Source organism: Bacteroidales bacterium, assembly GCA_035342335.1.
GTDB lineage: Bacteria > Bacteroidota > Bacteroidia > Bacteroidales > JAGONC01 > JAGONC01.
The window spans coordinates 1-115,343 of sequence record DAOQWY010000005.1 but is presented as its reverse complement, the minus strand read 5'-3'; the positions used below and the strand labels follow the sequence as shown (position 1 = coordinate 115,343).

Genomic DNA, 115,343 nt, shown 5'->3' with positions numbered 1-115,343 from the left:
ATAACCCAGGCTAATGTACTCATAACCATCCTGAAAATAAACTGCAGGATATCGTGTGGTAAGTAACGGGTCGTACCCTGCCGGAAGATAAACCTTCAGCTGAAACGACTTATTGACAAAGGTGCTGAAAATCTGATCGGTCACGACGGTTCCCATTTCTATCCCCGGGTAGGTCTCTATTTCCCAGGGTTGCACATATTCCGGCATGGCCAGCTCTGAATTCGGTCCATAGCCTCCCGATACCGTATGAGGATTTAAAGGATCCAGCACCCAGTTGGAGCCATTCAGAACATACTTGTAATCCAGCCGGGCATCCATTTCAAATTTTTTCGAAAAATGGAAAAAATCTGTCCCATTGATCTTCGTAAGGCTGTCTGTTGCGGGATTCCATCCGTTAAAATCCCCGGCGACCTGCACCGTTGCGGCATTTCCACGGTAGATGAAACGCACCGTATCGGTGGTGATGTACGGAAATCCTGAAGGTGCAGCTGCTACCATGAAGCTGTCAACAACCGGGGTGCGCTGGTTCTCAGGAAGAGCATCCAAATGTGCAATGAAAGCGTCAAAGCTCTGCGGCCGACATTGAAGTGTTACTAAAAAGAACGCAATACCAGCAAAAAACCATTTTTTCATAAAAGACAAGATTATAAAGGGTCATAAAAATACGAAAAATTCTATCCCGAACATCGAACATCGAACATTGAACATCGACAATCGACAATTTACAGGGCCGGATCCCTGCTTGCGCAGGGATGACGCTCGCCCACTCATTCCTCCCCATAAGGAACCGTCATTCCTGCGAAAGCAGGAACCGTCATTCCTGCGAAAGCAGGAACCTGATGAAAGCCAAATTCCAAATCCTTTAATTTCAATATGAGACATATCCCAATTTTCTCTACTTTTAATGCTCCATTTCTTTTATTAAACAACATTCCTTGAAACCAACAAATCCAATCAGAGCCATTGCATACCTTCTGTGCTTCACCTTTTCCGTGACCCTGTTTTCCCAGGATCTGATCCCTCCTGCCTTAAAGGACGGTTTCAATCAGGTGACTTCCTGCGATGAGCTCTCATCCTTCATTCATCTGCTCGATGATCATTCGGATTTACTGAACGTGGAGGTCATCGGGCAATCCGTGAAAGGAAGGAACCTTTATGCACTGATGTATTCCTCCTCCCGGTTCGGTAAGGACCAATCAAAGATCAGGGTGCTGATCTTTGCCCAGCAACACGGCAACGAGCAATCCGGCAAGGAGGGGGCGTTGCTGCTGGCAGCGGAACTGCTCAAACCGGAGAACAGATACCTCTTCGACAGGATGGATCTTGCACTGATCCCACAGGTCAATCCTGACGGATCCGAACTCAACCAGCGTCGCAACGGGAACAATATGGATCTGAACCGCAACCACCTGATCGTTACTGAGCCGGAAACAAGGGCCCTGCACGCTCTTTTCGACAGGTACCTGTTTGAGGTGACCCTGGATGTTCACGAATATTACCCATACGGAGGGGAATGGGAAAAATACGGATACAGAAAGAATTTCGACATCACGGTCGGCGCGGTCACTAACCCGAACATCTCTGAACGAATCAGGGGATTTTCGAACGATGATTACCTTCCCTATATCTTTCATTACCTGAATGAAAGGAATTTCTCCTCCTTCGTCTATTGCCCGGGTGGCCCACCGGAAATTGCCTATATCCGGCACAGTACATTCGATATCAACGACGGACGTCAATGGCCCGGCATCCAGAACACTTTTTCCTTCATCCAGGAGGGAATGAATGGCGAAGACAGCAACCTGGCAAACCTCCACCACAGGGCAGAAGGACAGATGGCTGGCATGCGCGGAATGCTTGAATTCGCTTATGTGCATTCTGATAAAATCAAAGATCTCGTTGCTTCTGAAAGGGGAAAACTGCTGAAGGGGACTGCCGGACAGCTCGTATCCATCCAATCGGAACATGTCAGCGACGGAAGGCAGCTTGTCATCTCACTTTATTCCTACCACTCGAAAACGGATACGACGGTTACCGTTGTGGACTATCGCCCCGTCGTCAGATCAATCCATGATGTTTCAAGGCCTTACGGATACCTGATCCCGAAAGGATCAGACGAACTTGTCGGCTGGGCCAGGCGCCAGTCGCTTAAAATAGTTTCGCTCAAAGCAAAGGGGAGTTTTCTGACCGAACAGTATTTTATTACAGCGATCGACTCGATCGATTTTGAAGGGGATATCATCATCAATCCCCAGGTTTCAGGGATGGAAACCAGCGGGGTAACAACACCCGGGAACTATTATTTCATTCCCGCCAACCAGCTGAAAGGCAACCTGATCGTCCTGGCGCTGGAACCCAGATCCATGCTGGGGCTGGCGACGTACGAGAAGTATGCACATCTTATGCAATCCGGAAAGAATTACCCTGTACTGCGGGTAATAAAGAAATAAGGACTGTAACCTGATTGTTTCACATGATAAAACCGCCATTATGCGTATTGAAAGAATAGAGCTGCGCCATGTCAAACTGGTTCTTGTAAGTCCGTTCGTGACCTCCATGGGAACCGAGTACGATGAAGAACATATCATTGTCAGGGTTGATGCCGAAGGGATAACCGGATGGGGAGAGAGTGTCGCCGAGGGCACGCCATTCTACTCTTACGAAACGGTGGATACTGCGTGGCACATCCTGAAAGATTTTCTGATCCCGTCAGTGCTGGGTAAAGACATTGTCCAGGTGGGTGACGCCATCAACGCATATGCGAAAGTCCGCGGGCACATGATGGCAAAAGCAGGGTTGGAAGCTGCCCTGTGGGATGCGCTGGCCAAAGCTGCCAACAAATCCCTGTCACAGATGCTGGGAGGAACCCGGAAAAAGATTGACGTGGGCGTGAGCATTGGGATCCAGCCTTCGGTTGCGGGCCTCATCGGGAAAGTGGAGGAATATCTTCGCGAGGGATACAAGCGGATCAAGATCAAGATTGCCCCGGGTTTCGACCTGCAATTTGTGGAAGCACTGAGGAAAGAGTTTCCGGATCTGATGCTGCAGGTGGATGCCAATTCGGCCTATACGCTTGAGGATACCACCCTGTTCAAAAAAATGGACGGCTACCATCTTCTGCTGATCGAGCAACCGCTGGGTTACGATGACATCTATGACCACTCAAAGCTCCAGCGCGAGTTGGAGACACCCATCTGTCTCGATGAAAGTATTCATTCACTGGATGATACCAGGGCAGCCATTGAACTCGACAGTTGCAGGGTGATCAATATCAAACCAGGTCGTGTGGGTGGTTTCACGGAGTCGATCCTCATTCATGACTACTGTGCTTCCAGGGGTATCCCCGTATGGCACGGCGGCATGCTGGAATCAGGCATTGGCAGGGCAGGAAATGTTGCACTGGCCTCTCTCCCAAATTTCACACTGCCCGGAGATATCTCCGCCAGCAGCCGGTATTACAAGGAGGATATCGTGGAGCCCGCCTTTTTCGTGAACAGCGACGGAACCATGGATGTGCCTGTTCATCCGGGCATCGGAGTTGAAGTAAAGATGAAAAGCCTCGACAGCGTTACGGTCAGAATGGGGGCCTGGAAAAAAAGCTGAGCATCGGGTCAGCCGACCAGCATTTTTCCGTTGGCCATCAGCTTAACGATCTCAAATTCCTGATTCAACAACAGCAGATCCGCATCATACCCTTGCCGGATGAATCCTTTTCGCGGCAGTTTCAGGATGTCGGCCGGGTTCGAGGTGACAGGCTGCAGAGCCTGTTCCAGCGGGATCTTTTCCATCTGCACTGCATCCCTTACCTCACGCAGGTTGGACGAAGGCAGTCCCATCTCCAGTTTGACCAGCTTTCCGGTCTCGGGATCGAATCCCGGCAGGGAGCCGCAGGCATCCGAGGTAAAGGTGATATGGCCCAATGGCACCCCGCTTTCCAAAAGAAGCTTCAATGCGGTTGACGGTTTGATTTCCTCATCCGGATAATACGGGTACGAACTGGTGGTTATGTCGACATAACCCTTTTTGCCGTAGACTTTCGCATCCTCGAAAATATAGTGATTACGGTTGCAGTGTGTAGGGACGAACTGTTTATATCCCAGCTGACTCTGTTTTATCACCTCGTGAACGGGCCGGAAAGGATCCCTTGCATCGCCCATGTGCAGGTTCACAATGCCGGCTTTCCCTCCAATCATTCCAGCCACCCGGGCCTGCGCAGCAATTCGGGCAAGTTCTCCTATTGAAGGGACCGATGACCGGTGATCGGAGATCGCCAGTTCCCCGACACCGATGATCTCCTCGAAAAGGATGATATCCCGCATGACATCCCCGGTGATGGTGGGCGGAGGCACCTGGTAGGCTCCGGTGTACATCCAGGCCGACACGCCTTGCTCCCTCAGCGTTTTCACCTTCATCAACACACTTTCCACGGTCCGTGTGACCCCGTCCGTTCCCAGGCACCCGATCACGGTGGTCACCCCGGCATCCAGCATCATTTCCACTTGCAGCTCCGGCATCCGGCTGGCAGGTCCACCTTCCCCTCCTCCTCCTGTTATATGGACATGGGAATCGATCAAACCTGGTACAAGCCAGCATCCGGTGCAATCAACCACTCGTACCTGATGGCCGGGAGGCATTTCAAGATGATCCGACAAGGCCAGAATTGATCTGCCGCCAGTAAGGAGGTCTTTTATACCAAGATATGCAGTACTGTAAACCTGTGCATTTTTGAACAATGTGAACATCGGGATTTATTTTGATCAACAAATTTGTTAAAAAAACAGCAGTGCACCATCATTTTTTCTTTCCAAATTCCTATTTTAGCCCAGTATTAAGATCAACATCATCTTTATTTAAGTTCAGGCAATGTCAAAAACAAAAATATTGTTCATCATGGCAGGAATATCACTTTTATTCCAGGCTGTGAGCCAGACACAACCATTGGGTAACCTGGTGATCGTTGGAGGAGGGCTCGAGGATGGCAATAAAAGCATTTATGATCAGTTCATTGGATTTGCCGGTGGTGCCGGGCAAGGAACCTTCGCCATCATTCCTTCCGCCAGCGGGGCACCTGTGCAATCCTATGTCAGTTTTCGGAATATATTGATCTCTTACGGGGTTCATCCGGAACACATCCATCTGATCAACATTGCCCTGATGGATGATGACAGCACCGCAACGGTGGATGAATCGGAATGGAAGGATAACGGGGATGATCCCGCCCTGGCCGGCCTTGTCGGGCAGTGCAGCGCCGTATGGTTTTCCGGCGGGGATCAGTCACGGACCGTAAAAACGCTGGTCAGACCGGACGGAAGCAACAGCAGGGTCCTGGAAGCCGTATGGGAGGTGTACCGTTCGGGGGGAGTTGTGGGCGGAACCAGTGCCGGGGCTGCGATCATGAGCGAAACGATGATTGGAGGAGGCAACAGCCTGGCAGCCTTGACCCGGGGTGTGATCACGGATTACCAGGGGAATGATTTTCCTGACGGAGGCGGTGTCCTCCTGCTGAAAGGGCTCGGTTTTTTTCCAAACGGAATCATCGATCAGCATTTTGGTGCGCGCGCCCGATTCGGGCGGCTTGTCGTGGCCCTGATGGATGAAACTTACGGACACATCCATGGTTTCGGCATTGACGAAAATACGGCGTTGATCTATAGCAGCAGCAAAAATCTGATCAACGTGGCAGGCACCGGAGGTGTTACGATCATCAACCGGGCAGATGCCACCATTTCCTACGTACAGGGCCTTCCGAACATTGAGAACCTGTCGGTCAGCTATCTGGAAGAAGGTGACGTCTATGACTGCACTACCGGGATGATCACCCCTGCCGATGGCAAGAAACCCACCCGTGGCAACGAATACCACAACATACCCAATCCCGGTCAGGCAGGGATCCTGTCAGGTTACTCCGAAACATTCCGTGACTTGCTCACCATCAACCTGATGGATAACAAAGGAAGCGATTCGGTTCGCAACATCACCTTTTACGATGACCGCTCAGGATTCCAGGTTACGCTGAGCAAAAATCCTGAAAGTGTAGGATTTTACGCCGAACAGCCGTACGGTACCGAAAGGTACACCGTAGCCAACGTGCGCTTGGATATCGCTCCGGTCAGGGTCAGTATCATGCCACTGAAAAATTGAAAACAAACCAATGATCATTTCTATGAAAAAACAGTACGTTTTATTCCTTTTGTTCACCTTGTTACTTAAAACACTGAGTGCACAAGACATACCGGTGAGCGGTAAGGTGACATCGGCGTCCGACGGCAAACCGATACCCGGTGTCAATGTCGTGGTGAAAGGCAGTTCCAAAGGGACCATTTCCGACATCAACGGAAATTATTCCATGCAGGCTCCTGCTGACGGGGTGCTGATCTTTTCCTTTATCGGGATGCAGACACTGGAAATTCCTGTTGATGGAAAAAGGCAGATCAATGTCACTTTGAGTGATGCAGAGATCTCCCTGGGCGAAGTGGTGGTAGTTGGGTACAGCACTTCCAGTAAGAAGCTGATCTCCAGCTCGATTGATCTGGTTAATGAACAGGAGATCGACAACATACCCCTGAAGACGATCGACGGGGTGTTGCAGGGCCAGGTGGCAGGCCTGACGGTCAACCTGAGTTCAGGAACTCCGGGGGCCCAGTCATCGATCAAGCTCCGCGGCGGCAGTTCGATCAATGCCAGCAACCAGCCCCTGATGGTCATCGACGGCATACCGGTCATTACGGGGGAGTACGCACAGATCAGTTACCTGGGCCAGGAAACCAACGCCATGACCGACATCAATCCCAACGACATCGAGTCAGTCACCGTTCTGAAAGATGCTTCTGCCGCTGCGATCTACGGTGCACGGGCATCCAACGGTGTCATCCTGATCACCACAAAAAAAGGGAACAGGGACCGAACCGATGTGAACCTGAATTTCTATTACGGATGGCAGACCATTCCCGAGGAGCGGCTCATACCGATGATGAATGCTGCGGAGTGGAATGAATACAAGGGAACGGATGTACAGGGAATTGATACCGACTGGATGAGCGAGATCCTCCAGGCAGGGCCGGCTTCCAATACAGAGTTGTCGGTCAGCAGCGGTAACGATAAACTAAGGATGTTCATATCCGGCAACCAGTATTCCCAGGTCGGAGCTGTAAAGGGTACCGACTACAAGCGCTACAACGGACGCTTGAATGTTGATTACAAGATCGTTCCCAACCTGATGATCGGAGGGGGCGCCTCGGTATCCTATTCGGATAATTCGCGGGTTGAAGGTGATCAGACACTTTACGGTCCTCTGCCGAATGCCATGTCCATTCCTGCCATTTTCCCGGTGTACGACGCGGAAGGAAACTACGACGAATCAGGCCCCTATGCAAACCCGGTCGCCATTGCCAACGAAACGGTAAACAAAGCTTATACAAACCGTACCAATGGAAATGTATATCTGGAATATAAATTTCTGAATGGATTTATGTTTACGTCCAAATTCGGCGCCGATTTATTGAACCTTCGCGAGCACGAATACGATCCGATCACCGTCAGACAGGGCGCCAAGTACAACGGGCTGGGTATCGAAGCCACGAGCTATGTCAGCAACCTTGTTTCCAATAACGTGCTCCAGTATATTAAAAGCAAAAATGACATCCACAACTTTGACGCGCTGGTTGGCTACAGTTTTGAAAAATACAACTACCGAGACACCTATATTGAAGCGATCGATTTCCCGAATGAACAGTTCCAGTACATAGAGTCGGCTGGAACTATCCGTGCAGCCTCTTCTTCTGCGCTGAACCGCTTTTTAAACTCCTATTTCGGACAATTCCGGTATAATTACAAGTACAAATACATTTTCTCACTTTCCGCACGTGCCGATGGTTCTTCTAAATTCGGAAAAAACAACCACTACGGATATTTCCCTGCCGCATCCTTTGCCTGGCGAATGTCAGAGGAACCTTTCATCAAGGGCGTATCCTTTATCAACGAACTGAAGCTCAGGGCCAGCTATGGGATCACCGGCAACGATGGGATTTCTGATTTCGCTTCCCTGGGTCTTTACGGTGGAGGTTACAATTATGGAGGAAACTCAGGTACCGCGCCAGTTCAGCTTCCCAATCCTGATCTGAAATGGGAAACCACCTCCCAGACAGGCATTGGTCTTGATATTTCAGTTGCGGAGAGCAGGGTCAACCTGACTGCCGATCTCTATTACAACCATACCAGCGATTTGTTGCTGGCAAGGCCCATCCCGGCTTCATCCGGATACTATTCCATTTCATCCAACATCGGCACCATGGAAAACAAAGGGGTCGAACTCCTGTTGAATACGGTTAACATTGACAGGGAATTTACCTGGAACTCTTCACTTAATTTCTCACTGAACCGCAATAAGGTCCTGAGTCTGTACGAAGACCAGCCCATTGATGATCTGGGTCGCGGAGGCAACCGGGTTGAGGTCGGTGAACCCATTGGCATTTTCTACGGTTACAACTGCCTTGGCGTCGATCCCACCACTGGGAACCTGGTGTATGAAGACATCAGCGGCGACGGGATGCTGACCGCCGATGACCGGACCAAGACAGGGGATCCGAACCCGGATTTCATTATGGGATTCACTAACGTTTTCCGTTATCGATCCCTGGAGCTTTCCGTTTTCCTGCACTGGGTCCAGGGGAGGGAGATCTTTAACGGTACGTTCATCTACCTCGAATCAGGTACGGGAGAAGATAACCAGACCAAACGAATGATCGACCGCTGGAAAAAACCAGGCGATATCACTGATTTTCCACGGGTTGGCGACACCTATCTTTCCTCACGCTTCATCGAAGACGGCAGTTACCTCAGGATCAAGAATGTGACACTCAGTTACACTTTCAACCCCGACCGGATCCGGAAAGTGGGCATGAAGTCAGCCAGAGTATACGCCACCGTTCAGAACCTGTTCACCTTCACCAACTATTTGGGAATGGACCCGGAGGTTGATTATTATGGTGGTTCGAGCAGCATCATACAGGGTACCGACTTCTTTACTTACCCGCAGTGTCGCCAGGTCCTATTCGGATTCAACATCGGTTTTTAATTCTTATATACTTAGATCCAATGAAAAAAATAACATATTTTCTGATCGCCGGGGCACTGGTTCTTGGCTCGTGCAATGATCTTCTGGATATCGAGCCAACGGATGCCATTTCGGATACCGAGGCCATAAAAGACAAAACCGGTGTCAATCGCGCCGTTACCGGTGCCTATAACGCCCTCCAGCAAACGGGAAGTTATGGCCGTTACCTGGTCATTGTGGAGGACCTTGCGGCTGATAACCTGAAATGGAGCGGTACCACACAGAGTTACGGGCAGATCGACAACAACCAGATCCCCGCTGACAACACCCTTGTCGACGGGATCTGGTCATCGGCTTATGACTGCATCAACCGCGTCAACAACGTGATCTACCGCATCCCCGATATCGGTGACCTCACTCCGGCGGAGCGCGATACGTATGAAGGCGAGGCCCTGTTTCTGAGGGCATTGTGCCATTTCAACCTGGTCAGCCTGTTCGGCGGTGTACCGCTGAAAACCCTGCCGACGCTGGACCTTGCAACGATCAACCAGGCCCGCAATCCGGTGGATGAAGTGTATGCACAGATCATCGATGATCTGCTGCAGGCTGAACTCAAACTGCCTTCCTCCAGCACACCGGGAAGAGCCAGTTCGTTCAGTGCGGCAGCCTTGCTGGCCAGAGTCTACCTCACCCAGCTTCACCTGAAGAATGATCCTGCACTCGCCCAGCTGGCTGTAGCAAAAGCAGAAAAAGTGATCAATGAAGGAGGGTACGCCCTTGCACCGGCCTTTGGCGATCTGTTCACCGGCAATGCGACTGAATCCATTTTCGAGGTGATCTTTGATGCACAGAACAGGAACGTTCTGGCACAATATTTTTACCCGCGCAGCCTCCTGGGCCGATATGAGGTATCTCCCCAGACTGAATTCCTCAATAGCTGGGAAGCCGACGACACCCTGAGATTCAATGCCACGATCGCTTACGATCCTGACCATCTGCCCTACGGGTATAAATACAGGGATGTTACGGCCGGCACCGACCGGGTGTATGTACTTCGCCTCGCTGAAATGTACCTGATCAGGGCAGAAGCCCTGGCCTTTAGCAACGGTAACATCCAGACCATACAGAACGATATCAATGTCATCCGGGCCCGGGCAGGACTCCCTCCCACTGTGGCAGAAGATCACAACGCACTTAAACTGGCCATCCAATATGAGCGCCGTCACGAATTAGCTTTCGAATGCCTGCGCTGGAGCGACCTGGTGCGGACAAAAACGGCGACGGTCATCCTTGGAATCGACGAAAAATTTACGCTGTTTCCCATTCCGCTGAGTGAAATGCAGACGAATACCGATATGAACCAAAATCCCGGCTATTGATCATCATTAAACAATAAATATTACTCCCATGAAAAGAAATCTGTCCTATATTACCCTTGTCCTGACGACATTCCTTTTTCTGACAGGATGCAATGAGTGGGACCTGGATACACCTGCAGCGAGTACCATCGCGAACTTTGAATTTCAGTTGTCCAATAATGGGTACGCCCCCTGTGAAGCTTTATTCACCAATCTTTCACTGAATGCGGAAGGATACTCCTGGGATTTCGGGAACGGGCAAACTTCCAACGAAACCAGTCCAACGATTCAATACGATGAACCAGGATTGTATTCCGTTACGCTTACCTGCACACCTGTAAACGATGTTTATTATAATATGTTAAAGAAAACGCTGGTAGTCAATGTAAAAGATCCGCTTGCGGGCTTCACCCAGGTATTTTATTATACGACCCGGGGCCAGGAAAGCATTGGCCATATGGTGATCATGACCGATGACAGTCCGGTTGTTCAGGATTTTGAGGTACTGGATATGGATCTGACACGACCCTATGGATTTGCCGCCGACACTGCCCACGGCAAAGTCTATGTTGCCGACTTCTCCTCCGGTGTGATCTTTCAGTTCAGCGCCGATGGCAAAAATCCTGTCAAGATCCTGGATAAGAATGTAGCGGGACAGGAGATCGTGGGGGATCCGGAAGGGATGTTCGTATTTGAAAATAAACTCTACTGGGGTCGTACCGGCGGGATCTACCGGTGCAACCTTGACGGGACCGATCCGGAAGAATATATCAATACCGGCGGTCAACCTCCTGAATTTCCAATCGACATGCAAATCGATCCCATCTCACGAAAAATTTACCTGGTGAATGACAAAGCGGATTTTACGGGAGGATTCTTTACGGTAAATTTGGATGGTTCGGGACTCACGGAGGTGATCGAAGACGTGGACGGTTGTGCAATCGAAGTTGATTTTACGACCAGCAAAGTCTATATGGCTTTGTATCCCTCCGACGAACCTCCCATTGAAGGCGGCATTTATATGTGCAACCTTGACGGAACAGCCCTGTCAAAAATAGGTGAAACCGGATCAAAGGCAACCTGGGGTGTGACAATAGACCATTCGCGTCAGAAACTTTTCTGGGGATACAAAGTTTCTAACTCAGCCCTGGATGGTAAAATTGTGCGCTCCAACCTTGACGGCTCGCAGCCGGAAGACTGGCTCACTGGGGTGAGCCCTCATTCGATGGAAGTTGCGTGGATCAAGCTCTAAAGAATAACCATGAAAAAAAAGTTTCCGCATACGTATGTCATTGTATTTTTTGTGATTGTGCTGGCCGGTGTCCTGACCTGGGTCGTTCCCGGCGGGGCTTTTGAGCGGGAAACCATCCAGGTCAACGGTGTGGACCGTGAAGTGGTCAGAAGCGAAAGTTTCCATTACATCGGCAACTCACCACAGACCTGGCAGATCTTTTCGGCACTTTTTGACGGTTTTGTGGATAAGGCGGATATCATTGTCTTCATTCTGCTCATCGGCGGAGCCTTCTGGATCATGAACCAGACCAAAGCGATCGATATCGGCATTCATACCTTTCTGCGCCATACGAAAAAACTGGAGAAGAACCGCCTGATCCGAAGACTTGGGATTGACAATATCATCATTGTACTTTTAATGCTGATCTTCAGCATATTTGGTGCAGTCTTCGGCATGAGTGAGGAGACCATCGCCTTTACGATTATTTTTATTCCCCTGGCCATCCGGATGGGGTATGATTCCATCACGGGAGCGTGTATGTGTTATGTGGCAGCTCATTTGGGATTCGCAGGTGCGCTGCTCAATCCGTTCACCATTGGCATCGCACAGGGTCTTTCCCAGTTGCCTTTGTTTTCCGGGATTGAATACAGGCTGTTCTGCTGGGTGGTCATCAATTTTGTCGGGATCTCCTTTGTTCTCTGGTACGCGAGAAAGATCAGGAAGAATCCGAAGCGGTCCATCGTTTACCAGGAGGACGCCTACTGGCGGGAGTTAACAGGCAACCAGGAAGTCCAGGTGGAGTATCACACCCCCCGGTCAGGATGGTTCGTGTTTGGCGCACTCCAGCTGGTGCTGATCATCTTTTCGGTTTTATATCCGGAAACCACCATGAAAGTCGGGCATGCCAGCGCCACCCTGCCTATCATTCCCATCCTGGCGGCACTTTTTCTGGTCTCCAGTGTACTCTTCCTTCGGAAATCGGTGCATTTTTTCATCATCAATCTGCTGATCTTCACCATCGCCTTCCTCATTGTAGGGGTGATGGGATACCAATGGTACGTGATGGAGATCGCCACCCTGTTCTTTGTGATGGGACTGGCATCAGGCCTGGCCATGGGGTACGGTGCCAATACACTTACAAAGCATTTCCTCGACGGATCGCGTGATATTCTTTCGGCCGCTTTGATCGTGGGACTGGCGGGCGGGATCATCATCATCCTGAAGAACGGTCACGTGATCGACACCCTGTTGCATTATGTTTCGGTATCCTTGAAGGAAATGGGAAAATATGGAACCATCAGTGTCATGTACGTCATCCAGACGGGCATTAACCTGATCATGCCCTCGGGCTCAGCCAAGGCCGCCCTGACCATGCCGATCATGTCGCAGTTTTCCGATCTGATAGGTGTTTCAAGACAGGCAACGGTGATGGCTTACCAGTTTGGTGATGGGTTCACCAACATGATCACGCCCACCAGCGGGGTGTTGATGGGGGTGCTTGGCATTGCCCGGATTCCCTATGATAAATGGTTCAGGTGGATCGCACCGTTCATGCTGGTCCTGATCATCCTGGGATTTTTGCTGCTGATCCCGACGGTGACGTGGCAATTGAACGGATTCTGAATACCAGATTATACCGCAAATCTCTTCTTCACAAACGTATTGAGGAATTCAACGGTCTGATCAGTTCCCAGTACCGATGAATTGATGCACAGATGATAGGATTCGGCGTCACCCCATACCTTGCCGGTAAAATAATTGTAGTAACCTGCCCGTTTTTTGTCCGTTTTTTCGATGATCTCCCGGGCCTTAGGCTCAGGAACCTTTTTTATTCCAGCGACTCTTTTTACACGATCATCCAGGTCAGCGGTGATGAACACGTTCAGGCAGCGAGGGTGTTGCTTCAGAACATAATCCGAACACCGTCCAACGAACACACAGGATTGATTTTCAGCCAGGCCGAGGATGACATTGCTCTGGAACTGAAATAACGTTTCATTACTCAAATAATAGTTCGAGTAGATCTCATCCGCTGTCGAGCCCCGCAGACCCAAAAACGCTGCAAAGACCGGGTAGCGCTTTTTTTCGTCAGCCTTCTCGAAAAACTCTTCCTTCAAGCCACTCTCCTTGGCTGCCAGACGAATGAGCTCCTTATCGTAAAATGAAATCCCGAGTCGTCCGGCCAGTTTCTCCCCGATCTCCCGGCCACCGCTGCCCAGCTGTCTTCCAATGGTTATGACGTAGTTTTCATCCATATACTGATGTCATTGATAATACAAATTTATGGCTTATTGGTCAGTTTCCGGTACTGGGCTGCCAGTAAAAATCCTGCGACGATGCTCGATAAGAGATCGGCCTCCGGTATGCTGTACCACACTCCCTTCATTCCGAAGAAATGAGGTAGGATCAGGAGCAACGGCAGCAGAAAGACCACCTGACGCGAAAGGGACATAAAGATTGCCTTACCAGCCATACCGATACTCTGAAAAAAGTTGGATGTGACCATTTGAAAACCAACAACGGGGAAGGTGGCCATTACGATCCGCAACCCCGGCGCGGCGAGGCTGATCAGATCCTTATCGTTCGTAAAAAGAGACGCAACGGTCCGGGGAAAGATCTCACTGATCAGAAAGCCAACCATCATCACGCCCGTTGCCAGGAAGATGGTCAGTCTTAAAACACAGTTCACCCTGTCAAATTGCTTCGCTCCGAAGTTGTAACCAGCGATCGGCTGCATTCCCTGGTTGAGCCCGATGACCACCATCACGAAAAGAGTCGCCACCCGGTTGACGATGCCGTAAGCGCCCACGGCCAGGTCGCCCCCGTGCCGGATCAGGCTCTGGTTGATGATAATGACAATGACGCTGGCAACGGCATTCATCATGAAGGGTGCCATGCCGATAGAAAAAGAATCCAGCACGATCTTGCGTTTAAGCCTGAAAATGCCCTTCTGCAAATGGATGAAGCGGTTCCTGTCGCTGAAAAGCCGGATCTGCCAGGTCAGCATTGAGGCCTGAGCAATGATGGTGGCCAGGGCAGCGCCGCGTATCCCCCAACCGAGCCCAAAAATAAAGAGCGGGGCGAGGATACAGTTGATGATAACGGAAAAGATAGTGGCATACATGGATTTCAGCGGATTCCCCGAGGCCCTCAACAAGGCGTTCAATCCGAAGTACATGTGGGTGATCACATTGCCCAGGGTGAGAACCACCATAAAATCGTGGGCGTAGGGCAGGGTGTCATTGCTGGCCCCGAAAAAGCGAAGGATCGGATCGAGAAAAAGGAGCACGACGATCATATAGATGATGCCTAACAACAGGTTCAGCACAAAAACGTTCCCCAGGATATGATTGGCCGAGCTGTAGTCTTTCTGTCCCAGCCTCAGCGACATGAGCGCGGAGGCGCCAACGCCCACCAGCGATCCAAATGCCGCGGAAAGGTTCATCAGGGGAAACGTGATGGCTAGTCCCGAAATGGCCAGTGCCCCCACTCCCTGCCCGATGAACATGCTGTCGATGACATTATACAGCGACGATGCTGTCATGGCGATTACAGAAGGAATGGCGTACTGCAGCAGCAGTCGCCACACATTCTCCGTCCCCAGGGCGACAGGTGATCCTTTTTGCTCCATCAGGGGCAAAGATAGGTTATTCGGAGCTCACAGGAATGAATCCCATGGCATCACTGTACCCGGATTGTGGCAATGTAAAAAGGCATCCCAGTTTCATACCTTTACGAACGTCCCCATAACAGGTCTCATTGACAAAAAATCGCCCAAAACATGATCCTGGTAACCGCTGCCGATGAAGCACCGTGCGCAGTAACGGGATATCTCAAGGGCGATCTCCGCTTTTTTTCGCATTCCTCCGCTGACATCTGCCCCGTCATTAATCGTTCTTTCCATGGAATCAATATTAGCAGGAGTCAGCAACGGTATGATTTTCTTATCCTTCTGATCATCACCGGTGCCTTTTTCTTGATATACTCCAGGAACATCTGTTAAAAAGATCACATTCTCCGGACGGAGAATCCTCGCAAGGACCAAAGCAATGAAATCACTTGAGACCACCTTAAAGCTGCCATCCGGCCGGCAGATCATATCACCATAAAAAACAGGCACCTGCTGGCGATCGATCAATTCTCCCAGCGTCCTGATGAATCCATTTTGTACACGTCGATCCGCCAGCTCATCATAATAGCTCATGATATCCATTCCAAGGGCCGGGATAGAAGCTGACTGCAGCGTCCGGACCAAGTGGCCGTTCAACAGCCTTAGCCTGTCTTTAATGGTCAGTGCGATCAGCCTTTCTTCTGGCGGTAGTGTTCCGCTCTGTACATAGCCATAGCGAATGGCAGGCGGTTTGCCGACATGTCCTGTTCCATGAACGATGATGCATCCCCGCCGGAACGGATACAGTTCCCCGGCCAGGCGCATCGTGTTTATCGCATTGAAATGATCTTCGCCGGACTCTTCCGTGATCACGGATCCACCGAACTTAATGATATTGACCTTCAATCCCCCAGGCATGCAAAAAACGATACTATGTTAAATTTTACGTTCAATGACGTAATAAGCAAAATCAATCAACAATTGAATGTAATCCCCGGACATTTTCGTCATCTGAATATGATCACAGGCTTTTTCGATATAGTGTTCCGCTTTTTGGCGAACTACCTCAAAGGCATCGTATTTCTCAAGAATGGAAACACCCTCCTGTAAAATCACCGGATCGGTGATCCTGTCATCCAGTATCTGTAAAAGTCGTTCCCTGTCCTCCCCTGAGGCCTCTTTTAATGTATGCAGTACCAGAGGTGATCGCTTTCCTTCGGTAATGTCCTCTGCAACAGTTTTACCCCAGGAAGGCAGGGCTGGTTTCAGGTTCAAGATGTCATCCATGAACTGAAAGGCCACCCCAAGCAATGAACTGTATCGGAAAATGGAAACCAGGTCATCATCGTCTGCGCCACCGGCAATGGCCCCGATACGTGCAGCATGACGGTATGTATAGGAACTTGATCTGAAAAGGATATGCTGGATGTATTGATCCTCCGGGATGGCATCCCGCCGGTCTTTTGCCCACCCCAGGTCCAGTGCGGAACCGACACTGGTAATATAGTGCTCCCAGAGCAGCGATTTGTACAGCTTCAATTTTATGTTATTATCCAGAGGAAATCCTGTATCGCGTATCAGAAGATACGCATAGAAGGTCATGGCCGAGCTGGCATTTGCCGCCCTGGGGATCCCATAGATCCTGTGCGAGCACGGCTGCCCCCTTCTCAGCAGGGATGCATCGGCAATGTCATCCAGGATCAGTGAACAGGAATGGATGATTTCGGAAACAGCCAGAACAGGCTTGTACTGATCAGGTTCTTTTCCATAGCCTTCAATGAACATACAGGTCAGAAGCGGGCGAAAAAGCTTTCCTCCGATATGAAGATATTGCCGCATTGGTTTAGCCATACCTTCACGGATCTCTTCCGGATCGAAAAAGGAACTTGAACCGTGATCCGGAAGATCGATCAACCTGTTTTCAAAGTCCTCCGGGATGATCTCTTGCAGTGACTGTCGCAGATAATCAATCCTGGCTGAATAGTAATCCCTGAGACGGGGTCGCATCCAATCCCTGAAATCTTCCTTATTCCTTTTGATCTCCTGATTTTCCATGTTTCAATCCATTAAATCCTTGCCCTGATCGATCAGGTAATCACAATAGGACATGATGAGCTTCCGGTAGTTCCTGCTCATGGGAACTTCTTTCAGGGCACGAAACGCCTTCTCCCTGTATTCAATGGCTCTGTGCGAAGACTCCAGGCAACCTGCCGGGTGGGATTTCCCTTTCCGATTACCTGAGTGAAGAATCCGGCCATACTGAATTCCCATCATCATATTCTCAATAAATGCATAAAGGGCAGTCCTGACTGAAAGGGATGGTTGGTTTTGCTGCAGTATGAGCCATAAAATGCACGGGATCTCCAGCATTCTTTTATTCTTCAGATAGATCATCTGGTCATAATTATCAGCAGGGATCTGTCCGGATGGATGCTCTTCCCGAAAGAGTTCCAGGCCGTTACCAAACATGCTCTCAAAACCCACGGAAACAAATTTTTCTAGAAGCTTCAGCTGCTTTTCGTCACTTATAGCTGCCTTGTCAGAAATTAAAACGTGAACAGGCATTGTCAGAAGGGCGACAGCGACATTTCCAATGATGGAAATGTCAAGGTGCGATCTGTCACCCGAATATGGGGAGGAGGTCCAATCCCTGATGTCCCGGAACATTTCCTGGCAGATGTCCAGAAGTTCACCTATGCCGATCAAAGATCCGTACCGATCAGCCTTGAGTCCGGCTGCTTCAATAAAAAGGATGCTTCCCAGGCATAAGATCTTTACCTCCCTGGCCTTGACATATTCATGCAATGGATCAAAAAAATATTTCTGCAACGTTACAAAATCCCAGGTCAAATCCACTTTTCCGACCAGAAAATCCATTGACTCAGGAGTGCATTTTATAGGAAGAAGCTCTGAAAGTGAACCTTCAATCAGTGCCCGGTTAAGGGTATAATAATCGAAAAGCGCACGGGGCAGCGGTGGCAACCTTTTCTTATGGCCCCTGCCATTCATCGGTATCGCAGGCCAAAGGGCAATGCCTCTTTCAGTCAATGCGTACCGGGTGTAAACGTCAGCTGGTCCGGTCCAGTAACCTTGACCGGCAAGCGACAATAGCTCAAGGTCAGCGAGATTATCTGAAAAAAAGCATGTGTCTTTTAGATCAATCCCTTTTGCCCTCAACCTGTTCATTACTTTCTCCTTCTTGCCTTCTTTATAGCAAATCGGAATGACCGGTTCCGAAGTAAACTGGTCATGGGAACTGTTCGGTTCAGTCGCGATGATATGATCTTTTGGGATATTTAGTTCTGTACCAATCAGGGATACCAGTTCAACTGGAGATCCTGAAGCAAGAAAAACAGGGATTCCCCGAACCTTATATTCTTTTATCTTTTTAACAATCAGGTGATTAAGCCTGTTTTTGACTTTTTCTTCGTAACATGCATTCCATTGCGCCTGAAAGTCGGCTTGTGTAAGTGCCGATACGAGATTCAACGCTTCCTCAATGATCGCACGGTAGTCATATTCCGGTCGGGAAAACAGCTGGTGCTTCTTATCAAATAATATGAAATCGGCCTGGTTGATCAGGCCTTTCTCAAACAGGTAATCAAGAAAGATCCGGGTGCAGTTACCGTCAACGATGGTTCCATCAACATCAAACAATGCGGCTTTAAAGGGCATCCTGATCGTTTTTAATGAATCATCATCAGGGCATACTCCATAAATTCCCGGACTTTCACTCCGGAAATATCGGAAGTCCTGTTCCCGTTTTCGCACACATCCCCCCTGATGCCAATGATATCAGGATGTAAGGGGATAAGGTCTTTAAGGTCCTCTTTTTTGACCGATCCAGCCAGGGCGACCTGTAATCCCGCCTGATGCGACAGGTCAACAAATTCACGGATCTGGGCAAAAGTCATGGCATCGAACAAATTCCTGCCATCTTTGATGGCCGTATCCACCATGACGATATCGGCTCTGGCATCCTTTGCAGCCCGCACCAGCTCCCTGTACCCGATGCCGCCAAACCGGGCTGAATCAGCGTATCCAGCGGCAACTACCAGCGCCGGCCTGTTCCCCATACGTACTGCATCCACTATGTTTTTGATCATAATGTATGCTTCATCATAATTTCTGGCACCATACAAACCTGCTTTGATATAGTCGACTGCACATTCGGCAGCACCCAGTGCGGCCAGTGCGGCTGTCCCGGGTTTGTAAGGGAGGTCGCCCAGGGCTGCGCTGCAGAGGATACCAGACCTCTTTGACAAATCCGCTATCTCCCTGATGATCCGGGGATACTGTGCGCCAAGGGATCCTTCCAGCGGATTCTTGATGTCAATGATATCAGCCCTCCCCTCCAGGGCAATACGTGCTTCAGAAGCCGAAACAACACTTATCAGGACTTTCATGATATAAAATTATACATTGAATTTATTTATATAGTTGCTGACTTGAATTCAAAACAATGCTCCTTTCGGATCAGCTCCATGGATTCCCTGACCGAAAGCATGAGCACATTCCCGAAATTTTGACGGCAAAAAGGGCACAGGTGCATGTTGCCGTCCGTATCGATATACAAATATCGGTTGCCACCACCAAAACACCCTGTGCGACGCTGATGAAAACCATGATAGGACACGGCGGGCATGTCTGCAAAAGCGGGATCATAATTCATTTTAAGAAAAAAATCCTCAAGGATGGTCACTTCTCCGGCATTCAATTTTACGTCTTTCATCTCAAAATGCCCGACAGCCCGGGGCTCGATGATCAGAATGAAGGCAGCTCCCAGCCTTTTGGCCAGTTGCGCATACTTCATCATATTTTCTGAACTGATGAATTCCTTTACAGGGCACAGGGATAAAATAACGACAAGCCCTGCCTGGTGCGCATTTCCGATCGCCCTGATCACCCACGGGAAGGCCTCATCAGAACCTCGGAACGCATTATGCTTATATGGATCAAAATGATCCAGGCTGATGGCTATTCCTCTTAGTCCTGCTTTTTTAAGTTCCTTTGCCTTTTTCAGTGTCAGGCCCACACCACAGGTAACCATCCAGAAATCGGTCCCCTTGCAGGCTGTCTTCAACAGGCTGATCATGTCATCGTACCTCGACAGGGGCTCTCCCCCGCTCAGCTGTATCTGTGCCACTCCCTTTCCGTGAAACTGAAATTTCTCAATAATGACCTTCAGATTGTCCAGAGAAAGCTTTTCCCTGTCATTTAAAATATCCCACTCATAACAGTGTGCGCAGCGAAGAGGGCATTTTTTGGTGATGGCCAGGATCATCGAATTAAGATAGTACGTCTTTTTACGGAAAGGGATGATGCGGTTCATCTCCCCCTCATTGTATTTTACAAAGGCTGCCGATGGCCATCCTGGCGCGTGCATGTCCCAGTAATAACGCCCGTTGACCTTTATCAGCTTACAAATTTTAAAATCACCCATATACTGCCTTCTGAGATATTCCAGTTTCTTCAGTACCAGGATCACCCTGGTGGGATGTACATAGTGAGCAAATGCGATGAGGATGATATGCAGCCGGATCAACGATCCAATGAGATATTTATGAATCCCTTTGACCAGGGGAGGTTTCCATTCAGGCAGGCCGGCTGTTTCTGAAGTTGCCACGTAACAGGTTATTTCACTCCTGCAATGTTATTCTCATCCAAATACTTTTTGAATTGTTTCAATGAGAATCCGGACAGAGAGTGCGGGTGGTTCAGGGCGGTTAACCGAAACCACTCAGGATGATGATCGTATGCCCGTATGGCCTCATAATAACCTTTACTGTGCAGGATAACGGTCTGGGTGATGCCCGGAGCCAGTTCCATCCCGTCCGCGGGTGCCTCATATTCGACAACGGTTGCCAAACCGGTTTCATATTGTTTTAAGTATTGATCGTCGTCGGCCTTTAATAGCCCGGTGGCATCGTTTCCTTTTTCATCCCATGCATAGCCTGAAATTATCCGTTTGACTTCAACCGGAATGTTTTCCGAAAAATCCATGGCGGCATAATCCACCTCCCAGAACATAAATCCGGTCTCCAGCTTTATCCTTACCTGGTCCGACTTTACCCCTGACAGGTCAATGGACATGACCATATCCCTGGCAGCCAGGGAACCGGTGACATGGTAATAATCGACGAATTCCCATCCTTTTTCTGTCTCAAGATAAACCGACAGGGGAATATCCTGTTTCAATGCTCTTGAAAGCTGACGATCCCCTGGCATCCGTTTTTGTTTTTCAGCCCATTTTTCATAGTAGGTTCCCATCAGTTCCGTGAACTCACCATAGGCATAATCTGCCCAGAGCGTATTTTTGGCGTTGACCACCAGCTTCCCCGTCCCGGCATTTTGCTGTTTCTCAAAATTCAGGATCAGGCTGTTGATGGAAGTTTTCTGGTCATCAACATTGAACATGAAAAAGCCATTATCCCTTGCCGATATATGTTGCACGAAGTCTCTGTTGTCCAATGCCTGCGCTGATAGCGGAACCCGGGCATCAAAGATGGTTTGCATTTTGCCGTACTTGTCTGTCATGACTGCATATTCTTCCGGATGATTGATCAGCATTAATTCGGCCAGGTTGGTGTTCTGTTTTTCGATGAGTTCGTTGGCCAGTTTCAGCCGATATTTACCGTCCTGGGCATTGAATCCCGGGAGGATCATGTAATCATCCCGTTCCAGGTTTGGATACGTAGCCCCGCCGTAGATTTCACCGATAAAAATCCATTGATTGCCATCCTGGATGTAGACCAGGGGACAGGAAGTTGCTGCAGCCACAATAGCTGCTATTCCGACAACAAGCAGCGGCACTCCAACAGCGGGAACATACCAGGTGGCCCTGGACGACGCCTGTGCATAATAATAGATCTCCATCTTTTTCAATGAGGAAAGGTCGATGGTTGAAAAATTATTTTTATCAATGTCCAATGGATCGTCCGTATATAGATGTACCTCATTCAGCACATTCCCCTGGTAGGGCTTCTTTTGACTGGGATTATTATTCCTGATGAATCGGTTCACTTTGCCGGTATTGGTCGTAACATACATCCGGTGGTCGTCAGGACATATTTCAACAGTCCCACGCAGATGAGTGGAATCGATCGTGGGATGGATAATGTGATAAACTGTAACAGGAGTGTGCAGGATAAAATATTTACCATTCAGATTCTCCCACCTGATGGCTTCGGGTGCGGGATGGTCGACCGTATTCACCTTGTAATAATAAACGCATCCCCCGGTGAAGTTAAGAAAAATTAGGATGAGCAGGAAACAGGCAAGTGGATTCAGCAAACCTGTTCGTGGAAAAAAGATCCTCTTCATGATTCAGGTGATAAGGGTTTTACATTGCCAATGATCGTTTTAACTGTTTCGTGAATCCAATTCCAAAGTTGATTTTCAGGAAATTTAACGCATCGTACCAACCCGGATTCCATTCAGCTGTATAATGAACTTTTTCCATGGAATACTCAATGGATGCATTAAATTGCAGTTTATCAGTGAGCGCAATTCTCAGTCCCAGTCCGGGTGAAAAGTATATTCCACCCCGATCAAGGGTGGGTCCTCCCTTATAGGTCAGACCTTCCCCCGATAGCAGAACAGTATACCCAATATCAATTTTAAAAAAAGGAGCTGTTTTCCTGGCAGAGAAATGGGACCGGATATCAATAAAAACAGGAAGCATGGAAATATTTTGCAATTCCGTGGAAATGTCATAATTATTGTACGAAATTCCTGCACCTAAGCCAAATCCCTTCGAAACACTGTATCCCAGAATGGTTGTAAAGGAATTAAAGGTTCCTGCTTTGGGATATGGATCCAGATCCCCCAGCGTGAAAAAGGCAAGATGCGTGTTCCAATAGAGACATTCTTTCAAATCACTTAAAATTAGCTTACCGGCAGCCCTGTTGGCTACTGTGTACCAGTCCTGGGCATTGGATCTGACCACCAGAGAATCGGGGCTAAGGATCATTTCTACGACATTTCTCTTATTAACGGTAAATTGTTGTGTGTTGGAACCGACTGACCAATCAAAACGGGCGTGATAATTCCCTGGAGCAGCATTGACCAGAAATATCGTGTCATTAGCCTTTAAATCAGTTAAGTAGGAAAAATTTAAATAGAACTTACCATCCATGGAAGGATATAAGACGATAATACCCTTTGTTCGATCGAACCGGAGGGTGGGATCGGGCTGCGTAATGACCTGTGCGGAACCGTAATTCATACATGACATGATTATCAGCACAGGAATAACCAGAAGAAATCTGTGAGGGCATTTCATTGAGAAGGGAACTTTTCAGTGGATTTTGCCTGTTTATGAAATTTCCCTCCTAAATTACAAATTAGAAATCCGGAAATCAAGTATTTCCGGATTTATTTTTACACAACATATCGATGACCATCGTATCATTGTCCGGATAATTTACATCATACCCATAATCCTGTCGCATCTGACTATCCGACCATAGGTGGTTGATTTCCGATTCATAGTTGAAATAGAGGTTAATCTCCCTGCTTTCGCTTTTATTGTTGATGATCCGTGCGATCCCCTCATCATCGGGATGGCTGAATTTATCACACTTCTTGTTGCGGTAGGAAGTCTGTTGCGGGGTGAGCTCATAGATGGCGTATATGATCAGTCTGGATTTCCAGAGCTTATCGTTGTACATCCGTCCATATTCCTGCCGTCTAACCTATTTCATGAACACATCCGACACCTCTCTCCTCTCTCCTCTCTCCTCTCTCCTCTCTCCTATCCGCAAATATTCCCCCTCCCTTCGTCAGCCACGATATCCCAAAGGCAACCAGCGCCACCGTCTCGGCCCAGAACACAAAACTGGTCTTCGGGTAATCCTCCTGAAAAATGCTGAAATAGATCATGATGGCCAACAAACTGACGATCATCACTATACCGCATGCGATATGGATCCTGTTTCGCTTCAATTTCCGCCGTGTCGGATCAGCTTCTTTCTGCGTAAACAAAAAGAGCGAAAAGCAGGCCAGTGCAAGAAAGAAGACGATTGCGGCAATGAAGTGAATTTTACCGGTCCAGGAGAGATGTCCAACCTTGGATGTTGGGAACCAGGCAATGCAGAAGGCACAGAAACCTGCAATGTTCCCCAGCCAGTCGTCCCAGCGGTTGTACCCGTGGTAAAAGAACAGGAACAGGCCGATGGCGCACAGTGCCCCGACAAAGACGTCCCGCATGCCCGTGAAGTAATACATGCTGATCGTATAGAGCGTGAGGTCTCCCCTGAAGATAAGCCGCACGCCCAGCATCAGAACAAAGGGGAGCAATATGGCGACCCATCCCACCGCTTTTCTCAGGGCCAGGTAGGAATGGATCTGGCCGACGGGATCCTTCTTTTGTTTCATCTTGACGTCATTTTATCAAAAAATAAAAATAGGAAATTTTTTGTACCTTTCCCTCTTTAAAAAATCAAAATCCATCGGGCCATGTACAGAAGACCATTTTTAACCTGCATTGCCCTGCTGTTGGCACTGCTCCTTGGCAGCAATACGGGTTCCTCACAGTCCCTGACCGGCAAATGGTGGGGATTGCTGACATTACCTCAAATTGAATTGCGGATCGTCATTCAGATCGATACCGATTCAACGGGCTATCAAGCCCAGTTGTTCAGCCCCGACTAGGGGCCGTGGGCGATCCCCCTGACTTCCTTTCATTTCGATTTTCCGGATCTGAAATTCACGCAAGTCAATCTCGATCTGTCCTATGAAGGATGGGTGGATGCCCGCTACACAAAGATCACCGGTACCTTCAATCAGTTTGAAAATACGGTCAGGTTGATCTTCGCGCGTGATTCGATCCCTCCTTCGGAATGCAGCACGGCGTCCATTCAATCCAAATACACCAAAAAAGAGGTTTACATCACGATGCGCGACGGTGTCAGGCTCTTCACCTCGTATTATGTCCCAAAGGACACCACGAAAACCTACCCCATCCTCTTCATACGCACCCCTTATAACAGCGAGCCGGCCGGGCCTGACCAGTTCAATTACATCATATCACTGTATTGCCGTTTTATCAAAGAGAATTATATAATGGTTTTCCAGGATGTCCGTGGCCGGTTCATGAGCGAAGGGATCTTTGCAGACATCCGACCTTTCCTTCCAGATAAAAGATCGGATCAGGATATTGACGAAGCCAGCGATACCTGGGATGCGGTGGACTGGCTGGTGAACCATGTGCCTTTCAACAATGGAAATGTGGGTGTATCAGGCATTTCCTATCCTGGTTTCTATGCCACTATGGCCATACTGAGCGCTCATCCGGCCATTAAGGCAGTGTCCCCGCAGGCACCCGTAACAAATTGGTTCCTTGGCGATGACTTTCATCACAACGGAGCCATGTTCCTGCTCGATTGCTTTACCTTCTTTCAATTTTTCGGAAAACAGAAGAAGGAGCCCTCGCGCGAAGAAAGCTCTCCGTTCACCTGGCCGGCGCAGGATAACTACCAGTTCCTGCTTGAACAGGGAAGCCTGAGTTCGATAAAGAAGAGATTTTTTGGCGATTCGGCGAAATTCTGGAACGACACCTTCGCCCATCCCAACTACGACGACTTCTGGAAATCACGGGATCCGAGGCAATACCTCAGGAACGTGAAACCTGCCGTCATGACGGTAGGTGGCTGGTTCGACGCCGAAGATCTGTACGGCACCCTTCATATCTACAGCGCCATTGAAAAGCAAAATCCTCCAGATCATCCCAATTTCCTGGTGATGGGTCCCTGGGCGCACGCCCAGTGGGGATTGAGTTCCTCCGGAGAGAACTTGGGAAATATTTATTTCGGTCAGGATGTGATCAAGCCCTTCCATGAACTGGAAATGAAATTCTTCGACCACTATTTGCTCGGAAAAGGCAGCGGCGATTTTGATGAGGCAAGGATCTTCATCAACGGCGGGAACCGGTGGAAAAGCTTCGGCAAATGGCCACCAGCAGATGTGGCTGAAAAATTCCTTTACCTGCAGCCTGACGGAAAACTGGCATTTGAGCCACCGAAAGCAGCCGTGGGTTATGATGAATACATGACCGATCCCAACCGGCCCGTTCCCTATGCTGAAAAGGTGCATCAAAACCGCACCTTCGAATATATGAACGATGATCAGCGCTTTGCATCCAAGCGGCCGGATGTGATGGTCTACAGGACCGACACGCTGACGGAGGATATAAGGGGCACCGCATCATGATCCAGGTTCAGCATTCGTGGTTTCCGCTGGTAGACCGCAATCCGCAGAAGTTCACCGATATCTATACCTGCAGCGAGGACGATTTCCAAAAAGCCATCCAGCGGCTGTATCGTGATAAGGAACACGCATCCGGGGTAAAAGTGAATATACTTATAGAGTGATAAAGCAATCATCCTGGTTCACTTTGATCGCTAAAAGTTTTTCTAAATTTACCTCATGAACTTTAAAATCCTTTACACATGAAGCAATCCTGGATCATCATTATTTTATTATCTGTAACACTATCATTTTCAGGCACCATTGCACTGGCTGCCCCATGGTGGCCGTCGGTTCCAAGTGACCTTTGTGAATATATGGATCCCTTTGCGGATCTCCCCGCATTGCCGGAAGAAGAAATTCTTTACGGGGATACCAATGGCGATGGGGTTGTCAATGTACTGGATATTATTGCCATTGATTTGGGTATTTGTTGATGGATTTCAAAAATCAACAAGAGGGTTTTCAAGCTTACCCAGATCACTCAAGTTCGGAAGAAACTCTCCCCACCAGCGGATGCAAAGATTGGCATTCAGCAGTATCCCGGCGACAGGGATCCGGTACTTCGCAAATTTTCGTATGAGCTCGATTGATAGTACAACCAGAAATTTACGAACCGGGAACAGAGAAATTTGTCATTCGGTTTAGAACCTATAGGGGAAGTTATGATTTACGAACAAAGAATGTTGAGTTTTGATCTTTGAATTCATTTCAGAATTCAAAGATCTTTGTTCCTTGTTCGTAAATCATAGGTCTCTCACGCAACGAAAATGCATCTGAATGTATCTTTATCGAAAGATGAACGATCATTTCATCATCGATTATACTGTCCGGTCCAGCTATTCCAATTTCAGGACCATCAAATTTTTCGTGGAGGAATGTGTTCCGGAGAATCACTCCCTTTACAGCAACTACCTCCAGCCGGAAATCGAATATCTTGAAAAAAATCACTCCCGTACCCAGGTCTTCTGCGGACATTTTTTCGACATTCCATTCTTATGTCAGGAAAATAAAGAAAAAGGAAAGGAATACCTTCGTCATCTCATCCTGGCCGACGAAGGAAACGGGGAATCGAAAAACCTGGTCGATGAGCTCATTTCACGATATAAGGCTGAAAAGCAGGAACAAATCAACCGGATCACCCTTGTGGAGGATCCGTTTGTCGTACCTTCCTCCACCGACCTGGGCTACAGCGATGAACAGATCAGCCAGAAAGGGGCCATCCTGCTCAACCTCAGCCAGAAACTTTTTCCGGTACCTGATTTCTGTGTTTTTACAGCCAATACTTTCTTTTCAACTTCACATCAGAAAGAAACCAGCCTTCGCCATGCCATTGAAAACCTTGAGAAGATGACAGGGCTGAAATTCGGGGATGCGACCAATCCGCTGGTGTTCGCCATGCGATCAGCAACCTCGTTCTACATCCCGGGATTTTTGCCCACCTACCTCAACGCCGGCATCAATGAAACGGTTTATCAAGCCCTGAAAATGAAATACGGAGCCGTTGTGGCAGGCAAGATCTACCTGAACAACCTGCAAAGCATCCATAAAATCCTGTTCCCAAACCATTCCCGGGGTGATTTATGCAAACCTGTCGGACCGGATTGTACGCTGAAAGAGATTGAAAACGGCATCGACCTGCTGGTTGAAGAAGTCGGAAAAGTAAATGCAGCCATTCTTTCCGATCCATTTTCCCAGGTACTTTTTTTTGTTGAAAGCATGCACGAATTTTTTAGGTGCAATCAGGACCTGGCTTATACTTTTAAAAGGGGGAATATCTCCTACCCTTCCATCATCCTCCAAAAAATGGTATGGACCGTCCGAAACGACAGTTCATACCCGGGTGTTCTCTACAGCCGCCATTCCCGCACAGGGATCGGTATACAGATTGAGAGTGCAGTGAACATCTTTGGTGATGACATCATGACCGGGAGCATGGAACGAACCGACACGGAATTTTTTGAAAGGGAGGAAATAATGAACACCTTTCCGGCGGTCTATCATTTCGTCCCCAGCCTGTCGAAGCTGGAAACCCTGTTTGAATCCCCTGTGACCATCGAATTTGCAGCCGAATTCAGGAAAAACGCCTACCTGTTTGCCGTGCTGCAGTTGAACACCTCTGAACTCACGGGGCGGAGCACACTGCTTTCGGCAATCGATATGTTCAAAAAACGTATGATTTCTGCAGAAAGGGTGATCCAGCTAATCCAGCCGTACCACCTGCGGCAGATCTTTTCGGAGCGCATTGACGATAAATCCTTTCAGGAGCTGGCTTATTTTTGTAAAGGCATTTCGGTCCTACCGCGTTCAGCGGTCACTGCCCGGATATTCTTTTCAACGGCCATGGCGCTGGAAGCCAAAAAAAATGGCGAAAAAGTATGCCTGTGCAAAGAAACATTTGTTCCGGCCGATACGATCATCCTGTGCGAGCTGGATGCCATCATCAGCCTGACCCCGGCTGCCGTTCATGTGGTCACATCCTGTCTCGGATACGGCATTCCGGCTTTTCTCAACCTGTATAAATACCAGGTAAAACTGCTGGACCAGGCGCTGGAAAATTCGGACGGTGTTGTGCTCAGGGAAGGTGATTGGATCACCATGTCCAGTAAAAAAAGAATGATCCTGACCGGAAAGGCAAACTTTGAACCTGCACGCTTTCAGAAATACCTGGAGGGTGAAATCCTCGACATGCAGCTCAAGGAAGAACGAGTATTCATCAACATGAAGGCCGCCTATGATGAATACCAGGACATCATCAGAAATCTGGATTATTACCATGTAAATACATTGAATGATCTGATCAGGGTCATCCGAAACGATCTTCAGACAAAGCCGGATAAAGCCAAAAAACTGGTGAACAGCTGGCTGCATTCCAACCTGACTCCCTACATCGAACAGATTCTGAAAAGCGAAATGGGAACGCACCGGGACCAGCAAATGATCTATGATTTGTTTACGTTGGACGACAAAATCATTTTCTTCAAAAAAGCCATTGCATTATGCAATCAGCGCCATATCAGAGGATTCGATGCCGGTTCGTTTATGCTGGGCCGTTTTATCTGTTTGATCCATCCGGTAGCTTTCTGGGAGAGGATGAATGCCGGCGAGATAGCCTTTCTGCTGAATGAGTACATCCTTTTTGAAAAATACATTCAGGTGCTGAACGACCTGGGTGAAAGGCACATCAACCGCGTGAGGCGAAAGATTCTGGATGACGGGATCAGCAGCGTCAACCTTTCCCACATTGACCCAACGGTCTTCATTACCCTGAAATTGATCTTCAAAGAGTGGGACCTGCTGAAAAAGGACCATTCCGAAGAACTTGATCCTGAAACGTTGTATCTGATCGATCTGTTGAAGCGCCCGTTCGGGTATTTTTTCGATTACAAGGCTCCCTGGTCACTCCACAGACTGACAAAGATCTGCGAACAGGAAAAAATGGCAGTGCCCGACGAAGCAGCCAGTTGACCGAAGGGGATCACAGCCGGCAGCCGCAACCGATCAGAGTACTAATCATCACCATCAGAACCCCGAATGCCACAGGAGGATGATTGCCTGTGTGAAGAATTCAGTCTTTCCTGCTCAGTGAATCGGATCATCAGAAATGAAAGATGACGGTTTGTTTAAGGTCAGGATGCAGGCTCAGGGAAACCGGACAGGTTCTGGAAGCATTCTGTAGGATGGTTTTGATCTTTTCCGAATATTTGTTAGGCGGAAAAGTCAGCTCCACCACTATTTCGCCCACCCTTCGGGGATTACCAGCCATGATCTTGGTGATCCCGGCGGTTGTGCCATCAATATTGAAATGGTGCGTTTGTGCTGCAATTCCCATGATGGTTAGCATGCAGGTGCCCAGAGAAGTTGCCAGAAGGTCAGTGGGGGAAAACGCTTCTCCTTTTCCCATGTTATCTACGGGTGCGTCGGTAAGGATCTGTTGCTGTGAGCGAACATGGATAGCACTGATCCTGAGGTTTCCTTCGTATACGATTGTAGAAGTGAGCATTGGTGTCTTGACTTTAGAAATAAGCACACAAAAATAACAAAAAGGATTTCCTTCCTATCTTTTTCCTGCCAGGAACGATTGATTTACGAACAGAGCTCCATTTTAATTGCCTGAATTACAGATGGAACTTCTTAACCAGCTCTTTCAATTCGGCCAACTGCTTCCCGGACAATCCTTCGGGATCAAATCCGGCAGATTTACATAAGAACCATATCCTGGCTGATTTACAGGCAATATCAATGATGTCAAAAGCATCGGACAGGGTCCTTCCTACGGCAAAGGCACCGTGTTTTTCCCAGAGAACAATATCGTGATGCTCCAATTCGGAAATGGTAGGGGTGGCAATGTCAGTTGTACCTGGCAACACATAAGGCACAAAGCCAACTCCTCCCGGAATGAATACCATCGTTTCAGGGTGCATGCCCCAGAGCAGCTTGTTCAGGGCATCCCTGGTCTTGATTGCGGGTGATTGCGAAAGAGCGATCAGCTCCGTGGGATGGGTATGGATCACGGCTCGTTCACCGGACTGCCGCCGTGCAATCATCTGATGGATGCCAAGGTGCGTCGTAAGCTCTGATGTCGGTTGCACATCTTTTTTCACGTGTTTGCTCATGGGGATCAGGCAAAGTGTGTTCCCCTCCTGATTGATCTGTGTCAGAACCGCATTTCGGAAGGGTTTGTCAGCCATATCACGCATGCGTTTGCCGGTACCCGTCATGAAAAAACACATGCCTGCCAGTTCGGGTAGAGTCCTGGGCAAAGGTAAGGCCTGATATGGACCGTGATCTACGGATTTACGGTCGATGATTCCCGTCACATTGACCGATATGTTGCCGGCATTGCGCTCAGCCCAGCCATTGATCCACAGGTATTCAGCCACTTTGGCAACCTCCTTCGCCACTTTTTTCAGTTTTCTGTCTTTCACAGTTGTCTTTTTCATCGTGATCAGTTAAAATGTCTTTCTGACGATTATCAGTCAGGGAAAAGCAAATATATTCCAAAAAGCAGAATGGCATCCAACATACGGCTTTAAAGAAAAGTTTATTTTTCGGATGACGCAGGTAAAATGTCCGCAGTAAATTAAATCAAAAATTTTCTTGCAATCCCCTGAACGATTCTGTATATTTACAGCATCAATCCTGTCCTTAATTATTTTGATTTCAATTCAATGAAAACTCCATTTTTTCTTTGTATGGTGATAGCAGCATGCTATTTCCAGGGGATCAATTCTACCTATGCCGCTGATCCGGGGTTGGCATATCCTTCGAACCTGACTGAATGTGTTGTCCCATCCATGCCCGCCCTGCCCGAAGATGATGATTTCCTCTGCGGGGACGTAAACCTTGACGGTTTTGTCAATGTGCTGGACATCATCACCATGGTCAATCATATCATGGGAGGCAATCCCAGTCCTTTCAGCAATGAGGCTGCTGACATCAATGCCGACGGGGGCGTTAACGTGCTGGACATCATCGCCCTTGTCAACATCATCATGCAGGTGCCAGGATTGCCTTGCGGATGCGTCGCTCCAGTGACCTTCGAGGGGCAAACCTACCCCACCGTTCAAATCGGGGAACAGTGCTGGCTCAGGAAAAACATGAACGCTGGTATCATGATCACCGTCAATACCGGGGGACACCTGCAGACAGACAACGACATCATCGAAAAATACTGCTATGACAACGACCCGGCCAATTGCGAAACATACGGGGGACTGTATGAATGGCCTGAAGCCATGCAGTACGCCACTGACGACGGAGCCCAGGGGGTCTGCCCTCCGGGCTGGCATATCCCGGGTGACGCAGAATGGAAGGTTATGGAAGGCACCGTCGACAGCCAGTTCCCTGCCGGGGATCCGGAATGGGATCGAACCGGCGTAAGGGGATTGGATGCGGGTAAAAACATAAAAACCACCACCGGCTGGCTGGATGCCGGAAACGGAACGAACCTTTCCGGATTCTCCGGAATGCCTGCGGGTCACCGCTACGATGACGGCTTTTACGAGATGGGGTCCTGGGGACAGTTCTGGACATCTACTCCGGTGCAATACTATATGTCATGGCACCGGTACCTGACGTATTACTTCGACGGTGTATACAGAGCCGAGTACGTGGGTGGGGATAACGGCTTCAGTGTCCGCTGCATCAAAGGCTGCTGGCCACAGCCCACCCAGGCCAACGCAGGTCCGGATCAGCTGAATGTTCCGGGAACATCAACGCAGCTAGAAGCCAATACGCCCGCATACGGTTCAGGAGTGTGGTCCATTGTCAGCGGAACCGGTGGGACATTTGTCGATCCCTGGAGCCCGACAGCTGATTTCCAAGGTTTTGCCGGGAATGAATATACTCTGTTATGGACGATCTCCACAGTGTGTGACACCGCATTAGATGAGGTGGTGATCAGCTTTGCCCAAACAGCCTGTGGCGGCATCACCGAAGTGGACTATGAAGGCAAAACATATCCTACAGTGGATATCGGTGGTCAGTGCTGGTTCAGGGAAAACCTGAACGTTGGCACAAAGATCAACAGCTCAACCACGGGGCACCAGCAAACGGATAACGGGATTATGGAGAAATATTGCTACAACAATGATATAACCTTCTGTGACACGTACGGGGGACTGTATGAATGGCCCGAGGCCATGCAGTATGACCTTTCCGAAGGCGCGCGCGGTATCTGCCCCATCGGCTGGCACATTCCCACCGACAACGAATTCAAGGTTTTGGAGGGTACGGTTGACAGCCAGTACCCGGTGGGAGATCCTGAATGGGAACTCATGGGCGACGAATGGCGCGGGTTGGATGCCGGCGCTAAGCTGAGATCGGCCAACGGCTGGTTTCAGGGAGGTAATGGCAATGATCTTTCCGGTTTTTCCGCCCTGCCGGCCGGCTACCGCGCTCACAGCCAGATCTTCCTGAACCTCGGAAAATACGCCTATTTCCATACTTCGACAGACTGGAACACGGGTGAACACGAGGTGGACCGCTATCTGGGCTATCTGGACCCCGGGATTGTCAGGAAAGTACACTTCCGGTGGTTCAGTTTCAGTGTGCGATGTCTTAAGGACTGCGATCCCCTGCCAACCCTGCCCGACGCCGGACCTGATCAGCTGAATGTTCCGGGCAACTCAACGACATTGGCAGGTAACCCATCCACTATCGGTAACGGGCACTGGCTCATCCTGAGCGGAGAGGGCGGATCGATCATGACCCCCTCCAGCCCAACCAGTGTATTCAACGGATTGATCGGACACGAATACCTGCTCTCCTGGAACATTGCAACGTCCTGTACCATGAAGTCAGATACGGTGATGATCCGGTTTTTCACCTGTGGCGACTTGCTGGTGGACAGCCGGGACGGTCAGGGCTATGCAACGGTCACGATCGGTACCCAGTGCTGGATGGCGGCAAACCTGAATGCAGGCGGGATGACTTCCGGTATGTTTGATCAATGGGATGAGGGATCTTTATCGAAGTATTGCTATGGTGACAACGAAGAAAATTGCGATCTTTACGGAGGTCTCTATCAGTGGGGCGAGGCGATGAATTATGCGACCACTGAAGGAGCGCAGGGGATCTGCTTTAACGGATGGCACCTGCCGACCGATGCCGAGTACACAATACTTACAGACTACCTGGGAGGTGAGGCGGTCACTGGCGGCAAATTGAAATCCACAGGCACCATCGAAGAAGGTAATGGATTATGGCACACACCCAATGCAGGCGCCACCAATGAAAGTGGCTTCACCGGCCTGCCGGGGGGATGCCGCGAAATCGAAAGCGGAAGCTTCGAAAACCTGGGTAATTATGGGTCCTTCTGGACTTCATCCCCGTTCGACACCAATAATAACCTGTACAGGTACCTGGACTACGGCTATGCTTGGATGTTACAAGATAACTGCAGTCCCCAGCATGGATTTTCCGTACGCTGCCTGAAAGACTGAGGATTTAGGATTCAGTAGCTATCATTTGGGATTTGGGTATTTATTGGGGGATTTCAGAATTCAGCAATACTTAAAAAAATTCTGACATCCCAATTCATCCATACTGAATCATAAATTAACACACATTCTCTTCATTTTTTTTCTTGTCTTGATCCAATTAATATCTTTGAACCGTCAAACATCATTGACTATTCCATTTATAATACTTATGAGAAAGCTTTTTAATTGTTTTGCAGCGACAGCTGCGTTCCTGCTGGTATCGAGTCCGATGGCAGTAGTCAGTGGTGGTCCGGTTCCGTTGAACTCACCGAAGATCATGATTCCCTCTATGCCAGCACTTCCCCAGGAGGAAAACATCCTCTGTGGGGATGTGAACGAGGATAGCTTTGTCAACGTCCTTGACATCATTTCCATGGTCAATTACATCATGGGTGGAAATCCGTCCCCTTTCAACCAGGATGCAGCCGACATCAATGATGATAACGGGATCAACGTGCTGGACGTCATTGCCATTGTGAACATCATCATGCAGGTGCCGGGCCTGCCGTGCGGATGCGTGGCCCCGGTGAACTACGAAGGACATACCTATGCGACAGTCCAGGTTGGCGGTCAGTGCTGGTTCAGAGAAAATATAATTGCAGGCACAATGATCATGAGTAATGAGGGAGGACAAATGCAGGCGGACAACGGGCTGACTGAGAAATATTGTTATAACAATGATGTAGCCAATTGTGACATATATGGCGGATTGTATGAATGGAATGAAGCAATGCAATATACAACGGCTGAAGGTGCCCAAGGCATCTGTCCATTAGGATGGCACATTCCCAGCGATGAGGAATGGAAAGAATTGGAGGGAACAGTTGATAGCCAGTATTCTGTGGGTGATCCGATTTGGGATGAGGAGGGCTCGAGAGGATTTGATGCAGGGGGTCATCTGAAGGAAGCAGGCACTGTTCATTGGAATGCCCCCAATACAGGTGCAACCAATTCAAGCGGATTCACCACCCTTCCGGGTGGGGAGAGGCGTATCTTCTTCGGGGACTTCGATGATCTGGGTATGTGGTCTTACTTCTGGACTTCTACAGAGTACGATGCAACATATGCATGGCGCCGCCATATGGCCAGTAATGAGCCTTTGACTAGCAGGTACTACTACCATAAGAATCTCGGATTTTCAGTCCGGTGCCTCAAAGGCTGCTGGCCGCAGCCTACACAAGCCAATGCAGGACCGGATCAGCCATATGTTCCCTGCACTTGCACTCTTGCAGGTAATACCCCTGTCTATGGTACCGGTGTATGGCATGTTATCAGTGGCACGGGAGGAATCCTTGCTGATACCCTGAATCCGACAAGCAATTTCGAGGGACTGGCAGGGAATGCATATTCCCTAACCTGGACTATTAGCACAGCCTGTGAGAGTAAAGAGGATACTGTGGTGATAAGCTTTATGGCTGGAGTGGGCCTGCCTTGTCCCGGAATCCCTACTGTAACCTACGAGGGGCAGACCTATAACACCGTTCAAATTTGTGATCAGTGCTGGCTCCGGGAGAACCTGAACGTGGGTACGATGATTATCAGTAATACCGGAGGGCAATTGCAATTAGACAATGAAGTGATTGAGAAATACTGTTACAATAACGATGCAGCTAATTGTGATGTCTATGGAGGCCTCTATGAATGGAATGAAATGATGCAATATGTGACAACAGAAGGAGCGCAGGGTATTTGTCCTGTTGGATGGCATATCCCAACGGACGGTCAATGGAAGATCCTGGAAGGCACAGTAGATAGCCAGTACCCTGTCGGAGATCCTGTGTGGGATGAAATGTACTTCCGTGGCTTTGATGCAGGAGGCAATCTCAAAGAAGCAGGAACAACTCATTGGAACTCGCCGAACACGGGGGCAAGCAATTCCAGTGGTTTCACAGCCCTTCCAGGGGGGAATCGTAAGGGTTACAATGGAGAATTTGTCTCTCTTGGCATGCTCGGCTGGTTTTGGTCGTCATCACACTTAGATCCTTCCAACATCTGGTATCGGCATTTGGGTTACACTAGCGACAAAGTATACCGGTACGCCGAACAAATACATTATGGGCGGGCGGTCCGCTGTCTGAAGGATTGAGGATTCAGTATTCCCCGATCAGGCTTGTCAGTTCATCCAGATCGATCGAATTTGGATGAAATTCGCCGAACCAGCGAATGCAACGATTGGCATTTAATGGAATTCCAACAACCGGGATCCGGTATTTCACACATTTTCGCATACCCCAAACCAGTTCAGGAACACAGGCAATGCCAAGGATCCCGAAACTCTGATTGTCTTTACGCACCGCGATGGCTGTCTTGCTAATGCTGCCACCCATCCAGATATAAGGCTCGATATGATTCTCTCTCAAAATCTGGCTGGCAGCATTCTGAAAACACTTTTTAGAACAAGCGGTGCATTGATAATCATCGCCTTTCTTTTTTGCTTTGCAACTCACCGAATGATCTCTAAGACAATATGGCTGAAGCGATATTTTCTGGTTTGCCTGTAAAAAAAAAATCCTGTTCAAACGGTTGGTCAGTTCAATTTCGAGCATATAAAGATGATATTGCTCTTCAGTAGTGGATAGCCTTCGGTCCCATAATTTCTTCCACGGTGAAAGATGTTTCAGGTGCCCTGCTGCAGCCCTGGTATACTGTTTCAGAGGTTCATGAATAGTATTTAGACAGAAGGAAATCAAGGAATCATGATAGTGACCCGTGACAATTTTTTTCAGGTATTTTTTTCTGGCTGAATATCCGCGAAGTATTTCCAGAACTGTCTCTATGTCATTCCCAATCAGGATCTTACTAGCTAATGACTGCATGGTATGGTAATATTCATGTGTGGATTCGGAATCTCCAAATAACGAATATGTCTTGCCCTCGATGGGAGGATATAGTAACTCGCCTGATTTCATAACCACAAATATAAGAACTGATGGTTGTAAAATGGAAACAGGTTCTTTTATTCTTGAAGTAAGAATGCAGCAGAAATCTTCTCTTTTTTTATAGCCCTCTTGCTTTCCGTTAATTGATTTCTTATATTTACAGCTCAAATCCTCTTCACCTCATCATAATCAGAATCCAATGATAACTCGTTCCTTTATTCTTTTAGTGGTCCTGGTCACAGTCACCCTGGTGAACAACACTGTTTTTTCCGGCAATCCAGTTAACCCGGATCCATCCTGTGAGAACGGACACACTGCTTCTGTCCCATCCCTGCCCGACCTGACACTTGAGGATGACTTCATCTGCGGGGATGTGAACAAGGACGGATTGGTTAACGTTCTGGACATCATCTCCATGGTCAATTATATCATGGGAGGAAGTCCCAGTCCATTTAATACCGATGCAGCTGATATAACTGCAGATGGCGGGATCAACGTGCTGGATATCATCGCCCTCGTAAACATCATCCTGCAGGTTCCCGGCATCCCCTGCCCATGCATCGGGTTCGTTTCCTACGAAGGACAGACCTACCAAACCGTTCAGATCGGGGAACAATGTTGGTTCAAAGAGAACCTGAACGTTGGCACGATGGTGATCAGCAACTCAGGGGGAGATCTGCAGATAGATAATGATATTCTTGAAAAATTCTGTTATAATAATGATCCGGTGAATTGTACCACATTCGGGGGATTGTATGACTGGGATGAGACCATGCAATATGTGACAACGGAAGGTGCACAGGGGATCTGCCCGGCGGACTGGCACATACCCACCGACAATGAATGGAAAACTCTGGAAGGGACCGTTGATGCCGTTTACCCCGTTGGAGATCCCGAATGGGATATTCACGGCTGGCGTGGCTTTGATGCTGGATCAAACCTCAGGGAGACAGGAACCGCCCACTGGTATCCCCCCAATAACGATGCAACCAATTCCAGCGGATTCACAGGCCTCCCAGGAGGTATGCGCAATTACGACGATGGGGGCTTTGACTACCTTACCATCAGGGGCCATTTCTATTCTTCCACTCAGATGAGTGAATACGACGCCAGGAGCCGGTACCTGAACTCCGGCCAGGCTGAATCCGGGCGGTTTGCCGATATAGAACACGGGTTCTCTGTCCGCTGCATCAAAGGATGCATCATTCTGCCTACCCAGGCCAACGCCGGTCCGGATCAAAGCGACGTTCCAGGTACTTCAGCAATCCTGGCCGGCAATGCGCCAACCTCCGGCACCGGACTGTGGGCAATCATCAGTGGTACAGGCGGTACAGTGGTGACCCCTTCAAATCCAACCAGCGAATTTCAAGGCCTTGCAGGAAATGAATATGAGCTTACATGGACCATCACTACGATCTGCGACAGCTCGGCGGATACGGTGCTGATCAGTTTCGCCCAGGTCACGGGACAGCCCTGCCCCGGATTGCCCACCGTCTTGTACGAAGGGCAAACATACAATACCGTCCAGATTGGCAACCAATGCTGGCTGAGGGAGAACCTGAACGTGGGGACCATGATCCTTATGAATGGCGGAGGACAACTACAAACCGACAATGGCACCATTGAAAAATACTGTCAGCAAAACGATGAGGCCAACTGTGATGTCTACGGAGGTCTTTATGAATGGAGAGAAGCCATGCAATATGTTACAGACGAGAGTGCACAGGGGATCTGTCCGGACACATGGCACGTTGCCTCCGACCCGGAGTATGCTGTGTTAAGAGACTTCCTTGGCGGGAAGTACGCAGCGGGAGGTAAGATGAAATCCACCGGAACCCTCCAGGACGGAACAGGGCTCTGGTGGGAGCCCAATACAGGGGCCACCAACGAGAGCGGATTCACTGCACATCCGGGTGGATGGCGTAACCATTCGGACAATGGTTACTTCCATGGATTAACAGGTACTGCTAACTTGTGGTCTTCAACACAGGCCGGTACAATCGGGGCATGGAGATGGAAATTGTCCTACCAGAGCGTCAACCTGGACCGTGATAGCTATTATAAGGAAGATGGATTCTCCATTCGGTGCGTTAAAGATAATTGACTCATTTAGGATGAAACCTACTGCTCATTCGGATTGCAGGAACCGAAAATCATAGGAAATACAGCAAAGAGAACATCGGAAGCATATGAGGGAAGTGGTCATTTACGAACAAGGAAGGTTGAGTTTTGATCTTTGAATTCATTTCACAAATCAACGTTCTTTGTTCCTTGTTCGTAGATCAGATGTTCGGCACGCAACGAAAATGCATCTGAATGTATCTTAACTGGAAACCCTCTTTAAATCTCCTGTTACCATTGAATTTGCAGCGGAATTCAGGAAGAATGCTTACCTGTTTGCCATGCTTCAGCTGAACACCTCTGAACTTACCGGCCGGTCAACGCTGTTGTCAGCCATCGATATGTACAGGAAAAGGCTTATCCCCGGTGGGCAGGTCATACAGCTTATTCAGCCTTACCACCTGCGGCAGATCTTTTCGGAACGTATTGATCACGAATCCTACCGTGAACTGACCCATTTCTGCGACGGGATATCGGTTCTTCCGCGTTCAGCGGTCACCGCCCGCATTTTCTTTTCCACTGCCAGGGCACTGGAAGCCAAAAGAAATGGCGAAAAAGTATGCCTGTGCAAAGAAACGTACGTACCGGCCGATACGATCATCCTTAACGAACTCGATGCCATCATCAGCCTGACACCTGCTGCTGTTCATGTGGTCACATCCTGCTTCGGATATGGGATACTAGCCTTCATCAACCTGCAGAAATATAACGTCAGACTGGTGGACCAGACCCTGGAGAATGAAGAAGGCCACATCCTGAAAAAAGGCGACTGGATTACCCTGTCGAGTAAGAGCAGAATGATCCTCACCGGAAAGGCAAGCTTTGAACCTGCACGGTTCCAGAAATACCTGGAAGGGGAAGCGCTGGATATGCAGCCAAAAGAAGAAAAGGTTTTCATCAATATGAAAGCTGCATACAATGAATAACAGGACATTGTGAAGAACCTTGACTACTATCATGTCAACACCCTGAACGACCTGATCAAGGTCATCCGGAACGATCTGCAGACAAAATCCGAAAAGGCAAAGCAACTGGTGAACAGCTAGCTCCATTCCAACCTTATACCTTACATTGAGAAGGTATTGAAAAGCGAAATGGGTACACATAAGGATCAGCAAATGATATACGATCTTTTTACCCTGGATGGCAAGATCCTGTTTTTCAAGAAAGCCATTGCGATGTACATCGAGCGAAATATTAACGGATTCAATGCCGGATCGTTCATGCTCGGAGGCTTTATCTGCCTGAGCCACCCGGTGGCCTTGGGAAAAAATGGATGCGTGTGAGATCGCCTTCCTGCTCAATGAGTACATTCTCTTTGAAAAATGCATACAGGTTCTCAATGACCTCAGCGAGCGGCACATCAACCGTGTCAGAAGAAAAATACTGGATGATGGCATCAGCAGCGTCAATCTTTCACATATCGATCCAACGGTCTTTGTAACCCTGAAATTCATATTCAAAGACTGGGATCTGCTTCGGAGTAAATGCTCACGGGATCTTGACCCTAAAACCCTGTACCTGATCGACCTGATGAAGCGTCCTTTCGGCCAGTTCTTTGATTACCGCTCCCCCTGGTCGCTGAACCGGCTGACCGAGATCTGCGGGAAAGAGAACATTCCCGTTCCGGAAGAAATCGCTACATGACCGAAATCCAGGGCCTTTGGATCGGTTCCCCTGTCTTGCCGCCGGGTATTTGCTGTTCAATTTTAAAACATGATTTGTTCCCCGATGGACAGGCACGATATGTGTTAAGCGAAGAAAATCATCCCTGGGAAAATTTCAATCCCAGGCCGAATAGTGATGAACACAATGCTATCTGAATCCGAACAAAAAGAGCTTCAACTGGCCAGGCATCTGCTGGAAAATCCGGGATTGGCTGCCAGGATCACCAATGTCATCGGAATGCCTCTTGAAAAAGGGATTGAGCGATTACCCAAAAACTGGGGTGCCCAGATCGGGAAAATAACCCGGGCAGCCTTGCTCAAAGCTTCCGGGGCCGCCATCTTTACGCTTAAAGATGTTCCGGGCAAAGCATCCTCCAATAAATGGCACAAACTGGGAGCTGCAGCCACCGGAGGGGTTAGCGGCTTTTTCGGCATGGCTGCCCTTGCGATCGAACTCCCGGTAACCACCACCATCATGCTGCGTTCCATAGCGGAAATTGCAAGGTCGCAGGGAGAATCCATCTCCGATCACGAAACCAAACTGGCATGCCTGGAAGTTTTTGCTCTGGGTGGCAATAAAAGATCGGATGATGCCACGGGCAGCGGATATTATGCAGTCCGGGCTCTTTTGGCGAGATCAATTTCCGAGGCAGCGGAGTTTGTCGTCGAACGAGGGCTGGCTGAAAAAGGTGCTCCCGTGCTGGTCAGGCTGATTGCGGTCATATCTCAGCGGTTTGGGATACAGATCACCGAAAAAGCAGCAGCCCAGGCAATCCCTGCCATCGGTGCAGCCGGCGGAGCCCTCATCAATACGATCTTCATGGATCATTTCCAGGATATGGCCAAAGGGCACTTCATCGTCAGGAAACTGGAAAGGAAATACGGCAAAGATCATATTGAAAAATTATATGGGAAGTTGTGATTTACGAACAGAGGATGGTTGAGTTTTGATTTTTGAAGTCATTTCAGAATTCAAAAATCTTGGTTCTTTGTTCGTCAATCTATACTTCCCGACACATATCCCCACTTCGCAACCATGGCGCGGCCATCCTTCACGGCAAGCACCACATAGCATCCATCAGGAATTCCGTCCAGGGAAAGAACATGCGTATTGGATCCTTTTCTTAGGACACAGCCCCTTGTGTCAATAAGACAGACTTCATCAAAATCAACAGGTGATGTCCCCGTTTCAAGAATTAACCGGTCGCCTGATATTTTGACCCTGAGCAGCCTCTCCACGGTGGAAATCCTCTCAAATCCGGTACTCACTGGCAAAAGCACTTCATACAGGTATCCGCTCAGACCCCCGCTGCCTTCCTCAGTGATATATATCTTGTTGCCCTGCCCAACAAAATCCATAGCCTCGGTCTGGCCCGGTGGCACGGTAAACGGATAGACGTTCTTTTCCCCCCTGAATACTTCATTTCCGGTGTAATGGGTGAATGAGACCAGCTTTGTCCGTGTCAGCAGGATCAGCTCGCTGCCGTCAGGATGCACCGCTGCCGACGTTACACGCGCTTCATCGTTTGTCGAACCAAGATAAACCGAATCTGCCAGCCTGGCAACGTATTCCCCGGGTTGTGCCGGCAATACATATTGCTTGCAGTAACCATTAAGGGGAGTACTGCGATTTTTTGTGAACAGGAGCAGGGAATCCTGATGCCATACCAGAGCTTCAATATCAAAATTTTTATTGGACGAAGGAGGAGGAAATGCTTTCTGGTCCATGAGGGTGAAATGAATGGACCCGGCCTCCGTTTCATCCCCTGTGATCCATGCGGGACTGGCAATGATATGAATGGCAAGATCCGTCCGGTTGTTGTCATTGTTCCCCGCATCGTTAATGTAAATGTTCCCTTCATCGTCACGGGTAAGGTCTTCCCAATCAATGTTGGCGACGTTTGAAATTTCCAGCGTACGGATCAGGGCACCTGTGGTATCGAAGCAATAGAGCTTGTTTGGATTGCCTGAATCATTGTGCGACCAGATCTCATTGGGACCGGTGATTACAATCCCCGAGCTCTCCTTAATGACATCCGGAAGCCTGGTGATGGGCCTAAGGCTGACCGTCTGGCTTTGATTACCCTGGGCGTGAAGCAGCCCATAAGGCATCAGCATCCAGACAAAAAGGAATAAAACAGTACACAGGTATTTGTCACTAATCATCAAGACCCTGACATATAATATGTTCCGCTCCAAAAATCAACATTATAGACCTTTCTCCTCTCTCCTCTCTCCTCTCTCCTCTCATTGGTTTTCCTGCTCCGTCCAGATAACCTTCCATTCGTTATCATGAAGATGAATCGTATACCACCACGCCTGCTTCACGACCGGTGTAAGGGTTCCGGTGAGATAGAATGTATACGAGGTCTTGCCTGTTTCTTCAGCGAGAATTTTCTGTCCCGCCGTCCTGACTTCAGGGAATGGATCGTAGTAAGGATCAGTCAGTACATTAAGCCCGATGGTCACCAGGTCACGGTCATAGACCACGGTTCCTGTTTTTTCCATAATCCAGACTTCTGCGGGAGGGCTTACCAGAGGAGTACAGATCCGGTCGAGGAGATCAAGGGGAGTGAACAATCCCTCAATGGCTCCAAACGAGTGATTGGCGTCGTAAACGGGATGAATATCTGCCACTGCATGATAGCCCTCCCGGGCAAGGAAAAAATTAGTAAACACCTGCGTGTGAAATTCTATCAAATCCATCATTTCATCATCGTCGCTGAAATCTGTGCCTTCGAAAGGATAATATGCCGACGGCTCAACCACCTGCATGATCCCCTGGTTGTTGATGAAGGCAAACTCTTTTGTGAAGGAGACAGCTTCGCAGAGCTCCTTGAGCCTTGCCCGGGCAGCGATGCTGTCACCATCGGTTGAGGCCAGGAAAACGGCTGCCGTTTCCAGAGAGATGTCCAATGAATCAAGAGAAAGGACTATACTGGCTGTCACCTTATCCAGGGTTCCCGGATAATACTCTTCATCCTGACAGCCTGTCATGGCGGCCACAAGCAGGCATACGAACAGCAGTGCACTGGTTTTCATTTTACGGCATATTGGCTGTACCTTTTGTTATCGTGTTCAGCAGCTGCCAGTTATCAGCGCCATCGGGGTAACGCCCGTACGACTGGGTGGTTTCCATCGATGGGATCGCAACATAATCAATCACCACACCCGTGGTATTTTCCAGCCATACTTCATCACCGCCGCTCGAAAGGCCAAAACCAGCCGGATCGTCGGTGTCGGTCACGATCACCAGCCAGCCATTGGCAGGTACAATGCTTCCGGAGGGGAATTCCATCTTCGGCTTGGTACCGGTATTTCCACCCGGATCATAGATCTTGTAACCGCTGATATCAATGTCAGCGGAAGAAGAATTGTGAATCTCCACCCAATCGGGATCTTCCGATGTTCCGCGTGAATAGAGCTCGTTGAGCTCGATGACGGAGGGGATCAGGTTACTGTTGGCTGCACCCCTGGTAACTGTATAAAGGATCTGCCAGTTTTCGGTTCCATCAGGATATCGGCCATAGGACTGCCCTTCCTCCAGCGCGGCGAAAGTCACATTGTCAATGACTTCACTTGCTGTATTCTCCAGCCATACCTCCTCGCCACTGCCCGACAGTCCGAATCCGCTCTCATCCTCCGTGTCGGTAACGATCACATAAAAACCACCAGCCGGGATGACCGTCCCGGAGGGGAACTCTTTCTTGGGCTTGCTGCCGGATTGTCCGCCCGAATCATAGATCTTGAAGCCCGTAAGATCGATATCACTGTCACCGTTGTTGTAAATCTCAATCCAATCCGGATCCTCTGTGGTTCCGCGCGAATAGATCTCGTTCATCCAGGCATAGTTGGTCACCGGAGTCGTGCCTGTAAATGTGATGCTGTCGATGGTGTTCATCGGAACCGTGATCACCGAACCATCGGTTTTGTGAATGTAAAGGCTCTGTGCGGCAAGATTGGCCAACATCATCATCATAACAGACAGGATTAACGTTATTCTTTTCATGATTTTCTCTGTTTTACTTTTTAACAATAACTTTTTCACTTACAATTTCATTGTTTTGCCTGATCCTGCAAACATACAGGCCTGAAGGCACATCCGTGGTGTTCCAGCGATACTGGTATTCCCCTGGCTGTTGTTCGCCAAAGGACTTGTTCAGGCGGAGGCTCCCGCCGATGGTGTAAACCTCCAGAAGAACATCTCCTTTGACAGCAAGGGCGTAATCCAGGTTAACATGATCGCGGGCCGGATTGGGGTAGGCCTTGATTTTCAGCAGCTGTTGCACCAGCGCACCGTGCTGCGCCAGACCGGTATTAAGATCGAAGGTAAGCTTCCGGATGTCATCTATGGCTAGTTCGATGACGGTGCCATCCTTCAGGTTGACGCGCATGTTCTCCTGTGTTGATGCCCTTGGCAGCAACAACAGGTTAAACGATACCGTCAGGGATAAAAATAAAAGTGTTTTCTTCATGAGCGTTGAGTTGAAATATGTGTGCAAGGTAAAATTAAAATTCCTGTTTTGCAACCCTTTTTATCGAAATTAATGTTTTAACCCCTTTAGTGTCTCTTTCACTCATTCGATGTGAATGATAAATTTGCCTTTCCCTAATCGATACCGTACATTTGCTATTAGTTTAACAAATCCTTCTTCTATGAAGATACTCCTGATCCATCCTCCTAACAGCAAGGCAAGCATTGCTCCGGGAAGGTTCGAGCCTCTTGCACTGGAAGTCCTGGCCGCCCTTGTGCCGGATCATGATGTCAGCATACTCGACCTCAGGATTGATACGTACAGGGTTTTAGATGATCAGATTGCCTCATTTCATCCAGTCATTGCCGGAATAACCGTAAATAATTCCATCCACGTCATCCAGGCAAAAAAACTGATCTCCTATATCCACAACCGATATCCTGAAATGATTCAGGTGGTCGGGGGCCACCACGCAACCATGCTTCCTGTAGACTTCCGCGTTCCCGGTATCCATGCCATCTTCCTTGGCTGGGCCGAGAAAAGCTTTCCCGCGTATATTGAATCCTTTGAAAATGGCAAACCATTCGACCAGATTCAGGGTGTAGAAATACTTGACCACGGTAAAGTGCTGTTCCATAATGATAACCGGTATGATCTGAAAGCTTCCGATATTCCTTACCCCCGGAGGGACCTGGTGGCAAGGTACCTGAAGAAATACCACAGCGATATGGGTTTCCGGACATCCCTTGTCAACACGACCAGGGGATGCGCTAACCGTTGCTCCTTCTGTAGCGTGTGGCAGGCTGCCGGAGGACGGATCATCATCCGAAGCGCCGAAGATGTCTTCAATGAGATCGCCAGCCTGCCCAAATTCATTCCCCGGGTCTTTTTCGCAGATGATAATACCTTTCTGAATCCAGAGAACGCATTGAGGCTTTGCAGGCTGATCAAGGAGGCGAATATCCGGAAAAAATATTCCGGTTATTGCCGTTCCGATACCATCACGCGCCATCCCGACATGATGAGGGAATGGAGGGAGATCGGACTGGATAACCTCTGCGTGGGGTTTGAAACAACCAGCGATGATCAGCTGAACGATTTGAACAAGAAGAACACCCTTACGAACAATGAGGAGGCAGCCCGGATACTGAATGATATCGGGATACCCTTCCGCCCGCACTTTTTGGTCGATCCTGGTTTTAAGAAAGAAGACTTCAGCAGGGTAATACATTATGTGACAAAAAACAATCTAAAAAGCCCTATATTCCCTATCCTGACTCCAATTCCCGGGACAAAGTATCATTCCGAAGTGAAGAAAAATATTATTCTGAGCTATGATTATTTCGACTTTGCCCATGCCGTGGTAACGACACGGTTGTCACCCCGGGGCTTTTATACTGAATGGATACAGCTCTATTTTTCAAGTTATCCGATCCGGAAAAATCTGAAACGTTTCTTATTAAGGAACCTGGCAAGGATGACGGGAAATAAAGATGGCGTTAAGATGAACAGCCATATACGGCTGATCAACCTGTTCCTGTTACGGTTTGTTGGGATTTTCCTTTACCTCAAACTGGTCAGACACTATCATTACCTGGAAAAAAATAAACAATGAACCTGTCAGGTTCTTTCCGCAAGGCTGTCACTCTTTGTTCTTCATTCCTCAAGTTGAAACGGTATCCGGCTGATTTCAAAAATGTTGCTCAGATCAGAATAATCATACTGGATGATACCTGTGGTAGTGATCATGACCAGCATGCCGTTGAGCGGGATGACATCCCTGGCCTGGATGCCCGGATAAATCCTTATAAGATGCTGATCGATCCCTGAAGGATTGGAAACATCATAAATTTTCAAGCCTGCAGAGCCGTCGCATACAAAAAGCGTCGTCTGATCTATGCCAAGTCCATAAGGCTCGGCCATGGGATAGCTTTTGATCAGGCTTGGATTTTTCGGATCGCTCACACTGAGGACATCCATCTGGTTCTGCCATCCACCACACCGGTTGCCGGCACGCATGGTGACATAGGCAATTTTCTGATCAACCACCACAGGATCACAGCTCTGGAAATGGTCGTATGTTGCCAGGTAAACCGGCCAAGCCGGCTGTTGAATATCGTAAAGCAACATTCCTGTTTGCGTTCCAATATAAAGGAACGAGCTGTCGACGAATACGGTTTCAGCACTGAGTGACAGGTTGAAGACCGGGCCGGTGGCCGGCTTATCCGGCACACTGATGTCGATCAGCTGCATCTCCCACTGATTCAATACAAAAAGCGTACTGCCGGCGATGATGCACCGTGCCAGTGATCCTCCAACGCCAACAGTCTGGGAAACGAACTCCCCTGAGCCTGAATCCGAAAAGGACATCCATACGTCCCCCGTCCTTTCCCAGTAATAGACAGGTGGAGGGGCAATGTCTCCTTTATATTCCTCCGTATACTCCTCCAGCGACCATCCCGCGATCACTCCCTTTTCCTGGTCGATGGGTGCAATGGCATAATCACCCTCCACGTCGGGAATGGTATACGGAAAAACATCCTCCAGCCTGAATACTTCCTCCGTGTGGCTGATGTCTGCTATGTCAAGGACCACCAGATCTATGTAACTGTCAGCATAAAGATAATTTCCCTTAACGGCAAGGTCAACATTACCAGGGATCTGGATGAACGCAAGGTTAACCGGATGGGAAGGATCCGAATTATCGAAAATATGGATGCCCTTGTATTTTTCATTCACAAAAAGGTATCTGTCCTTTATGTATATCTTCCCCATCGCTTCGATCGCCTTCGGTGCCAAGGATTCAACAGATGACCGCAGCTCACCGTACGACATGTACTCCGGGACATATGCCCAATAGATACGTGTTTCGGTATAGGTGTCCTTACAGGACGAAAGGAGCAGGATACTCCCGATAACCGGTAAAAGGAACAGGCCGTGTATTCTTTTCATACGATGTTTGTTTGATTAGCGAAATAAAAATCCCAGGCTCAGGACAATCCTGTTAAACTGCTCGGTGCGTTCCACCTTAGTCGAATGGTTGGGATCATCATATTCCCAGTGGTTATATTCGGCGGTCATCCGGGATTGCTGAAACCGGTAGCCCACGGCGAAAGTAATGGCTGAATGTCTGGAAAGATCTTTCCGTATGCCTGCACCCGCTCCGGCCAGGGGGCCGCCAAAGTTGTTCTGGCTTGATGAATAGTAATAGAAATTCTCATTTTTCTCGAGGGGCAATGCATAGCCCCCCTGTAGATAAATCCAAGGTGACCATTTCCCGGGCAGGATCTTATAGCTGACCTGTGCAAACAAAGGAAGCATGGCTGTACCGAACCATTCCACACCGGTCCCGGCACCAGCCGATAGACGGAATGGAAAGTTATAGCACGTATTTACCGTGAATCCAAACGACTGGTCGCTTCCCCCAAACAGGTGAAGCTGCGGCTGAACTTCAACATTCGAAGGCTGGTCAGTTTTCGCAGGCGATAAGGTATCTGTTTCCCGCATGACCATTTTCCGGATCTCACTCTCCGGGATGGCCAGGATATTTTCACCTACCATTTCGATCCTGACTCCCTGTCCGGGGGTGCTTTCCAGCACCTTCCCGCGTAAAATGCTTCCGTCATTAAGGTACAGGGCGTCTTGCTCCTGTTGCTGTGCAACGACCAGCAGGGGAAGCATCAGAATAAAGACCCAAACTGCAACTAATTTGATTGTCATTGGCGTAATGATTAATTTCCCGCGGATTCAGTCATATTGTACAGACGGAATAAATACAAATAGTTGCCCGGAAATCAAAAGAAAATACGATGTATGGTTGGCGCTTCTTACGCTCTTCCAGACGATCCTGACGCTGAAAGATGGCTGCCAGCCCTGGATTGGATTGAAGCAAGAATGAATGCTATCGACCTCATCGTCGGTGGGCACGGTGCCATCCTTTCCATTTACGACCTGCAGTCATTCCATGAAGGAGTGAGGAAAAAGTACAACGAGCTCCCCTGATCATCTGCTTTTTTTCCCTATCGGGCACACCGCCACACATAAACCGCAAATCCTTTCCTCCACTCCTAATTGCTGTCTGGCCAGTTCACCGCATTTTTCCCTGCATTTGTAAGCATTGAAAAAAGCATCCCTGTGGGTACGGATGTCCCATAACTGACCAGTGGCTGCCTGCGCAGGGCACCGCTCGACGCAGATGCTGCACTTCCCGCAATGGCTTTCATTTACAGGAACAGAAACATGGCCGGGCTCATGATCGGTCAGCAGGGTGACCAGCCGTAACCGCGGACCGAATTCTTTGGAAATGAATAACGCTGTCTTCCCGATCCAGCCGAGCCCGGCCCTTGTCGCCACCATTTTATGGGAAAGATCATACGTGAGGGTGGAAAGATACTTCGCATAATCCCTGGATCCCAGGTTAATGGTAGGTGGTATCACGATCGCATCAACGCCCTTCTTATGGAGCTCTTCTTTGATTTCCCCGGCCACGGAAGCCAGTTCCCTGTTGATCTGGTTGTAATGATGGTAATATTCAAGGGTCGGGCCCCTTTGAATTGAATCCACAATACTGTCTTCCAGCCTTCTACCGATGGAGATCCCAAAGCGGTGCCGTCCGAACCTTTCATCAATCAGGCCTGTAAGGTCTGCAGTGCCGAAAATGTATCGCTCAGGCGGAGAAAGGATTTTTTCAAGGATCGTGTCGATCATTTGGCGAAACTCCTCTTAAAGCTTTATCTCCCGAACCTTGGGAGGAATGACCCACCGGAGCTCCATTATGCACGATCGTTCCTGGCACGGGTCATTTCATCAGACTAAATTACATTATTTTCAGTGATGGTCATTCATTCAGGTAATTTGAATCTTATTAATATTACAACGAAAAAACTTTAGTATATTCGCACATAAGAAACCAACCAAATTCTTTTAAACCATGAAAAAAACAGTACTTTTTCTTTCGTTGATGCTGCTGTGCATTGTCAGTGGGTTTTCACAGGCTTCATTCAATACGGGTGTGATGGAGGTCTATACAAACCAGTACGGCAGAATTCGGCTCTATTCCTCCGATGGCCTCAGGCAATTGGAACGTGCCTCGATCCTGGTGGCGACATCGCCCACAACGGTCTTTGACTATACCAATGATGCTGAACAACTGGAAGCGACCGTGCTGGTTGAGAATCCGGAAATGAGCGATTTTGAAATCTATGGCGCCTATGACAACTCCTATTCATCCCTGCCTCCGGATGTAATTGTCAAACAAAGTGCCTACGGCTGGAATAATGCAGCTTTCACCATTATCAAGTTCAATGTAAAGAATGATGAATCCAGCGCCATCAATGCCACTATCGGTGTGGAATTCATTCCTTATTTGAACGAGGAATACGGATTTGATTCCTTGACCTACCTCAGCGATGAGGGAGTTGTCCGGTTTCACAGAGGCCCTCAGATCAATCTGGGCGCAAAACTCCTCTCCGCCTCCCTCTCATCCCTTTACTCCTTTGAATGGTATGAAGATTATTCGGTGGATACGGATTACTGGAACTGGATGAATTATGGCTCATTACAGCCTCTCTATGCTTCGAACACGGCCGACGGACCGGTAGCGGTTACGGCTCAGAATCCGGTGACCATCAATCCGGGACAATCCTTTGATGTGTATTACGCTTTGGCACTCGGAGAAAACCAACAGGCCATGCTATCCAACATTGCAGCAGCCGTAGAGAAGTACGATGCCTGGTTCACCACTGTCGACGAACCGGGAGCGAGCGAATTCAACCTCCTGCAGAACTACCCCAATCCGTTCGGACAGACAACCATGATCCGTTATCAGTTGCCGGCGAATGGATGGGTAAGCCTGCAGGTCTATGATATCATGGGGAACCTGGTATCAGCACTGGTAGATGAAGAGCAGGCAGCAGGAACCCATATCGTTGATTTTGATGCGGCTGGTTTACCCGGTGGAGTGTATCATTACACGCTCAGGTACAATGGTCAGATGAGGACAAACACCATGATGGTGGCAAAATGAAACAAAAAACCACTTCAAATCAAAACAGGTTATTTTGATTTCTGCTCTTTGCTATTTGATCTTGTTAACCGGATTTCCCTCTGATCACCTGACCAGTAGTTTCTCCACTACGGTCACATCTTTTGTTTCCATAACCACCAGGTATATCCCGGATGGTAAATGATGTGGTGCGACATTTTCACTTGTTTTTTCCAGCCTGATGGTCGCCAGAAGGTGACCCGCCAGGCTGAGGATCCTTGCGTTCTCCGGAAGCCATTCAGGGTGACTGCAGCGGATATGCATTTGGTTGTTTTGTTCCCACAGGTGAATGAAAAGTGAGGTTTCCACGGGATCACCCAAACCTGCCGATCCAAGGCTACCGCTGGTGATATCCTCCCAGTAATTCACCGCTTCATTTAAAACGGTGACAGAAACAGCTGGGATTCCGGTAATGTCCGCCGTCAGATTGAGAGAGCACTCGGCAGCATTTTTATACGTAACTGCCTGTATATAAACTCCTAATGGTGCATTATTCAACCTGAAATGCTCTTTTGAGAGGACGGGCTGCGCAAAATAATCCCCATAAAGCGTCAGGCTGATCGTGTTGGCTGATGCGGAGATGCCTGCCCACGGATAAATCAGGGTTCCCGGAAGGTTGTAATCCATCCAGTGAAGCCGGTTGAACAGAAAATCCTCAAAATAGTCCACCTCGTCCTCATAGGTATTGCCATACCAGTCGTTATTCGGCCATACATACTGTCCGAGGATCGGCCAGCGCTGGTAGTTACGGTCTTTGGCTTCATCGATGAAAACGAGGATTGAATCGATCACCGCATGGATTTCAGCATCTACCAGGTGATGCTGTCGCAGGTAAGCATACCTGGTTTTGGCCACATTCTGAAAATAGGGATCCTCCATCAGTCGTTTCCACCAGAACATAACACTGGCATCGTGGGGCTCAACCCGGGTATATGCCCACCCGGTGTGATCGATCCCCGGTTCCCAGTAATCCACATTTCCATAGCCAAGATTGAAATCCCAGGCAGGGCCGGCAAAAAGTTTCCCGCCATCTGTGTCTTTCTCTTTATAAAAATAGTTGCTGTACCTGTATTTGTCCACCTCCTTCGATATCTCGCTCAGCAACATGAAATCGATAAAAGAAAGTACATCGAAATATTTCTGGTAACCGTCGTTGGGATCAGCAAAGCTGACTGAAGTCAGGGTATTTTCCGCAACCGTGATGAAGTCTTTGATATAGGATCTCTGCGCATTCACGATCTCATCCGGATCCGGGTAGAAGTACTGAAAAATGATGTCCATCGCATTCGGGTAAGCCGGTGAAGGATTGGACTTCCAGCCGTCGACACCGAAGACGAAGTTCCAGTCGAGCTTGTCCACTCTGAGAATATAACCGCCCGTCAGATCATCACCCGTGACCTCATCCGGTTTCAACGTGGCAATATCGACACGGCTCTCATCCTTCTTGATCTTTTCCATCATCACATACACTCCACGGTAGTTATTGTTCAGGATAAGCTCGCAGTAAACTGTGCGCGTGCAGTAGTGTCCCATTTTCCGACCCATATCGAAGGTCACCACGTTGCGAAGCATCGATTTATCTGTGTAGGGTGCGTACAGCACCCAGTCATTTTCCTCCGGCATGCCCAGGAGCGAAACATCCAGGTTTTCACCATCACTGTCACGGGTTTCAAATCCATAGGACTTCTTGGGGAACATCTGGGTGGACTGGCCCCGGATTTCAATGCCGATGAATCCATCATATCCGTTGAACGGATCATTCGAATTATTCATCACCCCCGGCCCATTGTCAATGATTCCCATTTGAGCGGTGATCTTTGGCTCATCAGGTATCGAAACGCCGTTGGTGTTGATCACCACGATGGGTAAATTTGACCAAAGCTCGATTGGCCAGGGTACTTCCTTCATTACATCATCCAGATACCAGCTGATCCCGGGGGTAGTGCCCAAAAAATCCCAGAAGATGACCATCCGTGTCAGGTCTCCGTAAGAAAGACCGGAGAAATCGAACTCCAGATCCGTCCATTGCCCCGGTACAGGCGTTTTTACGATCTCATGCGAGAAGGTGTTGTTATGATTTTCGAATTTCAGGGCAACATCTCCTCCGGTGACAGGTGCCAGTACCTTTATCCGGTAACGGGGGTAGAAATCAAAATTGGCAGGTTCATCCAGATCACAGAGCATATAATCCCACATTCCCACCCCACTGATCACCTTCAGGCAAAGTTCGGAAGCATTGACATCATCGGGAGAAGGGTTAGGAACAATTTCCGATCCTCCTGTCGAAATGTACCAATTCTGGATAATTCCGTCCCAGTTGGAGATGGTGTCATATCTCTGACCATTCGTTGCGACAGGCAGGAAAATCACCATCCAGCAATATCCATAGAATAAAAAATGCTTACTGATACGTTTCACTTCAAAACTTTTAATTGATACGAGCTGGTTCCGGACAGCTAATGTACACTTTTCTGCCGGATCGAAGTATATTATGGTTGGAGAAATTGGATTTCCTTATTGAAAGATTTAAATGTACATATATTAAAATATTAGATTTGACTTTTTCACTACAATGGACTATATTTATCAGCAAATTGGATCTATTTGCTTTTCTTAAAAATTACATCCCATGCCAGCACTTATCATCATCGCTCCTTCACACGGAAGCGAGTTGTACATTCTGTTTTACGTGGCCGCTTTCCTGGTGGCCACCGGGATATTGCTCTTCCAGGGAATCAGAAACCGTTATCCCGTCAGGACATGGCTCCTGATCACCCTCTTTGGGATTCTTTGCTTTATCATTGGCAACAAAGCCATTACGATTGCACCATTGGAATGGATACAGCTCTTCAAGAGTCATTCCCTTCCCGACAGCGGCCGTTCAATCCTGGGCGGCATAGTGGGGCTCACCGCAGGCTTGATGATCGCTCAGCGATGGCTGAAATTCAACCGTCCTGTGGTTGACCACCTGGCCTATGCCCTGCCCGCTGGTTTGGCCATCACCCGTATAGGATGCCTGTTCGGTGGTTGCTGCTTCGGTACACCCACCTCACTGCCCTGGGGGATTCAATACGGAGCACATTCGCATGCTTTCCAATTCCAGGCGGAGCATCTTCAAATCCCCGCAACCGGTGCAGTGTCATTGCCGGTACATCCCACACAGCTATACGACATTTTTTTCTGCCTGGCCATTCTTCTTCTTGTTTATCTTACCCGTAACCGCTGGAAAGCCTCCGGGAGCCGGTTCCTTTTTGTGATCCTCTGTTATGCAGTGTTCCGGTTTGCTGAAGAGTTCCTCAGGGAATCCACACGGACAGGTCTGCCGGATGAATCCTTATGGGGCTTAAAGGTGATCCAGTGGATGCTCCTGGTTTCCGCGGGCATGCTGGCCCTTGTTCTGATCCTGAGGGAGCGCAGGGGGAGAAACTCCTTGCAGACGGTGAAAGACATAAATAAAGGTGCCTTATCACGCGAACTGCTTTTATTATCGACCGTTCCCCTGTTCATCATCCTGGCCGGCAGCTGGCTGGATCCCTTTGAAAAACTGACGCTCTGGCTGTTCACGCTTCCTTTGCTTACAGCCTATCTCTGCCATTGTTATTTCCGCCTGACCATCCCGGCACTCCGTAAAATCCTGCCTTTTCTCTTCCTCATTGCCCTGGTGACGATGAGCCAGGATACCATTGATCAGCAACCAGGTAAAACCCCTGACCAATATAAGGGATGGCTCAGTCTGGAAGCTTTTGGTAGCCTGGGGACGTATGAGGAAAGGCACTACGATTGCGACGGAAACATAATAGGAAGAAACGACCGGGACTATTCAACCTGGGGAGCAGGTATGGCTTATCACTGGAAACTTGATCAAGATCAGCACCTGACAGCGGGTATGAACTTCTATTCTGCTTCCGACAGGACGGATGACCCCGATAATTGGGACTACGCATCACCCGCTATGAATGTGTTCCTGAGCTATGATTATCTGTACGCAGGCGGAAGCCTGGGAATGAACGTTTTTTTCGATCCATTCACCATTAGCGATATAACTCCCGCCATAACCGCCTGGGTGGGTAAGAAAGATATTCTTTTTGGTGAAGCCAGGCTCCTGACCGATTACTACCAGATGGGGCGGCCGGGTGTCTTTAATTTCGGGCTGGGATCCGGACTGGGCAACGTGGATAAAAGCGTACTGCACGCAGATCTGTGCATGGAACTTGACTGGGATCTCTGGAGTGATGCAGGACATTCCTGGATCTCAGGATTGAACCTGGCTGGAGATATATGGATTACCGAATGGATGACGTTGAAAACCAGTGTTTTTCTGGGAAAAAACTTTGGTGGTTCGTTTGGCCTGAGGACCCATCTGGGTAAGGACCGGTGGCAGTCGAAGCGTTAGTCACCATTGAACAAAACATTCCATTTCTTGTTTATCAACTTATATAAAATCATATAAAACGAACCAAAAATAAACATGAACACACCGAACGTAACAAAGTGGAGCATCGACAAAGCACACTCTGAGGTACAATTTAAAGTAAAACATCTGGTGATCGCCACCGTAACCGGGCAGTTCAATGACTTTGACGCCACCCTGGAAACTTCGGGTAATGACCTTACAGGTGCTAAGGCTGAATTCACGGCCTCCGTGGACAGCATCTCAACCAACTCTACCGATCGCGACAATCACCTGAAATCTGTTGATTTCTTCGATGCAGCAAACCACCCGGAGATCAGATTCGTTTCCACGAAATTTGATAAGACCGGTGAAGACACTTACACGATGACCGGCAACCTCACGATACGAGGAACCACAAAGGAGGTGACACTGAATGTTGAAGCAGGTGGTATCATTGTGGATCCCTGGGGCAACACGAAGGCAGGCTTTGAGATCACCGGCAGGATCAACCGATTCGATTACGGACTCCACTGGAACTCCGTCACCGAAGCCGGAGGGCTAGTGGTTGGCCCGGAGATCAAACTGGCATTAAATGTTGAGATGACGAAGATTTGATTTTTGATCTTTGCTCTTTCACAGGATCTGCAAATACGGATTCAGCAACTTGTAAACAGCCGATGTCTGTTGCGTGGTAACCAGCGGATTGAACGACTCGGCCTGGAGGGCGACGGTCCTATAGTAACCGTCGATGGGTTTGCGGCAATGCCCGGTCATTTCAACCCGTATCTTTTTGGAAGGATCATTCGGCCGGTATTGAAGCGAAACGACCGCATCAACGTTAACCTTCCGATGAAAGCCTGGCCTGAACCAACCTGAACGGTATCTGCAGGTCATTCCAACCGTCCCGCGGTAGATATGGAGCACCTCACCATTCTGGGTATTGGGAAAGACAGAAGCAGGCCCGTCAAGCTGCAAAGGCTGATGATCCATCGTATATACTTCCACGTGCAAAAGCCTGGGAGCACATCCCGATTTGCACCTGTGCCGCATAAAATACAGCTGCCCTTTTTCCGGTGGACCGATGCTCTCAATATGAATATCGGTCAGCTTGTCAAATGCAAAATAGGGCCCCTCCTGGGTGGTAATGATCGTATATCCGCTCAGATCTCTGTCGGTCGCCTGACCGTCGCTCATCTCAAAGCTGTAAGCCGCAAGACTCCGGGAAAGAAAAACAGCATCCAGGGGCATAGTACCTCCTTTAAAGTTTTACTTATTGTTTAAAAACGATATTGGGAATGGATTTATTATTAAAACTCAGGATTTCACATATATCGGCACGCGATACAAATGCACCAGGCAAGGAAACTGAAAATCACATCTCCCTGGATCCCTGCTTTCGCAGGGATGACCTGTGCCGTTGAGAACAAGGGAGGTGGATTAAAATTGCCAGCAATTTTAATCCACCTCCCTTGACTCCCAAATGATGAATGTCATTCCCGCGCAAGCGGGAACCCCAATCCTTAAATAAATACAAAATCATAAATACTGAATCACAAATTAATGAATCACACCGTCTTTCTGTACCGGTTGATGGCCAGGGCAGTGAATCCGGTTGCAATCGCCGTCAGGGCATAGATTTCCATGCTAATGTCATGAAACGTGGATCCTTTGAGCAAGACCATCCTGTTAATTCGCATCACATAAACGACGGGATTGATCAGGTCAATCTTCTGTGCCCACGCCGGCATGCTCTCCAGCGGTGTGAAAACACCGCTCATCAGGATAAAAACGATCATGAAAAAGAATGCGGTGAACATGAATTGCTGCTGGGTACTTGAAAAAGTGGAGAGCAAAAGGGCAAGCCCGAGAACGGACACCAGGAAAATGGCCGAACAAAGAAAAAGAAGGGCCACATTCCCTTCAAACGGTATGTTGAAAGCCAGCTTTCCCAGCGCCAATCCCAGGGCAAGGTCCACCAGACCTATGACCAGAAAGGGTACCATTTTGGCAACGATGAACTGATACTTTTTCACCGGGGTAACATTGATCTGCTCAATGGTGCCGCTCTCTTTTTCCTTGACCAGGTTAAGTCCTGCCAGAAGGAATCCTATGGCCAGTACCAGTATGCCAAGGATTCCCGGCAGCATATAGTATTTGTAATTGAGCATTTCGTTGTACCAGTACCTGTTGGTGACCTGTATCTGGGGTATGGATGGTAAATTCCCCATGCCTGCGGTTTCAGCGATGATGTTTTTGTTGTAATCACCGATCACCCCATTCAGGTATGCCCACGAAAGCTGGGCACTGGAAGCATTGATCGCATTGGCCGAGACAAATATGCTGACGGGATTCCCTTGGCCGGTTTCTTTTCCGAAGCCGTACGGTATCTGCACAATGGCATCGCATTTATCCCTGCTCAACAGGTCGTTGGCTACTTCTTCAGAGAATGTTGAATACCTGACCCTGAAAAAAGTTGACCCCTCCAGTTGACTTACCAGCCCTCTTGATTCGGTGGTCAAATCCCTGTCAACAATGCACAGCCTGACATTTTTGATTTCAAAGGTCACAGCAGGGACCAACACCAGCATTTGAACGATCGGGATGGCAAAAATGGCCTTCCCGATGAATTTATCCCTGAAGATCTGAAGAAATTCTTTCCTTATCAGGTACAAGATCGTCCTCATTCTTTATTCTCCTGATTTACTGCAACCTTATTTTGAAATTTCTGACAGCCAATCCGATGAATGCCAGTGTAAAAAGAACAAGTATCAGTGTTTCTTTCCAGACATTAAGAAAACCCGTCCCTTTGATCATGATGTTCTTGATGATCACGATAAAATAGCGCGGGGGTAAAATGGAGCTGATCCATCCGTATACGTTCGGCATATTCTCGATGGGGAAGATGAACCCGGAAAGGAGGATTGTCGGAAGCATCAGGCCCACCAGCGATATAAAAATGGCCTGCTGCATGGTTTTCGACACCGTCGAAATCAAGATGCCCAGTGAAAGGCTCATCAGGATATAAAGCATCGCTTCCGCGAGAAGCAGGGCCAGGCTTCCCTTTACCGGCAAGTCAAAGACCAGCCAGGAAAGCAATAAGATGATGATCACATCGGCAAAGGAAAGGATAAAATACGGAATGACTTTACCCAGAATGATCTGGAACGGCCTCATGGGGGATACGAGCAGGACCTCCATCGTCCCGAATTCCTTTTCACGTGTAATGGTAATGGATGTCATCAGGGCACAGATCAGGATCATGATCAGGGTGATGACCCCCGGCACGAACATGAACTGGCTTTTGAGGGAAGGATTGTAGAACATCCTCACTTCGGGCTGCACCAGAAAGGTCCCCGCAGCGGAGCTCCCTGCCAGCTCAAGGTTGAAAGCGCTTACGATTGCCGTTATTGAATTTGTCGTAAGGGTTGCCATGTTAGGCTCCGAACCGTCGGTGATGATGCTGATGGCCGCTTTGCCCTCGGCAGTAAGCTTCCGGCTGAAATTCTCCTCAAAGATGACCACTGCCTTGATTTTACTACCCCTGAGCACTTTATCTACATCACGATAGCTCAACAGGTTTTCATCCCTGGTGAATAATCCTGATGAACAAATTTTGTCGGAAATTTTCAGAGTCATTTCATCCCGGGAAAGATCAAGAAAGGCAATCCGGGCATTTTCCAGGTCAGTTCTCACCACGAATCCGAACAGCAGTATCTGGGCTGCAGGGATCCCGAATAGGATGATCATCGTGCGGTAATCCCTGAAGATATGCAGGAACTCTTTCTTGACAAACCCGATGAATCGTTTCATAGCTCAGTTCTTTGTGGGACGGGCTATTTTTATGAACACTTCCTCCACCGAATCCACCGCATAGTGCTTTTTCAAGCCAGCTGGCGTATCCAGTGCCACAATCCTGCCTTCGCTCATGATGGAGACACGGTCACAATATTCGGCTTCATCCATGTAATGTGTGGTGACAAAGACCGTGATGCCCCTGGCTGCCGTTTCATAGATCATCTCCCAGAACTGACGCCTGGTTATGGGATCAACCCCGCCAGTGGGTTCATCGAGAAAGACAATTTTCGGTTCGTGCAGAACCGCCACTGAGAAGGCGAGTTTCTGTCTCAATCCAAGAGGCAGGGCGGAGATCATCCTGTCACCGTATTCTCCAAAATCCAGCTTTTGCAGGAGCATCGCGGTTCTTTCCTTGATCAGGTTCCGTTTCATCCCATAGATGCCACCGTAAAGCATGATGTTCTCCCTGACCGTCAGATCCTCATACAGCGAAAACTTCTGGCACATGTAACCGATGTTCTTCTTTATCTTCTCGGGATGTCTCTTTGCATTGAATCCTGCGACAATGACATCGCCCGAGGTGGGTTCCAACAATCCTGATAGTATCCGGATGGCGGTCGTCTTACCTGCTCCGTTCGCACCCAGGAAACCAAAGATCTCACCTTCAAAGACCTCGAAATTCAGGTGATCATTGGCAACGAAGCTTCCAAACTTCTTCACCAGATCCCGAACCGATATGACCTTGATTTTTTTCATTTTTCTACCATACTGGAATCCCTACGGGATTCTCCCATATCTTTATCCTTTGTGCCTTTGTGCCTTATGCCTTATGCCTTCCCTCCATCAACTCCAGAAACCTGTCCTCAATCCCAGCCCGGATTTCACGGATCGTTACATCCTGGATGCCCATTTTGTTCAGATAGGAATGGATCGCATCGTCAAAATCATCATCTTTAAACGTAATATGTACGGCGTCTCCGAAAGGGTAAGCGGTGTTGATTCCCGGATGACTCCGCAGGGCATTGATCAGCTTGTATTTTCCCGGTGCCTGAACACTGAAGAGCTTTCTGCTGAATCCGTCCCTAATTTTTTCCGGTGGGTCAACGGATAGGAGCTGTCCATCCTGGATCAGCGCCACTCTGTCGCACTGCATGGCCTCATCCATATAAGGGGTTGATACAATGATTGTTATATTATACGGCCTCAATTTTTTCAGCATCTCCCAAAATTCCGAGCGTGACACAGCATCAACTCCGGTGGTAGGCTCATCCAGGACAAGCAAGTCCGGTTTATGGATCAGCGCACAGGATAAGGCAAGCTTCTGCTTCATGCCGCCCGATAATTTTCCTGCAAGCCTCTTTTTAAAAGGTTCAATGTGCGAATAAATGTCACGGATAAGATCGTAGTTCTCCTGAACGGTGGTCCCAAAGACCGTCGCATAGAAATTCAGATTTTCCTCAACTGACAGATCCAGGTAAAGGCTGAATCTCCCGGGCATATAACCAATGTTTTTGCGGAGTTCCCTGAAGCCGGTCCTGCAATCGAGTCCCATCACGGTGGTTTCTCCCTCATCAGGAAGAAGCAGGGTGGTCAGGATCCTGAAAAGTGTTGTTTTACCGGCTCCGTCGGGACCGATAAAACCGAAGATCTCGCCTTTGCTTACATCAAATGAGATATCGTTCAGGGCTTTGACTGCACCGAATGACTTGGTTAACTGTCGGACCGAAATGAAACTGTCTGTTGACATGGATCCAATTAAAAATTCACTTCCCCTGGCATGCCGATTTTCAGGTAGCCATCATTTTTGACCAGCACCTTTACGGCGTAAACCAGGGTTACACGTTCTTCCTTTGTCTGAATGATCTTGGGCGTAAACTCAGCCCTGGAAGATATCCAGCTGATGGTGCCTTCATACTTTTTGAAATCTTTCCTGCTGCTGTCGATGAGTACGTCAACCTTCTGTCCGAGTTTGATCTGTGAAAGCTGTGTTTCGCTGACATAAATCCTGATGAACATATGCTCCAGATCAGCAATTTTGTAAAGCGGCCGGCCCTGGGATGCCATTTCAAAAGGTTCGGCGTATTTGGTAAGCACGGTGCCATCGACCGGATTGACGATCTTGCACTTACGGAGCTGATCCTCAACGATCGCCTGCTGAATCTCCACCGTACTGCTTTGTTCCGTCAACGTATTGGTACTGGTTGTCAGGACGCTTTTCTGCGCTTCTATTTTTGAGCGAAGGATATCGATCCGCGTATTGGCATCATCCAGTTGCTTTTGGGATGCGACCTCACCTTTTACAAGATTCTCAATACGGTCCCTGTCATCCATTGCATTGGTCAGCTCTTTCCGGAGGGATTCCAGCTGGGTCTTGATATCGGGCCTGCCCGACAGGATCGCCTTACGGTTTTGCTCCAGCTGTAATTTCGACAGATAGAGCTGTGTGCTGTCAATATGGCCGACCAGTTGACCTTGCTTCAGCAATTCACCTTCCCTGATGTCAAACGCGAGGATTTTCCCATTTGCCTCTGCAGAAACCATGGTCTCAACTGCTTCAAAATTACCTGCAGCATCGAATTCATGATTTTGGTCATTGCAGGAAATCACAAGCAAACTGATAACTGGAAATAATATAAACCTGTATTTCATAATCAGAACGTTTATTAGGTTTTAATCAATGACCGGTTTTTATTTTGTAGTCATAAAGGCTCATGAGCAGTTGCATTTGATGCAATGCCCGTGCGCTTCTGGCTTCACTTTCCTTGTTGATGGCGCTGATCAATTCATTCATCGAACAAATGCCGTTGTCGTATTTCAGCTGATAACCGTTTTTGATCTTGCCCCTCAATGATACCATTTCATCATCATTGCCGAGGATGGCATTTTGTTTTTCGATTTCGCTTGAGAGCTGCATCAATTGCAGATGGTTGTTGAACAGGAACGTTTCCTGCTGGTTGGTGATCAGGTCCATTTTCAGCTGATTGAGTTTTTTATTGTTTGATAATTTATATAATCCTGCGGTATTCCATGATACGCTCAATCCTGCAAGAGCCAGCGATGATAAGGTTTCCGTGGCGAAACTCATGCCGGGCTCCATTAAAATTCCGGCACCCATCAATCCAAATTTCGGCATGACACTGACCTTGTCAAATGAAGATGTTGCTTCGATCAGCTTTAGCTGGCTGGAAAATACGGTCAACTCGGGCCTGCTTACGGTCAACGACGCGTAAGATTCCACAGCCAGTGGCGTTTCCAGTTGTACACTGTCCGGGAGTTCGGTACCCATCATGAAGGCAAGCATATCCACATATCCCTTCCGTGCGAAATTGAATTCAATTTGCCTCTGGCCGGCATTCAGCAGTTCGGTCCTCACCTCATCCACATCTGTCTGGTAAGTCAATCCCTGTTCCTTGGTCAGCTTGGCACTGTTCAAGCCGCGAGCCAGGTTGTCGTTCAGGATGGAAAGCTGCCTGAGTTGCTCATCGATCAGTAATATTCCGAAATACAGCTGATTGACACGTTCACGAACTTCATAAATGGAGACATCTGCATTTGCGCTTTCAGCTGCAGCATTTGCTGTAGCTACCTCTTTTTGTGTACGGGTAGCTCCGCCATCCCAGATGGTTTGCTGGATCTGGCCGATGCCAATGAATTGAAAATCGTGTTCTTCAGCAGGTTCCATCATTGGGATATCAATGCTCGGCAATCCACTGATGATGTAGGCACCGATCCCTGTAATGCTTATCTGGGGAAGATAGGCTTTATGGGCGTTTGAAATCGTATACTCTTTTGTTTTTTCAATGAGGTCATATTGCCTGATCAAGGGATAGTTCCTTTCGGCCAGAAAATAACAGCTGTCGATGTTCAGAACGGTCGCTGATTGTGAGAAAGAAAAAGATGAACACAGGAGTAAAATACTCATAGCCAAAAGTCCCGGGCTTGCGTCCGCCGGTCCTTTTGAATTTCTTTTTCGTTTTATCATTTTCTCTTTTTTATATACAATGACAGAATAATACGGGTTCTTGTTTTTTAACGCAAAAATTACAGATTTCGATCCGGTTCCCTCAGCTTTTAATTCTCAGAGATAGGATATTTTTCTCACCCTCAAATTTGTACTCAACACTTTCCGACCGTGCCCTGATCAGCCTTAATCCTATTTCATCCTCCAGCGTGCCATCCGCAAGTGGATTGACAGGTGCACCGGCGCTTTCACAGACCATTTCAAGGTTGCCGTCCTTTTCAGAAAAATGGAGGTTCAGGCTAAGATCCGTATAATCAGATTGAATTCCAAGCACCTCTTCTGCAATATGCACCAGAACGTCTTTTGTCTTTTGAGGCAGCATATGCTTGTCGCAGAATGCCTCCAGATCAGCCTGCAGGTGGTACAGGTCATAATCCCTGCTGGAAATGGCATAGTGCCAGCTGCGGATCCGGTGGATGAAAGCCCTGGTCTTCCCTTTCTGTGGATTTTCAAAGATCTGCTCCGGCGGGCCCTCTTCATAGATGATCCCTTCATCCATATAAAGGACACGGCTTGAAATGTTCCTTGCAAACCCCATCTCGTGCGTAACGATCACCATGGTGATGCCTTCCTTCGCCAGGCGGCGGATCACAGCGAGTACTTCACTGACCATCGTCGGATCAAGGGCTGAAGTGGGTTCATCGAAAAGCAGGATCTCCGGTTCCATGGCCATACAGCGGGCAATGGCCACGCGCTGTTTCTGCCCGCCGGACAGTTCGTCCGGAAAACTGTTCGCCTTTTCCGTCAAACCCACCAGCTTGAGCAGTTCCATCGCTTTTCTGCTGGCTTCCAACCGTTTCATGCCCCGCAATTTGACCGGCCCAAGGGTCAGGTTCTCCAGCACTGATAAATGGGAGTACAGGTTGAACGACTGGAAGACCATGCCCATCTTCTGCCTGAGTTTTGGGACATCCGTCTTACTGCCGAGCAAGGGGATCGCGTCGATCAGAATGCTTCCCCCCGTTGGGGTCTCAAGCAGGTTAAGGCAACGGAGGAAGGTGCTTTTCCCGGATCCGGAAGGACCAATGATGGTAATGATCTCACTTTTCCGGATTTCTACATTGACATCACGCAAGACAACCAGGCTGCCAAAATGTTTTGAAAGATTTCTGACGATGATCATACCCTTACCTCCACTTCTTTCCTTAAGCGTTTTCGTTTAGGATCTACCGAGATTTCCACCCGGCTCAGCGCCCAGGTCAACAGCCAAGCAATCAGCAAATAGATGACTGCTGCCATGATGAGCGGGAAAAAAGCATCAAAGGTGCGGCTTCGGATAATATCGCTTGCTTTGGTCAGATCCTGGACAGCCACATAACCGACGATGGAGGTCATTTTTACCATTGAAATGAACTCTCCCTTGTAAACCGGGAGCACCTGGCGCAATGCCTGGGGCATAATGATATGGATGAAAGTTTGAACTTTGGAAAATCCGGATGCAATACCTGCTTCCTTCTGCCCCCTGTCGATGCTCTGGATGGAGGTCCGGAACATTTCCGACACGTACGCACCGAAATTGATGCCGAAGGCAATGATGGCAGCAATCACCGGATTGATGTTCACTGAAGCAAAGATGATGTAAAAAATGATCATCAGCAGCACCAGCACAGGGGTACCCCGTATCAGGGTTATAAACAGGCCGGCGATACCGGAAAGGATTCTTTTCTTCGACATTCTCATAAAACAGATAATCCCACCCAGCAGGGTGCCCAGGATAGCTGAAAAGAGGGAGATAATCACCGTGGTTTTCAACCCATTCAGGATCAGCAGATACCTTTTTTCCAGAACCATGTTATCGTGAAAGCTTTCGGCCATCTTGCCCAGGAAGGATTTGCCGGTCTCACCGGCATCTTCATCCCGGTAGGCCGACAGGTTCTTTTTCAAGGCGATCAACGTGGCCCCGGAACGATGGTATGGGTCAGAAAAATCAATTCTTTTTTCCCTTTCTTCCGTGATCATCATCGTAGCCGTGATGAGATCTATTTTACCGGAGGAGATGGCAGCGATCAGGCTGCCGAATGGCATATCCACCGGGATGTATTCCTTTCCCAGATAAGCAGCAAACCGTTTCCCGAGCTCAATGTCGAACCCGGTGATTTCTCCTTCCTGGTAAAGTGAGAACGGCATTCCCAGGTCACCGACCACACCTGCCCTCAATGAGCCGGAAGAAGACGTTAGGATGATATCCGGCATTTCTTTCACTCCTTCATCGATCCAGCGGCTGGTCATATCGTCATAGATGCCATTGGTTTTGATGGTCTGAAGGAATGCATTGAAATGCTCCCTTAGCGTATCATTTTCCTCGTTAAAGCCGGCAGCGATTCCTGCAAAAAACACATCCTGCGCCAGGATTCCCAGGTCCGGATTTTCATTCAGAATTTCAGGCAACGAAATATGGTCATAAAAGGTCACATCAGCCTTGTCAGTCTTCAAAGCGGTCAGAATATCGGTAACATTTTGATACTGAAATACTTTTGCTTCAGGATAGGTCTTGTTCACATATCCATCGTAGATGGAGCCAAGCAGAACGGCGATCCGCTTATCCCTGATGTCGTCAACTGTTGTGAATTTTCCGACAGCAATGGCTTTTTCGTTTAGGAGCTGCCCTTTGACAAGCGCAGCTATACCACTGGGGTAATAACTTTTGGAGAAAAGCACTTTTTTTGCCCTTTCTTCCGTGATGGACAGTCCGGCGCCAATCATATCCACCTTGCCGGCAATAAGGGCAGGCAACATGGCACCGAATTCCATATCGACGATCTCCAAACGTTTGTTCAGTTTCTTTGCAATGCGGGCGGCAAATTCGATGTCAAATCCGACGACTTCATGACTGGCATCAACGAACGACATGGGTTCAGTGACGGCTGCTGTTCCGAACCGAAGGACCCCATCCTGTCCGTCCCATTCGATCAAAGGCATGGGCGAAGGATCACCGTGCCCCGGGAACCAACGCTGCATCATGTCATCATAAATGCCATTGGATTGAAGCTCTGCCAGCACGTCATCCATGGCCGTTTTCAGCCCCTGGTTTTCCAGCTGGACCGCAAAACCGTACTGATCATCAAACAGCATCTCCGGTAAGACCACCAGTCCGTCGTTCTTGGCCGCTATGTTCTGCAGGATGGGTTTGTCGTACACGGCTGCATCAGCTTTGCCGGTTTTGACTGCCAGAGCGCAATCCAGCACCGTATTGAAATACTTGATCTGAGCATCCGGAAATCTCTTCAGCACAAACTGGTCCGCCACAGTCCCCGTCGGAACGGCAAACGCCTTTCCTCCCTCCAGCATCGAAAGATCAGTAATGGTTGTCGTTTTTTTCTGACACGATACCAGTACAAGAAAACAGAAAATAACACCAAAGATACCCGTCCGACCCATAAAATGAATTTTGCGACAAGTTACATTAAAATTCAACTACTGACCATTAATTTAATGCCGCCATAGATGCAACGGCCAAGATGCTCGGCAAAATGACCATAGATTTCTCTGCTGATGGTGTCCTTTGCACGTTCGGGATGCAAGATCACCCGATTCTGGCCGCCGGATTGCTGTAATACGATAAAAGAGAAAAGGACCAGCCCGGATAATCTGAAAATAAAAGAGTTACTCTTCATCGAATTCAAATTTGAAATTTGCTCTTTGCTTTTTGATAGTTGATTTTATATCACACCCGCAGAAAAATCTTCTTTTGGTAAAGAAAATACAGGAGCATCCATTCAAGCGTGAGAAGTCCCATTGAGAGGATCACGGGGCTGAAATCACCAAATAACCGTTTGAGTCCGCCCACCAGAAAATCGCTGGTGTTCCTGAAGTTGATCATCCGGACAGCGAGATAGATCGTGATGGAGTTCATCCCGATCACTCGCAGGAAGAAAGACCATTTCTCACCTTTCCACACATCTACCAGCAGGTAGAATAATGCCAGCAGCACCAGGCTGATGACTGCGGTCAGCAGGTCAAATGTGCTCGTCCAGGCAGCCTTGATGAAGGGATAAACCGGGGAAAGAAACCTGGCTGCAGCGATCAGGATGCCACCCGAGGCAGCCAGAAAAATTGCATTCCTATAGGGTGTAAAACGCCCGGAGCGAAGTAAAAAGCCAGCCATGGATCCGATCAGTACCACAGAAGCTGCTGAAATGATGCACAGTATGCCTTCCGGGTCGAATACCTTCCCGTAAAGCGTACCCGGTAAAATCAAACGATCGATATAGCCATTGATGCACCCTTCAGGCGTAAGCATCCCCGCCCCGGCTCCCGGTACAGGCACGGCCAGCTGGAGCAGGGCTATCCCGGCCAGAATGCCAAGAATCCAAAGACCACGGACCCATATTTTTTGTGAATATACCACGATGAGCGCGGCAATCAGGTAAGCAAGCCCGATCTGCCCCAGCACCGATGGGTACCGCTGTGTGGCAAAATGAAATTCAAGGATTCCATTGTATAGGAATCCCAGCAACACCAGGATCAAAGCCCGTTTGATCACCTTTTTGGCAAGTTTTGCTTTGGGTTCGCCCTGCTCCAGTTTTCCGGTTATTGCGTAAGGGATCGCTACACCCGATATAAACATGAATAGCGGAAAGACCAGGTCGTAGGCATGAAATCCGATTCCGCTTTATTGATGGTATTTTCATCTTTAATCTTTGCTTTTTGATTTTTGATCTTTTTCAGTTGAATCCTCTTATTTTTGCAAACAATGAATTTAGAGCTCTTCATCGCCAATCGCATCGTTGCACGAGGTGAACCGGGATTCGCCCGGCCCATCACCCGAATCACCATCTTCAGCATTGTGCTTGGACTGGCTGCGATGATCGTATCGATGGCCATCGTTACCGGTTTCCAGCAACAGATCCGCGACAAGGTCATTGGCTTCGGGTCACACATCCAGATCACCCGCTATGACTCCAACGTTTCCTATGAACCGGAAGCGGTAGAACTGGAGCAAACTTATCTTGACCGGATCAGGGAAATCGATGGAGTTCAGCATGTTCAACCCTTTTCCATCAAGGCTGGCATCATGAAGACGGAAGACCAGATGGAGGGAGTGGTGCTGAAAGGTGTGGGGAGTGACTTTGACTGGTCATTTTTTGGCGGCCGAATGACTGAAGGAACGATTTTCCGGGTGAGTGACACGGGTAAAACAGATGCGATCATTCTTTCCAAAAACCTGGCTTCACGTCTTGAATTATCGGTGGGACAGGAAATCCGGATGTATTTTATCATCGATAACACTACCCGCGGTCGCAAATTCCGCATTTCAGGCATCTACGAAACAGGATTGGAGGATTTTGACAACACCTACGTGCTGGGAGATATCGGTCACATACAAAAACTCAACAACTGGACTCCGGGACAGGTTTCGGGATATGAAATCATGATCAATGACTTCAGGGATCTGGACAAGATTACCCAGACTGTCTATAATGAGATCCCTTATGACCTGGATGCCATGAACATACGGCAACTTTATCCCCAGATGTTCGACTGGCTGGAATTGCAGGATACGAACGTTGCCATCATCCTGGTGTTGATGGTGCTTGTGGCTGGGATCACCATGATATCCACCCTGTTGATCCTCATCCTGGAGCGCACCAATATGATCGGTATCCTGAAAGCACTGGGTGCTACCGACTGGAGGGTCAGAAAAATCTTTCTCTATAATGCACTATATCTGATCGGCAAGGGTTTGCTGTGGGGAGACATCCTTGGGCTTGGCCTTTGCCTTGTTCAGAAGCATTTCGGCCTGATCAGGCTTCCCCAGGAATCTTATTATGTGTCGGTAGTGCCCATAAACCTGGACCCGGTACACATAGTTTTGCTTAACCTTGGAACGTTGATCATCTGTTCATTGATGCTGATCGTGCCTTCGTACATCATTGCCCGGATCATGCCGGCGAAAGCGATACGGTTCAATTGAGAGGAGAAAGGAGAAAGGAGAAATGAGAAATGAGATATTCGATTTTAATCAGCCTGATTCTCGTGCTTGGTTTCTGCAAGCAGCAGGTTTCGCAGACTTACGATACGCTACCTGTTACGCATCCTGAACTGAGGGTCGGTGCGGAGCGGACGGAAATATATTTCCCTGAACTGGATGGGAAACAAGTTGCCTGCGTGGCCAACCAGACCTCCATGATCGGGAAGGTACACCTCGTGGACAGCCTTGTCAGGGCTGGCATTCGTGTCGCAAAAGTCTTTGCGCCCGAGCACGGCTTCAGGGGTCTGCAGGCCGCAGGAGAAGACGTCAGCAATCAGATTGACCGGAAGACAGGCATCCCAATCGTATCGCTGTACGGGAACCGGAAGAAACCTGCCCCCGACGACCTGAAAGGTATCGGGGTGGTTTTGTTCGACATTCAGGATGTTGGAGCACGATTCTATACCTATATTTCAACCCTGACTTACGTCATGGAGGCGTGTGCTGAGAACGGGATCCCCTTGATTGTGCTGGACAGGCCGAATCCCAACGGGGACTATGTAGACGGCCCTGTGCTCGAAAATGGATACGAATCCTTTGTGGGATTGCATCCGGTGCCTGTTGTCCACGGGATGACCGTGGGAGAATATGCACAGATGGTCAACGGGGAAGGATGGCTTCGCAATGGCATCAGAGCCGCACTCAACGTGATTCCGGTTGAAGGATACACCCATTCCACACGCTATTCGCTGCCTGTCGCGCCATCGCCCAACCTTCCGAACGACACGGCCGTCTGCCTCTACCCATCGGTCTGTTTTTTTGAAGGTACCGTGGTCAGCGTTGGCAGGGGGACCGACCATCCCTTCCAGGTGATCGGTCACCCCTATTTCCTGCTTGGCAGTTATCTGTTCACCCCTGAAAGCAGGCCAGAAGCTCTGCATCCGCCCTATGAAGGGCAGCATTGCTATGGAGCAAGCCTTACAGGCTCCTTTGAGGTCTGTCAGAGATCCCGCCAGCTAAACCTGTTGTGGCTGATCCATCATTATGATTACTGGGACAAGCAGGTGAAGGACCGGGGAAGCTTTTTCAGCGATTATTTCGATAAACTGGCAGGCAACTCCACCCTCAGGCAGCAGATCACGGAACGAAAAACCGAAGAACAGATCCGCTCCTCCTGGCAGGAAGGCCTAACCAAATTCAAATCCATCCGCCAGAAATATCTCCTTTATCCTGAATAAAAAACAGTCAAATCATTAAAAATGTATTTCTCCTCTCTCCTCTCTCCTCTCTCCTCTCTCCTCTCTCCTCTCAGCTCCGGTGTATCCCGCACTCCCTGTGTCCATCGGCTTCCCACCACCACCGTCCCGCCCGGATATCCTCGCCCGTTTCAACAGCACGCGTGCACGGCTGGCAGCCTATGCTGGGAAAGCCTTTGTCATGGAGGGGATTGTAAGGGATCCTGTACCGGCGGAGATGGTCCCATACCATTTCTGAAGTCCAGTAAGCCAAGGGATTGACCTTGAATAAACGATAGTGTTCATCCCACTCCACCACTAACGTATCTTTACGGGTAAAGGATTGCTCACGCCGCAGTCCGGAGATCCAGACGTCTTTACCCCGGAGAGCCCGCTTCAGGGAGTCAGTTTTGCGTATTTCGCAACACAGTTTCCTGTTTTCAACACTATCGTAAAATAAGTTGATCCCCTTTTCCCGGACCATTTTTTCAACTTTGCCCGCATTCGGGAAAAATACGTGGATCCTGATGGCATACCGGACTTCCGTGATATGCAGCAAGTCGTAAGTTTCTTGAAATAATCTCCCTGAATCGAGTGTGAAAATATTCGCTTTCTTATCCATAGAAGCGATCAGGTGAGTGATCACCTGATCTTCAACACCTAAACTGGTAGAGAAAGTAACCTTTTCCGGAAAAGTCTTTATAAAATAAGAAAGAACCTCCTGTGCGGAAGCATTTTGAAATTTAGCATTGAGTTGTCGAATACGTTCCGCTATGTCTGAAGAATTATTCAATACTTTAAAATCCGGATTAAAATCCCGTGGGGCAGTAAAATTAAAAAATATTACCTGGTAACAGAATGTTCGTTTGCCTTTTTGTTAAATAAATGTTAAAAAACTGATTTGTAATTAATTATCGCTTATTTTTGATTAGACTAATTAAAAATTATAATGAGTCCCAGGAATCGTACGCCGCGTCAGATTCACTGCACTTAAATCCTGACTCTATGCTTACTGAATCTACTTCTTTTAAAAGATGCATTCTCACAGTCGTTTCAATGCTTTTACTGTACCTTTTACTTAGTACGGGTATCAACTCACCAAAGGGTTTCGGGCTGTCAAAAAAAATATTGAGTGATACTTCTCTCCTGTCTGATCAATGGAGTAGATCTCTGGATAGCCTTCATCATGATGAAATAGTCAAAGGAATTCAGTCACCGACAGTTAGCTTTATTAATGATAAAAACCAGGTCCAGATTGATCGTCTTATCAGGGAAAAAGAAATTCAGGCACACAGAATGCATCGGCAAAAGGCCATGACCTATGGAGTATGCATCATAGGAGTATTATTACTGTTACTCATCATTGGTATGTTCCATCGCAATAATTACATTCGAAGGACAAAAAAAATCATTGAAAATGAAAAGGCACTATCCGAAAAACTGCTTCTAAACATTCTTCCGGAAGAAACAGCAAAAGAACTGAAGAATTACGGCTATTCCATCCCAAAACATTATACGATGGTTTCTGTCCTATTTGCTGATTTTCAGAATTTTACTAGAATAGCTGAAAAGCTGACACCTCAGCAGTTAGTCGAAAAGCTCAATCTGTTTTTTATGACATTTGATCGTATCATTGATGCACACAATCTCGAAAAAATAAAGACCATAGGGGATGCCTATATGTGCGCCGGGGGTATTCCCGAATCAAATACCACCAATTCTGTCGACATTGTCAAAGCTGGATTGGAAATCAACCAATACATGGAAAATATTCGAATGAAAAGTGAACTGCCGGAAGAGGATCGTTGGGAATTACGCATAGGCATTCATACCGGACCTGTGGTAGCTGGTGTAGTAGGCAAAAACAAATTCGCCTATGACATATGGGGTGATACGGTCAATATCGCTAGCTGCATGGAATCAAGTGGTGTGGCAGGAAAGGTCAATATATCCGGTTCTACCTATGAATTGATCAAGGAAGAGTTTATCTGTATTTACCGTGGTAAGATCCATGCCAAAAACAGAGGGGATATTGATATGTATATTGTTGAAGGGCTGGTTGCTGACGACCGGCTACATAGTGCTGTACACCCCCGCCTCCATCAGCTCCGGATTCAGTCGTGATTGCGATATCACCAGCCGGATCCGGTGAGCCTTAACCGGTGCGAACCTGAGAAGCCGCTGATACCCCACCGTTGTCCCTTGGCAGATCCTTTGCCAACGCTCACCCTGCCACACCTCCAGGTAAAACTGTTCGATCCGCTGCCCCGCCCGGATATTTTCCCGAAGCTGCAGAACATCAAAAAGCTGAGGCTCCTGAAGCGTGATTTCAATGGTGGCTGTAGTTTCAGCCGGATCGGCTGACCAATAGGTGTCGGGATTCCCATCCGTCAGAAAACGTGCTTCGAAGCCTTCTATTTCACTTGAGGAAGATACGGCGGCTCCCGCCAAAAAATTTGATTCAAAAATACGGTCAAGTAACCTCCGCATACCTTCCAGGCTCTGAATATCGGGATCACTGATCTTGCCCCGTCTGTCGGGTGGAATATTGAGCAGCAGCACGGAGTTGCGGCCCACGGAGTTGAAATAGATGTCCACCAGTTGCTGCGGCGTCTTCACCAGGCTATCCTGACCGGCATGGTAGAACCACCCTGGCCTGATCGAAACATCCGCTTCAGAAGGATACCAGTACAGAGTCTTTGCTTCCAGGAGCCTTTCCCTGCTGCCCAGATCATCGGCCATCCGATCACCGGGTATGAACATCTCATCCGCCGTAAATGTATTGTTTTCGGACAGGGAATCAACCGGCTGGATGACATCCGGAATCACACTCCATTCTGTCTCCCTACCGACACCTGATTCAGTGCCCACCCAGCGCACGTCAGGTCCAAAACCAAAGATGACGGCATTGGGCTGCAGTTCCCTGACAACCCGGTAATAGGATGGCCAGTCATATACCTGCCGTTTGCCATTGGGTCCCTCCCCACAGGCGCCATCGAACCATACCTCGGAGATCTCACCATAATTCGTCAACAGCTCCCGAAGCTGGTTACGGAAAAATTCGTTGTACACCGGTGAATCACCATAGGATGCTTCGTGGCGGTCCCAGGGCGACAGATAAACACCGAACCTGATCCCCGCCTCCTGGCAGGCAGCGGCAACCTCAGCCACCATATCTCCTTTTCCATTCTTCCAGGAACTGTTTTTGACCGAATGTTCCGTAACCCTGCTGGGCCAAAGGCAAAATCCATCGTGATGCTTGGCCGTGAGAATCAGCATTTTCATGCCCGCCCCTTTGATCACGTTCACCCACTGCCGGGCATTGAAATCAGAAGGATCGAACAACATCGGAGCCTCCTTGCCGTCTCCCCATTCCCGGTCGGTGAAGGTATTGATGCCAAAATGGGTAAAAGCAGTGAACTCGTTCTGCTGCCAGGTAAACTGCCGTCCGGTCGGGGCAACGCTGGCTGCTTTACGGATGATGTCTTCCTGGGTATCATGTGGCTCGATAAAAAAATAATTGGGAGCAGAACTGAGAGTATCGCCATGGGAAAAGGCCCGCTGTCTCAGGGTATCCATACCCGTCAAGTCACTTATTGGTTTGCCGGTAATCACCTCGAAATGGCAGTTGAATTGCCATCCGTGGATTTTTTCGTATCCGCTGGAGGCGAAATCGATCCACGTGCAACAGAACAAAGTGGTTATTATGAATATGATTTTCATACTGGTTTTTTCGCTAAAATAGAATTTTCTCACTATTTATGATCAGGATAATATTATGACCAGGGTACCAAAATACCTCTAAATCGTAGTAAGTAGTATCTTATCCACTTCATCCGCGATACTCCGTGTCATCCGTGTCATCCGTGTTCCATCACTGATAGAACGCGGACTACACGGAAGACGCAGATTTTCACGGAAATAATATTAGAATTATTACAAATAATCCCTGTTTGTGTACCCAATCCTAAAAAATGGGTATGTTTGTACAAGCTTCAAGTCATAAGAAATATTTATCATTCTTACTATTTCATGCTTCATCCTTCATTCTTCATAGTGAAATTTAAATCCGATTGGAGCTGAACAGTTACATTGAATCTTCACCTATTGCAAATTAAAAATGCCCAGTTTTGTCATCACCGATAAATGCGACGGATGTAAATCCCTTGACCGCACCGCCTGCCAGTATATATGCCCCAACGACCTGATGGTCCTGAACACGGATTTGAATAAAGCATACAACCGTGCACCCGAGATGTGCTGGGAATGTTACAGCTGCGTGAAAATTTGCCCGACACAGGCCATCGAAGTGAGGGGTTACGCGGATTTTGTGCCTCTTGGCGCCGTAGTGCAACCTCTGCGTGGAACAGATGCCATCCTCTGGACGGTCAAATTCCGGAATAACACGATAAAACGTTTTCGTTTTCCGATCAGGACCACCCCGGAAGGTTCCATCACTCCTGACGCCGGATTCGACACAGGAACCACTGATCTGAAAAGCCCTGTGCTGCGCACCGAACCATCCTCTCTGGGAACGAACGATCTATCCACACTTTAAACGATGAGCAGATGGAGAATTTCGAAACGATTGTGGTTGAAACCGACCTGCTGATCCTGGGAGGCGGCATGTCGGCCTGCGGAGCAGCCTTCGAAGCTGCACACTGGGCAAAGCAAAATGGTTTGCGCGTTACGCTGGTGGATAAGGCTGCTATGGACAGGAGCGGAGCGGTGGCCATGGGACTCTCGGCCATCAATATGTACATCGGGCTGAAAGAAGGCAGGAACTCCATAGCCGATTACGTCAGGTACGTTAAAAATGACCTGATGGGTATCGTCAGGGATGACCTGGTGGCAAACATCGCCCGTCACGTGGATTCATCCGTGCATCTGTTTGAAAAATGGGGTCTACCGATCTGGATGGATCCGGATGGAAACTATGTCAACGAAGGCCGCTGGCAGATCATGATCAACGGGGAATCCTACAAGACGATCGTGGCAGAAGCAGCGAAAAATGCGCTGTACGAGTTGGGAGACAAAGGTTCCTATTATGAAAGGATCTTCATCACCGAGCCGCTTCTTAAAGAAGGACGCTGTGTGGGGGCTGCTGGTTTCAGTGTCAGGGAGAATAAATTCTACGTTTTCCATGCCAGGGCTGTTCTTACCGCCATGGGGGGAGCTGTCCACGTCTTCCGGCCGCGTTCGGTTGGCGAAGGGCTTGGCCGATCGTGGTATCCGCCTTTTAATTCAGGGGCCAGTACCTATTTCACCCTTCGCGCCGGAGCAGAGCTGACCTGTCAGGAGGTTCGCTTCATACCGGTAAGGTTCAAGGATGCATACGGACCCGTCGGAGCATGGTTCCTCCTGTTTCAGGCCGAAGCCAGGAACGCATTGGATGAGAATTATATGGCCACCCGCACGTCAGAGCTGCAGAAATGGGCTCCATACGGGCTCTCCAAGCCGTTGCCGGCCAATCTCCGCAATTACCTGATGCTGCTTGATATCCGCGATGGGAAAGATCCCATATACATGCGCACGGACGAGGCCATTAAGAACAGAGTGGCTAAAATCATCGATGAGAAAGAGGCACGCAGGGAACTGAAAAAACTGGAAAACGAGGCCTGGGAGGATTTCCTTGACATGACCATCAGCCAGGCTCTGCTGTGGGCTTCGGAAAATATCTCCCCTGAAGAAAAACCTTCTGAGATAGCGGCGTGTGAACCCTATTTCATCGGCAGCCACTCCGGTGCCTCCGGCGCATGGGTCAGCGGCCCGGAAGATATGGCTCCTGATCCCTACAAATGGGGATACGGCCAGATGACCACCGTTGCCGGACTGTTTGCCGCAGGAGATGCTTCCGGGGCTTCAAGCCATAAGTTCTCCTCCGGCTCCTTCACGGAAGGCCGTATTGCTGCCAAAGAAGCCATTCGCTACTGTACCGATAATAACCTGCACACAGGAATGAATGAAGAGGAAATCCGGCAACTGAGGGATGTCATCCTTAAACCGCTGGCTCTTTACGAAGAACATAAAAACTATACCATCGATCCGGAGGTCAACCCCAGGTACCTGAAACCGAAATCCTTCATGTTCAGGCTGCAGAAGATCATGGATGAATATGCCGGGGGAGTGAGTGCGCAGTTCAGAACTTCCGGGGCCATGCTCCAAAGAGGACTCGAACGCCTTGCAATGCTGAAGGAGGATGCAGACAGCCTGGCAGCTGAAAACCTTCATGAACTGATGCGGTGCTGGGAGAACATCCACCGCCTTGCCCAGGCAGAAACGCATATCAGGACGATGCTGTACCGGCAGGAAACACGGTGGCCGGGATACTATTTCCGGACCGACTTCCCGGAAATGAAAAACGACTGGCGCTGCTTTGTGAACTGCCGCAGGGATCCCTCAACGGGTGAATGGAAAATGATCCGGCGAGAAGTGATCGATATGCTCTGATCATGAGTCACAAGCCACTACTCATCATCGGAGGCGGAATCAGCGGGATCACCGCTGCCGTGGAAGCTGCCGAGGCCGGCCTGAAGGTGATCCTCGTCGAAAAACAGCCTTACCTCGGTGGAAGAGTGGCACGGCTGAACAGATACTTTCCAAAACGCTGCCCTCCCCAGTGCGGACTGGAAATCAACTACCGGCGGATCAGAAGTAACAGGCACATCGAGGTATTTACTTCTTCAACGGTCGAAAAAATCACAGGCTCAAAGGGAAACTTCATTACAACCATTAAAAGATCAGCGCAGTATGTAAATGAGCTGTGTACAGCGTGCGGGGAGTGTGAACTTGTTTGCCCTGTTGAAAGATCGGATGAATTCACCTATGGAATAAAACAAACAAAAGCGATCTTCATTCCGGATCAGATCATGTTCCCTTTTAAGTATACAATTGATGCCGGGGTTTGTTTGAAAAACAGCTGCGCCCTTTGCAAGGAGTGCTGTACCTATGGAGCAATCGATCTGGAGGCACAACCTGAAGTTCTGACCAGGGATGTCAGCTCCGTGATTCTGGCCACCGGATGGAAACCCTATGATGCCTTTCGCATTCCTGAACTCGCATTCGGAACATCTGACCAGATCATCACCAATATCACCCTGGAAATTTACTTCGGGAGTGATGACTGGATAAAAACCCTGGGAAGATCGCCCGTCATTGCATTTGCCCAGTGTGCAGGTTCACGCGACAGGAATCATCTGCCGTATTGCTCGGGTATCTGTTGCGGTACGACCCTGAAACAGGCGCTGCTGATCCGGGAAAAACTTCCGGAAAGCCGTATCAGGATCTTCTACATCGACCTGAGGGTGGAAGGCCGCTATGAGGACATCCTGGCCAGGGTGAAGGCTGATCCCGGGATCGAGCTGATCAAGGGAAAGGTGGCTGCTGTCGAACCACGTAACAATTCAATGATCGTCGAAGCCGAAGACCTTCTGGAAAACAAGAAAATAAGGATACCGGTGGATCTGCTGGTGCTGGCCACCGGCATGGTACCCGAGGCTGCCGGACTTGGGCAGGTCAAAACAAATGAGAATGGATTCATTGATAAGCGAGAACTGCCTGATGGGTTCTGTGCAGTGGGAAATGCAGTTCACCCGGCAGATGTATCCACTTCGGTGAAAGAGGCCACCGCGGCGGTGGTGAAAGGTCTCCAGGTCTTCAGGTCTCCTGGTGGCAGGTAGCAGATCTTCAAATCAGCCGAAGGCGGGAAGCCTCTTTGGAATTTGGATTTTGGGATTTGGAATTAATGAAAGATTTGGCAAACAACACGTTAGGAATCTATATCTGTACCGGTTGCGGCATTAACCAGGCAATAAAAATCAATGTGCTGCAGGAAGGCATCTCTGCCGCATTTCCTACGGCAACGTGCAGGGCACACGCAGCTCTCTGCAGCGAGCAGGGCATCCGGTCAATCATGGAAGACATCCAGACGAACCAGCTGGACAGGATCGTGATTGGAGCCTGCACCCCGAGGGTTCATGCAGAACGGTTCAGCTTTGATCAGAAGATTCTGGTCGAACGCGTGAACCTCCGCGAACAGGTTGCCTGGTGCCAGCCGGTAGGTACGGATGACACCCGGATGCTGGCAGACGACCTGATGAGGATGGGGATCACAAAAGCGCTCAATATTCAGGTGCCAACTCCCTATTTTCTTGATCACGTTGATGATACCATTCTTATCGTTGGGGGTGGCATAACCGGGATCACAGCAGCACTGGAAGGAGCCAGGGCAGGATACCCGGTTGTACTGGTCGAAAAGGAGTCCTCTCTGGGGGGATGGATGAATCATCTGCATAAACAGATTCCGTTCCTGCAACCGTTCCAGGCTCCCATAACACCCATTGTCGGCGAGAAGATCAGAGAGCTGGGAGCTGAACCCGGGATCACCGTATTGAAATCCTCCGTGATCGAAAACATTTCAGGACACCCGGGTGATTTCAAGGTGACTGTCCGTCAAAAGGGTATACTTCAAACCTTTCAAGCGGGAGCCATCGTAACGGCGACCGGCTGGAAACCTTATGATCCCAGGAACCTGGAACACCTGGGATATGGCAGGCTCAATGGTGTCATCACTCAGCTCGATCTGGAGAAATGTGCCGGACAGGATCAGTGGGACAGACTTTTACCGAAGGAACCAGTCCACGGCGTACTCTTCGTCCAGTGCGCTGGCTCACGCGATCCTGATCATCTGCCTTACTGCTCAAATTACTGCTGTGCCACTACGCTGAAGCAGACCACCTACCTGCGTGAAAAATATCCGGACCTGCCTGTTTACATTGTCTATAAAGACCTTCGCACACCCGGACACCTGGAGCAGTTTTACCAGCATATACAACAGGATGATCTGCTGTTCCTGACCAAAGGAGACCTGAACAGCATAGCGGAAAAAAATGGCTGGATCACCGTCGAAGTGAACAATACTCCCTTTGGCGAAACATTGGCCATCAATGTCGACCTGGTGGTGCTGGCAACGGGAATGGTCCCTTCCGACAGTTCGGAACTTCGCATCGCTTACCGGCAGGGTGAAGGATTGCCCGTATTGAAATACGGCTTTCCCGATTCTCATTTCATCTGTTTCCCCTATGAGACCCGCCGCACCGGGATCTACGCCGCCGGAACGGCCCGCGCACCGATGGACAGCGCCTCCTGCACGGAAGATGCTGCAGGAGCGATACTGAAGGCCATCCAATGCATTGAGGCTACCCGGAGAGGAGAAGCCGTGCACCCTCGCTCAGGGGATCGTTCATTTCCAGAACTCTATCTGCAGCGTTGCACCGACTGCAAGCGCTGCACGGAAGAATGCCCCTTCGGCGCCTACGATGAAACACCTGAAGGTACACCTCTCCCCCATCCCACCCGCTGCCGCCGGTGCGGTATCTGCCTGGGTGCCTGCCCCGAACGAATCATCGACTTCAGCGACCTGAGTATCGAAAGCGTTTCGGCCATGATCAAGTCTGTGCACATTCCGGATGAATTTGAAGAAAAACCACGTATCCTGGCATTTGTCTGCGAAAACGATGCCTACCCGGCATTTGACAGGGCAGGGCAGAAACGCCTTCGCTACGATGCTGCCTTGCGGATCATCCCGGTAAGGTGCATCGGTTCAGTAAACAAGATCTGGATCACGGATGCACTCTCCAGGGGATTCGACGGCATCATGCTCTTCGGATGCAAACCCGGAGAAGATTACCAGTGCCACTTCATCCAGGGCAGTGAACTGACACAAAAACGGGCGGAGAACTTCCAGGAAGCACTTCGTACGATGATGCTGGAACCGGATCGGATTCGCATGGAATTCATTGAAATAACAGATTGGGAAAAGATCCCCGGTATCATCCGGGATTATGTGGAAACCATCGAACGCATTGGTCCAAATCCTTTCAAGGGTATCTGATGGAAAAAGTTGTACAAATAAAGGCAGATCGCCTATTCATCCGGCAGGTGAAGTCAATCAGCAATGCTCCTTTGAAAGAATGCATGCAGTGTGGTGCCTGCTCGGTGGTTTGTAAACTTTCGCCGGAAGAAAATCCGTTTCCGCGTAAAGAAATGCTCTGGGCATCGTGGGGCCTGAAAGAAAAACTGATCGGCGACCCGGATCTCTGGCTCTGCCACCAGTGCGGCGACTGCTCGGTCACCTGCCCCAGGGGTGTCCAGCCGGCTACGGTTCTCTCCGCCCTCCGTCATCTCAACTATCAGGAATATGCCACTCCGCGCTTCCTGGCCGCATGGCTGGGTAAACCGGCTTTTCTGCCCGTGATCGTTGCCATTCCTGCCCTGATCATCCTCTGTATCCTGTGGCTGGCAGGGACACTGAAGATACCCGATGGACCTGTGGATTACTCAAAACTCTTTCCTCACCCACTCCTGAATGGCACCTTCCTTTCACTTGTCGTTCTGGTTGTCTTATTTTTCTGGAAAGGATTCCGTAGGTTCATCAGGGATATCCGGAAAAATCAAAGAGTAAAGATCAAAAATCAAAAAGATATCCGGTTCTTTCATCAATTGAAAGAAATCCTTTTCCACGAACAGTTTCGAAAATGCCAGACGAACAAATTCCGGTCAACAGCCCACATGCTCGTGTTCTCCGGATTCCTCCTCCTGTTGCTGGTCACCCTGGTGGCCATCGTCAATGTGATCTTTTTCGATTATCCGATGAGTTTATGGCATCCGGCAAAGATCGCCGGGAATGTGGGCGGATTTGCCCTGATCGCCGGGACGGGCATCATGATCTTTTACCGTTTGTTCAGAAAAGATATCATCGGGTACAGCACATATTCCGACGGATCCTTTCTCATTTTCCTCCTGTTGCTGGCTGTATCGGGGATACTGACCGAGTGGGCGCGCTTCGGCAACTGGTCGGCCGCTTATGTCATCTACTTCATCCACCTGGTCCTGGTGTGGATCGTGATCATTTATGCGCCCTATACCAAGTTCGGGCATCTTGTCTATCGCGTTGCTGTCCTGTTCCTGGCTTCAGGTCGGCAGGTCTCCGGGTCGGCAGGTCCGCAGGTCGGCAGGTCGGCGGTCGGCAGGTCGGCAAACAATCCTCAGAGTTGACAATCGAAAATCGTACGTCGGTAACCGACAATCGACAATTTCTTCGTATCTTTCCAATTCTCTAATACAGCAACTCCGATGCGAAGGCTTGCCGCCATCATGTTCACCGACATCGTGGGTTATTCTGCCCTGATGTCTAGGGATGAAAAAATCACCCTGCAGATCCTCAACAGGAACAGGGAGTTACAAAAGGCCTTGCTGAAAAAGTATCATGGTGAATTGATCAAGGAGATCGGCGACGGGACCCTGTGTATCTTTCGAAGCTCTTGGGATGCGGTAAGCTGTGCCATGGAACTGCAAAACACCCTGAATGAGGAAGCATACTTTCAGCTGCGCATTGGTATTCACATTGGTGACATCGTGGTCTCAGACAAGGATGTCTTTGGTGACGGCGTCAATATAGCATCCCGCATTCAGGCACTTTGTGAGCCCGGTGGCATGCTGATCTCCGAGAAAGTGTATGATGATATCCGGAATAAATCCAGCATCAGGGTCGACTGCATCGGGGATAAGCTGCTGAAGAACATTGATCAGCCCGTCAGGATCTATTCTGTTCCGGCCGATTGCATCCGGCAGTGGAAAGAGAGGCTTCCGGAAAAGGATCAGGATGAAAATGTTTGCCTGAAAGCATCATCTGAAAAAGACAGGGGAAGATCTGTCACAAAAACGATACTCCTGGCAACCGGGATCATTGCTTTACTGACAGCTGTGTTTTTCGTGATCAGGCCATTTCTCCTTCGGGCTGCTCCGGATTCAGGTTCCGTTCCCATCGCCGTGATCAGTTTCGAGAATCAAACAGGCGACACCACCTTCAATTACCTGCAGAAAGCGATCCCCAACCTGCTGATCACAAACCTTGAACAGTCCCGGTTGTTCCAGGTGATGACCTGGGAACGTATGCAGGATGTAATAAAGCAACTGGGAAAAGGAGATGCGAGAACGATCGATGCAGACCTGGGATTTGAAATATGCCGGAAGGAAGGATGCAAGTTCATTGTCATCGGAAGTTTTGTAAGGGCCGGTGAGGTCTTCGCCACCGATGCCAAGGTGCTGGACGTGGAAACCAAGAAGATCATCAACAGCGTGAATGCCAGGGGTAGCAGTGTGGGCAGCATTCTTGAATCCCAGATTGATGCCCTGAGCAAGGACATTTCACGCAGTGTCGGCATTTCGCCAAGAAAAGTTGAAACTGCACGCATGCATATTCAGGATGTGACCACCCGTTCACTGGAAGCTTACAATTATTTTTTAAAAGGCAGAGAAGCTGGTGAAAAACGCTATTGGAACGATGCAAGGCAATATTTTGAAAAAGCGATCCAGATCGATCCTGGCTTTGCCATGGCTTACCTGTATCTATCAAAAACCTATGGCCAGTTGCAACTGGCAGACATGCAAAAGCACAACGAAACGCTTGAAAAAGCCTATCGTAGCTCAAGAAGGGCCACAGAAAACGAACAGCTGGCCATCCGTGCCGATTATGCAGGCATCATTGAACAAGACAGTCGGAAGCAGCTTGATCTTTTGCTTGAGCTGTCAGAAAAAGCTCCCCGTGATAAGAGGGTCTTTTTTTCGCTGGGTTTGTGGTACCGGGACCATGAAATACCTGAAAAAGCAATCAATGCATTTAAAATAGCAGTTGAACTGGATCCCTCGTTTGGAGAAGCCGCTAATCAATTGGCTTATCTCTATTTTAAAAGGGGCGATTTTGCCATTGCTCTGGAATATCTGAAGAAGTATTCCTCTCTCAGTCCGGATGATGCCAATCCATTTGATTCCATGGGAGATCTCTTATGGAGGATGGGTGAACTGGATGAGGCCATAGTACAATACAGGAAAGCTGTGGAAATCAAATCCGATTTCTGGCCCTCAGCCGCCAAAACAGCCTATATATATGCGATGAAAGAAGATTACCGGATGACCGATCAATGGCTGAAAAGAACCCTTGAAGCGGCATGGTCCGAAAGTATTAAAGCAAATATTTACGGGATCATTGCCTTTCTGGACTATTACTATGGAAAATTGGATCAGGCGATGCAAATGATCGATAAATCAGAATCAATCGCAATGGAGTACAAGAACGACCAGTATCAGATGGGTTCTTATTATATGAAAGCCTGGATCAATTATGACCTCGGGAACCTAGAGAAAGCCCGGGAGCAGTATCGTTCCTTTCTGAAGTTCGCAATTACCGATCCCACTTCCACCAAAGAGAATGATCTGCTTGCATACAACTCCTTTCAGGGTTTATTATATGTCAGGCTCAGCCAGATGGATTCAGCTCAAAATTGCGCTGAAAGGATCAAATCGTTGTCTGAAGACCGGCAAGGAAATTTTTATTATAACTACCTCATAAGAGAAATTCAGATTGTATCGGCACAACAGCCGGGCGATCTGGACAATCTCACCGTCAAGGTAGAACAACCCGTCCCAAATTTTGTTTCTCCGGATGTCTTCATCTATAACCTGCCCATCACACGCAACAGCCTGGCTGAGGCCTACCATCGTTTTAACAAGCTGGATAAGGCCATCGCAGAGTATAATCGCCTGATCACATTCGATCCGGCCAGCAATGACCGTTATCTTATCAATCCGCGCTACCACTACTACCTGGGCATCCTGTACCAGGAAAAGGGGATGAACGAAAAAGCTGCTGAGCAGTTCCGCAAATTCCTCGACCTCTGGCAGGACGCCGATCCCAGATTCCCTGAACCGGCTGACGCGAGAAAACGGCTGGAAAGAATAGCCATTAACGATTGACCAGGTAGAAGTAGAGGTGGAAGTTGAGGTAGATACTAGAAAGGAACTAGTAAATCTGATATTATCTTTCCTTTCTGATCTCGACTTCCACCTCCACCTCTATCTGGGTAATGGGCAATCGTTATTCATTCCCCTCTTCTCGCCGCGACCCACCTCCATAAATAATACACCGGCACCCCCGAGACAAGGATGATGAGCCCGGGCCAGGTAAAGGCAGGTTTGTGGATCAGAAGGACAATGATGATGACCACACAGGCTACGATGTACAGGATCGGGAATACCGGGTAAGCAAAAGCCCGGTAGGGTCGTTCAACATCAGGCCATTTTCTGCGAAAAACAAAGATCGAGGCAATGGTCAGGATAAAAAAGAACAGGCCTGCGAAAATGACATAGTCCAGCAGGTCGCTGTAGGTTCCGCTCAGGCAAAGGAGTATGCTCCAAACAGCCTGGATGCCCAGGGAAAAGGCAGGTACCCCCTTTTTGTTCAGCTGGCCGATCTTCTTGAAGAACAACCCATCCTGGGCCATGGCATAGAAAACACGTGCCCCTGACAGCACGATCCCGTTGTTGCAACCAAAGGTGGAGATGACCACTACAATGGCCATCAGAACTTCCGCCGTGCCACCGAAGATCCCATAAATGGCCGCCGTCGCCACGCGGTCGGAGGTGGCAAACTGAATCCCCCTTTCCATGACCGTGGCCCCATCGGGCGTCCCTTTTAAAGGAAGCGCGATCACATAGACCACATTGACCAGGAAATAGACGATGCAAACGGCCAGAGTCCCCAGAAAAAGACTCCTGGGTATGGTCTTCTTCGGATTGATCACCTCATCGGAGGTATAGGTGATATTGTACCAGGCATCCACGGCAAACAGCGATCCCACCATTGCGATGGCGATGGCAATGAACAAAGCAGATCCCGTAATAGGCACCTGTGTACCTTTTTCAGGATCGGTGACCTGCGAGGCGCTCCAGAAATCCATGTTCTCAAATACCTGAAAATTGGTCCGGCTGGCGGCATAGATGCCAATGACAATGAAGCCAAGCAGGATGAAGATCTTGGAATACGTAAACAGGTTTTGAATGTACTTACCCCCTTCAATGCCCCTTGTATTGATCCAGGTCAATAGCAGGATCAGCAGGATGGAGACCAGCTGGGTTGTATTAAAATGAAGCGGACCTGCAGTGAACAGGATATTTTTATCTGCTATCCAGGGGGCCAGTACCCCCAGGTATTTTGAAAAGGCCATGGCCACAGCGGCAATCGTACCGCACTGGATCACCAGGAAAAGCGTCCAGCCGTAAAGAAATCCAAACAATGGAGAGTAGGCTTCACGGAGGTAAACATAGATCCCTCCGGCGTGGGGCATCATGCTGGCCAGTTCCCGGTAACTCAACGCTGCCATCACGGTCATCACGGCCGTTATTCCCCAGACCACCAGCATCCACCCGGGCGCGCCCACATTGCGGGCAATGTCGGCACTGACGATAAAGATGCCCGAACCGATCATCGACCCCATGATGAGGGCTGCCGAATCAAAGAGATTCAGCGACTTTTTGAATGTGCCTGCTTCTTTCACGGGAAACAAATGTATGGATTTTTTATGCTGGCATCATTACGTAATTTTGGATTTCTGTTTACCTTTAAAGCCCAATTTCATGTATATAATTCATTTCTAAACCAAACGGATGAGTACGAACAAAGAAGCGTGGGGCTCGCGGATCGGACTGATTTTGGCCATGTCGGGCAACGCGGTCGGGCTGGGTAATTTTCTCCGGTTTCCGGTTCAGGCAGTCCAAAACGGGGGCGGCGCCTTTATCATCCCCTATCTTGTGTGCTTTTTGCTGCTGGGAATCCCGTTGCTTTTCGTCGAATGGTCGATCGGACGGTATGGTGGTAGATTTGGCCACCACACGACTCCTTTTACAATGGAAAAGATGGGGAAATCAACACTGTGGAGGTATGTCGGTGTTTTTGGCATCTTTTCCAACGTGGCCATTGCAGCCTACTACTGTTATATTGAAAGCTGGTCGCTTTCCTACACGATGCACTCTGCGGTGGGATCCTTTCGTGGGCTTGATCAGCACGCGGTTTCTGGATTTTTTTCCAACTACCTGGACCTTGCAACGACCACTACCGGAATCCCCTTTGAAGCGGTGATCTTCTTTTTGGTTTGCATGGCACTGAATACGTGGGTTTTGAGCCGGGGTATCAGCGGTGGCGTTGAGAAAATGGCAAAAATTGCCATGCCCTTGCTCATCTTTTTTGGCCTTTTTCTGGCCATCAAAGCCATCACCCTGAAGGCAGGGCATGAAAATGCAGTCAACGATGGATGGGTTGGCCTGAGTTTTCTCTGGACCCCCCAATTCGACTCGTTACTCAACCCAAAAGTATGGCTGGCTGCAGCAGGCCAGATCTTTTTCACCCTGTCGCTTGGCCAGGGATCTGTCCAGTGCTTTGCCTCCTATGTGAAAAAAAAGGATGACATTGCCCTCAACGCAATGTCAGCAGGCTGGATGAACGAATGGGTGGAGGTGATTCTTGGAGCCTCCATCATTATCCCGATCTCAATCGGGTACCTGGGGATCGACAAAGTCATTGAACTCACCGGCCTGGGAGGTCTGGGCCTGGGATTCCGAACCATGCCATTTTTGTTTCAGCAGTGGGGTCCGGCCCTTGCAGCCATGGCAGGCATCGCCTTCTTCGGACTGCTTTTCTTTGCCGGGATAACCAGTTCCCTGGCCATGGGAACTCCGATCCTTTCATTTATGCAGGATGAATTCAACTGGTCCCGGAAAAACTCTGCACTGATCTTTGGCGGCGCTGTCACCCTGTTGGGATTACCAACCGTCTTCTTTTTTCAGCAGGGCGTTCTCGATGAATATGACTACTGGGCGGGTACCGTTTCACTTGTAGTATTCGCCATGCTCGAGATGATCCTGTTTTCCTGGGTGTTCGGCATAAAGAAAGGATGGCGTGAGATCACCAACGGATCCGATATCAAAGTGCCCGTCATCTATAAATTCATCATCAAATGGGTTACTCCCTTCATCCTGATCATCGTTTTCTTCGGATCCCTGGTCAGACCTGCCAACGATGAATGGACCAAGGTCTCCCTGACCAGCTGGCCTTTGCATAGGGAAAGCATCATCGGTCAGCTGATCCATAAAGATGCTGGTCCGAACGCGACCTGGTTCGCAGATAGATTCTATGCAGAATCAGAATGTATCGTCGACTCGATATACAGGGAAAACGGTAAAACGATCATTGCAGTCATTGCACCCGACCAGGTCACCTCCGTGAGCTATGTTCTCCGTAAGGGCAATTTACCGGCCGTTCAGACAGGAGACCACCTAAAGAAAGGCGATACATTGTATACCGGAAGGGTGATCAACCGTCTGGCATATCTCAATTTAGCACGGATGTTGCTGCTTTCGCTGTTCGCTTTTTCAGCATTTCTTGTTTTTAAGGCATCCAGGCGAAGAAAGAAACATGCTGCCCGTCATCAGAAAATCCATACATCATGAAAACGTCAGCCCTTATTTTCATGCTCCTGGCCCAGGTAACGATCACGACAATCATGCTGTATTTTCTGATAAGGGCACTGCGGGCAAAAAAAAGACCCGAACCCGATTCCTACACGGATAATGATGATGAGGAAGATGAATGAACCGATCAGCCAAATCCGTCGGCGTACAGCTTCCTTCCTTTCGTTTCAGGAAATGTCCAGATCCAGGCCCCTGTAAGAAGGGCAAAAAGCACAGCCAGTGAAATGCCTCCGCCCAGTCCGTAACGTGTGGCGATCAGGGAGATGGCTACGGGAGTGAAAAACTGGATGCCTCTTGCCAGGTTAAAGGCCGATCCCATGGCCGTACTCCGGATCGAAGTGGGAAAAAGTTCCGAAAACAAGGATCCGTATCCGCCGAACATGCCGGTTCCAAATCCCACCAGGAACATGAAGCTTAAAATGATGGGCGGGTAGATCACCACCCGATCCCAAAATACGGTGATCATCAGCAGACCAACGGCCATGATGAAAGAGTAGATCGAATAGGCAGGCCGCCTGCCCAGCTTATCCGCTATATAGCCAAAAAAGAAATACCCCAGAAATCCGCCTGTTTGTGTTACCAGTATCCATAGCGCCGACTTCGTCATGGTGAAGTTACGCTGGTTGTGCAAATAGCCTGGCATCCAGGAATAGGTGAGCCAGTAAGCCGACATGTCGAAGATGGCCAGCACGAGGGCCTGAAGAAAATATTTCCTGTACGGTCTGGTAAACAGGGTAAAGAACTTGTTCTGAAATGCCGGTGTGATCGCTTTGCTCGTTTCACTCAGCTGTTTCTGTATCCTTTTCTTTTGCATCCAGAGATCGGATTCCGGAAGGCTGCGGCGGATGTAGACCACCATGAGGGCCGGGAGAATGGATATAAAAAAGCAGGCTCTCCACCCAATGATTGGAGAGATAAACCCGCCAACAATGGAGGCAAGGGCGATGCCCAGGGGTGCCCCTGTCTGCATATAGGCGCAGTACCGCCCGCGCACCTTTGCCGGAAAAGTTTCCCCGACGAACGTCTGCCCGGTGGCCCATTCCCCGCCGACACCCAGACCGGTAACCACCCGGAAGATCATCAAAAACCAGAAGCTGCCTGCCAAACCGGAAAAGAAAGTGCCAAGGCTGTAGGTCAGGATCGTCCACTGCAAAACCGCTTTTCTTCCAAAACGGTCGGAAAGTATTCCGAAGATCACCCCCCCGATGGCCGTGGCAGCCAGTGTGGATCCCAGGATGTACGACATCTGGAGATCGGTGAAGCCATATTCCCGCGAAATGGGGATCAAAAGGAAGGTGAAAAGGATCAGGTCGTAAAAATCAAAGACCCACCCTGCCCAGCTCATCAGAAGGATCCTGTAATGCTGCCGGGTGATCGTCGGTGATTCGTTGAGAAGCATCGGAGGAATGGTGATGGATTTAAACCAGATGTACCCCGTTTGACTGTCAAATATCGGAAAAGAGATGGTACATCTGGCTGGTTCCTTATAATTTTAGTCAATTATTTTCAATGCTCTGAAAATAAAAAGAGGGTGCCCCACACCTGGGACACCCTCTTAACGTTAAAACGTTACAAGGTTTTAGTACCTGTTGTTGCGCTGACGATCGTAACCGCCTGAACGCTGGCCCGATGATGAATCACGTTCACCTCTGGGTCTGGCAACAGAAACACTGATCACCCTGCCGTCCAATTCCGCGTCGTGCAGTTCCCGGATCGCTTTGTCAGCTTCCTCGTCATTCTGCATTTCAACGAAACCAAATCCACGGGATCTTCCGGTCATGTTGTCTGTGATTACCTTGGCTGAAATCACCTCGCCCTGTTCTTCGAAAACAGATTTTAAATCCTCGCTTGTAATTTTAAAGCCAAGATTTGACACAAATAAATTCTTCATGATAAAAAAATTAAATAATTAATAACCGCTTGAGATGTAAGATCGAAAAGAAATACTCAGTGAAATGATTGTGATAAGACAAAACCGAACTGGGAAATTACTTTAGCGGATAACTGAAATCTCAAACCGGGTGCAAAGATAACTTAAATAAGCATCCCTCCGACAAAAATCATCAACTATTTAAATTGGATCATCTTTCCGATGACCACAACCAGGTAAAGGATCGACGGTTGCTTCTTTGTTCTAACGCCGTCCCGGATAAACCTTCAATGCCTCCTGCAGACAACGCATCGCCATCCGGAGATCTTCGGTCTTCAGCACGTAACTGATCCTGACCTCATTGAGCCCCCGTCCTTTTGTGGCATAAAAGCCCGTCGCCGGAGCAAGCATCACGGTCTTTCCCTCAAAATTGAACTCCTCCAGCAACCACTGGCAAAATTTATCCGAATCATCAATGGGCAGTTTTGCGACCGCGTAAAAAGCCCCTTTTGGTACCGGACAAAAGGCTCCCTCCATACGGTTGATCGCTTCGACCACAACATCCCTTCTGGCGGTATATTCTTTCAGAACCTCTTTAAAGTAGGATTCCGGAACATCGATGGCTGCCTCGGCTGCCACCTGACCCAATGTTGGAGGACTCAACCGGGCCTGGGCAAATTTCAGGGCAGTCTGCATCACTTCCCTGTTTTTCGAGATCAGGGCACCTATCCGGATTCCACAGGCACTGTAACGCTTTGATACCGAATCCAGCAGTACGATATTCTGTTCCAGGCCCTTCAGGTGCATCACAGAAGCATGCACAGCGCCATCATAGCAGAACTCCCGGTAAACTTCATCGGAAAAAAGGAACAGATCATGCTTAAGCACGATCTCCCGAAGGACCTCAAGCTCTTCCTTTGAATAGAGATATCCGGTCGGATTGTTTGGATTGCAGATCAAAATGGCTTTTGTCCGGGAAGTGATCGCCTTTTCAAACTCGGCAATCGGCGGCAAGGCAAACCCTGTGTCGATCGTCGACGGAATTGGTTTGACCACAACACCCGCGTTGATCGCAAATCCGTTATAATTGGCGTAGAAAGGTTCGGGGATGACGACCTCGTCGCCCACATCCATGCAGGAACCCATGGCAAACAGGATGGCTTCAGAACCCCCTGTGCAGGTCAGAATTTCATCGGGCGTTATGTGTATGTCGTATTTCCGGTAGTATCCGGTCAGCTTTTCCCTGTACGACAGGATGCCCGCCGAGTGACTGTATTCAACGACTTTAGGCTTAAAATTTTTCACTGCATCCAAGGCGAGGGCTGGCGTTTCAATGTCCGGCTGGCCAATGTTCAAATGATAAACACGGATCCCTCTTTTTTTTGCCTGATCAGAAAATGGAACCAGTTTTCGGATGGGAGAAGCCGGCATGCTCCGCCCTTTCTGGGAAATCAATGGCATGACGAAAAAATTAAAGGTTTGTCTTGCAAAATTAACAATATCCCTGCACAGCAAATAATGCCGTCAGTTATTTAGAAAGAAAATAAAAAGCCCGGCAGGTATGATCTGCCAGGCTTCAATGGTTTATGGGATCGTGATTTACCTGGACGACGGTGTGGACCCCTGATCTACGTTCTTTTCAGGCATCGTTTGCTGAGGAGGAGCCTTTACCTGCCCTTTGATCTGAAGGGTGACCGTAGGGGTTTTCGCATTGGAAGTAACAATAACGCTTTTATTGATCGTTCCGGCGCGACTCGTATTATATTTCACATTGATGATGCCGGTCTTTCCGGGAAGAATGGGTTCCTTCGGCCAGGAAGGCACTGTGCATCCACAGGAGGACCGTACATTGGAAAGAACCAGGGGCTCCTTTCCTGTATTGGTGAATTCGAACTGGCATTCACCGTTGCCATTCAACTCAACTGTACCATAATCATGTACAAGCTTGTTGAAGGAAATCTTGGGCATGTTGGCAGTGTCAACGACAGGTGGTGTCGTTGCACTCTGGGCACTCACACCAAACGTTACAAGGAAAATCATTAAGGACGTGAAGACAACTTTTTTCATACGTATTGAGTTTAGGATTATTGTTCTCATAAAAAACGGACAAAATTATAAATTTCAAAGGGTCATTCAATAATTTATGCTAAATTTTTTGAACATGGTGCCATCCTGTAGGATCTTTACTGCTTCTGTGAAATCATCATCAACGGAACTGATCACCTCAAAATAGGCGTTGTAATCAAACAAATTTCGTGCAATAAGTGCCTTGAGAACGTAAAAAATTTGATCTTCTGAATCTTCCATACCCTTTGGATCATACTTAACACCTTCTTTTTCAGCATAATCTGTGAATTCTTTCAAAAAAACAACATCCTGGTTAAAATGAAGATTGAAATCTTTGAAAGCCTTATAAGCGGTCTGCAATTCCTTTCTGTGGTCGTCCAGGTACTGCAGTGTGAAATCATTGAAGGTATTTTTTCTTCGAAGGTCAACATAATAATCTGAGTAATCGGTTGAATCAAATGGTATGAAAATATCGGGCATGATCCCTCCTCCCCCGTATACTACGCGCTGAGCCGGTGTGTAATATTTCAGTGAATCCGGAAAATGAATACTGTCGGCATGGACCAGCTCACCTTTTTTGACACGGTACTGAAAATCTTTCTGGTATTCTTCCAGCCCGTCATCATAGGGTTTCTGAATGCAGCGTCCGGTTGGCGTAAAGTATTTGGCTGTGGTCAGCCGGATAACGGATTCATCCGGCAGGCGAAAAGGCTTCTGCACCAGTCCTTTGCCAAACGAGCGACGACCGATGATGATGCCCCTGTCCCAATCCTGCACAGCCCCTGCCACGATCTCACTGGCCGATGCGGATCCTTCATTGATCAAAATGACCAGCTGGCCTTTTTCAAAGGAACCCACCTCTGTGGCAATCAGATCGGTCTTGGGGCTTTTTAATCCTTCGGTATAGACGATCATTTTACCTTTTCCAAGAAATTCATCCGCCAGTTCCTGGGCAGTCTCCAGATAGCCTCCGGTGTTATAGCGCAGGTCCAGGATAAGCTTGGTCATACCCTGGCTCCTCAGTGTATCCATGGCCTGGTGAAATTCATCCATGGTGGTCTTGGAAAACCGGTTAAGTTTGATATACCCGATTTCGGGCGCTGCCATGAAAGCGGCATCCAGGCTGTTGACAGGGATCTTGTCCCGGATGATGGAAAACGTGAGCAACTCGCTTCGCCCCTTCCGATAAATGGATACCTCAACACGGGTTCCCTTCTGGCCTCTCAGTTTACTCTGAACGTACTCATTGGTCACATCTTTTCCGGTGGCATCTTCACCATTGATTTTAACGATCTTGTCACCTGCCATGATGCCAAGTTTTTCTGAAGGGCCTCCCGGAACGGGTGCGATGACCAGAATGGTATCCTTGAAAATCTGAAACTGAACCCCAATGCCATCAAAATTACCGACCAGCGGTTCATCTGCCTTTTTAACATCCTCTTTGGAAATATAGACGGAATGAGGATCCAGTTCCTCGAGCATTTCAATGATGGCTTTCTCAACCAGTTCAGGCTGGTTCACCGTATCAACGTAAAAATAATCGAACAGCTGCAATGTCGCCGCTATCTTCTGAATCGTCTCCCTGGGATCGACCGCTTGAGATGAGACCGCAAGAGGAGTGAGTGTAAAAATTACGATCCAGCTGGATAAAAAGTAAAAAAAGGAACGGACATTTCGTGAAAAGGGACCCATAGTGCGTTTAATTCTGATTTAAATTTGGCAAAATTACGACTTTGTTTAACCACAAACCTAATGCAAATTAAACTATTTTTGACTTTACAAATCTGCAGCTTTAACATACTTTAACAGTACTTTCAAATCCTTTCGGGAACGATCCGGTCAGTATGAGTGACGAACGAAAAAAATTACTACAAAGTATTTTCATTCCTTCCTTGTTCGTGATTTTCTTATGGCTAATCAAGGCAGCGGAGCTGATCTTTACGCTTGATCTGGGTTTTCTGGGCATTTTCCCGCTTCGACCCGAAGGTCTTCCGGGTATCGTGCTCTCACCCCTGATCCATGGCGACGTGAAACATCTGGCCGCCAACACCATTCCCCTGCTGGTTCTTGGAACCTGCATATTTTATTTTTACCGTGAAATTGCCGGCAGGATACTTCTGCTGATGTATATAATTCCTGGGATCTGGGTCTGGTTCGGAGGAAGGGAAGCCTATCACATCGGTGCCAGCGGTCTGATTTACGCAATGGCAGCCTTTTTATTTTTCAGCGGATTGATACGCAAGGAGGGCAAGTTAATGGCATTGTCGCTCCTGGTCGTTTTTCTTTACGGAAGTTTGGTCTGGGGGATCTTCCCCAATTTCTTGCCTGAAAAGAACATTTCATGGGAAGGCCATCTGATGGGCATGATTGCCGGTCTGGTGCTGGCCGTTTACTACCGCCGGCTCGGGCCTCAGCGAAAAAAATATGAATGGGAGCTGGAAGATGATGATGATGAAAAGAAGGATGATGATGACAGCAATGACCAGGATGATGACCCCCCAGGCTATGAGATCAGATACACCTATAAAGAATGACGGCCTCTGTCCTCATTTTTTTCTCAGCCACAGCCAGTCGTAAAGATAGAGTGCGATGACAGTGGCTACACCAATACCTGAGAAGACGATCCAGATACGCGAAGGATGGTAGGTATTCCACAGGTAATTGGTCAGGGCCTGGTGATCCATTCCCATCAGCTGAGCAGCCCGGTGAACATAATCATTCTGAGTGAATGTATCCGAAATCTCCGGGATGGAAAGTGCCCGGGCAGCCACCTCTGCTTTCAGAAAAGTGATCTTGTCGGCCATGGCCGTGTATACGCCGCCGGAGAGCAGGCCTGCAATGAAATTACCACCGGCCAGCGGTATGAAGGAGCAACCCATATAGAGAGCAACTTTATCCTGCGGGGCAATGCGCCCGATGTACTCCGAAATCTTCGGCGAACTGGCCATCTCCCCCAGCCCGAATATTAAGAGGGATATGAACAGATAAAGGCCATTTTGCGTGATGAACCACAGACCGATACCTATCGAGCAAACCAGGATCCCTCCCATCATCGCTTTAAGCGGCCGGAAACGCATGACAAAGGAAGAAACAAGAACCTGAAATACAATGATATAAAATGCATCCATGTTGGTCAGACGTTCAGGCGCAACCGTGCCCTCCGGCGTACCAAAAGCCCTTGCCAGCCCCGGGGAAACTGAGGCAATTGCATCATAGACAACCCTTGTATCAACCCACTGTTCAATGAACACCGGAAGCGAGTAGAAAAGCTGGTTGTACATTGACCAGAATCCGATGATGATCAGGAGAAAGACGACAAATTTAAGATCGGAAAGAGCAGACCCAATGTTCTTCATGACCTGCCGGAGTGACCTTCCCAGTGAATCCGTGTTCTTCTCCCTGGCCGGTTCTTTGAAGAAGATCAGGACGATAAAAAGATTGATCAGGATGATCCCTGACGACATCCAAAAAACATACTTCCAGCTGACCAGCCGGAGGTCGGCCGCAAAAAGGGGCCCGATGAAGGCGCCGATGTTCACCATCATGTAAAAGATTCCAAATCCAATGGAGGAAGTCTCCGTATCCGTTGTCTTGGCAACCGTTGCCTGGATGACCGGTTTAAAAAGGCCGGCTCCCAGTCCGACATAAAAAAAGACAATGAACAGCATCGTATAGGAAGTGAATTGTCCCATCAGGTAATAACCTGTCGTAAGGATCAGGTAAGCAACAACAAGCACTTTCCTGAATCCGAACTTGTCGGCAAGCGCCCCCGTGATCACCGGCAGGAAGTAAAGGGTCATCACAACCGTGCCCATCATCAGGCCTTTCTGGGTCTGTGAAAAACCAAGTGCGCCCGTCTCCCTGGATCCCGTCAGGTACAGGGCCAGAACCATGAACATACCATACCAGGCCCACCGTTCAAACAATTCCATGACATTGGCCCACCAGTAAGCGGAGGGTAACTTCCTAAAAACTCGTGTGACGTTGCTCATCGTGCAGAGAATTAGGTACAGGAGATCAATACCGCTGACAAATATACAGAAGAATTCCTACACACACTGACCGGTGAGCCCATTGGATTTCCTCATGGGTTTTGGGATCCGATCGTTAAGTAAGGTCTTAAACGTCTTACCAGATCAGGATCAAGCCCTTTGATTTCATAAAGCTGCTCCAGTGAATCAACGGGATGGTGATTGTCCCTGTAATGGACGATGAGTTTGACATGCTCGTATTCAAGATAGGGATGGCGCAACAGCTCTTTAAAAGTTGCCGCATTCAGATCCATTTTCCGGATCGCTTTACCATCGACCTGAAGGAAAGAGTTGATCCTCCTTAGTGCAACCGTATCCATACCATAGATCTCTTTCAGCTGATCAACTGCATAATATCCACCCAGGGATTCCCTGTACCTGATAATACGCCGGGCCAGCACAGGTCCGATTCCAGGCAGCCGCACCAATGCGGTGGAATCAGCCGTGTTGATTTCGACTACCTGTGGAGTCTCCCGCAACCCCTGCCCGGATCCATATCCGTAACGTTTTTCCAGGGTCCCCTGATGTACGTATGGTACCTTCTTTTGAACAAGATCATGCTCTTTAACCGTATCCTTAGCGACGCTGTCTGAAATCATGGATGCCAGAAGCCTGAACTGCTCCTCGAAACCGGAGAAGTCGTAAGGTTTCCTACCCATCAGGTGAGGCGTGCTGATCCTGATCAGGATCAGGATTAAAAGCAGGGTGGACAGCATAAAAATACCACGCTGTTCTTTCACCGTATAGGTGAAATATTCCTTGATGGAATTCCATGTTTTCATGGAGCCAGTTGCGGCTTACCCTGCGAAAGGATCGCGTTTCCAACGACACAGTGGAGGCATTTCCGTTTATCGCAATAATTTTCTTTCAGTTCGATCAATGCCTGTGTGTTCCAGGCATCAGAGACAGTCAACCCAAGGCTCGCCCATTTCCTGATGATCGAGTTTCGCTCTCCCTGTACCTTTCGCAGCAGGTCCATTGCCTTGTTTTTAATGTCTTGCCGGTCTAAATACTGACCATAGGTAAAAATCAGCGGAATTGCTGCATTGATGATGATCAGTTCAACCGCCTCCGAGCCAAGTTTCTTTATTTTTCTCCGGGAAGGCCGGTCAAAAATGTAGTGGGTGTCCCAGTATTCAGATGTCCGTGATTCAAAGACAGAAGCCAGCTCCGTGACATTTTCCGCTGCCAGGATCCGACTGAACAGGCTGGTTTGCCGATGGAGCAGGTCTGCAAGCTGAGCGATACGGACAGTCGGGAATGCCGGGGGCCGCAGGCGCAGAAAGTTCCACAGGTGGTCCTGTAAAGGGGACAGTCCGTGCTTTTTCTGCAGGAACTGGTATTCGGTCCGCAGATGCCTGGGATATTCGTCCATAAAATGGTCATGGAGCATGCCAGCCTGTCCGAACAGCATTGCTTCAAGCCGGAACCGGTTATCCCTGCACCGTTGAATCATCACGTAAGGCAACGAGCGGGCCAGCCATTCGAAAACCTGTGCATTGATCCTGGCACCGAAATTCCTTGCAATCAGCACATAGGTCACTTCTTCCCAGCTGTACCGGCAGGATTCCAGCATTTTGAAAAAAGTATCTGATTTCCGCTGCATCCGTTCGGCCATCATCCGATCGAGCATGTGGATCACTTTCACCTGGCTGATCGCATTCACCAGATGCTCACACGGGATCCAGCGGCGGGCAAGATTCAATTCCTGATAGGTCGCCAGCAATGACAGTTCGATATTGTTCCGAAGGCACAATGTCGGAACGAATTCCTGGCTTGGCCGTCGCACCGGCATATCATCCTCGCCCACCACGTGAAGGATGATAGTATCATACCGCCTGTCGTCCTGATGACCATGACGTTCCCAGTCAGAGGAACGGATGTGCACCTCCACATTTCCTGCCCATAACGTATTTCCTATCCATATCCGGGCATTTGAAAAATCAGGGCCCGCATCCGTGTTGTACGTTCCGGATTTGATCACCCGAATCTCCTCGCCATCGGTGGTGGTAAGAGGGCCGCTTAGCAACTGATACCTCCAGATGTAATGTAAAAATTCTTCCGTCATAAGGATTCCGTTTACTGGTTAATCCGGTTATGCCGGTTTTGTGACCCTATTTTGCAGGGAATTTTTCCTGACGGATGATTAATTTTGGTATTTAACGTTAAAATATTTATTTTTGCAATACGGTAAAATGACTTTCATGAAAGAGGTGGATGTGTTGATTTCCAATATTTACCTGAAAACAAAGAAGTTAATAGAGTCACTGAATGAATTGAAAGCGGAAAATGCCAGTTTATGCCAATCCCAGAAGGAATTAAAAAACTTAATTGAACAACAAACCAATAAAATACACACACTCGAAATAAAGTTGAATCAACATACTGATTATCAATTATTTGAAGATATCGATATTGATTCAGCAAGAAAACGAATAAGCGGGCTCGTACGGGAAATTGATAAATGTATCAGTCTTTTAAATAAATAAATGTTCCCTCCGGGGAACCGTTCATGGAGGAAATCTCAATAACATTATACCTTGCCAATCGGCCATATCAGGTGAAGATACTACAAAAGGACGAGGAGATCTTACGGAGAGCGGCAAAGGGAGTCAATGAACTGATGAATGACTACGCAGGCAGCTATGCTTTCAGTGATCACCAGGACCTGCTGGCAATGGTTGCCCTGAATTTGAAAGCCTCAGTCATCCATCACGAAACCAGGTTGAAGTGGATTGATTTGGAAATGTCTGAAAAATTGACGGAAATTGATCAGTTATTGACAAGCCACCTATAGAGACTGGCACAACGTTCTTTGAAAACGACCGACGACATACCCGCATTTATTCAAGTCAGTATGTAAACTCAACATTCAAACCAATAGGGCTCCATGCTCATTGGTTCGGCGAACAGGCTTTGGTGACCGGTATTCCCGGGATTCCTGCCGTAAGGCAGGGACGATTGAAGTTCAAAGAATCAGGCGGCCCTAACCATTAACAATGGGGTTTATCATAACGGTTGGATAACTTGCGGGTTTTTTTATTGCACGCCATTACAGGATCACGATTCCTGTAAAGCCATAGGTCACTGATTATCAACATTAATTAATATACACAACCATGATTATCTATTACATACTGGCAGTGATTGCCGGACTGGTGGTTGGTTTCCTCATCACCAGCACTCTTTTAAGGAAAGCCGTCGAGAAAAAAAGTGACCGGATTCTGAGAGAATCTGAAGAAAAGGCCGAGATGATCAAGAAAGACAAGATCCTGCAGGCCAAGGAAAAGTTCCTGCAGCTTAAAGCTGAGCATGAAAAGTTGATACAGGAAAAAAACAACCTCATCCAGAAAGGAGAAGCCAGACTAAAACAAAAAGAAGCACTGTTTTCGCAGAAGCTCGAAGAGATGCAGCGTAAGCAGAAAGAAGTGGGCACCATGAAAGCCAGTTTGACTTCCCAGCTTGAACTGATCACTAAGAAACAGCAGGAAATTGAAAAGGCAGGAAAGAAACAGGTTGAACAACTGGAGGCCATCTCGGGGCTCTCCGCTGCAGAGGCCAGGGCACAACTGGTGGAATCCCTGAAAGATGAAGCACGCACCGAGGCGATGACGCACATCAAGGATATTGTGGATGAAGCCAAGCTTACGGCCAACCGTGAAGCTAAAAAAATCGTGATCGAGACCATTCAGCGCACAGCTGTGGAACAGGCGATGGAAAATACTGTTTCCGTTTTCAATATTGACAACGATGAGATTAAAGGCCGGATCATCGGGCGGGAAGGCAGGAATATCCGCGCACTGGAGGCCCTTACCGGCGTTGAAATCATCATCGACGACTCCCCGGATGCCATCCTTTTATCCGGCTTTGACCCGGTGCGCCGCGAGATTGCCCGCCTTTCACTTCATAAACTGGTCTCCGACGGACGAATTCATCCGGCACGCATTGAAGAAGTTGTTGCCAAAACGAAGAAGCAGATCGAACAGGAAATCATTGAAACCGGAAAACGGACCTGCATTGATCTGGGTATCCACGGAATCCACCATGAGCTCATCCGCATGGTCGGCCGTATGAAATTCCGCAGTTCCTACGGTCAGAACCTGTTGCAGCATTCCAAGGAAGTAGCGAACATGTGTGCATTGATGGCCTCTGAGCTGGGATTGAATCCCAAGCTGGCCAAACGTGCCGGATTACTCCACGATATCGGTAAAGTCCCTGACAACGAACCTGAACTGCCGCATGCCTTGCTCGGGATGAAATTGGCCGAGAAATTCAAGGAAAAACCGGAGATCGCCAACGCCATAGGGGCCCATCACGATGAAGTTGAAATGGAATCGCTCATCGCCCCGATTGTTCAGGTATGCGACGCCATATCCGGAGCGCGTCCCGGAGCGCGGCGTGAAGTCGTGGAAGCCTACATCCAGCGGTTGAATCACCTGGAAGAGATGGCCCTTTCCTATCCCGGCGTTGTAAAAACCTATGCAATACAGGCCGGAAGAGAACTCCGGGTCATCGTAGGAGCCGACAAGGTGACCGATAATGAAGCCAACCAGATCGCCTATGACCTGTCCCGCAAGATCCAGGACGAAATGACCTATCCGGGCCAGATCAAGATCACCGTGATCCGGGAAACAAGAGCGGTAAGCTACGCAAAGTAAGTTGTTGTTTCGCCCTTTGCCTAGAAAAGGGATGACATCCCCTCCGGCTGGATGTCATCCCTTTTTTCATCCAGCAGGTAAGTAACCAACCATTTATGGATTAGCTTAATTTTGTAAAGGTCAACCATCCGGAATGAACAGGACAATCATCTTTTCGGGATTCATCATCGGGCTGTCCCTCACCCTTGGGTGCCGCCACCCTGCCGGAAACGATTCCGCCCGGGAATGGGAGATCAGCCAGACACTGTTGCCCTGCACCCTGCAGAGCCAGCCTGCCCCTGCCTGCCTACCTGCATATGATACCCTGACAACCGGCCCGGTTGACAACACTCCCATCCATGGCATCCTCACAAAGGGAAAGATCAAAAAAAAGAAAAAAAAGCCCCTTCCGCCCCCTCAGGAATTCGATCAGGAAACCGTTCAGGATCGGATTGAAACCATTTGGCGATTAAAATCAAAGGGATATGATGTGGACATCGCTTCCGGCCGCAGGCTTTTAAGCACGAGGGGAGACCTCGAAAAACGACTGAATGAGGAGTTGTTACTTGTCAATCCCAACATCTACTTCTGCATCAATTTTGAAAATGATATTTTTACCAATACAGACCGATACTATACCAATGGCATCCGGTTCGACTGGGTCAACCCGGGATTCAACCGGTCGCTGCTGACCCATCTGATGATCCCGCTCCATCATCCGGCACGAAATTATTATGGAATAAGCCTCGTTCACAGGATATACACTCCGTGGGATTCGCACATCGACACCGTAACACAGGGCGACAGGCCATTTTCCTCCTATCTGTACTTCGGCTTTTCCAAAGTATCCAATGCCCTTGGTAAAAGGTACCGGCAGCATTCAGCATTCAATCTGGGGATCATTGGTCCCGCTGCAGGTGGAAAACAAATTCAGCAGACCATCCACTATACGGAGATAAACGGGTGGGATCACCAGGTCAGTAACGATATCATCCTGGATTATCATGTTCATTCAGAAGCAGGGTTATTACAAGGAAAATATTTTGAGATCGGTGCGCTGGCCGATGCCAATGCCGGCACCCTGTACGATAAGATCGGGATTGGCCCTTACCTGACCGCGGGCAACTACGATCCGGCAAGCCTGGATCAGGTCACTGAAGGAACATGGGGGCAGATCAATCCGACATCCGGGAAAGTACAGTACGTTCTGTATTACCGTTTCAAAACAACCCTGGTGGGCTATGACGCGACCTTGCAGGGGGGGATGTTCAACAAGAGTGAGTACGCGCTGAATTCCAGCCAGATAAAGCGTTTTACCTATGATCACTGTCTTGGATTTTCCTTATCGTTCCGGTGGGCTTCCGTTCTTGCCGAGTACACCTGGCTTTCTCCTGAATACAAGGGATGTGATCCGCATTCCTGGGGGCGCTGCACTATGGCATTCACCCTGTGATCAATCCAGGGATTCAACCAGGGCGATGACCAGCTGAAGAAGATTGAACTCAGCTTTTTGGGCAGTCGCGATGATGTCCTGAAGATCAATTTTTTGGAGTTCATCCGGATTGCACTCATCGGTGACCACCCCGACAGCAGCACAGGGCAATCCCATGTGATTGGCGACGATCACCTCCGGAACCGTAGACATTCCCACCACGTCGGCTCCTATTTTTCTCAGATACCGGTACTCCGCAGGGGTTTCAAGCATTGGTCCGGGCAGGGCAACATAAACACCGCGGTGAAGAAGAATGTCCTTCTGCCTGGCATTTTCGATGAGCCGGGCATTCATCCATTCGGAATAAGGCTGGCTCATATCGGGAAACCTGGGTCCGAAAACATCAAGATTGGGCCCTATCAAAGGATTGCCAGGTAGCAGATTGATATGATCCTCGATCAGCATCAGGCTACCTTTCCTGAATTCCAGGTTCACACCTCCGCAGGCACTGGTAATGAACAGGCATTTGATGCCTAGAAGTTTCATCACCCGGATCGGCAAGGTGATCTGATGGAACGTATATCCTTCATAATAATGGTAACGCCCGTGCATCGCAATGACACGCTTACCCCTCAGCAGGCCATAGATCAGCTCTCCCTTGTGAAAATCAACCGAGGCCGGAGGAAAGTGGGGGATCTGCTCATAAGGAATGCACTCCTCGATGTGGATCTCATCCAGCAATTTGCCCAATCCTGTCCCAAGGATGATCCCTGCGCCGGGATTGACAAAGCCCCTGTCCTTCAAAAAATCGCAGGCATCGTTGATTTCTTCCAGCTGAGTCATTGTTCGGAAAGTCGTTTAACATTTGAAGGGATCAAAAATAGTAAATTATTCCTCACCCTCTCGGATCCTTCTTCACTGCCATGATGGCCATTTTTTCGACGGTCAGGCTCGGAAAATCAAATTCAGCGGATACGGTACCAAGGATCAGGTAAATTCCACTGCCTTTGAAGGGATATTTCCTCAACGCATCCGGAAAATGGACCGTATCGAAAAATTCCCCTTCCACATCCAGAAAAGTGCCAAAGTGCATCAACTCCTTATGAACGGTCCTGACATATTTGATCGTCACAAGGCGTCCGAGCATCCTGACCTTTTTCCCGACATTGCCTGACAGTTGCCTGGCCATGATCTCTCCCCGGAAAGGGGTTTCCAATAAATCAAAGGCGGAGATGGTCACCGGGAAACCGATCAGTTCATATTCATCATAAGCGTCTTCCACAGGCGTTTGATCAAGCTGCGGCAGGGAAAATGTCTTTTTCGCACTACAAAACAACGACAGTGGCGGATGTTCATTCTTTCTCTTCCCGAAATACAGATGCGCCTCCCAGAGCAGCTGGGCTTTTCCTTTCCCTGTAAAACGAAAGGCTCCCGCCCGGATGAGAATGATCATCTGCTCCAGATGGACCGGCACACGCAGGATGAAATCTTCCAGGTCCCTGTAAGGTCCGTTTTTCAGGCGCTCAGGTGCAATGGCCTGGCCAACCGACATTTCAAGGTTCATGATGTGAATGAATCCAACATAAACCTCCTTTTCCCGGATGCTTGTCTTGTACCCGCTGTTGTTCACGCAGGGCAGGCAGATCACGGCACCCTGGCGCCGGGCTTCATTGAAATAGACCCAGGTATGGTAAAACCCCCCGAAATTATTGATCACGGCAACCATGAACTCCAGCGGGTAATGTGCTTTCAGGTAAAGGCTCTGAAAACTCTCGACGGCATACGAAGCAGAGTGAGCCTTGGAAAAGGAATAACCAGCAAACGATTCGATCTGACGCCATACTTCCTGCGAGATCTCATCCGGATAGCCAAATGCCTTGCAATTGGCAAAAAACTTCTCTACAATCCGATTGAACTCTTTTCGGGAACGGGACTTACCGCTCATGGCCCTTCGTAATACGTCAGCATCTGCCAGATCCAGTCCGGCAAAATGATGACAGATCTTCAGCACGTCTTCCTGGTATACCATCACTCCGTACGTCTCCTTCAGCTGTTGTTCCATGACAGGATGGATATACGAGAATGCATCCGGATGGTGAAAGCGGTGGATGTATTCCCTCATCATGCCCGACTTTGCCACTCCGGGCCGAATGATCGAACTGGCTGCCACAAGAGTGAGGTAATCGTCGCAACGCAATTTTTTCAGCAATCCCCTCATGGCAGGGCTCTCGATGTAGAAGCACCCGATGGTCTCCCCCGTCCGGAGCTGTTTTCGCACCTGCTCATCCTGTTTGAAATCCGCAACACGGTGAACATCTACCTTAACACCCCTGTTGCCGGCGATGATCTCAGCACATTCCTTGATGTGCCCGATGCCGCGCTGGCTGAGTATGTCCAGCTTTTCATACCTGAGCTCTTCCGCCACATACATATCCCACTGGGTGGTGGGAAAACCTTTGGGCGGCAAATCCAGGGCCGTGTAACAGGTGAGCGGCTCTTCCGAAATGAGCACACCCCCGGCGTGGATGCTCCTGATGTTGGGGAAATCCACCAGGCGCTCCGCAAGGGTATGAATACGCCGGGTGATTTCATTTTTGTTGACCTCTGCCATGGGATTGGTCACCAGGCTGTCGATCTCCTGCCTGGGAAGACCATAGACCTTGCCCAGTTCGCGGTAGATGGAGCTCCCCCTGAATGTGGAGGTGGCTCCCAGCAGGGCGGTGTGCTTATGTCCATAGCGCTTGAAAATATAATCCTGAACCTCTCCCCGCTCATCCCACGAATAGTCAATGTCGAAGTCCGGAGGACTCGTACGCCGGGGATTGATGAAACGCTCAAAATACAGATCCAGGTCAATGGGATCCACATCGGTGATCTTCAGGCAATAAGCCACCACACTGTTGGCGCCGCTTCCACGGCCTACGTGATAAAATCCCCTGGACATCGAATAGCGGATGATATCCCACGTGATGAGAAAATAAGCTGAAAAACCCAGCCTGTCGATGATATCAAGCTCATGCCTTACCCTCCCGGCCGCCACTTTGTCCTGCAAGCCATAACGATATTTCAATCCGTCGCAGGCAAGCTTCTCCAGAAGGATCTTGTCGTCGTACCGGCTACCGGTGAAGGTTTGTTTATTTTTAATGCGTTGATAATCAAACTCTATCGAGCAATCTTCCAGAAGCTTTTCCGTGTTCTGAATGATACGGGGATAATTTTCATAAAAGGTTAACAGGGAATCAACCGGTAACATCATCTCATTCTGCTGGGCATACTGTTCGGGAGCTAATTTGGAAATCAGTGTATTATGGTCAATTGCGCGGAGGTTCTTATGCAGGATATACCCGATGTTGTCTTTAAAGGTCACCGGGTGCATCATCACCAGCCCCGACTGATCGTGGCTGAATTCAGAGGTAAACAGTTTTCCTGTTTCTCCCGGCCTGACCCCGATGAATTCATTTTCCCTGAGCTGTTCTTTTCGCCTGGAGCCGTAGGGATAGATCACGAATACGTTTTCCAGGGTTCCGGGATCAGCCGTGTATTCTGTCTGGTTCAGGTTGCAGGATGTGATCATCTCATTCAGTTCCCTGAATCCCGCATTGTTCCTGGCCAGCCCGGTATAGAGCAGACGATCCCCGTTCCTGAACTCAACGCCTGCAACGGGTTTGATCCCATTTTCACTGCACATCCTCACAAAACCGATCATTCCCATTGTAGTGTTGATGTCCGTCAGGGCCATTGCTCCGATACCCAGGCTGGCTGCCTGGGCGATCAGTTCCTCCAGCGGCAAGGTGCCGTAGCGGAGGGAGTAGTAGGAGTGGCAGAAGAGATACATGTTATATAAAATCCCAAATTACAAGCACCAAATTACAAACAAAGGTCTTCAGGTCTAAAGGTCTTCGGGTCTTCGGGTCTTCGGGTCTCTCGACTTGAGACCCTGTAGACCTGAGAACCTGTAGACCTGAGACCCTGCAGACCTGAGACCCTGCAGACCTGAGACCCTGCAGACCCTACAGACAAACCGCCCGTCGAACCGCTTTCCGGCCAAACCGGTTCCGGATCCGGTCCATCGCCATATAAAGACTGGTCATCTCGGGGGTGTCCTCAAAAAGATTCAATTGCTGCACACCGGGGACCAGATGGCTGAACCTGACACCGATCAGGCGTACCAGCATCCGGCGCTGGTAAATCTTTTTAAACAGATCGAGGGCAACCCGGATAAGCTCATGGTCGAACGATGTATAGGCAATGTGCTGCTGCTGCGTATGGGTGTCGAAGTTGGCATAACGAATCTTGACGGTAACACAGGAAGTCAGTTTTTGCTGGCTTCGCATTTGGTAAGCGATCTTTTCAACCATCCCCGTCAGTATTTCGCTCAGGCGGACCACATCAATGGTATCCTGCTCAAATGTATGCTCCGTGCTGATTGATTTACGTTCAGAATAAGGAATCACCGGAGTGGGATCAACACCGTTGGCCTTTTTCCAGATGATGATCCCATTCTTTCCCATAACCTTTTCCATCATTTCGACGGGGATCTCTGCAAGGGTCCCGATGGTAATGATCCCCATCGAACGAAGCAACTGGTACGTTTTATCGCCGATCATTGGTATTTTCCGTATGGATAAAGGAAAAATGAAGGGTTGTACCACTTCCGTGGGAACATACCTTTCCCCGTTAGGCTTGGCTTCCCCGGCGGCAATCTTGGAAACGGTCTTATTGACAGATAAGCCCGATGATATTGGCAACCCGGTATGTTTGATGATCTTCTGGCGCAATTCCTGCGACCATTTCAGGCATCCAAAAAACCGGTCCATTCCGGTGACGTCGATATAATGCTCATCAATGGATGCTTTTTCAAATAAAGGGGCCTCATCGGCTATGATGTCGGTCACCAGGTGGGAGTATTTGCTGTAAAGCTCCATGTCGCCACGGATATAAATGGCTTGGCTGCAAAGTGTCCGGGCCAGTTTCATGGGCATGGCTGAGCTGATGCCAAACCTGCGGGCTTCATAACTGCAGCTGGCCACCACCGCCCGGTCGGAACTGCCGCCAATGATCACCGGTTTACCGATCAGCGACGGATTGACCAGCCGTTCAACCGAAACAAAAAAAGTATCCAGATCCATATGAACGATCTGCCGATTCAACGTTTCCATAAAAATTTTCAAAAAATGTCAGACTGATGATTTATTGAATTATTTTTGATTAAAATTTAATCAATTTTTACGACGATAAATTAATCATTATTCAGGAAAAAAGCAAAAAAAAATTTTAATACAAGCTACAAGCCGCAAGCTTGAAACTTGCAGCTTGTAGCTTAAAGCCATAAAATGCAGAATATGTACTTCCCCGCCAACATCCGCCTCCTCCGCAAGCGCCGGGGCCGCACGCAGGACGATGTGGCCTTTGCGATGAACCTGAAACGCTCCACCCTGAGCGGCTACGAGAACCAGGTTGCTGAACCCGGAATTGAAGAACTCATCGCCTTTTCCAGATATTTCAATGTGGCGATCGATACCCTGATCCGGGTCGATCTTTCCAAACTATCCGAAAGCCAGCTGTCACAGCTCGAAAAAGGATACGATGTGTTCATCACGGGCAGTAAGTTAAGGGTACTGGCCACCACGGTCAGCCAGGATAATGAGGAAAACATCGAACTGGTCAGTGAAAAAGCCCGGGCCGGGTACACCAGTGGCTACGCCGATCCCGAATACATCAGCGTCCTTCCCACGTTCCGGTTGCCATTCCTCTCCCGGGAACGAAAATACCGTGCTTTTCAGGTAAGCGGCGATTCCATGCATCCGATCCCCGAAAAATCCTGGGTGATCGGCGAATTCGTTCAAAACTGGAACCTCATCCAGAACCGTCAGGCTTACATCCTCCTGACCCTGGAAGAAGGTGTGGTGTTCAAAGTGATTGAAAATAAAATAAAAACGGACGGTAAGCTGGTGCTGCATTCCCTGAATCCTTTTTATAAGCCTTACGACCTGTCGATCAACCAGCTCCGGGAAGTATGGAAGTTTGTGACCTTTATCAGCTCCGAACTGCCCGAACCCAACCTGGAGAAAGAAGAACTCGCAGAATCGATCCGGATCCTCAAGAATGAAGTGAAGGCCATACAGACAAAATTGAACCTCTAACCTATTCTGTCCTGCCTATGTATGCGATCGTTGACGTGGAGACCACGGGTCTGAACCCCAGAACGGAAAAGATCACCGAGATTGCGGTCTTTTTGCATGACGGGAGAAAAGTCACACACGAGTACACCACCCTGATCAATCCGGAGAAAAAGATCCCCTACCGCATCACTCAGATGACCGGCATCACCAACAAGATGGTGGAGGATGCACCCCGATTCTGTGATGTGGCCCGCGCCATTCTGGAACTGACAGAGGGAAGAGCGCTGGTGGGGCATCACGTAGCCTTTGATTATTCATTCCTGCGGCAGGAGTATGGCAACCTCGGCTACGACTTTCGCAGGGAGAAACTTTGTACGGTCAGGATGAGCCGGAAGCTGATCCCGCACCTCCGGTCGTATGGCCTGGGGAACCTCTGCAAGGAACTCGGCATCGTCAATCCGTACCGTCACCGCGCAGCCGGCGACGCCACGGCAACGGCAAGGCTGTTCGAACTACTGGTCTCCATTGAGCCTGCCATTACGTTCATTTCCCTCCGCGGATTGAATTCGAACCTCAAAAAAGAAACGATCGATAAGCTGCCCGAACATCCGGGAGTCTATTATTTCTACAACGAAACTGGGGAAATCATCTATATCGGCAAAAGCAAGAACATCTCCGAACGGGTGCGTTCCCACCTGAGCGACAGCCTCAGCAAAAAAGAACAGGAACTGAAATACCGCGTTGCCGACATCGGCTACGAGCTCACGGGCAATGAACTGATCGCCCTGCTGCTGGAATCGGCTGAGATCAAGAAATACCAGCCGGTCTACAACTCTGCCCAGAAAAGGACGATCCTCAATTACGGACTTTTTCAGTATACGGATGCGGATGGATATATCCGTCTGAAGATTGAACACGACACCAACGGCAACCTCCCCGTCCTGACCTTCCATAACCTGGTAACCGCCAGGGAATTTTTATTCCAGCTGGTTGACAAGCACGAGCTTTGCCAGAAGTTGTGCGGCCTGTATAAAACCCGGCAAGCCTGTTTTTCCTATCACGTCCATAAATGCCGGGGAGCCTGTATCCAAAAGGAAGAGCCTGTAACCTACAATCAGCGGGTGGAACAGGCCATCAGGCCTTATCTATTTGAAAATGAAAGCTTTTTGATCATTGAAAGTGGCCGGGACCATGGCGAAAAAGCACTGGTGATGGTCGAGAACGGAAAATATCTCGGTTATGGCTACATCCACGAGGCTGTGGCCACCAGTGATGTGGATTTTCTTCGGTCCTGCATCATCCCGTTCGAAGATAACCGAGAGGTACGGCAGATCATTCGCGGGTACCTGAGCAGGAATCGGGTAGAGAGGATCGTACCGATTCAATGAAACGCCCCAATCCCCGTAATCTCTTCTCCTGTGATCAGCAGATGGATGTCGTGTGTGCCTTCATAGGTGATGACCGATTCAAGGTTCATCATATGCCGCATGATGGGAAAATCGCCCGTTATACCCATGGCACCCAGGATCTGGCGCGATTCTCGGGCTATCTGGTGGGCCATCAGCACATTATTGCGTTTTGCCATGGAGATCTGGGCGGGTGTGGCGCGGTCGTCGTTGCGCAGAACTCCGAGGCGCCAGGTCAGAAGCTGCGCTTTCGTGATCTCGGTGAGCATTTCGGCCAGTTTCCTCTGGGTGAGCTGGAAGGCGGCAATGGGTTTGTTGAACTGCCTGCGCTCCAGGGCGTAACGGACCGCCGTGGCATAACAGTCCATGGCTGCACCAATGGCGCCCCAGGCAATCCCGTACCGTGCCGAATTCAGGCACATCAGGGGGCCTTTCAGCCCGGTGACGTCAGGGAAAATATTTTCTTTGGGAATCCTGGCATCGTTAAATACCAGCTCACCGGTTACTGATGCTCTCAGTGACCACTTGTTGTGGGTTTCCGGTGTTGTAAAACCCTCTGTCCCTCTTTCAACGATCAAACCCCGTATCTGCCCGGCCTCATCCTTTGCCCAGACGACAGCGATGTCACAGATGGAAGCATTGGTGATCCACATCTTGGCACCGTTGAGCAGAAAATGATCCTCTGTCTCTTCAATCCGGGTGACCATGCTGCCCGGGTCTGATCCGTAGTCGGGTTCGGTAAGCCCGAAGGCGCCAATAAGCTCACCGGTGGCCAGTCCGGGCAGGTATTTCCGCCGCTGCTCCTCACTGCCAAACCGGAAAATCGGATACATGACCAGGGAGGATTGGACCGAAGCGGCGGAACGAATACCCGAGTCGCCTCTTTCCAGTTCGGTCATGATCACGCCGTAAGCTACCTGGTCAAGTCCCGCTCCACCATACTCGCGTGGAATGAAAGGGCCAAAAACACCCAGTTCGCCCATTTCCCTGATCAGGTGGACAGGGAAACTGTGTTGCTGGCACGCATCTTCAATGACGGGCCTGACGGCCCTGTTGACCCAGTCGCGTATGGCGCTGCGAATGATCAGGTGCTCGTCGGTGAACAGTTCGTCCACCAGGTAATGATCGGGGGAAAGATGAGAAGAAACCTGCATGGTGTATGATCAGATCGTAAATAAAAGCTAACAGAAAGATTGCCCTTGCAAAGCTAATATTATTTACTTTTAGGCCATGATTTTCGGGTCGCGACGCAGGAAAGAAAAAAAAGGGGTCTGGCTCCCGCCAGCGGTGGGATATGATCTCAGCCTGTTCCTGAAGCTTCTTCGCACGTACCGGGTCCAGCCGCGGTATTACCTGCGGGTTTTTGTTACGCTGCTGATCAACCTCATCAATAAACCGTTCCGGTGGTATGAACGTAAATGGATCAATCCGAAGATGGAAAGACGGGCAATCGGGGAGGATCCGATTTTCATTCTTGGCCACTGGCGCAGCGGCACCACCCATTTGCACAACCTCCTGAACCAGGATCCCCGGATGGGAGCCGTGACGACCTACCAGACCGTTTTCCCGGATACCCTTTTCGTTCGGTCGGGATACTTCCTTTTTAAGAATTTCATGCGGCTTCTGATCGCACCCAGAAGATTGGGAGATAATGTTAAGATGAATGCGGATTTCCCGCAGGAAGAAGAATTTGCCATCGGAAGCCGCCACCCCATCTGTTATTACTATTTCTGGATCTTTCCGGAAAATACAATGGATTTCTATCATCAATGTATTGAATTTCAAGATGTTGATGAAAAATCCTACCGACGATGGCAGAACGATTACCGGCTGATCATAAAAAAAGCGATACGGTATAAGGGGGCGACCCGGTTTTTATCTAAAAATCCAACCAATACCGGGCGGATCGGTGCTCTGCTGGAGCTGTTCCCGAATGCCAAATTCATCCACATCTACCGCAATCCTGTCACCGTGTTCCTGTCGACCCGGCATTTTTATCATAAAATGATGCCAGCACTTCAGTTGCACTCCGTCACGGAACAGCACCTGGAGGAGATCATCTTCTCGGTTTATGATCAGTTGATGCATAAATACCTTGAGGACCGGAAACTAATCCCCCCGGAGAACCTGTTGGAATTTCCTTTTGAAGAACTGGAAAAGAATCCAACGGGCATCCTTCAGATGATCTATTCAAACTTCAAAATACCTGATTATGAATCTGTTGAAGAGACCTTTACCCGTTATGCCCGGCAAGCCAAGGGATACAGAAAAAATGTCCATCATATTTCCCGGGAGCAGCTCAACAAGATTCTTGATCAATGGGATTTCGCCTTGAAAGAATGGGGATACCAGGTACCCGAGGATGACCTGATCATCGGCGAAGAATAGATCACCGCAACCTGTAGATCCTCAGCCAGTCCACTTCCAGGAACGTATCGTTGTAGGGATCATCGTGGACCCCGTTCTGGAGGATCACGGTCAGTTTGTGCAGATACTGGTTTACGCTCCGGAGTTTACGGAACAGGAATCCGTCGAAGTAGAATTCCATCTGATCGTCCATTATTTTTAGCCCGTACGTATGAAAATCATCCTTCAGGGGAATGGTCATCCGGTGTTTCTGGAGCGCCTGGCGGTGACGGTCGCGCTGGTTGAAATGAAAATTGCTGGTGAACTGCCCGGTTGAGTCGTTCCAGTACTCAAAGACATCGATTTCCGGGGGCCACTGTTCATAGCCCGTAAGCCAGAAGGCCGGCCACTCCCGGTTGCCGTCGGGCATTTTCGCACGGCATTCGACCATGAAATCGGTGGTGAGGCCATTACTTTTGCTTACCCAGGGGTAAAGGTCGATCAGCCCGATGGAATAATCGATCCGTACGGAATCGCCGTACTTCTCCCGGTAGAAGTATTTGGGCTGATATCGTGTCCAGAGCCGGACACTGCTGTCGGTGAAGGTGATGTTATCCGGGGAATAGTATCCCGATGCTGGCGTTTCGGGATTGAACATCGGGCCCGACCAGTACATGGATTTTTTCCAGTACGGGGAGATCGTGCGCTGGTTAAATTCGTCAGAGAAAAGGACCGGTGAAGTGCTTTTGAGTGTGATACGGCCGGAGGAGGCAAACTGCTCCGGATTCTTCTTCATGTTGTAATGCAAGGTATTACAGGATGCAAGTGCAAGTGCGATCAGGATCCAAAAAAATTTTTTCATAGTTGGGGTGATATGGTGAACCGGTGTAAAAGTAACGAGAAATTCCGAAAAATAAAAAAAGAGGATAACGGGCATTTCATATAACGGGAAAATCCTTATTCACTCCTATGACTAAATAAGTTAAAAAACTTTAATCCGGACAAAGTATTGACTTTGCTTTAATAATGTTGTACTTTTAATGCGTTTACATAATGCATACCTTAATTAAGATCATCATGAAAAAACTGAGATCAGTGATCATTGCCATTCTTGGTTTAATGATCTGTTTAACGGGTGTTCCTGTAAAGTCGCAGGCACCGCAATCCTTCAAGTATCAGGCGGTTGTGAGGGACAGGGCGGGACAGGTCCTGCCCAGCCAGGACATCAACCTGCAGATCAGCATTCTGCAATCCAACACGGAAGGACCGGAGGCATACCGTGAAATGCATTCCGTTACAACCAGCGAACTGGGTATGGTCAATATTGAAGTGGGCAAAGGCAAAAGCCTGGCAGGCAGTTTTACCGCAATTGACTGGAGTGCGGGCAATCATTATCTTCGCATTGAGATGGATCCCGCAGGGGGAACCAACTTTGAGCTGATGGGCTTTTCCCAGTTATTATCCGTCCCGTATGCCTTGTATGCCGATAGGGCAGGCAGCGGGGAGCGTGGAAACGACTTTGACTGGCAGATACTTGGCCCCGACGTGGTCACCGGCCACGGGGGAGACTATCCCGGCGGGTATGTGGGCGTTGGGAACAATGCGCCCCAGACATTGCTGTATGTTGCGAAAAACATGGGCGAGCCCACAATCACCATCCGGAACCTGGGAGGTGGCGGCGGAGCAACCTATTCCATGATTGATGACCTGAGCGGGGCGAACTGGAAATTCAAGGCAACCACTTACGGAGGCTTTAAGATCCGTGACCAGGCCTGGGGACTGGATGTGCTCACCATGGAACCCAACAGCGCTGCCAATGCACTGTATATTAACAATCTGGGACACGTGGGGCTGGGCACAACAACACCCATCGAAAAACTCTCCATTGAAAATGGTGATATGTATATGCGTGATTCTTATCCTTTTATTTTCCTGAATAACATAAGTAGAGGAGGTCATACCGGCATCACCTTTAGACAAAATGACGATTATAGAGCCTGGCTCTATTTTGATGATTATGACGGTCTCCTCAGGTTGAATGCCGAGGCTGGAGGTGGATGGAGGAATGATCTGGTGATAACCAGTGCTGGTAAAATCGGAATTGGTACCCCTTCTCCGGAAGGGACTTTTCATGTTTCGGAAAGCGTCTCGGACTATACGGCAATCTTTGGCAGTGATATCGCTACCTTTACTTACGGCACCGATGTAAATATCGGTGATGACAACGCAAGAGCACTCCTGTACATTGGACAGAGTTATGATTACAAAGGTTTTAATATCTGGGCCTATAATGCTACCCCCTCAAACGCCTTTTACCATATCGGAACCTTCCAGGGTGCTAATCCGCTGGTATTTCAGGCTGAAGGAGCAATCGGCGGAAAAGTCGGGATCGGGACCACGGCACCTCAGGCATTATTCCACGTTGCCCAGCAATCGTCCAGCTATACGGCTGCATTCGGGACGCCCGTCAGCACGTGGACTTCCAGTACAAATGTGACCATCGGTGATGATAACGCCACTACAGCCTTTTATATTGGTCAGAGCGATGACAATAAAGGATTTTGCAACTGGCACTATAATTCCACGCCGGCCGGTGCTTTCTACAGTGTCGGCACCTATGCCGGCTTGAATCCCCTGATCCTGCAGAATGCGGGTGGAAATGTCGGGATTGGGACACAATCGCCTGCTTCTCGTTTGCATGTTAAATTTGCTTCTACTGATGATATATACCTTGGCTATGATACGGAGTATCCTGCTTATATTTATCATAATGAAACAGAAAGTGACGGTGACGGTCAGGCAGCCATTTATACGTACAGAACCCGTGATTCCAGAAATGATGGAACAGGATATGAAAATTATAGTATCAACTCAGCAATGAAAGGCTATTCCTTTTATGGAGATAAATACTCCTTTGGGACCGGTGGTTTTAATTGGAACGATTTTACCCGTTGTGGCGGTGTCATTGGAGCAGAATACTTTGGCTATTATTGGGGAGCACTGGGATATAAGACCAGCGGAAGCAGCACTTACGGTGGTTATTTC

General features: G+C 48.9%; 95 protein-coding genes (1 of these 95 running past the window's edge). 44 read left to right on the top strand and 51 right to left on the bottom strand.

All coding sequences use genetic code 11. The features are described 5' to 3' along the window. Positions 1 to 633, bottom strand: partial view of an alpha/beta hydrolase-fold protein gene (locus PKI34_04205; protein ID HNS17009.1) — the beginning only. Its footprint begins 813 nt before the window's first position; 633 of the gene's 1,446 nt are visible here — the first part of the coding sequence; it begins with the start codon at positions 631 to 633; its stop codon lies beyond the left edge, outside the window. 302 nt (positions 634 to 935) lie between these two features. Between PKI34_04205 and PKI34_04200 the strand changes: the two genes are divergently transcribed. Both PKI34_04200 and menC read left to right on the top strand, forming a co-directional pair. After that, complete coding sequence (locus PKI34_04200) at positions 936 to 2,450, top strand: DUF2817 domain-containing protein (protein HNS17008.1); 1,515 nt, start codon at positions 936 to 938, stop codon at positions 2,448 to 2,450. A 40-nt stretch (positions 2,451 to 2,490) separates the two neighbouring features. Beyond that, the gene (menC, locus tag PKI34_04195) at positions 2,491 to 3,603 is read left to right on the top strand and encodes an o-succinylbenzoate synthase (protein HNS17007.1); all 1,113 of its coding nucleotides are present in this window, start codon (positions 2,491 to 2,493) and stop codon (positions 3,601 to 3,603) included. 8 nt (positions 3,604 to 3,611) lie between these two features. Here menC and iadA read toward each other — a convergent pair whose 3' ends face one another. After that, positions 3,612 to 4,742: a beta-aspartyl-peptidase gene (iadA, locus tag PKI34_04190; GenBank protein HNS17006.1), complete on the bottom strand. Its 1,131-nt coding sequence runs from the start codon at positions 4,740 to 4,742 to the stop codon at positions 3,612 to 3,614. A 148-nt stretch (positions 4,743 to 4,890) separates the two neighbouring features. Here iadA and PKI34_04185 point away from each other — a divergent pair, with 148 nt between their 5' ends. The 5 genes from PKI34_04185 to PKI34_04165 are packed head-to-tail and all read left to right on the top strand — an operon-like array spanning position 4,891 to position 13,267. Beyond that, positions 4,891 to 6,141, top strand: coding sequence for a cyanophycinase (locus PKI34_04185; GenBank protein HNS17005.1), 1,251 nt, complete (start codon positions 4,891 to 4,893; stop codon positions 6,139 to 6,141). Positions 6,142 to 6,163: 22 nt separating this feature from the next. Next, positions 6,164 to 9,073, top strand: a complete 2,910-nt coding sequence (locus tag PKI34_04180) for a TonB-dependent receptor (GenBank protein ID HNS17004.1) — start codon at positions 6,164 to 6,166, stop codon at positions 9,071 to 9,073. Between the two features lie 20 nt (positions 9,074 to 9,093). Further along, positions 9,094 to 10,431 carry a RagB/SusD family nutrient uptake outer membrane protein gene (locus PKI34_04175; protein HNS17003.1) on the top strand — a complete coding sequence of 446 codons (1,338 nt, stop codon included), beginning with the start codon at positions 9,094 to 9,096 and terminating at the stop codon, positions 10,429 to 10,431. Positions 10,432 to 10,459: 28 nt separating this feature from the next. After that, positions 10,460 to 11,662, top strand: a complete 1,203-nt coding sequence (locus PKI34_04170; GenBank protein HNS17002.1) for a PKD domain-containing protein — start codon at positions 10,460 to 10,462, stop codon at positions 11,660 to 11,662. A 9-nt stretch (positions 11,663 to 11,671) separates the two neighbouring features. Beyond that, complete coding sequence (locus PKI34_04165; GenBank protein ID HNS17001.1) at positions 11,672 to 13,267, top strand: AbgT family transporter; 1,596 nt, start codon at positions 11,672 to 11,674, stop codon at positions 13,265 to 13,267. An 8-nt stretch (positions 13,268 to 13,275) separates the two neighbouring features. On the opposite strand, the gene PKI34_04160 is transcribed toward PKI34_04165, so the two are convergent. The 11 genes from PKI34_04160 to PKI34_04110 form a co-directional block, all read right to left on the bottom strand. Further along, complete coding sequence (locus tag PKI34_04160) at positions 13,276 to 13,899, bottom strand: cytidylate kinase-like family protein (protein HNS17000.1); 624 nt, start codon at positions 13,897 to 13,899, stop codon at positions 13,276 to 13,278. A gap of 26 nt (positions 13,900 to 13,925) precedes the next feature. After that, complete coding sequence (locus PKI34_04155) at positions 13,926 to 15,275, bottom strand: MATE family efflux transporter (GenBank protein HNS16999.1); 1,350 nt, start codon at positions 15,273 to 15,275, stop codon at positions 13,926 to 13,928. A 93-nt stretch (positions 15,276 to 15,368) separates the two neighbouring features. Further along, positions 15,369 to 16,172 carry an isopentenyl phosphate kinase gene (locus PKI34_04150; GenBank protein HNS16998.1) on the bottom strand — a complete coding sequence of 268 codons (804 nt, stop codon included), beginning with the start codon at positions 16,170 to 16,172 and terminating at the stop codon, positions 15,369 to 15,371. Positions 16,173 to 16,190: 18 nt separating this feature from the next. Further along, a complete protein-coding gene (locus tag PKI34_04145; GenBank protein ID HNS16997.1) occupies positions 16,191 to 17,309 on the bottom strand; it encodes a polyprenyl synthetase family protein in 1,119 nt (372 codons plus the stop codon). A 3-nt stretch (positions 17,310 to 17,312) separates the two neighbouring features. Next, positions 17,313 to 18,929 carry an HAD-IB family phosphatase gene (locus tag PKI34_04140; GenBank protein HNS16996.1) on the bottom strand — a complete coding sequence of 539 codons (1,617 nt, stop codon included), beginning with the start codon at positions 18,927 to 18,929 and terminating at the stop codon, positions 17,313 to 17,315. A gap of 11 nt (positions 18,930 to 18,940) precedes the next feature. Beyond that, positions 18,941 to 19,660: a (5-formylfuran-3-yl)methyl phosphate synthase gene (locus PKI34_04135; GenBank protein ID HNS16995.1), complete on the bottom strand. Its 720-nt coding sequence runs from the start codon at positions 19,658 to 19,660 to the stop codon at positions 18,941 to 18,943. 26 nt (positions 19,661 to 19,686) lie between these two features. Further along, complete coding sequence (locus tag PKI34_04130; GenBank protein ID HNS16994.1) at positions 19,687 to 20,880, bottom strand: radical SAM protein; 1,194 nt, start codon at positions 20,878 to 20,880, stop codon at positions 19,687 to 19,689. 8 nt (positions 20,881 to 20,888) lie between these two features. Continuing rightward, entirely contained in the window at positions 20,889 to 22,577 is a 1,689-nt protein-coding gene (locus PKI34_04125; protein HNS16993.1) for a hypothetical protein, read from the bottom strand. A 19-nt stretch (positions 22,578 to 22,596) separates the two neighbouring features. After that, the gene (locus tag PKI34_04120; GenBank protein HNS16992.1) at positions 22,597 to 23,481 is read right to left on the bottom strand and encodes a hypothetical protein; all 885 of its coding nucleotides are present in this window, start codon (positions 23,479 to 23,481) and stop codon (positions 22,597 to 22,599) included. Positions 23,482 to 23,614: 133 nt separating this feature from the next. Continuing rightward, positions 23,615 to 23,926 carry a hypothetical protein gene (locus tag PKI34_04115; protein HNS16991.1) on the bottom strand — a complete coding sequence of 104 codons (312 nt, stop codon included), beginning with the start codon at positions 23,924 to 23,926 and terminating at the stop codon, positions 23,615 to 23,617. Between the two features lie 19 nt (positions 23,927 to 23,945). Beyond that, positions 23,946 to 24,632, bottom strand: coding sequence for a hypothetical protein (locus PKI34_04110; protein HNS16990.1), 687 nt, complete (start codon positions 24,630 to 24,632; stop codon positions 23,946 to 23,948). 81 nt (positions 24,633 to 24,713) lie between these two features. Here PKI34_04110 and PKI34_04105 point away from each other — a divergent pair, with 81 nt between their 5' ends. The 5 genes from PKI34_04105 (at position 24,714) to PKI34_04085 (ending at position 29,969) form a co-directional block, all read left to right on the top strand. Next, positions 24,714 to 24,908, top strand: a complete 195-nt coding sequence (locus PKI34_04105; protein ID HNS16989.1) for a hypothetical protein — start codon at positions 24,714 to 24,716, stop codon at positions 24,906 to 24,908. 93 nt (positions 24,909 to 25,001) lie between these two features. Beyond that, complete coding sequence (locus PKI34_04100) at positions 25,002 to 26,465, top strand: CocE/NonD family hydrolase (GenBank protein HNS16988.1); 1,464 nt, start codon at positions 25,002 to 25,004, stop codon at positions 26,463 to 26,465. After that, complete coding sequence (locus tag PKI34_04095) at positions 26,462 to 26,626, top strand: hypothetical protein (protein ID HNS16987.1); 165 nt, start codon at positions 26,462 to 26,464, stop codon at positions 26,624 to 26,626. The genes PKI34_04100 and PKI34_04095 overlap by 4 nt, the downstream gene beginning before the upstream one ends. A 78-nt stretch (positions 26,627 to 26,704) precedes the next feature. After that, on the top strand, positions 26,705 to 26,938 hold the full coding sequence (locus tag PKI34_04090) for a hypothetical protein (GenBank protein ID HNS16986.1): 234 nt from the start codon (positions 26,705 to 26,707) through the stop codon (positions 26,936 to 26,938). Between the two features lie 343 nt (positions 26,939 to 27,281). Beyond that, positions 27,282 to 29,969 carry a hypothetical protein gene (locus PKI34_04085; GenBank protein HNS16985.1) on the top strand — a complete coding sequence of 896 codons (2,688 nt, stop codon included), beginning with the start codon at positions 27,282 to 27,284 and terminating at the stop codon, positions 29,967 to 29,969. Positions 29,970 to 30,099: 130 nt separating this feature from the next. Here the strand turns inward: PKI34_04085 and PKI34_04080 are convergent, their stop codons facing one another. Continuing rightward, entirely contained in the window at positions 30,100 to 30,504 is a 405-nt protein-coding gene (locus PKI34_04080) for an OsmC family protein (GenBank protein HNS16984.1), read from the bottom strand. Positions 30,505 to 30,619: 115 nt separating this feature from the next. Beyond that, positions 30,620 to 31,444 (bottom strand): rhamnulose-1-phosphate aldolase, encoded by an 825-nt coding sequence (gene rhaD, locus PKI34_04075; GenBank protein HNS16983.1) that lies wholly within the window; start codon positions 31,442 to 31,444, stop codon positions 30,620 to 30,622. A gap of 228 nt (positions 31,445 to 31,672) precedes the next feature. Here rhaD and PKI34_04070 point away from each other — a divergent pair, with 228 nt between their 5' ends. Then, a complete protein-coding gene (locus PKI34_04070; GenBank protein HNS16982.1) occupies positions 31,673 to 34,447 on the top strand; it encodes an FISUMP domain-containing protein in 2,775 nt (924 codons plus the stop codon). 208 nt (positions 34,448 to 34,655) lie between these two features. After that, complete coding sequence (locus PKI34_04065) at positions 34,656 to 36,572, top strand: FISUMP domain-containing protein (protein ID HNS16981.1); 1,917 nt, start codon at positions 34,656 to 34,658, stop codon at positions 36,570 to 36,572. A 4-nt stretch (positions 36,573 to 36,576) separates the two neighbouring features. Here the strand turns inward: PKI34_04065 and PKI34_04060 are convergent, their stop codons facing one another. Beyond that, on the bottom strand, positions 36,577 to 37,302 hold the full coding sequence (locus tag PKI34_04060) for a DUF116 domain-containing protein (protein HNS16980.1): 726 nt from the start codon (positions 37,300 to 37,302) through the stop codon (positions 36,577 to 36,579). Between the two features lie 262 nt (positions 37,303 to 37,564). Here PKI34_04060 and PKI34_04055 point away from each other — a divergent pair, with 262 nt between their 5' ends. The 5 genes from PKI34_04055 to PKI34_04035 all read left to right on the top strand — a co-directional run bounded on the left by PKI34_04055 (position 37,565) and on the right by PKI34_04035 (position 42,075). Then, a complete protein-coding gene (locus PKI34_04055; protein ID HNS16979.1) occupies positions 37,565 to 39,469 on the top strand; it encodes an FISUMP domain-containing protein in 1,905 nt (634 codons plus the stop codon). 298 nt (positions 39,470 to 39,767) lie between these two features. After that, the gene (locus PKI34_04050; protein ID HNS16978.1) at positions 39,768 to 40,412 is read left to right on the top strand and encodes a hypothetical protein; all 645 of its coding nucleotides are present in this window, start codon (positions 39,768 to 39,770) and stop codon (positions 40,410 to 40,412) included. Between the two features lie 168 nt (positions 40,413 to 40,580). Continuing rightward, positions 40,581 to 40,772, top strand: a complete 192-nt coding sequence (locus PKI34_04045) for a hypothetical protein (GenBank protein ID HNS16977.1) — start codon at positions 40,581 to 40,583, stop codon at positions 40,770 to 40,772. After that, positions 40,759 to 41,133, top strand: a complete 375-nt coding sequence (locus PKI34_04040) for a hypothetical protein (GenBank protein ID HNS16976.1) — start codon at positions 40,759 to 40,761, stop codon at positions 41,131 to 41,133. The genes PKI34_04045 and PKI34_04040 overlap by 14 nt, the downstream gene beginning before the upstream one ends. A gap of 156 nt (positions 41,134 to 41,289) precedes the next feature. Then, positions 41,290 to 42,075 carry an EcsC family protein gene (locus tag PKI34_04035; protein ID HNS16975.1) on the top strand — a complete coding sequence of 262 codons (786 nt, stop codon included), beginning with the start codon at positions 41,290 to 41,292 and terminating at the stop codon, positions 42,073 to 42,075. 74 nt (positions 42,076 to 42,149) lie between these two features. On the opposite strand, the gene PKI34_04030 is transcribed toward PKI34_04035, so the two are convergent. The 4 genes from PKI34_04030 to PKI34_04015 form a co-directional block, all read right to left on the bottom strand. After that, on the bottom strand, positions 42,150 to 43,322 hold the full coding sequence (locus tag PKI34_04030) for a hypothetical protein (GenBank protein ID HNS16974.1): 1,173 nt from the start codon (positions 43,320 to 43,322) through the stop codon (positions 42,150 to 42,152). A 78-nt stretch (positions 43,323 to 43,400) separates the two neighbouring features. Beyond that, a complete protein-coding gene (locus PKI34_04025; protein ID HNS16973.1) occupies positions 43,401 to 44,195 on the bottom strand; it encodes a hypothetical protein in 795 nt (264 codons plus the stop codon). A 1-nt stretch (position 44,196) separates the two neighbouring features. Then, a complete protein-coding gene (locus tag PKI34_04020) occupies positions 44,197 to 45,132 on the bottom strand; it encodes a lamin tail domain-containing protein (GenBank protein HNS16972.1) in 936 nt (311 codons plus the stop codon). A gap of 43 nt (positions 45,133 to 45,175) precedes the next feature. Beyond that, positions 45,176 to 45,628, bottom strand: a complete 453-nt coding sequence (locus PKI34_04015) for a T9SS type A sorting domain-containing protein (GenBank protein ID HNS16971.1) — start codon at positions 45,626 to 45,628, stop codon at positions 45,176 to 45,178. 181 nt (positions 45,629 to 45,809) lie between these two features. On the opposite strand from PKI34_04015, the gene PKI34_04010 reads away from it, so the two are divergent. Then, positions 45,810 to 47,243, top strand: coding sequence for a radical SAM protein (locus tag PKI34_04010; protein ID HNS16970.1), 1,434 nt, complete (start codon positions 45,810 to 45,812; stop codon positions 47,241 to 47,243). Between the two features lie 41 nt (positions 47,244 to 47,284). On the opposite strand, the gene PKI34_04005 is transcribed toward PKI34_04010, so the two are convergent. Beyond that, complete coding sequence (locus PKI34_04005; GenBank protein ID HNS16969.1) at positions 47,285 to 48,580, bottom strand: hypothetical protein; 1,296 nt, start codon at positions 48,578 to 48,580, stop codon at positions 47,285 to 47,287. A gap of 15 nt (positions 48,581 to 48,595) precedes the next feature. Continuing rightward, the gene (locus tag PKI34_04000) at positions 48,596 to 49,348 is read right to left on the bottom strand and encodes a hypothetical protein (GenBank protein HNS16968.1); all 753 of its coding nucleotides are present in this window, start codon (positions 49,346 to 49,348) and stop codon (positions 48,596 to 48,598) included. A gap of 93 nt (positions 49,349 to 49,441) precedes the next feature. Between PKI34_04000 and PKI34_03995 the strand changes: the two genes are divergently transcribed. After that, positions 49,442 to 49,630, top strand: coding sequence for a hypothetical protein (locus tag PKI34_03995; protein ID HNS16967.1), 189 nt, complete (start codon positions 49,442 to 49,444; stop codon positions 49,628 to 49,630). Here PKI34_03995 and PKI34_03990 read toward each other — a convergent pair whose 3' ends face one another. Continuing rightward, entirely contained in the window at positions 49,631 to 50,335 is a 705-nt protein-coding gene (locus PKI34_03990) for a hypothetical protein (protein ID HNS16966.1), read from the bottom strand. Positions 50,336 to 50,558: 223 nt separating this feature from the next. Here PKI34_03990 and PKI34_03985 point away from each other — a divergent pair, with 223 nt between their 5' ends. Further along, positions 50,559 to 51,653 (top strand): T9SS type A sorting domain-containing protein, encoded by a 1,095-nt coding sequence (locus tag PKI34_03985; protein HNS16965.1) that lies wholly within the window; start codon positions 50,559 to 50,561, stop codon positions 51,651 to 51,653. Positions 51,654 to 51,737: 84 nt separating this feature from the next. Here the strand turns inward: PKI34_03985 and PKI34_03980 are convergent, their stop codons facing one another. Beyond that, a complete protein-coding gene (locus tag PKI34_03980; protein ID HNS16964.1) occupies positions 51,738 to 54,089 on the bottom strand; it encodes a CotH kinase family protein in 2,352 nt (783 codons plus the stop codon). 211 nt (positions 54,090 to 54,300) lie between these two features. Between PKI34_03980 and PKI34_03975 the strand changes: the two genes are divergently transcribed. Together PKI34_03975 and PKI34_03970 are read left to right on the top strand one after the other, a co-directional pair. Continuing rightward, positions 54,301 to 56,064 carry a prolipoprotein diacylglyceryl transferase gene (locus PKI34_03975; protein ID HNS16963.1) on the top strand — a complete coding sequence of 588 codons (1,764 nt, stop codon included), beginning with the start codon at positions 54,301 to 54,303 and terminating at the stop codon, positions 56,062 to 56,064. A gap of 75 nt (positions 56,065 to 56,139) precedes the next feature. After that, the gene (locus PKI34_03970) at positions 56,140 to 56,679 is read left to right on the top strand and encodes a YceI family protein (protein ID HNS16962.1); all 540 of its coding nucleotides are present in this window, start codon (positions 56,140 to 56,142) and stop codon (positions 56,677 to 56,679) included. A gap of 18 nt (positions 56,680 to 56,697) precedes the next feature. Here PKI34_03970 and PKI34_03965 read toward each other — a convergent pair whose 3' ends face one another. The 11 genes from PKI34_03965 to PKI34_03915 all read right to left on the bottom strand — a co-directional run bounded on the left by PKI34_03965 (position 56,698) and on the right by PKI34_03915 (position 68,465). Beyond that, positions 56,698 to 57,312, bottom strand: coding sequence for a hypothetical protein (locus PKI34_03965; GenBank protein HNS16961.1), 615 nt, complete (start codon positions 57,310 to 57,312; stop codon positions 56,698 to 56,700). A gap of 317 nt (positions 57,313 to 57,629) precedes the next feature. Next, a complete protein-coding gene (locus PKI34_03960; GenBank protein ID HNS16960.1) occupies positions 57,630 to 58,748 on the bottom strand; it encodes an ABC transporter permease in 1,119 nt (372 codons plus the stop codon). 16 nt (positions 58,749 to 58,764) lie between these two features. Further along, entirely contained in the window at positions 58,765 to 59,874 is a 1,110-nt protein-coding gene (locus tag PKI34_03955) for an ABC transporter permease (protein HNS16959.1), read from the bottom strand. Positions 59,875 to 59,877: 3 nt separating this feature from the next. After that, the gene (locus tag PKI34_03950) at positions 59,878 to 60,615 is read right to left on the bottom strand and encodes an ABC transporter ATP-binding protein (GenBank protein HNS16958.1); all 738 of its coding nucleotides are present in this window, start codon (positions 60,613 to 60,615) and stop codon (positions 59,878 to 59,880) included. Between the two features lie 64 nt (positions 60,616 to 60,679). Beyond that, on the bottom strand, positions 60,680 to 61,606 hold the full coding sequence (locus tag PKI34_03945; protein ID HNS16957.1) for an ABC transporter ATP-binding protein: 927 nt from the start codon (positions 61,604 to 61,606) through the stop codon (positions 60,680 to 60,682). A gap of 8 nt (positions 61,607 to 61,614) precedes the next feature. Next, positions 61,615 to 62,508: an HlyD family efflux transporter periplasmic adaptor subunit gene (locus PKI34_03940; protein HNS16956.1), complete on the bottom strand. Its 894-nt coding sequence runs from the start codon at positions 62,506 to 62,508 to the stop codon at positions 61,615 to 61,617. 25 nt (positions 62,509 to 62,533) lie between these two features. Beyond that, positions 62,534 to 63,841 (bottom strand): TolC family protein, encoded by a 1,308-nt coding sequence (locus PKI34_03935; protein ID HNS16955.1) that lies wholly within the window; start codon positions 63,839 to 63,841, stop codon positions 62,534 to 62,536. A gap of 82 nt (positions 63,842 to 63,923) precedes the next feature. Then, on the bottom strand, positions 63,924 to 65,003 hold the full coding sequence (locus tag PKI34_03930; GenBank protein ID HNS16954.1) for an amino acid ABC transporter ATP-binding protein: 1,080 nt from the start codon (positions 65,001 to 65,003) through the stop codon (positions 63,924 to 63,926). Then, on the bottom strand, positions 65,000 to 67,258 hold the full coding sequence (locus PKI34_03925; GenBank protein ID HNS16953.1) for an ABC transporter substrate-binding protein/permease: 2,259 nt from the start codon (positions 67,256 to 67,258) through the stop codon (positions 65,000 to 65,002). Before PKI34_03925 ends, PKI34_03930 begins: the two co-directional genes overlap by 4 nt. A gap of 32 nt (positions 67,259 to 67,290) precedes the next feature. Beyond that, a complete protein-coding gene (locus PKI34_03920; GenBank protein HNS16952.1) occupies positions 67,291 to 67,494 on the bottom strand; it encodes a hypothetical protein in 204 nt (67 codons plus the stop codon). 50 nt (positions 67,495 to 67,544) lie between these two features. Continuing rightward, positions 67,545 to 68,465: a DUF5009 domain-containing protein gene (locus PKI34_03915; protein ID HNS16951.1), complete on the bottom strand. Its 921-nt coding sequence runs from the start codon at positions 68,463 to 68,465 to the stop codon at positions 67,545 to 67,547. 108 nt (positions 68,466 to 68,573) lie between these two features. Between PKI34_03915 and PKI34_03910 the strand changes: the two genes are divergently transcribed. Together PKI34_03910 and PKI34_03905 are read left to right on the top strand one after the other, a co-directional pair. Continuing rightward, positions 68,574 to 69,794 carry an ABC transporter permease gene (locus PKI34_03910; protein HNS16950.1) on the top strand — a complete coding sequence of 407 codons (1,221 nt, stop codon included), beginning with the start codon at positions 68,574 to 68,576 and terminating at the stop codon, positions 69,792 to 69,794. Between the two features lie 29 nt (positions 69,795 to 69,823). Beyond that, positions 69,824 to 71,029 carry a DUF1343 domain-containing protein gene (locus PKI34_03905; protein ID HNS16949.1) on the top strand — a complete coding sequence of 402 codons (1,206 nt, stop codon included), beginning with the start codon at positions 69,824 to 69,826 and terminating at the stop codon, positions 71,027 to 71,029. Positions 71,030 to 71,099: 70 nt separating this feature from the next. On the opposite strand, the gene PKI34_03900 is transcribed toward PKI34_03905, so the two are convergent. After that, a complete protein-coding gene (locus tag PKI34_03900) occupies positions 71,100 to 71,819 on the bottom strand; it encodes a phosphoadenylyl-sulfate reductase (GenBank protein HNS16948.1) in 720 nt (239 codons plus the stop codon). A 212-nt stretch (positions 71,820 to 72,031) separates the two neighbouring features. On the opposite strand from PKI34_03900, the gene PKI34_03895 reads away from it, so the two are divergent. Then, on the top strand, positions 72,032 to 73,150 hold the full coding sequence (locus PKI34_03895) for an adenylate/guanylate cyclase domain-containing protein (GenBank protein ID HNS16947.1): 1,119 nt from the start codon (positions 72,032 to 72,034) through the stop codon (positions 73,148 to 73,150). On the opposite strand, the gene PKI34_03890 is transcribed toward PKI34_03895, so the two are convergent. After that, positions 73,100 to 74,749: an alpha-L-fucosidase gene (locus PKI34_03890; protein ID HNS16946.1), complete on the bottom strand. Its 1,650-nt coding sequence runs from the start codon at positions 74,747 to 74,749 to the stop codon at positions 73,100 to 73,102. The two genes, PKI34_03895 and PKI34_03890, sit on opposite strands and share 51 nt — an antisense overlap. 397 nt (positions 74,750 to 75,146) lie before the next feature. Between PKI34_03890 and aprB the strand changes: the two genes are divergently transcribed. From aprB to PKI34_03860, 6 genes are all read left to right on the top strand, one after another. Continuing rightward, complete coding sequence (gene aprB, locus PKI34_03885; GenBank protein HNS16945.1) at positions 75,147 to 75,584, top strand: adenylyl-sulfate reductase subunit beta; 438 nt, start codon at positions 75,147 to 75,149, stop codon at positions 75,582 to 75,584. Positions 75,585 to 75,595: 11 nt separating this feature from the next. Beyond that, positions 75,596 to 77,476, top strand: a complete 1,881-nt coding sequence (aprA, locus tag PKI34_03880) for an adenylyl-sulfate reductase subunit alpha (protein ID HNS16944.1) — start codon at positions 75,596 to 75,598, stop codon at positions 77,474 to 77,476. Between the two features lie 2 nt (positions 77,477 to 77,478). Further along, entirely contained in the window at positions 77,479 to 78,705 is a 1,227-nt protein-coding gene (locus PKI34_03875; GenBank protein ID HNS16943.1) for an FAD-dependent oxidoreductase, read from the top strand. 65 nt (positions 78,706 to 78,770) lie between these two features. Continuing rightward, positions 78,771 to 80,918, top strand: a complete 2,148-nt coding sequence (locus PKI34_03870) for an FAD-dependent oxidoreductase (GenBank protein ID HNS16942.1) — start codon at positions 78,771 to 78,773, stop codon at positions 80,916 to 80,918. Then, a complete protein-coding gene (gene qmoC / locus PKI34_03865) occupies positions 80,918 to 82,081 on the top strand; it encodes a quinone-interacting membrane-bound oxidoreductase complex subunit QmoC (protein HNS16941.1) in 1,164 nt (387 codons plus the stop codon). Before PKI34_03870 ends, qmoC begins: the two co-directional genes overlap by 1 nt. A gap of 78 nt (positions 82,082 to 82,159) precedes the next feature. After that, positions 82,160 to 84,838, top strand: a complete 2,679-nt coding sequence (locus PKI34_03860) for an adenylate/guanylate cyclase domain-containing protein (protein HNS16940.1) — start codon at positions 82,160 to 82,162, stop codon at positions 84,836 to 84,838. 125 nt (positions 84,839 to 84,963) lie between these two features. Here the strand turns inward: PKI34_03860 and PKI34_03855 are convergent, their stop codons facing one another. Beyond that, the gene (locus PKI34_03855; GenBank protein HNS16939.1) at positions 84,964 to 86,418 is read right to left on the bottom strand and encodes an amino acid permease; all 1,455 of its coding nucleotides are present in this window, start codon (positions 86,416 to 86,418) and stop codon (positions 84,964 to 84,966) included. A gap of 109 nt (positions 86,419 to 86,527) precedes the next feature. Between PKI34_03855 and PKI34_03850 the strand changes: the two genes are divergently transcribed. Both PKI34_03850 and PKI34_03845 read left to right on the top strand, forming a co-directional pair. Then, positions 86,528 to 88,366, top strand: a complete 1,839-nt coding sequence (locus PKI34_03850) for a sodium-dependent transporter (protein ID HNS16938.1) — start codon at positions 86,528 to 86,530, stop codon at positions 88,364 to 88,366. Continuing rightward, positions 88,363 to 88,509, top strand: a complete 147-nt coding sequence (locus tag PKI34_03845; protein HNS16937.1) for a hypothetical protein — start codon at positions 88,363 to 88,365, stop codon at positions 88,507 to 88,509. The genes PKI34_03850 and PKI34_03845 overlap by 4 nt, the downstream gene beginning before the upstream one ends. A 5-nt stretch (positions 88,510 to 88,514) precedes the next feature. Here the strand turns inward: PKI34_03845 and PKI34_03840 are convergent, their stop codons facing one another. From PKI34_03840 to PKI34_03820, 5 genes are all read right to left on the bottom strand, one after another. Further along, complete coding sequence (locus tag PKI34_03840) at positions 88,515 to 89,786, bottom strand: MFS transporter (GenBank protein ID HNS16936.1); 1,272 nt, start codon at positions 89,784 to 89,786, stop codon at positions 88,515 to 88,517. 180 nt (positions 89,787 to 89,966) lie between these two features. Further along, the gene (locus PKI34_03835; protein ID HNS16935.1) at positions 89,967 to 90,278 is read right to left on the bottom strand and encodes an RNA-binding protein; all 312 of its coding nucleotides are present in this window, start codon (positions 90,276 to 90,278) and stop codon (positions 89,967 to 89,969) included. 243 nt (positions 90,279 to 90,521) lie between these two features. Further along, positions 90,522 to 91,718 carry a pyridoxal phosphate-dependent aminotransferase gene (locus PKI34_03830; protein ID HNS16934.1) on the bottom strand — a complete coding sequence of 399 codons (1,197 nt, stop codon included), beginning with the start codon at positions 91,716 to 91,718 and terminating at the stop codon, positions 90,522 to 90,524. A 138-nt stretch (positions 91,719 to 91,856) separates the two neighbouring features. After that, positions 91,857 to 92,324 (bottom strand): DUF1573 domain-containing protein, encoded by a 468-nt coding sequence (locus PKI34_03825; protein ID HNS16933.1) that lies wholly within the window; start codon positions 92,322 to 92,324, stop codon positions 91,857 to 91,859. A gap of 66 nt (positions 92,325 to 92,390) precedes the next feature. After that, positions 92,391 to 94,016 carry a S41 family peptidase gene (locus PKI34_03820; protein HNS16932.1) on the bottom strand — a complete coding sequence of 542 codons (1,626 nt, stop codon included), beginning with the start codon at positions 94,014 to 94,016 and terminating at the stop codon, positions 92,391 to 92,393. Between the two features lie 152 nt (positions 94,017 to 94,168). Between PKI34_03820 and PKI34_03815 the strand changes: the two genes are divergently transcribed. Beyond that, on the top strand, positions 94,169 to 94,858 hold the full coding sequence (locus PKI34_03815; GenBank protein HNS16931.1) for a rhomboid family intramembrane serine protease: 690 nt from the start codon (positions 94,169 to 94,171) through the stop codon (positions 94,856 to 94,858). Between the two features lie 12 nt (positions 94,859 to 94,870). Here PKI34_03815 and PKI34_03810 read toward each other — a convergent pair whose 3' ends face one another. From PKI34_03810 to PKI34_03800, 3 genes are all read right to left on the bottom strand, one after another. Next, positions 94,871 to 96,316 (bottom strand): MFS transporter, encoded by a 1,446-nt coding sequence (locus PKI34_03810; GenBank protein HNS16930.1) that lies wholly within the window; start codon positions 96,314 to 96,316, stop codon positions 94,871 to 94,873. Between the two features lie 92 nt (positions 96,317 to 96,408). After that, entirely contained in the window at positions 96,409 to 97,137 is a 729-nt protein-coding gene (locus PKI34_03805) for a helix-hairpin-helix domain-containing protein (GenBank protein ID HNS16929.1), read from the bottom strand. Further along, on the bottom strand, positions 97,134 to 98,423 hold the full coding sequence (locus PKI34_03800) for a DUF2851 family protein (GenBank protein ID HNS16928.1): 1,290 nt from the start codon (positions 98,421 to 98,423) through the stop codon (positions 97,134 to 97,136). The genes PKI34_03805 and PKI34_03800 overlap by 4 nt, the downstream gene beginning before the upstream one ends. Before the next feature lie 136 nt (positions 98,424 to 98,559). Here PKI34_03800 and PKI34_03795 point away from each other — a divergent pair, with 136 nt between their 5' ends. The 4 genes from PKI34_03795 to PKI34_03780 all read left to right on the top strand — a co-directional run bounded on the left by PKI34_03795 (position 98,560) and on the right by PKI34_03780 (position 102,445). Next, on the top strand, positions 98,560 to 98,844 hold the full coding sequence (locus PKI34_03795; GenBank protein HNS16927.1) for a hypothetical protein: 285 nt from the start codon (positions 98,560 to 98,562) through the stop codon (positions 98,842 to 98,844). A gap of 23 nt (positions 98,845 to 98,867) precedes the next feature. Continuing rightward, positions 98,868 to 99,152 (top strand): cell division protein ZapA, encoded by a 285-nt coding sequence (locus PKI34_03790; protein ID HNS16926.1) that lies wholly within the window; start codon positions 98,868 to 98,870, stop codon positions 99,150 to 99,152. Positions 99,153 to 99,477: 325 nt separating this feature from the next. After that, a complete protein-coding gene (gene rny / locus PKI34_03785; protein HNS16925.1) occupies positions 99,478 to 101,013 on the top strand; it encodes a ribonuclease Y in 1,536 nt (511 codons plus the stop codon). A 133-nt stretch (positions 101,014 to 101,146) separates the two neighbouring features. Then, positions 101,147 to 102,445, top strand: a complete 1,299-nt coding sequence (locus PKI34_03780) for a lipid A deacylase LpxR family protein (protein ID HNS16924.1) — start codon at positions 101,147 to 101,149, stop codon at positions 102,443 to 102,445. On the opposite strand, the gene PKI34_03775 is transcribed toward PKI34_03780, so the two are convergent. From PKI34_03775 to dinB, 3 genes are all read right to left on the bottom strand, one after another. Further along, on the bottom strand, positions 102,446 to 103,267 hold the full coding sequence (locus tag PKI34_03775; GenBank protein HNS16923.1) for a purine-nucleoside phosphorylase: 822 nt from the start codon (positions 103,265 to 103,267) through the stop codon (positions 102,446 to 102,448). It lies immediately after the preceding gene. Between the two features lie 52 nt (positions 103,268 to 103,319). After that, positions 103,320 to 106,259: a DNA polymerase III subunit alpha gene (dnaE, locus tag PKI34_03770; GenBank protein HNS16922.1), complete on the bottom strand. Its 2,940-nt coding sequence runs from the start codon at positions 106,257 to 106,259 to the stop codon at positions 103,320 to 103,322. Between the two features lie 175 nt (positions 106,260 to 106,434). Next, complete coding sequence (gene dinB / locus PKI34_03765) at positions 106,435 to 107,583, bottom strand: DNA polymerase IV (protein HNS16921.1); 1,149 nt, start codon at positions 107,581 to 107,583, stop codon at positions 106,435 to 106,437. A gap of 174 nt (positions 107,584 to 107,757) precedes the next feature. Here dinB and PKI34_03760 point away from each other — a divergent pair, with 174 nt between their 5' ends. Both PKI34_03760 and PKI34_03755 read left to right on the top strand, forming a co-directional pair. Then, positions 107,758 to 108,567: a LexA family transcriptional regulator gene (locus PKI34_03760; GenBank protein ID HNS16920.1), complete on the top strand. Its 810-nt coding sequence runs from the start codon at positions 107,758 to 107,760 to the stop codon at positions 108,565 to 108,567. A 17-nt stretch (positions 108,568 to 108,584) separates the two neighbouring features. After that, entirely contained in the window at positions 108,585 to 109,934 is a 1,350-nt protein-coding gene (locus tag PKI34_03755) for an exonuclease domain-containing protein (GenBank protein HNS16919.1), read from the top strand. Here PKI34_03755 and PKI34_03750 read toward each other — a convergent pair. Next, positions 109,928 to 111,106, bottom strand: coding sequence for an acyl-CoA dehydrogenase family protein (locus PKI34_03750; GenBank protein ID HNS16918.1), 1,179 nt, complete (start codon positions 111,104 to 111,106; stop codon positions 109,928 to 109,930). The genes PKI34_03755 and PKI34_03750 overlap by 7 nt on opposite strands. A 76-nt stretch (positions 111,107 to 111,182) precedes the next feature. Between PKI34_03750 and PKI34_03745 the strand changes: the two genes are divergently transcribed. Next, positions 111,183 to 112,340 (top strand): sulfotransferase, encoded by a 1,158-nt coding sequence (locus PKI34_03745; protein HNS16917.1) that lies wholly within the window; start codon positions 111,183 to 111,185, stop codon positions 112,338 to 112,340. A gap of 1 nt (position 112,341) precedes the next feature. On the opposite strand, the gene PKI34_03740 is transcribed toward PKI34_03745, so the two are convergent. Then, the gene (locus PKI34_03740) at positions 112,342 to 113,160 is read right to left on the bottom strand and encodes a family 16 glycosylhydrolase (GenBank protein ID HNS16916.1); all 819 of its coding nucleotides are present in this window, start codon (positions 113,158 to 113,160) and stop codon (positions 112,342 to 112,344) included. Positions 113,161 to 113,375: 215 nt separating this feature from the next. On the opposite strand from PKI34_03740, the gene PKI34_03735 reads away from it, so the two are divergent. Continuing rightward, a partial coding sequence (locus tag PKI34_03735) for a hypothetical protein (protein HNS16915.1) occupies positions 113,376 to 115,343 on the top strand: 1,968 nt, incomplete at its 3' end.

Excerpts from the sequence above, each read along its gene's own strand:
- PKI34_04160 (HNS17000.1), bottom strand. The coding sequence starts at position 13,899 with ATGGATGAAAACTACGTCATAACCATTGGAAGACAGCTGGGCAGCGGT.
- PKI34_04110 (HNS16990.1), bottom strand. The coding sequence starts at position 24,632 with ATGAAACAAAAGAAGGATCCCGTCGGCCAGATCCATTCCTACCTGGCC.
- PKI34_03790 (HNS16926.1), top strand. The coding sequence starts at position 98,868 with ATGGAGGAAATCTCAATAACATTATACCTTGCCAATCGGCCATATCAG.
- PKI34_03990 (HNS16966.1), bottom strand. The coding sequence starts at position 50,335 with ATGATCGACACGATCCTTGAAAAAATCCTTTCTCCGCCTGAGCGATAC.
- PKI34_03895 (HNS16947.1), top strand. The coding sequence starts at position 72,032 with ATGCTTACTGAATCTACTTCTTTTAAAAGATGCATTCTCACAGTCGTT.
- PKI34_04175 (HNS17003.1), top strand. The coding sequence starts at position 9,094 with ATGAAAAAAATAACATATTTTCTGATCGCCGGGGCACTGGTTCTTGGC.
- PKI34_04060 (HNS16980.1), bottom strand. The coding sequence starts at position 37,302 with ATGCAGTCATTAGCTAGTAAGATCCTGATTGGGAATGACATAGAGACA.
- PKI34_03780 (HNS16924.1), top strand. The coding sequence starts at position 101,147 with ATGAACAGGACAATCATCTTTTCGGGATTCATCATCGGGCTGTCCCTC.
- PKI34_04115 (HNS16991.1), bottom strand. The coding sequence starts at position 23,926 with ATGTACAACGATAAGCTCTGGAAATCCAGACTGATCATATACGCCATC.
- PKI34_03830 (HNS16934.1), bottom strand. The coding sequence starts at position 91,718 with ATGCCATTGATTTCCCAGAAAGGGCGGAGCATGCCGGCTTCTCCCATC.
- PKI34_03775 (HNS16923.1), bottom strand. The coding sequence starts at position 103,267 with ATGACTCAGCTGGAAGAAATCAACGATGCCTGCGATTTTTTGAAGGAC.
- PKI34_04145 (HNS16997.1), bottom strand. The coding sequence starts at position 17,309 with ATGGAAAATCAGGAGATCAAAAGGAATAAGGAAGATTTCAGGGATTGG.
- PKI34_04020 (HNS16972.1), bottom strand. The coding sequence starts at position 45,132 with ATGATGATGATGTTGGCCAATCTTGCCGCACAGAGCCTTTACATTCAC.
- PKI34_03975 (HNS16963.1), top strand. The coding sequence starts at position 54,301 with ATGCCAGCACTTATCATCATCGCTCCTTCACACGGAAGCGAGTTGTAC.
- PKI34_03795 (HNS16927.1), top strand. The coding sequence starts at position 98,560 with ATGAAAGAGGTGGATGTGTTGATTTCCAATATTTACCTGAAAACAAAG.
- PKI34_03925 (HNS16953.1), bottom strand. The coding sequence starts at position 67,258 with ATGGGTCGGACGGGTATCTTTGGTGTTATTTTCTGTTTTCTTGTACTG.
- PKI34_04080 (HNS16984.1), bottom strand. The coding sequence starts at position 30,504 with ATGCTCACTTCTACAATCGTATACGAAGGAAACCTCAGGATCAGTGCT.
- PKI34_03815 (HNS16931.1), top strand. The coding sequence starts at position 94,169 with ATGAGTGACGAACGAAAAAAATTACTACAAAGTATTTTCATTCCTTCC.
- PKI34_03950 (HNS16958.1), bottom strand. The coding sequence starts at position 60,615 with ATGAAAAAAATCAAGGTCATATCGGTTCGGGATCTGGTGAAGAAGTTT.
- PKI34_03760 (HNS16920.1), top strand. The coding sequence starts at position 107,758 with ATGCAGAATATGTACTTCCCCGCCAACATCCGCCTCCTCCGCAAGCGC.
- PKI34_04015 (HNS16971.1), bottom strand. The coding sequence starts at position 45,628 with ATGAAGAAAACACTTTTATTTTTATCCCTGACGGTATCGTTTAACCTG.
- PKI34_04150 (HNS16998.1), bottom strand. The coding sequence starts at position 16,172 with ATGCCTGGGGGATTGAAGGTCAATATCATTAAGTTCGGTGGATCCGTG.
- PKI34_03820 (HNS16932.1), bottom strand. The coding sequence starts at position 94,016 with ATGGGTCCCTTTTCACGAAATGTCCGTTCCTTTTTTTACTTTTTATCC.
- PKI34_04140 (HNS16996.1), bottom strand. The coding sequence starts at position 18,929 with ATGCCCTTTAAAGCCGCATTGTTTGATGTTGATGGAACCATCGTTGAC.
- PKI34_03835 (HNS16935.1), bottom strand. The coding sequence starts at position 90,278 with ATGAAGAATTTATTTGTGTCAAATCTTGGCTTTAAAATTACAAGCGAG.
- PKI34_04035 (HNS16975.1), top strand. The coding sequence starts at position 41,290 with ATGAACACAATGCTATCTGAATCCGAACAAAAAGAGCTTCAACTGGCC.
- PKI34_03870 (HNS16942.1), top strand. The coding sequence starts at position 78,771 with ATGAAAGATTTGGCAAACAACACGTTAGGAATCTATATCTGTACCGGT.
- aprB (HNS16945.1), top strand. The coding sequence starts at position 75,147 with ATGCCCAGTTTTGTCATCACCGATAAATGCGACGGATGTAAATCCCTT.
- PKI34_04000 (HNS16968.1), bottom strand. The coding sequence starts at position 49,348 with ATGACAATCAAATTAGTTGCAGTTTGGGTCTTTATTCTGATGCTTCCC.
- PKI34_03940 (HNS16956.1), bottom strand. The coding sequence starts at position 62,508 with ATGAAATACAGGTTTATATTATTTCCAGTTATCAGTTTGCTTGTGATT.
- PKI34_03800 (HNS16928.1), bottom strand. The coding sequence starts at position 98,423 with ATGACGGAAGAATTTTTACATTACATCTGGAGGTATCAGTTGCTAAGC.
- qmoC (HNS16941.1), top strand. The coding sequence starts at position 80,918 with ATGGAAAAAGTTGTACAAATAAAGGCAGATCGCCTATTCATCCGGCAG.
- PKI34_03985 (HNS16965.1), top strand. The coding sequence starts at position 50,559 with ATGAAAAAAACAGTACTTTTTCTTTCGTTGATGCTGCTGTGCATTGTC.
- aprA (HNS16944.1), top strand. The coding sequence starts at position 75,596 with ATGGAGAATTTCGAAACGATTGTGGTTGAAACCGACCTGCTGATCCTG.
- PKI34_03825 (HNS16933.1), bottom strand. The coding sequence starts at position 92,324 with ATGAAAAAAGTTGTCTTCACGTCCTTAATGATTTTCCTTGTAACGTTT.
- PKI34_04045 (HNS16977.1), top strand. The coding sequence starts at position 40,581 with ATGGGTACACATAAGGATCAGCAAATGATATACGATCTTTTTACCCTG.
- menC (HNS17007.1), top strand. The coding sequence starts at position 2,491 with ATGCGTATTGAAAGAATAGAGCTGCGCCATGTCAAACTGGTTCTTGTA.
- PKI34_03810 (HNS16930.1), bottom strand. The coding sequence starts at position 96,316 with ATGAGCAACGTCACACGAGTTTTTAGGAAGTTACCCTCCGCTTACTGG.
- PKI34_04155 (HNS16999.1), bottom strand. The coding sequence starts at position 15,275 with ATGGAGCAAAAAGGATCACCTGTCGCCCTGGGGACGGAGAATGTGTGG.
- PKI34_04105 (HNS16989.1), top strand. The coding sequence starts at position 24,714 with ATGTACAGAAGACCATTTTTAACCTGCATTGCCCTGCTGTTGGCACTG.
- PKI34_03755 (HNS16919.1), top strand. The coding sequence starts at position 108,585 with ATGTATGCGATCGTTGACGTGGAGACCACGGGTCTGAACCCCAGAACG.
- PKI34_04180 (HNS17004.1), top strand. The coding sequence starts at position 6,164 with ATGAAAAAACAGTACGTTTTATTCCTTTTGTTCACCTTGTTACTTAAA.
- PKI34_03745 (HNS16917.1), top strand. The coding sequence starts at position 111,183 with ATGATTTTCGGGTCGCGACGCAGGAAAGAAAAAAAAGGGGTCTGGCTC.
- PKI34_04070 (HNS16982.1), top strand. The coding sequence starts at position 31,673 with ATGAAAACTCCATTTTTTCTTTGTATGGTGATAGCAGCATGCTATTTC.
- PKI34_04120 (HNS16992.1), bottom strand. The coding sequence starts at position 23,481 with ATGAATTACGGTTCCGCACAGGTCATTACGCAGCCCGATCCCACCCTC.
- PKI34_03890 (HNS16946.1), bottom strand. The coding sequence starts at position 74,749 with ATGAAAATCATATTCATAATAACCACTTTGTTCTGTTGCACGTGGATC.
- dinB (HNS16921.1), bottom strand. The coding sequence starts at position 107,583 with ATGGAAACGTTGAATCGGCAGATCGTTCATATGGATCTGGATACTTTT.
- PKI34_04170 (HNS17002.1), top strand. The coding sequence starts at position 10,460 with ATGAAAAGAAATCTGTCCTATATTACCCTTGTCCTGACGACATTCCTT.
- PKI34_03930 (HNS16954.1), bottom strand. The coding sequence starts at position 65,003 with ATGATCATCGTCAGAAATCTTTCAAAACATTTTGGCAGCCTGGTTGTC.
- PKI34_04025 (HNS16973.1), bottom strand. The coding sequence starts at position 44,195 with ATGAAAACCAGTGCACTGCTGTTCGTATGCCTGCTTGTGGCCGCCATG.
- PKI34_04135 (HNS16995.1), bottom strand. The coding sequence starts at position 19,660 with ATGAAAGTCCTGATAAGTGTTGTTTCGGCTTCTGAAGCACGTATTGCC.
- PKI34_04165 (HNS17001.1), top strand. The coding sequence starts at position 11,672 with ATGAAAAAAAAGTTTCCGCATACGTATGTCATTGTATTTTTTGTGATT.
- PKI34_04090 (HNS16986.1), top strand. The coding sequence starts at position 26,705 with ATGAAGCAATCCTGGATCATCATTATTTTATTATCTGTAACACTATCA.
- PKI34_03750 (HNS16918.1), bottom strand. The coding sequence starts at position 111,106 with ATGCAGGTTTCTTCTCATCTTTCCCCCGATCATTACCTGGTGGACGAA.
- PKI34_04125 (HNS16993.1), bottom strand. The coding sequence starts at position 22,577 with ATGAAGAGGATCTTTTTTCCACGAACAGGTTTGCTGAATCCACTTGCC.
- PKI34_03875 (HNS16943.1), top strand. The coding sequence starts at position 77,479 with ATGAGTCACAAGCCACTACTCATCATCGGAGGCGGAATCAGCGGGATC.
- iadA (HNS17006.1), bottom strand. The coding sequence starts at position 4,742 with ATGTTCACATTGTTCAAAAATGCACAGGTTTACAGTACTGCATATCTT.
- PKI34_03960 (HNS16960.1), bottom strand. The coding sequence starts at position 58,748 with ATGAGGACGATCTTGTACCTGATAAGGAAAGAATTTCTTCAGATCTTC.
- PKI34_03850 (HNS16938.1), top strand. The coding sequence starts at position 86,528 with ATGAGTACGAACAAAGAAGCGTGGGGCTCGCGGATCGGACTGATTTTG.
- PKI34_03945 (HNS16957.1), bottom strand. The coding sequence starts at position 61,606 with ATGTCAACAGACAGTTTCATTTCGGTCCGACAGTTAACCAAGTCATTC.
- PKI34_03805 (HNS16929.1), bottom strand. The coding sequence starts at position 97,137 with ATGAAAACATGGAATTCCATCAAGGAATATTTCACCTATACGGTGAAA.
- PKI34_04185 (HNS17005.1), top strand. The coding sequence starts at position 4,891 with ATGGCAGGAATATCACTTTTATTCCAGGCTGTGAGCCAGACACAACCA.
- PKI34_04065 (HNS16981.1), top strand. The coding sequence starts at position 34,656 with ATGAGAAAGCTTTTTAATTGTTTTGCAGCGACAGCTGCGTTCCTGCTG.
- PKI34_03910 (HNS16950.1), top strand. The coding sequence starts at position 68,574 with ATGAATTTAGAGCTCTTCATCGCCAATCGCATCGTTGCACGAGGTGAA.
- rhaD (HNS16983.1), bottom strand. The coding sequence starts at position 31,444 with ATGAAAAAGACAACTGTGAAAGACAGAAAACTGAAAAAAGTGGCGAAG.
- PKI34_03955 (HNS16959.1), bottom strand. The coding sequence starts at position 59,874 with ATGAAACGATTCATCGGGTTTGTCAAGAAAGAGTTCCTGCATATCTTC.
- PKI34_03860 (HNS16940.1), top strand. The coding sequence starts at position 82,160 with ATGCGAAGGCTTGCCGCCATCATGTTCACCGACATCGTGGGTTATTCT.
- PKI34_03845 (HNS16937.1), top strand. The coding sequence starts at position 88,363 with ATGAAAACGTCAGCCCTTATTTTCATGCTCCTGGCCCAGGTAACGATC.
- PKI34_03740 (HNS16916.1), bottom strand. The coding sequence starts at position 113,160 with ATGAAAAAATTTTTTTGGATCCTGATCGCACTTGCACTTGCATCCTGT.
- PKI34_03920 (HNS16952.1), bottom strand. The coding sequence starts at position 67,494 with ATGAAGAGTAACTCTTTTATTTTCAGATTATCCGGGCTGGTCCTTTTC.
- dnaE (HNS16922.1), bottom strand. The coding sequence starts at position 106,259 with ATGTATCTCTTCTGCCACTCCTACTACTCCCTCCGCTACGGCACCTTG.
- PKI34_03995 (HNS16967.1), top strand. The coding sequence starts at position 49,442 with ATGGTTGGCGCTTCTTACGCTCTTCCAGACGATCCTGACGCTGAAAGA.
- PKI34_03840 (HNS16936.1), bottom strand. The coding sequence starts at position 89,786 with ATGCTTCTCAACGAATCACCGACGATCACCCGGCAGCATTACAGGATC.
- PKI34_04085 (HNS16985.1), top strand. The coding sequence starts at position 27,282 with ATGTATCTTTATCGAAAGATGAACGATCATTTCATCATCGATTATACT.
- PKI34_04055 (HNS16979.1), top strand. The coding sequence starts at position 37,565 with ATGATAACTCGTTCCTTTATTCTTTTAGTGGTCCTGGTCACAGTCACC.
- PKI34_04005 (HNS16969.1), bottom strand. The coding sequence starts at position 48,580 with ATGAAAAGAATACACGGCCTGTTCCTTTTACCGGTTATCGGGAGTATC.
- PKI34_04050 (HNS16978.1), top strand. The coding sequence starts at position 39,768 with ATGCTTCAGCTGAACACCTCTGAACTTACCGGCCGGTCAACGCTGTTG.
- PKI34_03970 (HNS16962.1), top strand. The coding sequence starts at position 56,140 with ATGAACACACCGAACGTAACAAAGTGGAGCATCGACAAAGCACACTCT.
- PKI34_03935 (HNS16955.1), bottom strand. The coding sequence starts at position 63,841 with ATGATAAAACGAAAAAGAAATTCAAAAGGACCGGCGGACGCAAGCCCG.
- PKI34_03905 (HNS16949.1), top strand. The coding sequence starts at position 69,824 with ATGAGATATTCGATTTTAATCAGCCTGATTCTCGTGCTTGGTTTCTGC.
- PKI34_04095 (HNS16987.1), top strand. The coding sequence starts at position 26,462 with ATGATCCAGGTTCAGCATTCGTGGTTTCCGCTGGTAGACCGCAATCCG.
- PKI34_04040 (HNS16976.1), top strand. The coding sequence starts at position 40,759 with ATGGATGCGTGTGAGATCGCCTTCCTGCTCAATGAGTACATTCTCTTT.
- PKI34_03965 (HNS16961.1), bottom strand. The coding sequence starts at position 57,312 with ATGCCCCTGGATGCTGTTTTTCTTTCCCGGAGTCTTGCGGCTTACAGC.
- PKI34_04010 (HNS16970.1), top strand. The coding sequence starts at position 45,810 with ATGAAGATACTCCTGATCCATCCTCCTAACAGCAAGGCAAGCATTGCT.